Annotated in this window: 105 protein-coding genes and 1 pseudogene (1 of these 106 cut by a window edge); 55 read left to right on the plus strand and 51 right to left on the minus strand. The window is 72.3% G+C overall.

Going from position 1 to position 113,773, the window contains the following annotated elements; all coding sequences use genetic code 11:
- A partial coding sequence (locus DQE82_RS28835) for an ATP-binding cassette domain-containing protein (protein WP_113974733.1) occupies positions 1-325 on the minus strand: 325 nt, incomplete at its 3' end.
- Between the two features lie 189 nt (positions 326-514).
- On the minus strand, positions 515-2,092 hold the full coding sequence (locus DQE82_RS28840; RefSeq protein WP_116962594.1) for a hypothetical protein: 1,578 nt from the start codon (positions 2,090-2,092) through the stop codon (positions 515-517).
- Positions 2,093-2,290: 198 nt separating this feature from the next.
- Here DQE82_RS28840 and DQE82_RS28845 point away from each other — a divergent pair, with 198 nt between their 5' ends.
- The 5 genes from DQE82_RS28845 to DQE82_RS28865 all read left to right on the plus strand — a co-directional run bounded on the left by DQE82_RS28845 (position 2,291) and on the right by DQE82_RS28865 (position 9,295).
- Positions 2,291-3,727: a TldD/PmbA family protein gene (locus DQE82_RS28845; RefSeq protein WP_113974735.1), complete on the plus strand. Its 1,437-nt coding sequence runs from the start codon at positions 2,291-2,293 to the stop codon at positions 3,725-3,727.
- Positions 3,728-3,803: 76 nt separating this feature from the next.
- Entirely contained in the window at positions 3,804-5,213 is a 1,410-nt protein-coding gene (locus DQE82_RS28850; protein WP_113974736.1) for a TldD/PmbA family protein, read from the plus strand.
- A 228-nt stretch (positions 5,214-5,441) separates the two neighbouring features.
- A complete protein-coding gene (locus tag DQE82_RS28855) occupies positions 5,442-6,263 on the plus strand; it encodes a hypothetical protein (RefSeq protein ID WP_043328416.1) in 822 nt (273 codons plus the stop codon).
- Between the two features lie 10 nt (positions 6,264-6,273).
- Positions 6,274-8,196, plus strand: coding sequence for a fumarate reductase/succinate dehydrogenase flavoprotein subunit (locus DQE82_RS28860; protein ID WP_043328415.1), 1,923 nt, complete (start codon positions 6,274-6,276; stop codon positions 8,194-8,196).
- Entirely contained in the window at positions 8,186-9,295 is a 1,110-nt protein-coding gene (locus tag DQE82_RS28865; RefSeq protein ID WP_043328414.1) for a succinate dehydrogenase/fumarate reductase iron-sulfur subunit, read from the plus strand. The genes DQE82_RS28860 and DQE82_RS28865 overlap by 11 nt, the downstream gene beginning before the upstream one ends.
- 80 nt (positions 9,296-9,375) lie before the next feature.
- Here DQE82_RS28865 and DQE82_RS28870 read toward each other — a convergent pair whose 3' ends face one another.
- Positions 9,376-9,819, minus strand: a complete 444-nt coding sequence (locus DQE82_RS28870; RefSeq protein WP_181373769.1) for a (deoxy)nucleoside triphosphate pyrophosphohydrolase — start codon at positions 9,817-9,819, stop codon at positions 9,376-9,378.
- A 184-nt stretch (positions 9,820-10,003) separates the two neighbouring features.
- On the opposite strand from DQE82_RS28870, the gene DQE82_RS28875 reads away from it, so the two are divergent.
- The 12 genes from DQE82_RS28875 to DQE82_RS28940 all read left to right on the plus strand — a co-directional run bounded on the left by DQE82_RS28875 (position 10,004) and on the right by DQE82_RS28940 (position 18,856).
- Positions 10,004-10,312, plus strand: coding sequence for a 4a-hydroxytetrahydrobiopterin dehydratase (locus DQE82_RS28875; protein WP_018784696.1), 309 nt, complete (start codon positions 10,004-10,006; stop codon positions 10,310-10,312).
- Between the two features lie 31 nt (positions 10,313-10,343).
- Positions 10,344-10,706 (plus strand): PH domain-containing protein, encoded by a 363-nt coding sequence (locus DQE82_RS28880; protein WP_018784695.1) that lies wholly within the window; start codon positions 10,344-10,346, stop codon positions 10,704-10,706.
- A 23-nt stretch (positions 10,707-10,729) separates the two neighbouring features.
- Positions 10,730-11,443, plus strand: a complete 714-nt coding sequence (locus DQE82_RS28885) for a vancomycin high temperature exclusion protein (RefSeq protein ID WP_113974737.1) — start codon at positions 10,730-10,732, stop codon at positions 11,441-11,443.
- Positions 11,444-11,649: 206 nt separating this feature from the next.
- On the plus strand, positions 11,650-12,381 hold the full coding sequence (locus tag DQE82_RS28890) for a class I SAM-dependent methyltransferase (protein ID WP_043328408.1): 732 nt from the start codon (positions 11,650-11,652) through the stop codon (positions 12,379-12,381).
- A gap of 84 nt (positions 12,382-12,465) precedes the next feature.
- Positions 12,466-12,960 carry a GNAT family N-acetyltransferase gene (locus tag DQE82_RS28895; protein ID WP_113974738.1) on the plus strand — a complete coding sequence of 165 codons (495 nt, stop codon included), beginning with the start codon at positions 12,466-12,468 and terminating at the stop codon, positions 12,958-12,960.
- A gap of 499 nt (positions 12,961-13,459) precedes the next feature.
- A complete protein-coding gene (locus DQE82_RS28905) occupies positions 13,460-13,819 on the plus strand; it encodes a GntR family transcriptional regulator (RefSeq protein ID WP_043328406.1) in 360 nt (119 codons plus the stop codon).
- Positions 13,816-14,694, plus strand: coding sequence for an ATP-binding cassette domain-containing protein (locus tag DQE82_RS28910; RefSeq protein ID WP_043328404.1), 879 nt, complete (start codon positions 13,816-13,818; stop codon positions 14,692-14,694). Before DQE82_RS28905 ends, DQE82_RS28910 begins: the two co-directional genes overlap by 4 nt.
- Entirely contained in the window at positions 14,691-15,386 is a 696-nt protein-coding gene (locus DQE82_RS28915; protein ID WP_113974740.1) for an ABC transporter permease, read from the plus strand. The genes DQE82_RS28910 and DQE82_RS28915 overlap by 4 nt, the downstream gene beginning before the upstream one ends.
- 143 nt (positions 15,387-15,529) lie before the next feature.
- A complete protein-coding gene (locus DQE82_RS28920; RefSeq protein ID WP_233514817.1) occupies positions 15,530-16,249 on the plus strand; it encodes a DinB family protein in 720 nt (239 codons plus the stop codon).
- Positions 16,250-16,255: 6 nt separating this feature from the next.
- Positions 16,256-16,705 carry an NUDIX domain-containing protein gene (locus tag DQE82_RS28925; RefSeq protein WP_069088253.1) on the plus strand — a complete coding sequence of 150 codons (450 nt, stop codon included), beginning with the start codon at positions 16,256-16,258 and terminating at the stop codon, positions 16,703-16,705.
- A gap of 448 nt (positions 16,706-17,153) precedes the next feature.
- Positions 17,154-17,624 (plus strand): hypothetical protein, encoded by a 471-nt coding sequence (locus tag DQE82_RS28935; RefSeq protein ID WP_113974741.1) that lies wholly within the window; start codon positions 17,154-17,156, stop codon positions 17,622-17,624.
- 263 nt (positions 17,625-17,887) lie between these two features.
- Positions 17,888-18,856 (plus strand): hypothetical protein, encoded by a 969-nt coding sequence (locus DQE82_RS28940; RefSeq protein WP_113974742.1) that lies wholly within the window; start codon positions 17,888-17,890, stop codon positions 18,854-18,856.
- A gap of 309 nt (positions 18,857-19,165) precedes the next feature.
- Here the strand turns inward: DQE82_RS28940 and ychF are convergent, their stop codons facing one another.
- Genes ychF through DQE82_RS28960 form a run of 3 tightly spaced genes read right to left on the minus strand, consistent with a single transcriptional unit; the run spans position 19,166 to position 21,584 of the window.
- Positions 19,166-20,251 (minus strand): redox-regulated ATPase YchF, encoded by a 1,086-nt coding sequence (ychF, locus tag DQE82_RS28950; RefSeq protein ID WP_043328395.1) that lies wholly within the window; start codon positions 20,249-20,251, stop codon positions 19,166-19,168.
- A 58-nt stretch (positions 20,252-20,309) separates the two neighbouring features.
- Positions 20,310-21,047 (minus strand): peptidase E, encoded by a 738-nt coding sequence (locus tag DQE82_RS28955; protein WP_113974743.1) that lies wholly within the window; start codon positions 21,045-21,047, stop codon positions 20,310-20,312.
- A gap of 30 nt (positions 21,048-21,077) precedes the next feature.
- On the minus strand, positions 21,078-21,584 hold the full coding sequence (locus DQE82_RS28960) for a MarR family winged helix-turn-helix transcriptional regulator (protein ID WP_043328390.1): 507 nt from the start codon (positions 21,582-21,584) through the stop codon (positions 21,078-21,080).
- An 89-nt stretch (positions 21,585-21,673) separates the two neighbouring features.
- On the opposite strand from DQE82_RS28960, the pseudogene DQE82_RS31280 reads away from it, so the two are divergent.
- Positions 21,674-22,447 (plus strand): annotated as a pseudogene (locus DQE82_RS31280) (EamA family transporter); the annotation flags it as partial.
- Positions 22,448-22,623: 176 nt separating this feature from the next.
- On the opposite strand, the gene DQE82_RS31285 reads toward DQE82_RS31280, so the two are convergent.
- Positions 22,624-23,088: a hypothetical protein gene (locus tag DQE82_RS31285; RefSeq protein WP_223201312.1), complete on the minus strand. Its 465-nt coding sequence runs from the start codon at positions 23,086-23,088 to the stop codon at positions 22,624-22,626.
- Between the two features lie 243 nt (positions 23,089-23,331).
- Here DQE82_RS31285 and DQE82_RS28970 point away from each other — a divergent pair, with 243 nt between their 5' ends.
- From DQE82_RS28970 to valS, 5 genes are all read left to right on the plus strand, one after another.
- Positions 23,332-24,783 carry an AlkA N-terminal domain-containing protein gene (locus DQE82_RS28970; protein WP_113974745.1) on the plus strand — a complete coding sequence of 484 codons (1,452 nt, stop codon included), beginning with the start codon at positions 23,332-23,334 and terminating at the stop codon, positions 24,781-24,783.
- Entirely contained in the window at positions 24,780-25,292 is a 513-nt protein-coding gene (locus DQE82_RS28975) for a methylated-DNA--[protein]-cysteine S-methyltransferase (protein WP_113974746.1), read from the plus strand. The genes DQE82_RS28970 and DQE82_RS28975 overlap by 4 nt, the downstream gene beginning before the upstream one ends.
- Before the next feature lie 37 nt (positions 25,293-25,329).
- A complete protein-coding gene (locus DQE82_RS28980) occupies positions 25,330-27,150 on the plus strand; it encodes an ABC transporter ATP-binding protein (RefSeq protein ID WP_113974747.1) in 1,821 nt (606 codons plus the stop codon).
- A 137-nt stretch (positions 27,151-27,287) separates the two neighbouring features.
- A complete protein-coding gene (locus DQE82_RS28985) occupies positions 27,288-29,120 on the plus strand; it encodes an ABC transporter ATP-binding protein (RefSeq protein WP_205797832.1) in 1,833 nt (610 codons plus the stop codon).
- A 152-nt stretch (positions 29,121-29,272) separates the two neighbouring features.
- On the plus strand, positions 29,273-31,837 hold the full coding sequence (gene valS / locus DQE82_RS28990) for a valine--tRNA ligase (RefSeq protein WP_113974749.1): 2,565 nt from the start codon (positions 29,273-29,275) through the stop codon (positions 31,835-31,837).
- Positions 31,838-31,947: 110 nt separating this feature from the next.
- On the opposite strand, the gene DQE82_RS28995 is transcribed toward valS, so the two are convergent.
- The 5 genes from DQE82_RS28995 to DQE82_RS29015 form a co-directional block, all read right to left on the minus strand.
- Entirely contained in the window at positions 31,948-32,385 is a 438-nt protein-coding gene (locus DQE82_RS28995; protein WP_199496158.1) for a hypothetical protein, read from the minus strand.
- 152 nt (positions 32,386-32,537) lie between these two features.
- Positions 32,538-33,248 (minus strand): ABC transporter permease, encoded by a 711-nt coding sequence (locus tag DQE82_RS29000; RefSeq protein WP_043328383.1) that lies wholly within the window; start codon positions 33,246-33,248, stop codon positions 32,538-32,540.
- Entirely contained in the window at positions 33,248-34,207 is a 960-nt protein-coding gene (locus tag DQE82_RS29005; protein WP_113974750.1) for an ABC transporter ATP-binding protein, read from the minus strand. Before DQE82_RS29005 ends, DQE82_RS29000 begins: the two co-directional genes overlap by 1 nt.
- Entirely contained in the window at positions 34,204-35,082 is an 879-nt protein-coding gene (locus DQE82_RS29010; protein WP_069088264.1) for an ABC transporter permease, read from the minus strand. Before DQE82_RS29010 ends, DQE82_RS29005 begins: the two co-directional genes overlap by 4 nt.
- Positions 35,075-35,989, minus strand: coding sequence for an ABC transporter ATP-binding protein (locus DQE82_RS29015; RefSeq protein ID WP_064448851.1), 915 nt, complete (start codon positions 35,987-35,989; stop codon positions 35,075-35,077). The genes DQE82_RS29010 and DQE82_RS29015 overlap by 8 nt, the downstream gene beginning before the upstream one ends.
- 152 nt (positions 35,990-36,141) lie before the next feature.
- Here DQE82_RS29015 and DQE82_RS29020 point away from each other — a divergent pair, with 152 nt between their 5' ends.
- The 4 genes from DQE82_RS29020 (at position 36,142) to galT (ending at position 41,379) form a co-directional block, all read left to right on the plus strand.
- Entirely contained in the window at positions 36,142-37,689 is a 1,548-nt protein-coding gene (locus DQE82_RS29020) for a glycosyltransferase family 2 protein (protein WP_069088265.1), read from the plus strand.
- Positions 37,690-37,819: 130 nt separating this feature from the next.
- Entirely contained in the window at positions 37,820-39,349 is a 1,530-nt protein-coding gene (cysC, locus tag DQE82_RS29025; protein ID WP_043328378.1) for an adenylyl-sulfate kinase, read from the plus strand.
- A gap of 171 nt (positions 39,350-39,520) precedes the next feature.
- Positions 39,521-40,309 (plus strand): DeoR/GlpR family DNA-binding transcription regulator, encoded by a 789-nt coding sequence (locus tag DQE82_RS29030; protein WP_113974751.1) that lies wholly within the window; start codon positions 39,521-39,523, stop codon positions 40,307-40,309.
- A complete protein-coding gene (gene galT / locus DQE82_RS29035) occupies positions 40,306-41,379 on the plus strand; it encodes a galactose-1-phosphate uridylyltransferase (RefSeq protein WP_113974752.1) in 1,074 nt (357 codons plus the stop codon). The genes DQE82_RS29030 and galT overlap by 4 nt, the downstream gene beginning before the upstream one ends.
- 313 nt (positions 41,380-41,692) lie before the next feature.
- On the opposite strand, the gene DQE82_RS29040 is transcribed toward galT, so the two are convergent.
- Complete coding sequence (locus DQE82_RS29040) at positions 41,693-42,910, minus strand: NADP-dependent isocitrate dehydrogenase (RefSeq protein ID WP_043328372.1); 1,218 nt, start codon at positions 42,908-42,910, stop codon at positions 41,693-41,695.
- A gap of 139 nt (positions 42,911-43,049) precedes the next feature.
- Between DQE82_RS29040 and DQE82_RS29045 the strand changes: the two genes are divergently transcribed.
- Complete coding sequence (locus tag DQE82_RS29045) at positions 43,050-43,847, plus strand: MBL fold metallo-hydrolase (protein ID WP_113974753.1); 798 nt, start codon at positions 43,050-43,052, stop codon at positions 43,845-43,847.
- Positions 43,848-43,989: 142 nt separating this feature from the next.
- Here DQE82_RS29045 and DQE82_RS29050 read toward each other — a convergent pair whose 3' ends face one another.
- Positions 43,990-44,940: a malate dehydrogenase gene (locus DQE82_RS29050; protein WP_113974754.1), complete on the minus strand. Its 951-nt coding sequence runs from the start codon at positions 44,938-44,940 to the stop codon at positions 43,990-43,992.
- 98 nt (positions 44,941-45,038) lie between these two features.
- On the minus strand, positions 45,039-45,902 hold the full coding sequence (locus DQE82_RS29055; RefSeq protein ID WP_043328369.1) for a bifunctional methylenetetrahydrofolate dehydrogenase/methenyltetrahydrofolate cyclohydrolase: 864 nt from the start codon (positions 45,900-45,902) through the stop codon (positions 45,039-45,041).
- A gap of 390 nt (positions 45,903-46,292) precedes the next feature.
- On the opposite strand from DQE82_RS29055, the gene DQE82_RS29060 reads away from it, so the two are divergent.
- From DQE82_RS29060 to DQE82_RS29080, 5 genes are all read left to right on the plus strand, one after another.
- The gene (locus DQE82_RS29060) at positions 46,293-47,891 is read left to right on the plus strand and encodes an ABC transporter substrate-binding protein (RefSeq protein ID WP_043328368.1); all 1,599 of its coding nucleotides are present in this window, start codon (positions 46,293-46,295) and stop codon (positions 47,889-47,891) included.
- A gap of 89 nt (positions 47,892-47,980) precedes the next feature.
- Entirely contained in the window at positions 47,981-48,919 is a 939-nt protein-coding gene (locus tag DQE82_RS29065; protein ID WP_113974755.1) for an ABC transporter permease, read from the plus strand.
- Positions 48,912-49,868, plus strand: a complete 957-nt coding sequence (locus DQE82_RS29070; RefSeq protein ID WP_030501500.1) for an ABC transporter permease — start codon at positions 48,912-48,914, stop codon at positions 49,866-49,868. The genes DQE82_RS29065 and DQE82_RS29070 overlap by 8 nt, the downstream gene beginning before the upstream one ends.
- A 6-nt stretch (positions 49,869-49,874) precedes the next feature.
- The gene (locus DQE82_RS29075; protein WP_064446559.1) at positions 49,875-50,912 is read left to right on the plus strand and encodes an ABC transporter ATP-binding protein; all 1,038 of its coding nucleotides are present in this window, start codon (positions 49,875-49,877) and stop codon (positions 50,910-50,912) included.
- Positions 50,896-51,924, plus strand: coding sequence for an ABC transporter ATP-binding protein (locus DQE82_RS29080; RefSeq protein ID WP_104114344.1), 1,029 nt, complete (start codon positions 50,896-50,898; stop codon positions 51,922-51,924). The genes DQE82_RS29075 and DQE82_RS29080 overlap by 17 nt, the downstream gene beginning before the upstream one ends.
- Before the next feature lie 207 nt (positions 51,925-52,131).
- Here the strand turns inward: DQE82_RS29080 and DQE82_RS29085 are convergent, their stop codons facing one another.
- From DQE82_RS29085 to purN, 3 genes are all read right to left on the minus strand, one after another.
- Positions 52,132-52,572 carry a hypothetical protein gene (locus DQE82_RS29085; RefSeq protein ID WP_064446561.1) on the minus strand — a complete coding sequence of 147 codons (441 nt, stop codon included), beginning with the start codon at positions 52,570-52,572 and terminating at the stop codon, positions 52,132-52,134.
- A gap of 147 nt (positions 52,573-52,719) precedes the next feature.
- Positions 52,720-54,294, minus strand: a complete 1,575-nt coding sequence (gene purH, locus DQE82_RS29090) for a bifunctional phosphoribosylaminoimidazolecarboxamide formyltransferase/IMP cyclohydrolase (RefSeq protein ID WP_113974756.1) — start codon at positions 54,292-54,294, stop codon at positions 52,720-52,722.
- On the minus strand, positions 54,291-54,911 hold the full coding sequence (purN, locus tag DQE82_RS29095) for a phosphoribosylglycinamide formyltransferase (RefSeq protein WP_064446563.1): 621 nt from the start codon (positions 54,909-54,911) through the stop codon (positions 54,291-54,293). The genes purH and purN overlap by 4 nt, the downstream gene beginning before the upstream one ends.
- Before the next feature lie 180 nt (positions 54,912-55,091).
- Here purN and DQE82_RS29100 point away from each other — a divergent pair, with 180 nt between their 5' ends.
- Complete coding sequence (locus DQE82_RS29100) at positions 55,092-55,388, plus strand: CD225/dispanin family protein (RefSeq protein ID WP_043328361.1); 297 nt, start codon at positions 55,092-55,094, stop codon at positions 55,386-55,388.
- 35 nt (positions 55,389-55,423) lie between these two features.
- Positions 55,424-55,969, plus strand: a complete 546-nt coding sequence (locus DQE82_RS29105) for a DUF4190 domain-containing protein (protein WP_043328360.1) — start codon at positions 55,424-55,426, stop codon at positions 55,967-55,969.
- A gap of 78 nt (positions 55,970-56,047) precedes the next feature.
- On the opposite strand, the gene DQE82_RS29110 is transcribed toward DQE82_RS29105, so the two are convergent.
- Positions 56,048-57,373 carry a DUF6350 family protein gene (locus tag DQE82_RS29110; RefSeq protein WP_043328359.1) on the minus strand — a complete coding sequence of 442 codons (1,326 nt, stop codon included), beginning with the start codon at positions 57,371-57,373 and terminating at the stop codon, positions 56,048-56,050.
- A gap of 159 nt (positions 57,374-57,532) precedes the next feature.
- Here DQE82_RS29110 and DQE82_RS29115 point away from each other — a divergent pair, with 159 nt between their 5' ends.
- Positions 57,533-57,802 carry a hypothetical protein gene (locus tag DQE82_RS29115; RefSeq protein ID WP_043328358.1) on the plus strand — a complete coding sequence of 90 codons (270 nt, stop codon included), beginning with the start codon at positions 57,533-57,535 and terminating at the stop codon, positions 57,800-57,802.
- A gap of 56 nt (positions 57,803-57,858) precedes the next feature.
- Here DQE82_RS29115 and sucD read toward each other — a convergent pair whose 3' ends face one another.
- The 3 genes from sucD to DQE82_RS29130 form a co-directional block, all read right to left on the minus strand.
- Positions 57,859-58,746, minus strand: a complete 888-nt coding sequence (gene sucD, locus DQE82_RS29120; RefSeq protein ID WP_030501510.1) for a succinate--CoA ligase subunit alpha — start codon at positions 58,744-58,746, stop codon at positions 57,859-57,861.
- A gap of 2 nt (positions 58,747-58,748) precedes the next feature.
- Positions 58,749-59,927 carry an ADP-forming succinate--CoA ligase subunit beta gene (gene sucC / locus DQE82_RS29125; protein ID WP_043328357.1) on the minus strand — a complete coding sequence of 393 codons (1,179 nt, stop codon included), beginning with the start codon at positions 59,925-59,927 and terminating at the stop codon, positions 58,749-58,751.
- Between the two features lie 434 nt (positions 59,928-60,361).
- Positions 60,362-60,766: a cobalamin B12-binding domain-containing protein gene (locus tag DQE82_RS29130; RefSeq protein WP_030501512.1), complete on the minus strand. Its 405-nt coding sequence runs from the start codon at positions 60,764-60,766 to the stop codon at positions 60,362-60,364.
- A 402-nt stretch (positions 60,767-61,168) separates the two neighbouring features.
- On the opposite strand from DQE82_RS29130, the gene DQE82_RS29135 reads away from it, so the two are divergent.
- On the plus strand, positions 61,169-61,879 hold the full coding sequence (locus DQE82_RS29135) for a M23 family metallopeptidase (RefSeq protein ID WP_043328356.1): 711 nt from the start codon (positions 61,169-61,171) through the stop codon (positions 61,877-61,879).
- Between the two features lie 259 nt (positions 61,880-62,138).
- A complete protein-coding gene (locus DQE82_RS29140; RefSeq protein ID WP_176722804.1) occupies positions 62,139-62,900 on the plus strand; it encodes a M23 family metallopeptidase in 762 nt (253 codons plus the stop codon).
- 72 nt (positions 62,901-62,972) lie between these two features.
- Here DQE82_RS29140 and pcrA read toward each other — a convergent pair whose 3' ends face one another.
- Positions 62,973-65,366, minus strand: coding sequence for a DNA helicase PcrA (pcrA, locus tag DQE82_RS29145; protein ID WP_043328353.1), 2,394 nt, complete (start codon positions 65,364-65,366; stop codon positions 62,973-62,975).
- Between the two features lie 288 nt (positions 65,367-65,654).
- On the opposite strand from pcrA, the gene DQE82_RS29150 reads away from it, so the two are divergent.
- Positions 65,655-66,008 carry a chorismate mutase gene (locus DQE82_RS29150; RefSeq protein WP_043328352.1) on the plus strand — a complete coding sequence of 118 codons (354 nt, stop codon included), beginning with the start codon at positions 65,655-65,657 and terminating at the stop codon, positions 66,006-66,008.
- Between the two features lie 80 nt (positions 66,009-66,088).
- Here DQE82_RS29150 and DQE82_RS29155 read toward each other — a convergent pair whose 3' ends face one another.
- The 7 genes from DQE82_RS29155 to DQE82_RS29185 form a co-directional block, all read right to left on the minus strand.
- Entirely contained in the window at positions 66,089-67,105 is a 1,017-nt protein-coding gene (locus tag DQE82_RS29155; protein ID WP_043328351.1) for an ABC transporter ATP-binding protein, read from the minus strand.
- Entirely contained in the window at positions 67,098-68,126 is a 1,029-nt protein-coding gene (locus DQE82_RS29160) for an ABC transporter ATP-binding protein (protein ID WP_043328350.1), read from the minus strand. Before DQE82_RS29160 ends, DQE82_RS29155 begins: the two co-directional genes overlap by 8 nt.
- A gap of 25 nt (positions 68,127-68,151) precedes the next feature.
- The gene (locus DQE82_RS29165; protein ID WP_043328349.1) at positions 68,152-69,135 is read right to left on the minus strand and encodes an ABC transporter permease; all 984 of its coding nucleotides are present in this window, start codon (positions 69,133-69,135) and stop codon (positions 68,152-68,154) included.
- 75 nt (positions 69,136-69,210) lie between these two features.
- Positions 69,211-70,137 carry an ABC transporter permease gene (locus tag DQE82_RS29170; RefSeq protein WP_013288523.1) on the minus strand — a complete coding sequence of 309 codons (927 nt, stop codon included), beginning with the start codon at positions 70,135-70,137 and terminating at the stop codon, positions 69,211-69,213.
- 146 nt (positions 70,138-70,283) lie between these two features.
- Entirely contained in the window at positions 70,284-71,927 is a 1,644-nt protein-coding gene (locus DQE82_RS29175; protein WP_113974757.1) for an ABC transporter substrate-binding protein, read from the minus strand.
- Between the two features lie 584 nt (positions 71,928-72,511).
- A complete protein-coding gene (locus DQE82_RS29180; protein ID WP_030501521.1) occupies positions 72,512-73,189 on the minus strand; it encodes a response regulator transcription factor in 678 nt (225 codons plus the stop codon).
- A 1-nt stretch (position 73,190) separates the two neighbouring features.
- Complete coding sequence (locus DQE82_RS29185; protein ID WP_084213052.1) at positions 73,191-74,462, minus strand: ATP-binding protein; 1,272 nt, start codon at positions 74,460-74,462, stop codon at positions 73,191-73,193.
- 155 nt (positions 74,463-74,617) lie between these two features.
- Between DQE82_RS29185 and DQE82_RS29190 the strand changes: the two genes are divergently transcribed.
- From DQE82_RS29190 to DQE82_RS29200, 3 genes are all read left to right on the plus strand, one after another.
- On the plus strand, positions 74,618-76,459 hold the full coding sequence (locus DQE82_RS29190; protein ID WP_113974758.1) for a PspC domain-containing protein: 1,842 nt from the start codon (positions 74,618-74,620) through the stop codon (positions 76,457-76,459).
- A complete protein-coding gene (locus tag DQE82_RS29195; RefSeq protein WP_043328346.1) occupies positions 76,456-76,857 on the plus strand; it encodes a hypothetical protein in 402 nt (133 codons plus the stop codon). The genes DQE82_RS29190 and DQE82_RS29195 overlap by 4 nt, the downstream gene beginning before the upstream one ends.
- Before the next feature lie 159 nt (positions 76,858-77,016).
- Complete coding sequence (locus DQE82_RS29200) at positions 77,017-78,264, plus strand: phosphatidylserine decarboxylase (protein WP_043330939.1); 1,248 nt, start codon at positions 77,017-77,019, stop codon at positions 78,262-78,264.
- Positions 78,265-78,322: 58 nt separating this feature from the next.
- Here the strand turns inward: DQE82_RS29200 and DQE82_RS29205 are convergent, their stop codons facing one another.
- From DQE82_RS29205 to DQE82_RS29215, 3 genes are all read right to left on the minus strand, one after another.
- The gene (locus DQE82_RS29205) at positions 78,323-79,237 is read right to left on the minus strand and encodes a phosphatidylcholine/phosphatidylserine synthase (protein WP_113974759.1); all 915 of its coding nucleotides are present in this window, start codon (positions 79,235-79,237) and stop codon (positions 78,323-78,325) included.
- 346 nt (positions 79,238-79,583) lie between these two features.
- Positions 79,584-80,495, minus strand: a complete 912-nt coding sequence (locus DQE82_RS29210; RefSeq protein WP_113974785.1) for an NUDIX hydrolase — start codon at positions 80,493-80,495, stop codon at positions 79,584-79,586.
- A 131-nt stretch (positions 80,496-80,626) separates the two neighbouring features.
- Positions 80,627-81,574: an NUDIX domain-containing protein gene (locus DQE82_RS29215; RefSeq protein ID WP_043328344.1), complete on the minus strand. Its 948-nt coding sequence runs from the start codon at positions 81,572-81,574 to the stop codon at positions 80,627-80,629.
- Positions 81,575-81,718: 144 nt separating this feature from the next.
- Here DQE82_RS29215 and DQE82_RS29220 point away from each other — a divergent pair, with 144 nt between their 5' ends.
- Positions 81,719-82,030, plus strand: coding sequence for a PspC domain-containing protein (locus DQE82_RS29220; protein ID WP_043328343.1), 312 nt, complete (start codon positions 81,719-81,721; stop codon positions 82,028-82,030).
- A gap of 6 nt (positions 82,031-82,036) precedes the next feature.
- On the opposite strand, the gene guaA is transcribed toward DQE82_RS29220, so the two are convergent.
- Positions 82,037-83,593, minus strand: a complete 1,557-nt coding sequence (gene guaA, locus DQE82_RS29225) for a glutamine-hydrolyzing GMP synthase (protein ID WP_043328342.1) — start codon at positions 83,591-83,593, stop codon at positions 82,037-82,039.
- Between the two features lie 119 nt (positions 83,594-83,712).
- Complete coding sequence (locus DQE82_RS29230) at positions 83,713-85,395, minus strand: FAD-dependent oxidoreductase (RefSeq protein ID WP_064446571.1); 1,683 nt, start codon at positions 85,393-85,395, stop codon at positions 83,713-83,715.
- Between the two features lie 140 nt (positions 85,396-85,535).
- On the opposite strand from DQE82_RS29230, the gene DQE82_RS29235 reads away from it, so the two are divergent.
- On the plus strand, positions 85,536-86,636 hold the full coding sequence (locus tag DQE82_RS29235; protein ID WP_113974760.1) for an LCP family protein: 1,101 nt from the start codon (positions 85,536-85,538) through the stop codon (positions 86,634-86,636).
- Positions 86,637-86,640: 4 nt separating this feature from the next.
- On the opposite strand, the gene DQE82_RS29240 is transcribed toward DQE82_RS29235, so the two are convergent.
- The 4 genes from DQE82_RS29240 to guaB form a co-directional block, all read right to left on the minus strand.
- Positions 86,641-88,098: a M1 family metallopeptidase gene (locus DQE82_RS29240; protein WP_113974761.1), complete on the minus strand. Its 1,458-nt coding sequence runs from the start codon at positions 88,096-88,098 to the stop codon at positions 86,641-86,643.
- An 89-nt stretch (positions 88,099-88,187) separates the two neighbouring features.
- Positions 88,188-89,579 carry a M1 family metallopeptidase gene (locus DQE82_RS29245; protein WP_113974762.1) on the minus strand — a complete coding sequence of 464 codons (1,392 nt, stop codon included), beginning with the start codon at positions 89,577-89,579 and terminating at the stop codon, positions 88,188-88,190.
- Between the two features lie 98 nt (positions 89,580-89,677).
- The gene (locus DQE82_RS29250; protein ID WP_043328337.1) at positions 89,678-90,796 is read right to left on the minus strand and encodes a GuaB3 family IMP dehydrogenase-related protein; all 1,119 of its coding nucleotides are present in this window, start codon (positions 90,794-90,796) and stop codon (positions 89,678-89,680) included.
- A 30-nt stretch (positions 90,797-90,826) separates the two neighbouring features.
- The gene (gene guaB, locus DQE82_RS29255; protein WP_064446576.1) at positions 90,827-92,389 is read right to left on the minus strand and encodes an IMP dehydrogenase; all 1,563 of its coding nucleotides are present in this window, start codon (positions 92,387-92,389) and stop codon (positions 90,827-90,829) included.
- 197 nt (positions 92,390-92,586) lie between these two features.
- On the opposite strand from guaB, the gene DQE82_RS29260 reads away from it, so the two are divergent.
- The gene (locus tag DQE82_RS29260; RefSeq protein WP_043328334.1) at positions 92,587-92,991 is read left to right on the plus strand and encodes a DUF5319 domain-containing protein; all 405 of its coding nucleotides are present in this window, start codon (positions 92,587-92,589) and stop codon (positions 92,989-92,991) included.
- Positions 92,992-93,003: 12 nt separating this feature from the next.
- Here the strand turns inward: DQE82_RS29260 and DQE82_RS29265 are convergent, their stop codons facing one another.
- The gene (locus tag DQE82_RS29265) at positions 93,004-93,816 is read right to left on the minus strand and encodes a response regulator transcription factor (protein WP_113974763.1); all 813 of its coding nucleotides are present in this window, start codon (positions 93,814-93,816) and stop codon (positions 93,004-93,006) included.
- 252 nt (positions 93,817-94,068) lie between these two features.
- Between DQE82_RS29265 and DQE82_RS29270 the strand changes: the two genes are divergently transcribed.
- Entirely contained in the window at positions 94,069-94,452 is a 384-nt protein-coding gene (locus DQE82_RS29270) for a WhiB family transcriptional regulator (protein WP_013288543.1), read from the plus strand.
- Positions 94,453-94,799: 347 nt separating this feature from the next.
- Here the strand turns inward: DQE82_RS29270 and DQE82_RS29275 are convergent, their stop codons facing one another.
- The 3 genes from DQE82_RS29275 to groES all read right to left on the minus strand — a co-directional run bounded on the left by DQE82_RS29275 (position 94,800) and on the right by groES (position 98,670).
- A complete protein-coding gene (locus DQE82_RS29275) occupies positions 94,800-96,518 on the minus strand; it encodes a molybdopterin-dependent oxidoreductase (RefSeq protein WP_113974764.1) in 1,719 nt (572 codons plus the stop codon).
- 123 nt (positions 96,519-96,641) lie between these two features.
- A complete protein-coding gene (gene groL, locus DQE82_RS29280; RefSeq protein ID WP_113974765.1) occupies positions 96,642-98,285 on the minus strand; it encodes a chaperonin GroEL in 1,644 nt (547 codons plus the stop codon).
- 70 nt (positions 98,286-98,355) lie between these two features.
- Positions 98,356-98,670, minus strand: coding sequence for a co-chaperone GroES (groES, locus tag DQE82_RS29285; protein ID WP_018222648.1), 315 nt, complete (start codon positions 98,668-98,670; stop codon positions 98,356-98,358).
- Between the two features lie 257 nt (positions 98,671-98,927).
- Between groES and DQE82_RS29290 the strand changes: the two genes are divergently transcribed.
- The 7 genes from DQE82_RS29290 (at position 98,928) to DQE82_RS29320 (ending at position 106,217) form a co-directional block, all read left to right on the plus strand.
- Positions 98,928-100,160 carry a methyltransferase domain-containing protein gene (locus DQE82_RS29290; protein ID WP_113974766.1) on the plus strand — a complete coding sequence of 411 codons (1,233 nt, stop codon included), beginning with the start codon at positions 98,928-98,930 and terminating at the stop codon, positions 100,158-100,160.
- Between the two features lie 54 nt (positions 100,161-100,214).
- The gene (gene ybaK / locus DQE82_RS29295; RefSeq protein ID WP_113974767.1) at positions 100,215-100,694 is read left to right on the plus strand and encodes a Cys-tRNA(Pro) deacylase; all 480 of its coding nucleotides are present in this window, start codon (positions 100,215-100,217) and stop codon (positions 100,692-100,694) included.
- Positions 100,695-100,898: 204 nt separating this feature from the next.
- Positions 100,899-102,002 (plus strand): sugar ABC transporter substrate-binding protein, encoded by a 1,104-nt coding sequence (locus DQE82_RS29300; RefSeq protein ID WP_043328325.1) that lies wholly within the window; start codon positions 100,899-100,901, stop codon positions 102,000-102,002.
- Between the two features lie 103 nt (positions 102,003-102,105).
- On the plus strand, positions 102,106-102,918 hold the full coding sequence (locus tag DQE82_RS29305) for an ATP-binding cassette domain-containing protein (protein ID WP_043328323.1): 813 nt from the start codon (positions 102,106-102,108) through the stop codon (positions 102,916-102,918).
- Positions 102,915-104,174 (plus strand): sugar ABC transporter permease, encoded by a 1,260-nt coding sequence (locus DQE82_RS29310; protein ID WP_043328321.1) that lies wholly within the window; start codon positions 102,915-102,917, stop codon positions 104,172-104,174. The genes DQE82_RS29305 and DQE82_RS29310 overlap by 4 nt, the downstream gene beginning before the upstream one ends.
- 31 nt (positions 104,175-104,205) lie before the next feature.
- Positions 104,206-105,381, plus strand: coding sequence for an ROK family protein (locus DQE82_RS29315; RefSeq protein WP_030501547.1), 1,176 nt, complete (start codon positions 104,206-104,208; stop codon positions 105,379-105,381).
- Positions 105,382-105,479: 98 nt separating this feature from the next.
- Positions 105,480-106,217, plus strand: coding sequence for a DUF4142 domain-containing protein (locus DQE82_RS29320; RefSeq protein WP_043328319.1), 738 nt, complete (start codon positions 105,480-105,482; stop codon positions 106,215-106,217).
- Between the two features lie 13 nt (positions 106,218-106,230).
- Here DQE82_RS29320 and DQE82_RS29325 read toward each other — a convergent pair whose 3' ends face one another.
- Genes DQE82_RS29325 through tsaB form a run of 4 tightly spaced genes read right to left on the minus strand, consistent with a single transcriptional unit; the run spans position 106,231 to position 108,671 of the window.
- Positions 106,231-106,485 (minus strand): hypothetical protein, encoded by a 255-nt coding sequence (locus tag DQE82_RS29325; protein WP_030501549.1) that lies wholly within the window; start codon positions 106,483-106,485, stop codon positions 106,231-106,233.
- 16 nt (positions 106,486-106,501) lie between these two features.
- On the minus strand, positions 106,502-107,548 hold the full coding sequence (gene tsaD, locus DQE82_RS29330; protein ID WP_030501550.1) for a tRNA (adenosine(37)-N6)-threonylcarbamoyltransferase complex transferase subunit TsaD: 1,047 nt from the start codon (positions 107,546-107,548) through the stop codon (positions 106,502-106,504).
- Positions 107,549-107,553: 5 nt separating this feature from the next.
- The gene (rimI, locus tag DQE82_RS29335) at positions 107,554-107,997 is read right to left on the minus strand and encodes a ribosomal protein S18-alanine N-acetyltransferase (protein ID WP_069087939.1); all 444 of its coding nucleotides are present in this window, start codon (positions 107,995-107,997) and stop codon (positions 107,554-107,556) included.
- Positions 107,994-108,671 (minus strand): tRNA (adenosine(37)-N6)-threonylcarbamoyltransferase complex dimerization subunit type 1 TsaB, encoded by a 678-nt coding sequence (gene tsaB / locus DQE82_RS29340; RefSeq protein ID WP_113974768.1) that lies wholly within the window; start codon positions 108,669-108,671, stop codon positions 107,994-107,996. Before tsaB ends, rimI begins: the two co-directional genes overlap by 4 nt.
- Positions 108,672-108,842: 171 nt before the next feature.
- Between tsaB and DQE82_RS29345 the strand changes: the two genes are divergently transcribed.
- The gene (locus tag DQE82_RS29345; protein ID WP_043328314.1) at positions 108,843-109,568 is read left to right on the plus strand and encodes a helix-turn-helix domain-containing protein; all 726 of its coding nucleotides are present in this window, start codon (positions 108,843-108,845) and stop codon (positions 109,566-109,568) included.
- Here DQE82_RS29345 and ung read toward each other — a convergent pair.
- Entirely contained in the window at positions 109,557-110,255 is a 699-nt protein-coding gene (gene ung / locus DQE82_RS29350) for a uracil-DNA glycosylase (RefSeq protein WP_043328313.1), read from the minus strand. The two genes, DQE82_RS29345 and ung, sit on opposite strands and share 12 nt — an antisense overlap.
- A 181-nt stretch (positions 110,256-110,436) precedes the next feature.
- Between ung and DQE82_RS29355 the strand changes: the two genes are divergently transcribed.
- Entirely contained in the window at positions 110,437-111,807 is a 1,371-nt protein-coding gene (locus DQE82_RS29355) for a lipase family protein (protein WP_113974786.1), read from the plus strand.
- Position 111,808: 1 nt separating this feature from the next.
- Here the strand turns inward: DQE82_RS29355 and tsaE are convergent, their stop codons facing one another.
- The 3 genes in view from tsaE to alr are tightly spaced (each overlapping or abutting the next) and all read right to left on the minus strand, a layout consistent with a single transcriptional unit that may run on beyond the window.
- Complete coding sequence (gene tsaE, locus DQE82_RS29360) at positions 111,809-112,291, minus strand: tRNA (adenosine(37)-N6)-threonylcarbamoyltransferase complex ATPase subunit type 1 TsaE (RefSeq protein ID WP_043328309.1); 483 nt, start codon at positions 112,289-112,291, stop codon at positions 111,809-111,811.
- Entirely contained in the window at positions 112,288-113,373 is a 1,086-nt protein-coding gene (locus DQE82_RS29365) for an alpha/beta fold hydrolase (protein WP_043328307.1), read from the minus strand. The genes tsaE and DQE82_RS29365 overlap by 4 nt, the downstream gene beginning before the upstream one ends.
- Positions 113,370-113,773: the final stretch of an alanine racemase gene (gene alr, locus DQE82_RS29370; protein ID WP_043328305.1), read on the minus strand. Its footprint extends 715 nt past the window's final position; only the last 404 of its 1,119 coding nucleotides appear in the window; its start codon lies off the right edge, out of view; it ends in the stop codon at positions 113,370-113,372. Before alr ends, DQE82_RS29365 begins: the two co-directional genes overlap by 4 nt.

Consider the following 113,773-nt stretch of genomic DNA (forward strand, 5'->3'; position numbering starts at 1 on the left):
GACGAATCTCCTCCTCACCCAGACCCACCAACTGACGACCACCCACCGAGATCTCCCCCGAAATGGCCGTCCGCTTCACGTTGTGCAGACCCAGGATCGCCAGCGACGTCACGCTCTTACCGGAACCGGACTCCCCCACGATCCCCAGCGTGCGGCCCCGCTCGACGGCGAACGACACCCCGTCCACGGCCTTGACGACACCGTCCTCGGTGTCGAACCGCACCCGCAGATCCCGGACCTGGAGATAGGGCCCGTCGCCGGAGCGCTGCTCCGGCACCTCCGGGCGGTCCGGCTCCCCGGACGGCACCGCCTCCGACCTGCCCATTGACCGCCTCCCCTTCGGTGATGAAGAGAACCTACAGGAAAACCCAGGAGGCGAAAATAAGCTACATCGAGCGGTCTGTCAGCGGCCGTAGCGTAACGACATGGTTTCTGGTCCGCCGATCCTGCCGCAGAGCCAGACCCACCACCCGCGCTCCCGGTGGGCGGGGCTCGGCCCGCCCACCGGGAGATATCAGCCTGCGGCGGTGAGGGTGAGGACCACCGGGCCGCCGGGAAGCGTGCGGCTGTCCGAGCGATCCGGCATGTTCCACGCGGTGCTGTTCCGGGCGGCGTCGCTCAGCTCGAAGCCCACCGTGTACGCCCCGGCGGGCAGATCCTGCCACCACGGAAGGTAGAGCCACGCGGTAAGCGTCCCGTCGGGGGCCTGGCTGCTACCCCCACCCGACTGCGACACCACCTCGCCGTTGACGTCGTACACGTAGACGCTCACGCCGGTGATCGGTGCGACCTTCACATCGGCGTCGATGGTGAGCTTGATCGAGGTCTGCCCCACCTCGCTCACCGGCAGTGAGGACGGGTCGAGGCTGGCGCTGCGGGCCGTCGGCGGCTCGGTGCTCGGCACCCGCGTGATCGTCAGATCCGGATCCGGCGCGCCGTACATGCTTCCGTAGAGCGCGACGTTGCCGGCACCGTCGATCACCGCCAAGCCCTCGACCTCACACTGCGCGGTCTGCTGATACACCATGACCTTGACGGCGACACGACCGTCCGCCCTGGTGGTCGGGAGACCCCACTGCTGGCAGCCGCCGACGAGATCGAGCTGCACTGTCGACAGACCCTTGCGGGTGTCGGTCACGACCATGGTGATGTCGGTCATCACCGAGTCACGCCAGTTGTCCACCGGGTTCGGCTCGATCGCGAAGTCGCTGGCCCGTACCGTCGAGTTGGTCGTCGTGGTGACGGACGGCGCGGTCGGGTTCTTGTAGGTGGTCGTCCCGCCGGCGTTGTTGCGCAGCACCAACGCGGCAACCCGCCAGTTGCCGGTGGCGGCATCCGCGGGCACGGTCACGTCGAGCACACACGGCATGTAGATGCCGTCCTGCTGGCCGCCGGTGACCCGGCCGCATCGCAGCCCGGTGCTGTACTCGTCCCGCTCCCAGGTGAAGGCGGTGGTGACGCTCGCGCCGCCCGGACCGGCCAGCCGGATGGTGCCCTTCCAGAAGCCGGACTGCCCGTCCTGCACCGTGAAGTCGTAGGTCACAGTAGCCGCGCCGTTCCCCACGTAGAAGTAGGGACGGCGCACCGGGGAGCTCAGCGAGATGGAGTCGGCGCTCGGCCCCGACGAGTCGATCAGCGTCCGGGCCGTGAACCGGTAACCGAACGCCTGGAGGCGGGTGCCCGAGACCGTGGCGGTGGTGCCCTGGGAACCGATGGTGACCTTCGTGACCTCCCAGATCGCGGTGTCCGCGTCGGAGTAGGCCCGCACCGGAAGGTCGAAGGAGTAGGTGGACTCCTGCGGCGTGCCCGACTCGTACACACCGTCACCGCAGCAGGTCTCCTGGTACGCGTAGCGCGCGACCAGGTCGTGACCGACCAGTTCACCGGTGACGGTGCTGCGCATGCGCATGGTGACGGTGCCGAAGATGGAGCCGGCCTCCGGGTCGGTGTTGGTGACCGTCCAGGTGAGCTTGTTGCTGGCGTAGTCGCCGGTGGCGTCGACCGTGTCGTTGGCGAAGGCGAGGGCGGTGAGCTTGAGTCGCGGGGCCGCGGCGTGGGCGGCAGTGGCACCGAACATGGTTGCGGCGACCATGACGACGAGCGTCAACGCACCGCGGAGTAGTCGGTGCGCGGAAGTGGCAGACATGGACCATTTCTTATCAGCGTCCGGCGACTCGGGTTGTCCCGTTCACGCGCAGGTCGGCATCGATTTCGCCACAGCCCGCCTCGGAGCCGGTCGGATGACGTCGTCCCCTGACGGATGTCGGTGCGCTGGCCTAGGGTCGGGCGCATGAGCGAGTTCGACGCGGCGACCGCTGCCGTCCAAGCCGCCCTGGACGCGGGCGCCCGCTACGCCGACGCCCGGGTCATGCACCGCCGCTACGAGTCGATGTCTGCGCGCAACGGCGACATCGAGGAGCTGAGCCAGGACGAGAGCATCGGGCTGGGCGTACGCGCGCTCGTCGGTTCGGGGTGGGGCTTCCACGCCGTACCCGATCTGTCCGACGCGGCGGCCCGCGACGCCGGCCGGCGCGCCGCGGCGATCGCCACCGCGAGCGCGCGGGTTCCCGGCCCGCCGATCGACCTGGTGCCTTCCGAGGCGGCGGTGGCGAGCTGGGCCTCGGAGTGCGCCGTCGACCCGCTCGGGGTGCCGCTGTCGGACAAGGGCGACCTGCTGGTCCGCGCCACCGCGACGATGCGCGAGCACGGCGCCGACCTGGCCGAAGGGCTCTACCAGATCTGGGACACCACGAAATGGTTCGTCTCCAGCGAGGGCCACCGGATCGACCAGCACATCCGGGAGTGCGGCGGCGGCATCTCGGCCACGTCGATCGGCGACGGCGAGACGCAGCGCCGGTCCTACCCGAGCTACCGCGGGCAGTACGGCACGACCGGCTGGGAGCTGGTCACCTCGCTGGACCTGGCCGCGCACGCCGCCCGGATCGCCGAGGAGTCCCGCGAGCTGCTCACCGCGCCGCTCTGCCCGGCCGGCGAGACCGACCTGATCCTCGGCGGCGAGCAGCTCGCGCTGCAGATCCACGAGTCGGTCGGGCACGCCATCGAGCTGGACCGCATCCTCGGCTGGGAGGCGGCGTTCGCCGGCACGTCCTGGCTCGACCTGGCCCGCCTCGGCTCGCTGCGCTACGGCTCGGAGCTGATGAACGTGACCATCGACCCGACCATCCCCGGGGCGCTGGGCAGCTTCGGCTACGACGACGAGGGCTCCCCCGCCGTGGCCCGGGACGCGGTCCGCGAGGGGCGGTGGGTCGGGGTGCTCGCCGGCCGGGACTCGGCCGCCGTCGCCGGCCTGGACCACGGCGGCAGCGTACGGGCCGACGGCTGGGCCCGGCTGCCGATGGTGCGGATGACGAACGTGGGCCTGGAGCCCGGCCCGCACACGCTGGACGAGATCATCGCGGCCACCGACGACGGGGTGCTGATGGACATCAACCGGTCCTGGTCGATCGACGACAAGCGGCTCAACTTCCAGTTCGGCTGCGAGGTCGGCTGGGAGGTCAAGAACGGCCGCCGGGGGCGGATGCTGCGCAACCCGACGTACACCGGCATCGGGCCGGTCTTCTGGCGCTCGATGGACATGCTCTCCTCGGAGACGGTCGCCTGGGGCACGCCCAACTGCGGGAAGGGGCAGCCCGGCCAGGTCGGACACACCGGCCATCCGGCCGCGCCGGCCCGGTTCCGCGGCGTCCGGGTGGGGGTGCGGGCATGAGCGAGCGCAGCGAGCGAATCAGCAGGCTCAGGGCGACAGTGCCTCATGACGGCACGGAGCGAAGCGGAGTGCCGGCATGAGCGCCGAACTGGGGATCGCCGCGGGAGTGGTGGACCTGGTCCGGCGTACGGCCGGTCCGGGCGCCGAGGCCGAGGTGCTGGTGACCCGCACCGACCTGGCCCTGACCCGGTTCGCCAATTCCTTCATCCATCAGAACGTGTCCGAGACCGGTGTCTCCGTACACCTGCGGTTGCACGTGGACGGGCGGACCGCGACCGGCAGCGGCAGCCGGGTCGACGCCGACGGGCTGGCCGCCCTGGTCGAGCGGACCCGGGCCGCGGCCCGGCTCGCGCCGCCCGACCCGGCCTGGCCGGGACTGACCGCGCCGACGCCCGTGCCGTCCGGCCCGGCCACCGACGAGGCCACCGCGTTCGCCTCGCCCGGCGAGCGGGCCGAGCGGGTACGCGCGTTCGTGGACGCGGTCGACGGGCTGGAGGCGGCCGGCTACTGCCGCACCGCGTACCGGTCGGGGGCGTTCGCCAACTCGGCCGGGCACACGGCGGCCGGAAGCGCGGCCGAGGCGGCCATGGACGGCATCGCCCGCGCCGGCGCCGCGGACGGGGTGGCGCGGCTCTGCGCCGACCGGCTCGCCGACCTCGACGGCGCGGCGCTCGGCGCGCACGCGGCGGCGAAGGCACGGGCCGCGGCCGACCCGGTCGAGCTGCCGCCCGGGCACTACGAGGTGGTGCTCGAACCGGCTGCCGTCGCCGACCTGCTGCAGAACCTCGCCTGGTTCGGCTTCAACGGCAAGCGGTACGCCGAACGGCAGTCGTTCGCCGAGCCGGGCACCGCCCAGTTCGACCCGCTGGTGACGCTGGTGGACGACCCGCTGCACGCCGGTACTCTGCCGTTCGACCTGGAGGGCACGCCGCGGCGGGCGTTGCCGCTGGTCGAGGGCGGCATCACCGGGGCGGTGGCGTACGACAGGCGCGGCGGCGCGGAGGCGGGCAGCGGGTCGACCGGCCACGGCATGCCGGGTAGCGCGACGTTCGGGCCGATCCCGCACAACATCCGCCTGCTGGCGGATCCGGGCGTCGCCGATGCGGGCACGACAGTCGCGGCCGGGCCGGTGAGCGCTGGCGTCACCGGAGCGGTGGGCGACCCGGACACCGCCGCGCTGGTGGCCGGGATGCGGCGCGGGCTGCTGGTGAGCGACTTCTGGTACACGCGGGTGCTGGACCCGAAGCAGCTGGTGGTCACCGGGCTGACGCGCAACGGGGTGTGGCTGGTCGAGGACGGCGTGCCGACCCGGGCGGTGCGCGACTTCCGGTTCACCGAGTCGTACCCGCGGGCGCTGGGGCCGGGGCGGGTGCTGGGCCTGGGCCGGGCGCCGGTCCGGCAGCCGGGCCGGGTCGACGGGTCCTGGTACGAGGCGCCGACGCTGCGACTGTCCTCCTGGCACTTCACCGGCGGCGCGTCCGGGTGATCCGGCGCGTCGCCGGGCGCACCCGCGGCGCCGGTCGGCGCACCGTTCGACCGACCCGCCACATTGATCATGAACTGACTCTTTCCAAGCTGCGGGACACACGGGACACTGCGTTGCGCGGCCGGGCCGTGAAGATCGGCGTAACGTGTGTCACTTAGCCGCACCGGTTCGCCGGTGTGGCCTCGTGCGTGCGCAAGACGTGACAGTGACGTCAGGGAGATGACTCGAATGACAACTACGTCGGCCAAGACGCCGAGATCGCAGCCGCGGGGAGGGCGGGCGCGCGCCGCCATCGCGGCGAAGACGTTGCGGACCGACCGGTGGTGGTTCGCTCCGCTGATCACCGTGGTCGGGCTCAGCGCGTGGGTCATCTACGCGACGGTCCGGGTCTTCATGCACAAGTGGTACTGGGTGGAGCAGTACCACTACCTGACACCGTTCTACTCCCCCTGCGTCACCGACCGCTGTGTCGAGGGCTCCTCGCACTTCGGCCAGTTCCTGCCCGGCTGGTGGATCATCCCGGACGCGGCGCTCACCCTGCCGTTCCTGCTGCTGTTCCGCCTGACCTGCTACTACTACCGCAAGGCGTACTACCGGTCGTTCTGGCTGTCGCCGCCGGCCTGCGCGGTGCCGGACGGTCACCAGTCGTACAGCGGTGAGACGCGGTTCCCGCTGCTCGGGCAGAACCTGCACCGCTACTTCTTCTACGCCGCCGCGATCATCTCGCTGATCAACACCTGGGACGCGATCCTGGCCTTCCACTCCCCCGACGGCTTCGGCTTCGGCCTGGGCAACATCATCCTGGTCGGCAACGTGGTGATGCTGTGGGCGTACACGATCTCCTGCCACTCCTGCCGCCACATCATCGGCGGGCGGCTCAAGCACTTCTCCAAGCACCCGATGCGCTACAAGGCGTGGACCGGGGTGTCCTGGTTGAACGTCCGGCACATGCAGCTCGCCTGGATCACCCTGGGCACCCTGGCGCTCACCGACTTCTACGTGATGGCGGTCGCCGCCGGCTGGATCAACGACCTGCGGTTCATCAACTGAGAGCCTGGACATGACTGAGACGCGAATCGAACGACACCACTACGACGTCGTCGTGATCGGGGCCGGCGGCGCCGGCCTGCGCGCGGCGATCGAGGCCCGGCTGGCCGGCAAGAAGACCGCGATCATCTCGAAGTCGCTGTTCGGCAAGGCGCACACGGTGATGGCCGAGGGTGGCGCCGCCGCCGCGATGGGCAACGTGAACTCGCGGGACAACTGGCAGGTGCACTTCCGGGACACCATGCGCGGCGGCAAGTTCCTGAACAACTTCCGGATGGCCGAGCTGCACGCCAAGGAGGCGCCGCAGCGGATCTGGGAGCTGGAGACGTACGGCGCGCTGTTCGACCGCACCAAGGACGGGAAGATCTCGCAGCGCAACTTCGGCGGCCACGAGTACCCGCGCCTGGCGCACGTCGGCGACCGGACCGGCCTGGAGCTGATCCGTACGCTCCAGCAGAAGATCGTCTCGCTCCAGCAGGAGGACAAGCAGGAGTTCGGCAGCTACGACGCGCGGATCCGGGTCTTCTCCGAGACCACGATCACCGAGTTGCTGCTCGACGGCGACCGCGTCGCCGGCGCGTTCGGCTACTACCGCGAGTCCGGCGAGTTCATCCTCTTCGAGGCGCCCGCCGTGGTGCTCGCCACCGGCGGCGTCGGACGGTCCTACAAGGTCACCTCGAACTCCTGGGAGTACACCGGGGACGGCCACGCGCTGGCGCTGCGCGCCGGGGCGACGCTGATCAACATGGAGTTCCTCCAGTTCCACCCGACCGGCATGGTCTGGCCGCCCTCGGTGAAGGGCATCCTGGTCACCGAGTCGGTGCGCGGCGACGGCGGGGTGCTGAAGAACTCCGAGGGCAAGCGGTTCATGTTCGACTACGTCCCGGACGTGTTCCGCAAGCAGTACGCGGAGACCGAGGAGGAGGCGGACCGCTGGTACACCGACCCGGACAACAACCGGCGTCCGCCGGAGCTGCTGCCCCGTGACGAGGTCGCCCGCGCGATCAACAGCGAGGTCAAGGAGGGCCGGGGTACGCCGGCCGGCGGCGTCTACCTGGACATCGCCTCCCGCAAGTCGGCCGAGGAGATCCGCCGCCGCCTCCCGTCGATGTACCACCAGTTCAAGGAGCTGGCCGACGTCGACATCACCAAGGAGCCGATGGAGGTCGGCCCGACCTGTCACTACGTGATGGGCGGCGTCGAGGTCGACCCGGACTCCGGCGCGGCGTACGGCACGGTGCGCGGGCTCTACGCCGCCGGTGAGGTGTCCGGCGGCATGCACGGCTCCAACCGGCTCGGCGGCAACTCCCTGTCCGACCTGCTGGTATTCGGCAAGCGCGCGGGCGGGCACGCGGCCACGTACACCGATCAGCTCACCAGCCGCCCGGCGGTGTCGGTGGCGGCGGTGGAGGCCGCCGTGGAGACGGCGCTGGCGCCGTTGCAGCGCGACACCGGCGAGAGCCCGTACCAGCTCCAGCAGGACCTCCAGGCGGTGATGGGCGACCTGGTCGGCATCATCCGGCGCGAGGGCGAGCTCGCGGACGCCATGCGCCGGCTGGCCGAGCTGCGGGAGCGGGTGGCGAAGGTGAGCGCGGTCGGCGGCCGGCGCTACAACCCGGGCTGGCACCTGGCGCTGGACCTGCGCAACATGCTCGTGGTCTCGGAGTGCACCGCGATGGCGGCGCTGGAGCGGCAGGAGTCGCGCGGCGGGCACACCCGGGAGGACTACCCGGCGATGGACCCGAAGTGGCGGCGGGTCAACCTGGTCTGCTCGCTGGACGGGGACGCGGTCCGGCTGACCCACAAGCCGCTGCCGAAGATGCGGCCGGAGCTGATCGGGCTGTTCGACCGGGCCGAGCTGGCCAAGTACCTGACCGACGAGGAACTCGCCGAGTTCGACGCCCTCACCGAGGAGGCGAACACTGATGGGAAGTAAGCGCCAGTTCCGCATCTGGCGGGGCGACGAGACCGGCGGCGACCTGAAGGACTACACGGTCGAGGTGAACGAGGGCGAGGTGGTCCTCGACGTGATCCACCGGCTGCAGGCCACCGAGGCGCCGGACCTGGCGTGCCGGTGGAACTGCAAGGCCGGCAAGTGCGGCTCCTGCTCCATGGAGATCAACGGCAAGCCGCGGCTGGGCTGCATGACCCGGATGTCGACGTTCGAGGAGTCCGAGACCGTCACGGTCACCCCGCTGCGCACGTTCCCGGTGATCCGGGACCTGGTCACCGACGTCTCGTTCAACTACGAGAAGGCCCGGGAGACCCCGGCGTTCGCGCCGCCGGCCGACGTGGCGCCCGGCGACTACCGGATGCAGCAGGTCGACGTGGAGCGCTCGCAGGAGTTCCGCAAGTGCATCGAGTGCTTCCTGTGCCAGAACGTCTGCCACGTGATCCGGGACCACGAGGAGAACAAGCCGGCGTTCTCCGGCCCCCGGTTCTTCATCCGGGCGGCCGAGCTGGACATGCACCCGCTGGACGCGCGTACCGACCGCCGGGAGTACGCGCAGTCCGACATGGGACTCGGCTTCTGCAACATCACCAAGTGCTGCACCGAGGTCTGCCCCGAGCACATCAAGATCACCGACAACGGGATCATCCCCATGAAGGAACGGGTCGTCGACCGCAGGTACGATCCCCTTGTGTGGCTCGGTAACAAGATCTTCCGGAGGGGTCAGGTGCCTCAGACCAGCGCGACCAGCGGGCATTCCAGCGGTGCCGTCACGTCCGGAGGGGCGCACGGCGGGGCGCACGCGCACTCCGGCGGAACGCACTCGCACGGCGGGGTGCACTCGCACGCGGGCGGCTCGCACGACAGCGCCGCCGAGCGTCAGGCCCAGCAGGGCGTCAACTGGCACCGCGAGGTGCCGCACCCGACCGCCCCGGCGGTGGACGCCAACGGCAAGCTGCCGCTGACCGAACTGACGTTCAACCGGGCCGCCGCGCCGTCGCCGTTCGGCGACGACGTGACGTTCCCGCTGCCCCCGGAGCACCTCAACTTCGCCCACCCGCAGCAGGACGAGCCGAAGCACTGAACGACAGCACGACGACGGGGGCCAGCGGCACACGCCGCCGGCCCCCGTCCCGTTTCGGCCCGCCTGTCCGGTCCGGAGCCTCAGTCGGACGCGGCGAGCAGCGGACGCAACGCGGCCACGATCGGCACGTCGGCCGGAAGCCAGTCGACGCTGTCCAGCTCGGCGGCGGAGAGCCAGCGCAGCTCCGCGTGCTCCAGGGCCTTCGGCTGGTCGCCGTGCAGCAGGCGGGCGGCGTAGACGCGCAGCACGGACCGGCCGTGCGCCATCCGTACGTCACGGCCGACGCGGGCGCCGACAGCCACCCGTACGCCCAGCTCCTCGGCGCACTCGCGGGCCAGCGCGTCGGTCTCGGCCTCACCCGGCTCGACCTTCCCGCCGGGGAACTCCCACCGGCCCGCCACCTCGGGGGGCGCGGAGCGCTCGCACGCCAGCACCCGGCCGCCCTCGATGATCGCGGCCCCGACGACCACCCTCGGCTCCCGCCGGTCGGCGTGTCCGCCCCCGCTAATCCGTTCGGTCCGCACGGGCCACCAGCGTGCCAGATCAATCGGCGGTTTGGGTAGCTGCGTCGGCCGTCAGGTCAGCAGAACACGGAAGTGTGGGCGTGGACACACCATCTGAGTGGCGAGAGACTAGAGAGCGTCGACTGGGACACGGGATGGCGACGATTTGGCCACAAGCCGGCAACGACGCCTGGGAGGTGCGGTGATGCGCGTGCTGTTCAGCGGCCGTGCGAAGCACGACTACCTCAGCGACGCGCTCGCCCTGCTGTCGGGATGGACGCGCGAGGGCGAACAGATCCGCCGCACGATCGTCCTCGACGACACCCAGCACGCCGCGCTCACCGAACGGGTGGCGGTGGTCGCCGACGCGCTGCGGCTGCGCCCGGAGATCAGCCGCCGGGCAGATCGTACCCAGATCCGCCTGGGCCACGGCGACGGCGAGCCACTCACCGAGGGTGAGGTGCTGCTCGCGGCGCGCATCGAGGACGCGGTCCGCGCGGTCACCGAGCCCTGAGCGCTGGCGCGCCCCGCCTACCCTCAGATGCATGTCTGGCCCCACGTACGACCGCAAGGAACAGTTCCAGCAGATCCAGAGCGGGCTGCTGCCCGGTGAGCAGATCATCGCCGTCTACGACGCGGTGGGCACCGGCACCGGCTTCATCGGCCTGACCGACCGGCGGGTGATCATCCAGGACCGCTCCTTCGTCGGCAAGCGGTACGCCATCACCAGCATCCCGTACTCGAAGATCACCAGCGTGAGCGTGGTGAGCAACAAGTCCTGGGGCGGTTCGTTCTTCTCCACCGGGTCGATCGCCGTGCACGTCGGCACGCACACCTACGAGGTCGAGTTCCGGGGCGCGGAGAAGAGCCACCACGTGCACAACGTGATCCTGCACCACATCTCCTGACCTGCACTGGCACAATCGCCGCCATGCGAGGGCTGACGGCGCGCTGGCGGGCCTGGCGGGGCGACCACCGCCGGGCCGTACGCCTGGTCCGCCGGCTCCTGGTGCTCGCCACGGCCGCCGTGGTGCTGCTGGGCGCCGCCACGATCGCCAGCGTGACCTGGGTCCGCGGCGCCGCCGAGGGTCGCCTGTTCGGCGCCGCGGACGTGCCCGAGACGCCGGTCGCGCTGGTGCTGGGCACCAGGGTGGACCCGGACGGCACCCCGGCGCCGTTCCTCGCCGGCCGGCTGGAGATCGCCCGCCAGTTGTACGCCGCCGGCAAGGTCAAGGTGCTCCTGCTCTCCGGCGACCACATGGACTGGGACTACGACGAGCCGGACGCGATGCGGCGCTGGCTCGTCGAGCGGGGCGTCCCGGCGGAGAAGACGGTGCTGGACCATGCCGGCTTCGACACGTACGACTCGTGCGTGCGCGCGCACCGCATCTTCGGGGTTCGGCGGGCCACTGTGGTCACCCAGTCGTTCCACCTGCCGCGCGCGGTGGCGCTCTGCCGGGACGCCGGCATCGAGACCGTCGGCGTCGGCGACGACACCGCCCGCCGGTACGCCGGCCAGTGGCGGATCAGCTCCACCCGGGAGCACGCCGCCTGCGTCAAGGCCGCCGTGGACGTGCTCAGCGGGCGCGACCCGGTGCACCTCGGCCGCCGGGAGACCGCTGTGGACGACGCGCTGCGGGCGTAATCCGGTTGTCGCCCCGGTCGGCTGCTGGTCTGCTGGACCCCTCGAAGCCGACCGGAGGGAGCACCGCCATGCCACACGCTGCGAAGCCCAACCGACCCGTCGTCACCCTTGCCGAAACGAGGCTTCGTGTTTCCGTACCCCATTCCGGCGGAGGTCGCTGACCTCGCGCCGCGTCCTGTCCCTTCCGCCCGGCGGGAGGGCGTGTGATGTCCGTCTTCGACGATCCCGGCTTGTTCGGCCGGCTCTGGGCCGACACCTACGACGGCCCCGGCAATCCCGACCCGGCCCCGGCCGTCGACTTCCTCGCACCGCTGGCCGAGGGCGGCCCGGTGCTCGAACTGGCGGTCGGCACCGGCCGGGTGGCCCTGCCGCTGGCCGCCCGCGGTCTGACCGTGGAGGGCGTCGAGGCGTCCCCGGAGATGGTCGCGCACCTGCGCGCCAAGCCGGGCGGCGCGGACCTGCCCGTGACCATCGGCGACATGGCGGACGTCCCGGTCGCCGGGCCGTACCGTCTGGTCTTCCTGGTGTTCAACACGCTGTTCAACCTGGTCTCCGAGGAACGCCAGGCGGCGTGCTTCCGCAACGTCGCCCGGGTGCTCGCGCCTGGCGGGGCGTTCGTCATCGAGACGTTCGTGCCCGACCCGGCGGACTTCGACCGGGACGAGCAGGTCCAGGTGCGGGAGGTGACCGAGGACTCGGCCACCATCCGCGTGCACCGGTACGACCGCGCGGCGCAGACGTTCGTGCGGCAGACCGTCACGTTCGACGCCTCCGGCGTGCACCTGAAGCCGTTCGCCATGCGCTACGCCTGGCCGGATCAGGTCGACGAGCTGGCGGAGCGGGCCGGGCTGCGGCTCACCGAGCGGTACGCCGACTGGGACCGGTCGCCGTTCGACGCGGACAGCCGCTCGCACATCTCCGTCTACCGGCGGCGGTAGCGCTCACGTCGAGGGGCCGGGCGTCGTACCGGCCCCTCGACGCGCGACTACGCTGACGACCGCCGGTCCGGACAGGGGGAACCGATGACTGTCACCGTCGTCGCGATGGACGACTCGCACGCCGACGCCGTACTGGAGATCTACCGTCTGGGCATCGCCGAGGGCAACGCCACGTTCGAGACCGAGCCGCCGGACTGGACGAGGTTCACCGCCACCCGGCTGCCCGGCCACCGCTGGGTGGCGCTCGACGAGGCAGGCGACGTGCTCGGCTGGGTGGCCTGCTCCGCTGTCTCCGACCGCTGCGTCTACGCCGGTGTGGTCGAGCACTCCGTCTACGTGCACCCGCGGGGGCGCGGGCGCGGGGTCGGCCGGGCGCTGCTGGAGGCGCTGATCGCCTCGACCGAGGCGGCCGGGATCTGGACCATCCAGTCCGGTGTGTTCCCGGAGAACACGGCGAGTCTCGCGCTGCACGCGACGTGCGGCTTCCGCGTCGTCGGCACCCGCGAGCGGGTGGGCCGCCACTACGGCACCTGGCGCGACGTGACCCTGATCGAACGCCGCAGCCCCGCAGTCACCTGACGCTCCCCCGCCCCGCCCGGGCCCGCCCCGGTCCCGCCCCGGCCCGCCCGGTGATCAAGGAGTTTGTGTCCGGTCGGCGCGGTCCGGGAGACGTAAACCCCTTGATCACCGGGTGAGGTCGCGGCAGGACACGCTCCAGGATCAGGTCAACCATCTGCCGGAACTCGGGGAGCTTGCGGCCGAAGATCGGGCTGTCCCCCGCGACCTCACCGCCGTTGACGAGCGTCGCGGCCGGCCCCGGCGAGCCGGCCACCGGCCCGACCCGGCACAGCCGAAGGTGACGCGTCGTCAGCATGGAGGTCGGCCCAGGTCCGCTCCGCGGCGGTGTCGCAACAGCCGCAGACGGACTGCCGTACCTGGCGGGTGCTCTCGTCGATCGTCAGTGTCACGGCGCGAACTCGATCGAGCCGTAATCGGCCGCGCGTACCCGAAGAAGACTTGACGCCCCGGCCCGCGAGCGCCAAGGTTAGTTACATGAGTAATGAACCAAAGAACCAGGATGGATGACGGCCGGCCGATCTTCGTCCAGATCGCGGAGATGATCGAAAACTCGATCATCGACGGGACGTACGCGGAGGAGACCCAGGTGCCGTCGACGAACGAGCTTGCGGCGTTCCACCGGATCAACCCGGCGACCGCCGCCAAGGGGATCAACCGCCTGGTCGATGACGGGCTTCTCTACAAGCGCAGGGGGATCGGAATGTTCGTGGCAACGGGCGCCGTCGAAACACTCCGGGAACGCCGCCGGCGCGAGTTCTCCGACCAGTACGTGCGGCCCCTCATCGAGGAGGCACGCAAGTTGGGCATCGGCACCGAGGAGCTGAAGAAGCTCATCGACACAGGGGAGGAACAGCGATGAGCGTCGTGGCGGCAGCCGGGCTCACGAAGCGGTTCGGCGAGGTGACCGCTCTCGATGACGTCACCTTCACGTTGACGGGCGACAAGATCTATGGGCTTCTCGGCCGCAACGGCGCCGGCAAGACGACGCTGATGCAGCTGATCACCGGCCAGAACAGCGGCACCAGCGGCGACCTCATGCTCTTCGGTGAGCGGCCGTACGAGAACGAGCGGGTGCTGTCGCGGGTGGTCTTCATCAAGGAGAGTCAGACGTACCCGACCGCGTACCAGGTCCGGCACGTGCTGAGCCTGGCCAAGCGGCTGTTCCCCAACTGGGACGAGGACTTCGCGCAGTCCCTGGTGGACGACTTCGACCTGCCGCGCAAGCGCAAGGTGCGCAAACTGTCCCGCGGCATGCTGTCCGCGCTGGGCGTGACGATCGGCCTGGCCGCACGCGCGCCGCTGACCTTCTTCGACGAGCCGTACCTCGGTCTCGACGCGGTCGCCCGGCAACTCTTCTACGACCGGCTGCTCGCCGACTACGCCGAGAACCCGCGCACCGTCGTGCTCTCCACACACCTCATCGACGAGGTGGCCGACCTGATCGAGCACGTACTGCTGCTCGACCGCGGAAAGCTGCTGCTCGACGCGCCCAGCGACGAGCTGCGCGGCGAGGTGGTGGAGGCGTCCGGCCCGGCCGCTGCGGTGGACGAGTTCGCCGCCGCGCACCAGGCGCTGCATCGTGAGCAACTCGGCGGCGCGGTCCGCGCGTCGCTGCGCGGGTCGTTCGACGACGCCGAACGGACGCGCGCCAAGAAGCTCGGCATCGACCTGGCGCCGGTGTCGCTCCAACAGGCCGTGGTGCGCCTGACGACGGAAAGGACGAACGCGCGATGACTCGTATCCTCGACGTCGCCCGGATGCACACCATCGCCTGGGTCAGCCAGTTGGCCTGGCCATGGGGCATCATGGCCATCTCGCTCGGCGTCAACCTGCTGATCTTTGCCTCGATCGACGAGGCCGCGCCGGGCAAGAACACCACGGGCGGTCTGGTCAGTATCTACATCGTCTGCTCGATCGTCGCCGCCACCTCGATCAGCCAGGTGTTCCCGTTCGCGCTCGGCATGGGCGTCACCCGGCGCACCTTCTACCTCGCCACGGTGCTCGTCAACGTGGTGCAGGCGGTCGTCTACGGCGTCCTGCTCTACCTGCTCAACCTGATCGAGGGCGCCACCGGCGGCTTCGGGATCCAGCTGCGGTTCTTCCGAATCCCGTACGTCGACGTCGACAACGTGCTGTTGCAGATCGCCGTCTACGCGGTGCCGTTCCTGTTCCTGAACTTCGTCTCCGTCTTCGTCGCCGTCTGGTACGTCCGGTTCGGCATGAACGGCCTGTTCGGGGCCGGCGCGGCCCTGATCCTGGTGACCGGCCTGCTCGTCGCGTTGATCACCTGGCAGGGATGGTTCGATGACATCTGGCAGTGGCTGAGCAGCCAGCACCAGGTCAGCCTGCTGGTGGGGTGGCCCGCCCTGATCGCCGCGGTGGCCGCCCTCGGGGGGATGGCGGCCATCCGCCGGGCCAACGCCTGACGGCGGGCACGGATGGTCGGCCGACGATCCGCGTTATGCGGGTCGTCGGCCGCCACCCGCAGCTCCCCGGTCCGGTCGCATCGACAGCTGTTGTCGGACCTGCTCGCTAGCATTGCCGCGATCGCCGACGAGAGGGGTGCGCCGTGGACCAGAGCGACCTCACGACGTTCGTGGACCGGGACCTGCAAGGCGCGCGCTTCACCAGGTCGACGCTGGCCGGCGCGGTGATGCGCGGCGTCGACGTGCGCGGGCTCGACATCGACGCGCCGTGGCTCACCGACGGCACGCTGCTGGTCAACGGTGTCGACGTCGTGCCGCTCGTCGAGGCCGAACTCAACCGGCGGTTCCCCGGGCGCGAGCTGAGGCGTGCCGAGGATCCCGACGGCCTGCGCGCGGCGTGGGCGGCGCTCGAACGAGCCTGGGCGGCCGCGGTCGACCGGGTCGTGTCCATGCCCGAGGGTGCCGCCGACATCTCGATCGACGGCGAGTGGTCGTTCGCGCAGACCCTGCGCCACCTCGCGTTCGCCACCGACGCCTGGCTCGGCAAGGCGATCCTGCGCCTGCCGCAGCCCTTCCATCCGCTCGGGCAGCCGCACGCCGAGTACGAGACGGACGGACTCGACATGTCGATCTTCCCCGCGGCGCGGCCGAGTCTCGCCCAGGTGCTCGATCTGCGCGCCGAGCGGCAGGCCATGGTGCGGGACTTCCTCACGGGCGTCACTCCGGAGCTGCTCACCGAGCCTCGGCCGTCAGCGTGGTCACCCGAACACGAGAAGCCGGTCCTGCACTGCCTTCACGTCATCTTCGACGAGGAGTGGGAACACCTCCGCTTCGCAGTGCGCGACCTGGACGCGCAGGCGTAGCGTCCGGTGTCCACGTGGACCGGCCCCGCATCGGAGGCCTCGGCGGACGGATCTCCCAAGGCGCGCATCGTCACCGGGTTGCTGTGCGACGGCAACCGGATACTCCTGTGCCACCGCTCTCCCCTGCGTCGTGTGCTGCCCGACGTCTGGGACCTGCCCGGCGGGCACGTCGAGCCCGGGGAACCGCCCCGTGTCGCACTTGCCCGTGAGCTTCGAGAGGAACTGGGCGTCGACGTGGCGGTGCCGGCGGGTCCACCAGTGCACGAGGTTCACGCCGACACGTTCGACATGCGGATCTGGCTGATCGAAGCGTGGAGCGGGTCTCCGGCCAACCTGGCGCCGGAGGAACACGACGCCATCGGCTGGTTCACCGAGGACGCGCTCGGAGCGCTACCGCTGGCTCATGCCGGCTACCCCGCCCTGTTCCGCAGGGTCCTTGCCGAGCGTCGCGCCTGACCACGACGGACACGTCTCTCGGCACGAACGCGCGCAGGGGGAGCCTGCGGCTCGGTCGATCACTCGCCCGGGCCGGGACCGGAAGTCGTCGCCCCCGCCGGACCCCCACCCGCCCCGGCACCCGAACCGATCCGGGTCGAACGCCGCGTCAGCTGCCGAGGAACCTCGTCATCGCCGGCCAACGCATCCACGTCGGCATCCACCACGCCGGAACCACCCTCACCGTCGAAGCCTCCGACACCACCTTCCGCGTCCACAACGGCGACCAACTCGTCGCCGAGGTCACCCGCACCACTGTCAAGCCGATCGCCCGGTTCAAGGTCCGCAAACCCGAACCCTCACGCGCGGCCCGCACCCCGCAGCACCGGGACGAAGCTTGACGCCCCGCCGGTGCCATTCCTAGCTTTGTCGCTCATGAGCTGGAGCAAGGAAACTGGCAGATCAGACCATGGATAGCACCAGGTTGACGAAGGCCCTCGGCTACACCGTCGGCGACCTGCTCCTGATCTCGGCCGAGGCGTTCGACACGCGGGTCGTCAGGACCACGCCCCAGCGCCTGCTCATCGACTGGCCATGGCGGGAGGCGGACCCCGAGTCAACCAACTCATGGGATGGCACCGTGGGCTTTCCTCGTGACCCTGACGCGCACGGCTGGCTCAACACACCGTGGCGACTGGAGCCCGACGCCTCCGAACTGCAAGCCAGTGACCCTTGCTTCGTCGGCATCCCACCGACGGAGGTGCGGGTTACCTCCATCGAGAGGTTCGACCCTCCCGCCGACTTCGGATTCCTACCCCGGCCGGACTACGCGCTTGAGATGGTTCCTGTCGACGCGATCGAGGACCAAGAAGCGGGCTACGTCCTCTACCTCAACAGCCAAGAACCGATCCACATCGAAGTTCTTGCCAACCCCAACTAGCCAGGGCATACACAAGCGCTACCCTCAACCGAAGATCGTCTAGCCGGACGTGTCACCCACGTCCCGAGACTGATCTGTCACGCAGGTCCTGAGACCCGACATCGCTGGCAGCCGCTGGCAGCCGGTGTCGTAATCCGGTTGATGCGCTAAACGGCGATGCCAGTTGACGGGTTACACAGGCCCGGAGAGCGCCGGGCACCGACGGTGACACCATGGTTCACGACGCTGGCGTGCTGGCAGCCTGGGCAGGAAGATCGCAGGTCATGAGCCGCATCGTGGACGTGTCGAGCCCTCTCGACATGCAGCAGCTTCGAGTCAGGCTCGACGATGCTTCGGTTGTTCAGTTCAGCCAGCCACTCGCCGAGGCGGAGTACAGGTTGCTCGCCGCGCTATTGGCGGAGCATCCGACGGTCACTCTGCGCGCGTACGGCTTCGACGAGGACCTCGCTACGCTGCGGTTCCTGCGCTGGTTCCCACGCCTCCGTCGCTTCAGCGTCGCCCACCTACACAACCTGACTGACTTGGCGCCGCTGCACCAACTGAGCGCCGACGTCGAGCTCCTCGACATCGGCGAGACCCGCAAGCCTCTCAACCTGACCCCGGCCGCCGCGTTCCGTGACCTTCGCCAACTGCGGATCGTCGCGCACCGAGGCGGCCTTCCGGAACTGATCGACGCCAACCCCAACCTGCAGGGACTTTCGCTGTGGCGACTCCCGGTCGACCAATATCTCCCACTGATTGCCCTGCCCCACCTGCAGTCATTGGCGCTGACCCTCGGCTCGTTGGCACACGGCGAATGGCTGCTCCAGGTCCCCACGCTTCGCTACGTCGCGCTACGCGCAGTTCGCAAGCTCACCGACCTCGACCCGGTGACACGCCTGCCCGCACTGCAATGGCTGTGTTTGGACGCGCTCACTGCAGACCGACTTCCCGACTTCAGCTCCTGCACTACGCTGCTACGCGCCGACTGCACCGCCATGCGACACCTTCGGCACACGACATCCCTACAGGGCCTCGCTGCCGCACCCCAGCTGCGGGAGCTGTCGGTAACTGAGGCCCTGCTCCCTGCTGATGCGTTCAAGCCATTCGTTGATCACCCGACGCTTGAACACGTCAGCGTCGGCCTAGGCACCGAGCGCCGCAGCTGCGAGGCTGAGCAACTTCTGCGGCGGACACCACCACGCTCCGACACTGACTTCGCCGTGAGGTACGGCCTTCTACGCGTGCTGTAGCCGGCCGCAAGACCCGCGAGGAGTTCGGGTGCGGGATCAGAGCTGATCCAGCGTGGTAGCGGCACTGTGAGGCCATGGCCCGAAGTGGGCCGGCGAACTGCAACCCTTCAAGTCGACTCACGACCTGCGCAACCACTACGCTTCGGTCCTGCTGATGCAGGGCGAGTCGGTCATCATCGTGGCCGAACTGCTGGTGCATGCCGGACTCGGAGGAGCGCACCCGCCGGGCGGTCGATGAGGCGTGGAGTTGCCCCCCGGTGTGCCCCAGAGCGAGGAACCACCCTTCTGACCTGCGGAAACGGGCCGGATTCAGACGTTGAAGCGGAACTCCACCACGTCGCCGTCCTGCATCACGTACTCCTTGCCTTCGATCCGGACCTTGCCGGCGGCCTTCGCCGCCGCCATCGATCCGGCCTCGACCAGGTCGTCGTAGGAGACCACCTCGGCCTTGATGAAGCCGCGCTGGAAGTCGCTGTGGATCACCCCGGCGGCCTCCGGCGCGGTCGCGCCGACCGGGACGGTCCAGGCCCGCGCCTCCTTGGGGCCGGCCGTCAGGTACGTCTGGAGCCCGAGCGTCCGGAAGCCGACCCGGACGAGCTGGTTCAGGCCGGGCTCGGACTGCCCGATCGACTCCAGCAGCTCGCGGGCCTCGTCCTCGGGCAGGTCGACCAGCTCGGACTCGATCTTGGCGTCCATGAAGATCGCCTCGGCGGGCGCGACCAGGCCGCGCAGCTCGTCGAGGAACTCGGCGTTGCCCAGCTCGGCCTCGTCGACGTTGAAGACGTAGAGGAACGGCTTGGTGGTGAGCAGGTGCAGTTCACGCAGGTGTTCCAGCTCGACCTTCGCGGCGGCGGCGCCCGCGTACAGGGTCACACCGTTGTCGAGGACCTCGACCGCCTTCTTGGCTGCCTCGACGGCGGCGGCCCGGTCCTTGCGGAGCTTGGCCTCCTTCTCCAGCCGGGGCAGCGCCTTCTCCAGCGTCTGGATGTCGGCCAGGATCAGCTCGGTGTTGATCGTCTCGATGTCGTCGGCCGGGGAGACCTTGCCGTCGACGTGCACGACGTTCGGGTCGGAGAAGGCGCGCACCACCTGGCAGATCGCCGAGGCGTCGCGGATGTTGGCGAGGAACGCGTTGCCCCGGCCCTGCCCCTTGGACGCGCCGCGGACCAGGCCGGCGATGTCGACGAAGGAGACGGGCGCCGGCAGCACCTTCTGCGAGGAGAAGATCTCGGCCAGCTTGGCCAGCCGCTCGTCGGGCAGCCCGACCACGCCGACGTTCGGCTCGATGGTGGCGAACGGGTAGTTCGCGGCGAGCACGTCGTTCTTGGTCAGCGCGTTGAACAGGGTGCTCTTGCCCACGTTGGGCAGGCCGACGATGCCGATGGTGAGACTCACGACGAACCAGCTTACGCGGTTCGCCGCCCGCGCCGGGCAGGCAGGTCCGCGAAGCCTGTCACTCCGACAGCAGGCTCGGCTCGATCCGGGTCTCCCGGGCGGTGCCGTCCTCGGCGCGGACCAGCTCGTACGCGGCCACGCCCGGCCGGTCGGCCACCGCCTCGGCCAGCCGCGTGCCCCGGTAGATCAGCCCGACGCCGTCGTCGGTGCAGTGGCTGGCCGGGAGCGTGCCGTCGGCGACCAGCTGGTGCATCAGCGGTCGCCGCTGTTCCTCGCTGTCGTAGTGCACGCCGTTGCCGTACGGGAGCCAGCCCAGCCCTTCGGTGAAGGGCCGCAGCGTCGGGCCGTAGCTGTCGGTGGCGCCGCCGGTGTGCCAGCAGATCGAGCCGGCGGAGACACCGCCGAGCACCACGCCTGCCTGCCAGCACTCGTGCAGGATCTCCGGCAGGCCGTGCACCCGCCAGACCGCGCAGAGGTTGGCCACGCTGCCGCCGCCGACCCAGATGACGTCCTGCGCGAGCAGGTGGGCGCGGATGTCCTCGACGTTCGGCATCGGGTAGAGCGCCAGGTGGGAGGCGCGGAACCGGGTGCCGGCGAAGGCGCCGTAGAAGACTGTGAACCCGGTCGGCTGGTCCCCGGTGGCCTGGCCGAGGTAGCAGACGCGCGGCGCGTCACCGGCCCCGGCCAGGTCGGCCATCAGGTCGAACAGGGCGCTGGGCCGGGCGTCCCAGGGGCCACGACGACGGCTGGCGAAACCCATGCTGGTGGCGACGATCGTCGGTTCAGTGGCGGGCACGGGCGTCCTTCCGGCCGATGACAGTGACGATCATTGTGCCGGACCGGAGGTGTCGGCCGCGGCGAGCAGCGTACGCAGCAGGTCGGCCAGCCGCTCCTGGTCGGCCGGCGGCAGCGCGTCGAGGATCCGCCGCTGCACCGCGAGCCCGGCCTCGGCGGACTCCTCGACCACCCGGCGACCGGTGTCGGTGAGTGTGACCCGCAGCGCCCGCCGGTCGGCCGGGTCCGGCGAGCGCCGTACCAGGCCGGCCCGTTCGAGGCGGTCGAGCCGCCCGGTCATGCCGCCCGAGGTGAGCATCAGCGAGGCGGCGAGCGCCTTCGGCGCCAGCGTGTACGGCTCACCGGAGCGGCGCAGCGCGGCGAGCACGTCGAACTCACCTCGGCCGATGCCCCAGGCCGCGTACACCTTCTCCTGGCCGTCGCCGACCAGCCGGGCGAGCCGGTAGATGCGGCCGAACACGGCCATCGGCTCGGGCCGCATGCCAGGTCGTTCCCGCCGCCACTGCTCGACGATCGCGTCCACCTCGTCGCCTGTCACGGCTGCCGATTGTGCCCCACGTCCCACTTCCCTTTTCGCTCGGGCCTGAGTAGCTTAGCCCTAAGATACTTATAACTGAGGAAGCTACTGTGAACTCTCGCTGGACCGACGTCGCGCTCACCGCCGCCGCCCCCGTCACCTGGGGCACCACCTACCTGGTCACCGCCGAACTCCTACCCCCGGACCGGCCGCTCTGGGCCGGCGCGATCCGCGCCCTCCCGGCCGGTCTGCTGCTGCTCGCGCTGACCCGAAGGCGACCACACGGCCGCTGGTGGGGGCGGGCCGCCGTGCTCGGCGCGCTCAACATCGGGGTGTTCTTCCCGCTGCTCTTCCTCGCCGCGTACCGGCTGCCCGGTGGCACCGCCGCCGTGCTCGGCGCCGCCCAGCCGCTGCTGGTGGCGGTGCTGACGGTCGCGCTGCTCCGCGACCGCCCCACCCGGCCGGCGCTGGTCGCCGCCGTGGCCGCCCCGCTCGGCGTCGCCCTCGTGGTGCTGCGCCCCGGCGCCGGCCTCGACCCGCTCGGCGTCGCCGCCGGGCTCGCCGGGGCCGTGGCGATGGCCGCCGGGCTGGTGCTCACCCGCCGCTGGGGCCGGCCGCCCGGAGTGGGCGTCCTGGCCGCGACGAGCTGGCAGCTCGTCGCCGGTGGCCTGATGATCGTGCCGGTCGCCGCCGCCGTCGAGGGCGCGCCGCCCGTGCCCGACGGGCCGGCAGTGCTCGGGTACGCGTGGCTCGGGCTGGCCGGCACCGCGCTGGCGTACGTGCTGTGGCTCCGGGGCGCGGCGCGACTGCCGGTGTCCCGCGTGTCGGTGCTCGGCGCGTTGAGCCCGCTGACTGCGGCGACGCTCGGCTGGGCGGTGCTCGGTGAGGCGCTGGACCCGGTCCAGCTCGCCGGTTTCGCGGTGGCCGTGGCGGCGATGGTGCTCGCCCAGATGCCGGACCGGCCTCCTCGCCCGCGGCTGGGTGGCGACGCGGACCACCCGGCGATGGCGCTGGTCGGCGTTCGGGCGGGCGGCGGAGCGGTGGGCTGGTGGCGGCGCCGTCAGCCGGCCCGCAGCCGGCGCCAGTCGTCCGGCCACGCCTCGGCGGCGACACCCTCGGGCAGCGCACCGGCCGGCAGTTGCGCCGCGGCGGCCAGCGGCAGCGTGAACCGGTGCGCGGCGGCGGGCCCGGCCTCGTACGACCGGTCGAGCAGCCACCGCACCTCGTCGGCGGTCCAGCCCAGGCCGGACCGGGCGGCGATCTCCCGGACCAGCCGCAGGCCGACGCGGGTGTCGTCGTCGTAGAAGCGCATGCACCAGTGGTGCGCCCACATGCCGAGCGCGCGCAGCCCGTCCGGGTCGAGCGAGCCGGCCAGCCGGCCGCAGGCGGTGTCGGGGAAGGGGCGCCCGGGGTCACCGGCCCGGTCGCGCTCGATCGCGCCGTAGGCGGCCGGCGCCACCAACCTCATCCGCTCGTAGAAGCCCTGCACCACCGCGGCGTCCAACGGTGCCCGCCCCGATCGCATCAGCGGACACCCCGCCCGGCCACGCTCGCCATGCCCCGCACCTTTTCTTGAGTTGGTGGCGGGACCGTACCGACCACTTACGACACTTTCTCGGGTCCGCCGGGCATGATCCACACCATTCCGCCGAGGTGGCGGCATCCGGGAACCGGCGATACCGCCACCTCCCCGAGCTGGCGCGACTGCCACACGTCATGTCCGAATACCGCCAGCCACGCCGGCGGGGCGGGGGGCAGGATCGGGGGCATGGAGCTGGACTTTGAGCGGTGTTACCGGGCCGTCGACAGCCGCGATCCGCGGTTCGACGGCTGGTTCTACACCGGCGTGACGTCGACCGGGATCTACTGCCGGCCGTCCTGTCCGGCGATGACACCCAAGCGGCAAAATGTCCGCTTCTTCCCGTCGGCCGCCGCCGCGCAGGGAGCCGGGCTGCGGGCGTGCCGCCGGTGCCGGCCGGACGCGGCGCCGGGCTCCCCGCAGTGGGACGTCCGGGCCGACCTGGTCGGCCGCGCCATGCGGCTGATCGCCGACGGCGTGGTCGACCGCGACGGGGTGCCCGGGCTGGCCGGCCGGCTGGGCTACACCGAGCGGCACCTGCACCGGATGCTCCAGGCCGAGCTGGGCGCCGGCCCGCTGGCGCTGGCCCGGGCACAGCGCGCGCAGACCGCCCGGATCCTGATCGAGACCACCGGCCTCGGCCTGGCCGAGGTGGCCTTCGCCGCCGGGTTCGGCAGCGTCCGGCAGTTCAACGAGACGGTCCGTGAGGTCTACGGCGGCACCCCGTCCGAGCTGCGCGCCGGGCGACGCGGTCCGGCCTCGGCCACCGGCGCGGGCACGCTCTCGCTGCGGCTGGCATACCGGCCACCGCTGCACGCGGGCGCGCTGCTGGACTTCCTCGCGCTGCGCGCGCTGCCCGGCGTCGAGGTGGTCCGCGACGGCACCTACCACCGGGGGCTGCGCCTGCCGCACGGTCCCGGCACGGTGGCGCTGACCCCGTCCGACGGCCACATCGACGCCACGTTGCGGCTGGCCGACATGCGTGACCTGGCTCCCGCGGTGGCCCGCTGCCGCCGCCTGCTCGACCTGGACGCCGACCCGGTCGCGGTGGACGCCACCCTGGCCGCCGACCCGGCGCTGGCCCCGGCGGTCGTCGCCGAGCCGGGCGTCCGGCTTCCGCACGCGGTCGACGGCTTCGAGCTGGCCGTCCGCGCCGTCGTGACCCAGCAGGTCTCGCTGACCTCGGCGCGGACCACGCTCACCCGCCTGCTCTCCGCCGTCCGGTCGGCGAGCGGTTCGGGCACCGACGACCCGGCCGACGGCCTGGTGGCGTTCCCGGGTCCCGCCGACGTGCTCGCGGCGCCGGACCCGGCGTTCCGGATGCCGGCCGCCCGCCGGGAGACGATCCGGGCGCTGGCCCGCGCCGTCACCGACGGGACGCTGGACCTGGAACCCGGGGGCGACCGGGAGGAGACGGTCCGGCTCCTTGCCGCGGTGCCCGGCGTCGGCCCGTGGACCACCGGCTACCTGGCCATGCGCGCACTCGGCGACCCCGACGTCGCCCTCACCACCGACCTGGGCGTACGCCGCGGCGCAACCGCGCTCGGCCTGCCCGACACCCCCAAGACCCTGCTCGCGTACGCCGAACGCTGGCGCCCCTGGCGGTCCTACGCGACGATCCGACTCTGGAGAGCAGCATGAGCACTGTGGACAGCACCGTCATCGACACACCGGTCGGCCCGTTGAGCGTGCTCGCCGGCCCCGACGGCGCGGTACGCGCGGCCGGCTTCACGCCCGACCCGGCGGCCCTGGCGCCGTTGACCCACCCGAGCCTGCGTGGTGACCTGCGGGAGCGGGCCGACCTCGGTCCGGTCACCGCCGCCGTCCGGGCCTACCTGGACGGAGACCTCGCCGCGATCGACGCGGTCCCAGTGGAGCAGCACAGCGGCGGGCTCTTCCTGACGCATGCCTGGCAGGTGCTGCGCGACATCAAGCCCGGCGACCCGGTCACCTACACCGGGTTCGCCGCGCTGGCCGGACGCCCCGCCGCGGTCCGCGCCGCCGCGGCGGCATGCGCGCGCAACGCGGCAGCGCTCTTCGTGCCCTGTCACCGCGTGCTGCGCACCGACGGCACGCTCGGCGGCTACCGCTGGGGCCTGCCCGTGAAGAAGTGGCTTCTCGGGCATGAGGGACGGGTGACGGCTAGCTGACAGCGGAAACGTCACCCCCGGCGGCTACCGTCGGGTAGTGCCCGCGCCCAGCGACGGCAACCCCGCGGCGCAGAACGACGCCCGGTCCAAGCCGCTGCGCAACCTCTGGCGGCTGCGGCCCTACCTGCGCCCGTACGCGACGGAGTTCGCCTGGCTGCTGGTGGCGGCGCTCGCGGCCACCGCGGCGAGCCTCGCCGTTCCGCTGGTGGTGCAGCGGGTGGTCGACGGGCCGGTGGCCCGGCACGACGAGGCCGGGCTGCTGCGGCTCGGCGCCCTGGCGCTGCTGCTCGGGCTGGCCGAGGCGGTTCTCATCTTCATCCGCCGCTGGACCCAGTCGTCGTCCTCGGTGGGCATGGAGGCGGCCATCCGCGCCGACATCTACGCCCACCTGCAACGGCTCCCGGCCGGCTTCCACGACCGCTGGCAGTCCGGCCAGTTGCTGTCCCGGATCACCAGCGACCTCTCGGTGATCCGGCGGTTCCTCTCCTTCGGGCTGCTGTTCCTGGTCCTCAACCTGATCACCTACGTCGCCGTGGTGGTGCTGCTGATCCGGCTGCACCCCTGGCTGGGGTCGCTGGTCGCGGCCAGCGCCGTACCGCTGTTCCTGATCAGCCGCCGCTTCGCCCGGCACTACCACGCGGCGTCGCGCCGGATGCAGGACCAGCAGGGCGACGTGGCCACGCTCGTCGAGGAGACCGCGCAGGGGCTGCGCACCATGCGGGCGTACGGGCGGGGGCCGGAACTGGCGACCCGGTTCGCCGTCGGCGCGCGCCGGCTGCACGACACCGGGATCGGCAAGGCGCGGCTGCTGGCCCGCACCTCGGCGCTGTTCGACCTGGTGCCCAACCTGACCCTCGGCGCGGTCCTGGTGACCGGCGCGGCGGCCGTCGCCGAGGGCGCGCTGTCCATCGGGGAGCTGGTCGCGTTCGTCAGCCTCCAGCTCATGCTGATCTGGCCGGTGCAGTCGCTCGGCTGGATCATCGCCAACGGCCAGGAGGCCGCCACCGCCGCCGACCGGATCCAGGAGGTCCTCGACACCCGCCCGACGATCGTGGACGCGCCGCACGCCCGGTCGCTGGAGCGCGCCGACGTACGCGGCCGGCTCCGCTTCGAGGGGGTCACCTTTCGCTACCCGGGCACCTCGGCGCCGGTGCTGCACGACCTGGACCTGACCGTCGAGCCGGGCGAGACGATGGCGCTCGTCGGCGTCACCGGCTGCGGCAAGAGCACGCTGCTGTCGCTCGTCCCGCGGCTGCACGAGGTGACCGGCGGCCGGATCACCGTCGACGGGCACGACGTGCGTGACCTGCGGCTCGGCTCGCTGCGACGGCTGGTCGGGGTGGCGTTCGAGGAGCCGACCCTGTTCTCCATGTCGGTCTGGGAGAACCTGACGCTGGGGCGGCCGGACGCGGGCGAGGAGGAGGTCCGGGCGGCGCTGGCGCTGGCGCAGGCGGACTTCGCGTACGAGTTGCCCTGGGGGCTGGCCACCCGGGTCGGTGAACAGGGGCTGTCGCTGTCCGGCGGGCAGCGGCAGCGCCTCGCGCTGGCCCGCGCGGTGCTCGGGCGGCCCGCACTGCTGGTGCTCGACGATCCGCTCTCCGCGCTCGACGTGCACACCGAGGCGCTCGTGGAGGCGGCGCTGCGCCGGGTGCTGCGGGAGAGCCGCACCACGGCCCTGCTGGTGGCGCACCGCCCCTCGACAGTGGCGCTGGCGGACCGGGTGGCGCTGCTGGACGGCGGCCGGATCGTCGCCGTCGGCACCCACTCGGAGCTGCTGGCCCGGGTGCCGGCGTACCGGGCGGTGCTCTCCGCCGAGCCGGAGCGCCGTTCCGGCGGCGTCGGTCTGGTGCGCTCGTGACCGGCGGCGTGCCGCGGGTGCCCCGGCCCCGCGACGCGCCGCGCGACACCGGCGCGCGCACCGCCGGGCGCCGGCAGGCGCACCACGCAGCCGGCGCACACCACGACGAACCGAACCGCACCGGCGGACGCGACGACCTGTCCCGCTGGCGCGGCCGGGCCACCGACCCGGACGCCGACCGCAGCCGCGCCGAGGACTCCTCCCCGGCGGCGGTGGCCCGGCTCCGCGCCCGCAGCCGGCTCCTGCTGCGGCAACTGCTGCGCCCGCACCGGCGTGCGCTCGGGCTGGCGGTGGCGCTTCTGCTGGCCCAGAACGCCGCCGCGATGTCCGGCCCGTACCTGGTCATGCTCGGCATCGACCGGGGCATCGGGCCACTGCGGGCCGGTGATCCCGGCCCGCTGATCGCTGTCGCCGCCGCGTTCGTGGTGGCGACAGCCGTCGAGTACGCGGCCCGGCGCGCGTTCCTCACCCTCGCCGCCCGGATCGGCCAGGCCGTCCTGCTGGACCTGCGCCGACGGGTGTACGGGCACTTCCTCCGCCTCGACGTCGGTTTCCACGAGCGCTACACCTCCGGGCGGATGGTGTCCCGGCTGACGAGCGACCTGGAGTCGATCGCCGAACTGGTCGACGGCGGCATCGACAAGCTGGTGATGGCCGGGCTGTCGGTGCTGTCGGTGGCGGGCATCCTGCTCTGGCTGGACCTGCCGCTGGCGGCGGTGACGCTGCTCGCGTTCCCGTTCCTGTTCCTGCTGTCACGCTGGTTCGCGCGCGCGTCGGCGGGCGCGTACCGGCGTACCCGGGAGGCGGTGGCGCTGGTCATCGTGCACTTCGTGGAGTCGCTGCGCGGGATCCGGGCGGTGCAGGCGTACCGGCGGGAGGAGCGCAACGAGCGCATCTTCGCCGCCGTGAACGACGACTACCGGCGCTCCAGCCTGCGCGCGTTCCGGCTGATCGCGATCTACTCGCCGGGCATCCGGCTGATCGGCAACCTGACCACGGCGGTGGTGCTCGGGTACGGCGGCTGGCGGGTGCTGGGCGGCGGCGTCGAGGTGGGCGTGCTCGCCGCGTTCCTGCTCTACCTGCGCCGGTTCTTCGAGCCGATGGAGGAGTTGAGCCAGTTCTACAACGCGCTCCAGTCGGCGACCGCCGCGTTGGAGAAGCTGGCCGGGGTGCTGGACGAGCGCCCGGCGGTGGCCGAACCGGCGGACCCGGTGCCGCTGCCGGCCGGGCCGCCGCGCGGGGCGGTGACGTTCCGCGCCGTCGACTTCGGCTACCGGCGGCAGACGCCGATCCTGTCCGGCCTGGACCTGACCGTGCCGCCCGGGCAGACGGTGGCGCTGATCGGGCCGACCGGCGCCGGGAAGTCCACAGTCGCGAAGCTGCTGGCCCGGTTCCACGACCCGGACGCGGGCGCTGTCGACCTGGACGGGGTGAACCTGCGTGACCTGGCCGACGCCGAACTGCGCCGGGCGGTGGTGCTGGTGACCCAGGAGACCCACCTGTTCAGCGGATCCGTGGCCGACAACATCAGGTTCGGGCGGCCGGACGCGGACGACGAGGCGGTGGTCGCGGCGGCGCGGGCGATCGGCGCGCACGACTTCATCGCCGCGCTGCCCGACGGGTACGCCACGGACGTGCACCGGCGCGGCGGGCGGCTGTCCGCCGGTCAGCGGCAGCTCGTCGCGTTCGCCCGGGCGTTCCTCGCCGACCCGCGGGTGCTGATCCTGGACGAGGCGACCTCGTCGCTGGACGTGCCGACCGAGCGGTTGGTGCAGCGGGCCCTGCACAACGTGCTGCGCGACCGTACCGCCTTGGTGATCGCCCATCGTCTCTCCACCGTGGAGACGGCGGACCGGGTGCTGGTGCTCGACGACGGCCGGATCGTGGAGGACGGCCCACCGGCCGAGCTGATCGCCGCCGACGGCCGCTACGCCGCCCTGCACCGCCAGTGGCGCGACTCGCTCCTCTAGCTCGCTCCTCCGACCCTCGTTGATCTTGCACTTGCGGCCCGAGGGATGCCCGAAAAGCGGCTTGTGCCGGGGCGGCAAGCGCAAGATCGGCGAGGACGCGCGGGGTGGGGAAAGTCGTGGAGTGCGGCAACCGGGCTGCCTACCATCGGACGATGACCGACACGACGATCAGCGCCCGCGGCGGCGTCCCCGAGCGTCCGAGCCTGGACGGCATCGAGGAGACCTGGGCCCGCCGCTGGCAGTCCGACGGCACGTACGCGTTCGACCGTACGAAGGAGCGGTCGGACGTATACGCGATCGACACTCCCCCGCCGACCGTGTCGGGCGAACTGCACATGGGGCACGTGTTCTCGTACACGCACACCGACACGGTGGCCCGGTTCCAGCGGATGCGCGGGCGCACGGTCTTCTACCCGATGGGCTGGGACGACAACGGGCTGCCCACCGAACGCCGGGTGCAGAACGTGTACGGCGTGCGTCCCGACCCGGCGCTGCCATACGACAGCAACTGGCGGCCGCCGTCCGCGCCGGTGGACGACACGGCCCGGAAGAACCCGACGGCGATCTCCCGGCGCAACTTCATCGAGCTGTGCGAACTGCTCACCGTCGAGGACGAGAAGGCGTTCGAGGCGCTGTGGCGGCGGCTCGGGCTGTCGGTGGACTGGTCGCTGACGTACACCACGATCGGGTCGGCGGCCCGCGCCGCGAGCCAGCGCGCGTTCCTGCGCAATCTGGCGCGGGGCGAGGCGTACCAGGCCGAGGCGCCGACGCTGTGGGACGTCGGGTACGGCACCGCCGTGGCGCAGGCCGAGCTGGAGGACCGGGAGCGGCCCGGCGCGTACCACCGGCTGCGGTTCACCGGGCCGGACGGCCGCGAGGTGCTGATCGACACCACCCGCCCGGAGCTGCTGCCGGCCTGCGTGGCGCTGGTCTGCCACCCCGACGACGAGCGGTACGCGGACCTGGTCGGCGCGTCCGCGCGTACCCCGGTGTTCGGGGTCGAGGTGCCGGTGCGCGCGCACCCGCTGGCGGACCCGGCCAAGGGCACGGGCATCGCGATGGTCTGCACGTTCGGTGACCTGACCGACGTGACCTGGTGGCGTGAGCTGCGGCTGGACACCCGCGTGGTGATCGGCCGGGACGGGCGGCTGCTGCCGGAGCCGCCGGCCGGCGTGCCGGCGGCGCCCTACGCGGCGCTGGCCGGGCAGACGGTGAACGGCGCCCGGCGGACGCTGGTGGAGCTGCTGGCCGACGCGGGTGATCTGGTCGGCGAGCCGCGCCCGATCACGCACCCGGTGAAGTTCTACGAGCGCGGCGACCGGCCGCTGGAGATCGTCTCGACCCGGCAGTGGTATCTGCGCAACGGCGGCCGGGACGCCGGCCTGCGCGAGGAGCTGCTGGCCCGGGGTCGGGAGCTGCGCTGGGTGCCGGAGCACATGCGGCACCGCTACGAACACTGGGTGGGCGGCCTCACCGGTGACTGGCTGGTCAGCCGGCAGCGGTTCTTCGGCGTGCCGGTGCCGGTGTGGTACCGGCTCGACGACACTGGCGAGCCGGACTGGACCCACCCTCTCACACCGGACGAGGCGACGCTCCCGATCGACCCGAGCAGCGAACCGCCGCCCGGATACGAGGAGTCGCAGCGCGGTGTGCCGGGCGGTTTCACCGGCGACCCGGACGTGCTGGACACCTGGGCCACCTCGTCGCTGACCCCGCAGATCGTCGGCGGCTGGGAGACCGACCCGGACCTGTTCGCCAGGGTCTTCCCGATGGACCTGCGCCCGCAGGGGCACGACATCATCCGGACCTGGCTGTTCGCCACCGTCGCCCGGTCCCACCTGGAGCACGGCGCGCTGCCCTGGCACACCACTGTGCTCTCCGGCTGGATCCTCGACCCGGACCGCAAGAAGATGTCGAAGTCCAAGGGCAACGTGGTCACGCCGATGGCGCTGCTGGAACAGAACGGCTCCGACGCGGTCCGCTACTGGGCCGCCAACGGCAAGCCGGGCATGGACCTCGCCTTCGACCCGGCCCAGGTCAAGGTGGGCCGGCGGCTGGCCACCAAGCTGCTCAACGCGTCGCGGTTCGCGCTCGGGCTGGGCGCCGCCGACGCGCTGCGGGCCGCGGCGACCCAACCGCTGGACACCGCGATGCTCGCCGAACTGTCCGGCGTGGTCGCGACCGCGACCACCGCCTTCGACGGGTACGACCACACGGCCGCCCTGATGGCCACCGAAGCGTTCTTCTGGCGGTTCTGCGACGACTACATCGAGTTGGTGAAGGAGCGCGCCTACGGCACCGGGCCGGCGGCCGACTCGGCCCGGGCGGCGCTGGCGACCGCGTTGACGGTGCAGTTGCGCCTGTTCGCGCCGGTGCTGCCGTTCGTCACCGAGGAGGTCTGGTCGTGGTGGCGGTACGGCTCGGTGCACCGCTCGCCGTGGCCGACCACGTACGAGGTGGGCCGCGCGACGCAGGCGCCGGGTGACCCGGAACTGCTGCGACTGGCCGCCGACGCGCTGGGTCAGGTGCGCCGCGCCAAGTCGGAACGGAAGCTGTCGATGAAGGCGGACGTGCCGCTGGCCGAGGCACTCGGACCGGCCGCGGTGCTGGACCAGCTCGGCACGGTCGCCGACGACCTGCGCGCGGCGGGCCGGATCGCGAAGCTGGACCTGCTGCCGGATCGCACCACCGAACTGGTCATCGCCTGCGCGTTCTGAGCGCCGCCGGCGATGTAAGGAAGGGCCCCTTCTTAACGCCTGGCGTCGTAGAAGGGGCCCTTCTTAACACCCCGAAGGGCCGGCCGGACCGGCCCGCGGCGGTGCATTCCTCAGTCGGCCGCGCAGGCCGCCTTGAGCTTGTCCCGGGCGGCGGTGAGATCCGCCCTGCTCGGCGCCTTGCCCGGCGCCTTGGCCCAGGCGTCGGCGAGGTCGCTCATCTCGGTCGCGACGCCCTTCACCGCGCTGTTCACCTCGTCGCTGTTGGTGAAGGCGTGCGTGTAGAGCGTGGCCGCGCCCGCCGAGTACTGCGCGCTGACCGCCGAGTGACCGGCCGGTGGGCCGATCTTCTCCGCCTCGGCCACCTCCTTCAGGGCGGCCGTGATGTCCTTCTCCGCCGTCGCGCAGGTCTTCCGGGTGGCCTCGTCGAGGCCCACCGGGGCCGGCGTCACCGGCGGCACGGACGTGGCGGCCGGGGCGGAGGGCGCCGCCGACCCGGCCGAGGGGGTGTCCTCGTCGTCGCCGCAGCCGGACATGACGATCATCGCCACCGCGGCCGGAGCCAGCAGGGCGAAGCGAGCTGAACGCACAGTGTTCTCCCCGTGTCGGTGTTCGTAGCCGCCGCAAACTAGCAGACCGGACACGGCAGGGCGGAACCCGTTTTCCGTCGCGAACGCCGGAAAACGGGTCCCGCCCTGCGGGCTCAGCTCGTCTCGCCGGCCACGCTGAACGAGCGCAGGCGGTCGATCGCCAGCACGGTGAACCCGACCGCCACCAGCGCGGTGAGCACTGCCGCGACCGGCACCGAGACACTGGTGCCGAGCAGCGGCGTCGGCGCCATCCGGTCGGCCAGGGCGATCACCCACTGCTGGATCGACAGCACCCGGGTGCCGCTGACGAACCGGCCCAGCAGGCCTTCCCAGATCAGCACGTAGACCAGGCCGAGCAGCACCGGCCGCCGGGTCACCAGGCTCAGCGCCAGGAACAGCGCCGAGTACGCCAGCGCGCCCGCCGCCGAGGCGACGACCAGGGCGAGTCCGAGGCGTACCGAATCGGCGAGCACGCCCGCGACGTAGATCGGGACACCGACGGTGACCGCCGTGACGCCGGCCGCGACCGCCAGCTTCGGCAGCACGATCTGCCAGCGCGGCAGCGGCTTGGTGAGGATGTGCACGACGGTGCCGTCGTCGATCTCCGCGCCGAGCACGCCGGTGCCCACGATCAGCGCCACCACCGGCAGCACCACCGCCAGGCCGAGACCGACGAGCACCGGCGGGCCCCACTGGCCGGGGTCGACGCCGAGCGACCGGCAGAGCACCGCCAGGCCGATCAGGATCAGCGGCAACGGCAGCAGCATGAGGAACCGGCTCCGGCCGAACAGGCCGCGCGCGGTGATCCAGGTGACTGTCGACATCATGCCTCCACCAGATACGAGAAGACGCTCTCCAGCGACTCGTCCTCCGGCAGGAGCTGCCGGACCCGGATGCCGTGCCGGAGCGCGATCCGGGGCAGTGCCCGGGTGAACGCGCCGTAGTCGCCGGCCTTGACGGTCAGGCCGGTGCGGCCCAGCTCGACGCCGGAGACCGACGCCTCGGCCATCAGCGCCACCGCCAGGGCGCGGTCGTCGGTGGAGCGGACCGCGAACACGTGCGGCCGGTTGGTCATCAGGCGGCGGATGGTCCGGTAGTCGCCGGAGGCGGCCAGCCGGCCGGCGACCATCACCTGGACGGTGCCGGAGACCTGCTCGACCTCCTCCAGGATGTGCGAGCTGAACAGGATGGTCCGTCCCGCGTCGCCGAGCCGGTGCAGCAGCGCCATCATGTGCAGCCGCTGGCGCGGGTCCATCCCGTTGAACGGCTCGTCGAGCAGCAGCACCTGCGGGTCGTGCACCAGCGCGGCGGCGACCCGGGTGCGCTGCCGCATGCCCTTGGAGTAGGTGCCGATCCGGCGGGTCTGCGCGTCCTCCATCTCGACCAGCTCGATCGCCCGCTTCGTGGCGGCCTCCGGGTCGGGCAGCCGGTGCAGCTTCGCGCTGGCCAGCACGAACTCGTACGCGCTGAGGAACGTGTGCACCGCCTCGCGCTCGCTGACCAGGCCGAGCCGCCGGTAGACGCCGGGGTTGCGCCAGGTCGGCTCCCCGTCCAGCGTCACCGTGCCGCGCGACGGGGACAGGAAGCCCGCCATCATGTGCAGCAGCGTGGTCTTGCCGGCGCCGTTGGGGCCGAGCAGGCCGGTCACGCCGGGGCCGAGCCGCATGGTGACGTCGTTCACCGCCACCACGTTGCCGTACCAGCGGGAGACACCGGCCAGGTCGAGCGTGCTCGTCGCGGCGGCGGGCGCGCCGGTCGTCGACTGGGTGCTGATCGCCGTCATCGGGCGGCCACCTTCCGGTATCGCAGGAGCAGCAGGCTGACGCAGGCGGCGACCAGCAGCACGGCGACCACGGCGTAGACCGGCCCGAAGTCGCCGATCGGCATGCCACCCCGTCCCTGGGTCAGCCGGTCGCCGAGCGCCCAGTTGCCCACGCCGCCGACGAGCGTCGGCGGGGAGGCGACGAAGGCCAGCTCGTTGATCGTCCGCGAGGGCAGGATGGACAGCACGCCGACGACCGGCGTGGTCATCAGGAAGACCGCCACGATGCCGCCGGCCGCGAACGCGCGCTTGCCGGTCAGCGAGGCGACGAGCAGCGCGATCGAGGCGAACACCACCGCCCAGAGCCCGGCGTAGAGCAGCCCGGGCAGCAGGTCGAGCAGTTCGTCCCACACCCCGCGTACGCCCCGGTTCGTGGTGAACGCGGCGCCGAGGAACATCACCAGCTGCGGGCCGCCGAGCAGCAGCCACAGCGCGGTGACAAGCGCCAGCAGCTTGGACAGCGCGTAGTCGCCGCGCGGCAGCGGCCGGGAGAAGTACAGCGGCAGCACGCCGCTGCGCAGGTCGCGGGAGACCAGCTCGGGCGCGGCCACCGCGGCGAAGAAGATGACCAGCCAGCTCATCGCGTCGGCGAACTGGGCGTACGTCATCACCACCTCGCCGATCTGGCTGCGCACCGCGGTGACCCCGGCGGCCACCACGGTCACCACGGAGACGACCAGCCACGGGAAGATCTTGGCCTTGGCGCTGCGGCCCAGCCCGAAGACGGTACGCACGCCGTGCAGGTAGAGCGCGCCGAAGACCTGCCGGCGGCCGAGCCGCGGGCCGGTGTAGCGCTGGTAGCCGATGTCGTGGATGACCCCGGTCGCGTCAGACATGGCTGGGCTCCCTCGCGGCGAAGAGTTCGGCCACCCGGTGCCGCCGCTGGTCCAGCCGGTGCAGCGGCAGGTCCAGCTCGGCGACCGCGCCGAGGATCTGGTCGTAGGTGGCGTCGTCGGCGAGCGGGACGAGCAGCAGCCGCCCGTCGCGGGTCACCGGCAGGTCGAGCGCGGCGAGCCGGGCGGCCAGGTCGTCGGTGCCCTCGCTCACCTCGACGGCGAGCACGTCGGTGGCGGTGGTCATGGCGGACACCCGGTCGGCGCGCAGCAGCCGGCCGCCGTCGATGGCGACGAGCGTGTCGCAGATCCGCTCCACCTCGCCGAGCAGGTGCGAGCAGACCACCACCGAGATGCCGAACTCGGTGCCGATCCGGTGGATCAGCGCGAGCATGGCGTCCCGGCCGGCCGGGTCGAGGCCGTTCGTCGGCTCGTCGAGCAGCAGCAGATCGGGATCGTGTACGAGCGCCTGGGCGAGCTTGACCCGCTGCTTCATGCCGGTGGAGTAGCCACCGACGGCCCGGTGCCGCTCCTCGTGCAGACCGACGTGGCGCAGCGCCTCGGAGGCCCGTTCCCGGGCGACGGTGCGCGGCAGTCCGCTGATCCGGCCCAGGTGGGTGACCAGCTCGGCGGCGGACAGGTCGGGCGGGAGGGCGTCGTGCTCGGGCATGTATCCGACCCGGGCGCGGACCGCGGCCGGGTCGGTGGTCGGGTCGAGGCCGAGCACCTGTACCCGGCCGCTGGTCGGCGGGAGCAGACCCAGCAGGATCTTGATCAGAGTGGACTTGCCGGCGCCGTTCGCGCCCACCAGCCCGATGATCCCCGGCTCGACCGATACGGTGAGGTCGGTCAACGCGGTGACCCGGCCTCCGTACGTCTTGGTCAGCGACTCGGTCGCGAGCAGTGTCACGCCGTTCAGCGTAGAACTCCGGGGCCGCGCCGGAGCCCGTCCTGACCCGGGCGATCCCCTGATCCCTCGGCTCCGGGCCCCCTAGGTGACCGACGGGGTAGCGGCGCCGCGGGGAAGCTGCCACCGTGTGAGGCGACTCGACGGGGGGCGTCATGAGCGACGGTACGGATCGGCCGGCGGTGAGCGTGGTGGTGCCCACGTACAACTGCGGGGCCCACCTCGATCCGCTCGTCGCGTCGCTGTCGCGGCAGGGGTTGCCGCCCGGCGGATACGAGGTGATCTTCGCCGACGACGGGTCGACCGACGGGACGCCGCAGCGCCTGGACGAGCTGGCCGCTGCCGACCCGCACGTGCGGGTGCTGCGCCTGCCGCACTCGGGCTGGCCGTCGCGCCCGCGCAACCAGGGGCTGGAGCAGGCACGCGGCGAGTACGTCTTCTTCGCCGACGACGACGACTGGTTCGGCGACGAGGCGCTGGCCCGCCTGCACTCCTGCGCCCGGGCACACGACGCGGACATCGTCGTCGGACGGATGATCGGGCACCGGCGGGGCGTACCGCGGGAGCTGTTCCGGGAGAACCGGTTCGACGCCACCCTGGCGAACGCGCCGCTGGCCGACAGCATGACCTGTCACAAGCTGTTCCGGCGGTCCTTCCTCGACCGGCACGGGCTGCGCTTCCCGGAGGGCCACCCGCGACGCCTGGAGGACCACCGGCTGATGGCGGCGGCCTACCTGCTCGCCGAGCGGATCTGCGTGCTGGCCGACCACCCCTGCTACCACCACGCCCGCCGCGAGGACGCGGGCAACGTCACCGCCACCCGGATGGACCCGGCGGAGTACTACGCGGCGCTGCGGGCCGCGATGGACATCGTGGACGCCCACCGCCCACCGGCTGCGGCCCGCCTGCGGCTGCACCGGCGCTGGCTGCGCAAGGAGATGCTGAACCGGCTGCGCGGGCAGGCGCTGCTGAGCGCGCCGGAGCCCTGGGCCGGGCAGGTGGCGGACGAGGTGGGGCAGCTCGTGAAGGAGCGTGTCGCACCCGAGGCGATCGCCGGGGTGCCGCCGATGTACCAGGTGATCGCGCATCTCGCCGCGCAGGGGCGGATGGCCGACCTGCGCCGGCTGGCGGAGTGGGACGTGAGTGTCCGGGCGCACGCCGCCGTCGACCGGTGGCAGGTGGAGGGACGGACGCTGACCGTCGCCGTCTCCGCCCACCTGCGCGCCGGGGACGAGCCGCTGCGCTTCGACGACCGAGGGCTGCCGGTGCTCCCGGTGGCCGGGGCCGCGCCGGACGGTGTCGTGATGCGGGCCGGCGGGGCGAGGACCGACGTGGTGATCCGCCGCCGGGAGACCCGGGAGGAGTTCTTCCTCCCGGTCGACGCCACCACCGAGCCGGCCGCCGACGGCCGGGTCTGTCACCGCAGCACCGCCACCGTCGACTTCGCGGCGCTCGACGGCGGCCGGACCCGGGGCACCTGGGAGGTCCGGGCCCGGGTGATTCAGGCCGGGTGGGCGCTGGACGCGAACCTGCCGCTCGTGGTGCGCTGCGCGGCCGACGGCGGGCCGCCCCGGGTGGAGGATCCGCGCCGGCTCCGCGCCCGGATCCGGCGGGCGGTCCGGCGGATCCGGGATCGCGCGCTCGGCCGGACGGCGCGCGCCGGCAGCCGTTCGCACGATCGACCGGCGGCGGCCCGGCGGTAAGGATTCGAAGACCCCGGTTCGTCCTCGGCACGATCGCCGGAACGCGCGATTACCGGGAGGCCGGGTGGCGCTCTCGACCGATCGCCGGTGGGCTGCGAAACTGTGTGCCGGCCGGTGAGTTGGGGGTTCGATGAGCAACGGGTGGCTGCTGCCCGAGGACGTTCTGCGGGATGCGCCGTCGTACGCGCCCAGACCCGCTGAGCTGGCCGATCTCCAGTTGTTGCTGAGCGGGGCGTACGCGCCGCTCACCGGTTTCATGAGCCGGGCCGACCTGACCTCGCTGAGCCGGCGCGGCCGGCTGGCCGACGGCACCCCGTGGCCGGTGCCGGTGACGCTCCAGGTGCCGGCCGCGCTGGCCGACGGGCTCGACCCGGCGGACCCGGCCCGCCGGGCGGTGGTGCTCACCGACGGCGAGGGCGCGCCGGTCGCGGCGATGGACGTGACGGACGTCTGGCCGGGCCGCGAGGGCCTGGTGGGCGTCGGTGGCACGGTGCGCCGCCTGGGCGACGGCGGCCACGGACCGTTCCAGCGCCTGCGGCGCGGCCCCGACGAGGTACGCGGCCTGCTGCCGCCGGGCCGGGTGCTCGGGGTCTTCGCCGACCGTCCGCTGCACCGCCCGCAACTGGCGCAGATCGCGCACGCGGCCCGCACGCTCGGCGCGCACCTGCTGGTGCTGATCCCGGTGGGCGAGGGGTCGACCGGTGGCCTGCCGTCCGAGGCGCTGGTGCGTACCGTGTTCGCCGCCCGCGACCGGATGCCCCCGGCGACGCTGGTGGCGGTGCCGCTGGCCCGCCGGCGTGACGAGATCAGCGACGCGCTGCTGCGGGCCCGGGTCGCCGCCGCGTACGGCGTGACCCACCTGCTCTCCACCGAGGGCATGCTCTCCGGCGCCGGCCTGCGTGTGCTGGTGCCCCGCGAGCTGGCCTACGACAACCGGGACGGGCAGTGGCGCTGGCGGGAGGACATCCCGCCGCGCAACCGCCGGCTGGCGCTGAGCGTGGAGGAGATCGACGACCTGCTGGACCGGGGCTTCCCGCTGCCCGAGTGGCACACCCCGCCGGCGGTGGCGAAGGAACTGGTCCGGGCCCGCCCGCCGCGGCGGTACCGGGGACTGGTGATCTTCCTGACCGGGCTGTCCGGCTCGGGCAAGTCGACGATCGCCCGGGGCCTGGCCGACGTGCTCCGTGAGCAGGGCGACCGCACGATCACGCTGCTCGACGGCGACGTGGTGCGGCGGGAGCTGTCCGCCGGGCTCGGGTTCAGCAAGTCCGACCGGGATCTCAACGTGCGCCGGATCGGCTGGGTGGCCGCCGAGATCGCCCGGCACCGCGGGGTCGGCATCTGCTGCCCGATCGCGCCGTACGCGGCGGCCCGCGCCACCGCGCGGGAGATGGCCGAGGCGGCCGGCGCGGGCTTCCTGCTGGTCCACGTGGCGACGCCGCTTGAGGTCTGTGAGCAGCGCGACCGCAAGGGCCTGTACGCCCGCGCCCGGGCCGGCCTGCTCACCGGGATGACCGGCATCGACGACCCGTACGAGGAGCCCACCGACGCCGATCTCGTGGTGGACACCTCGGACATCAGCGTCGAGGAGGCCATCGGGAAGGTGATGGAACACCTCACCGAGACCGGCTGGGTGGAGCCCCGCCTCCAGCCCGCCTGACCTTTCGGCCGCCGGACGCGTCCGGCCTGCGAGCACCTCGACCGCCGTCGTCCGGCCTTACGGACGACGGCGGTTTCGCATCGCCCCTCGTTGCGCGGTAGTGTTCGCCTTTGTTGGAACACGTTCGACCGCGTGAGCATCGCGGTCGGTGACGCTCGGAGGTGGGCCGGAATGCTGGCGCGGCAGCGGCAGACGGCGATCCTGGAACGACTGCGTCTCGCCGGCGGCGTCCGGGTCACCGAACTGGCCGCCGAGTTCGGCGTGTCCGACATGACCATCCGCCGCGACCTGGACACGCTGCACGAGCAGGGCCTGCTCGCCAAGGTGCACGGCGGCGCGACGCCCGCCGGTCCCGGCTCGACCGACGAGCCCGGCTTCCGCGCCAAGGCCGACCGCCAGTCCGCCGAGAAGGCGGCGATCGCCGACCACGCCGCAGGGCTGGTCCGGCCCGGCGCCGCCATCGCGCTCTCCGCCGGCACCACCACCGCCGAGCTGGCCCGGCGACTTGTCGACGTGCCCGGCCTCACGGTGGTCACCAACTCGCTGCCGGTGGCGGAGGCTCTGCACGTCGGCGGCCGGCCCGACCAGACAGTGGTGCTCACCGGCGGGGTACGCACGCCGTCGGACGCGCTCGTCGGGCCGCTCGCCGTGGCCGCGATCGCCGCGCTCCACCTGGACGTGCTCTTTCTCGGCGTGCACGGCATCAGCGAACGGGCCGGGTTCACCACGCCCAATCTGATGGAGGCGGACACGAACCGGGCGCTCGTGTCCGCCGCGGACCGGCTCGTGGTGCTGGCCGACCACACCAAGTGGGGCACCGTCGGCATCTCGTCGATAGTGCCGCTGGACGCGGCGGACGTGCTGGTCACCGACGACCGGTTGACGCCCGAGGCACGACGGGTACTCGACGACAGGGTGGGCGAGCTGGTGACGGTGCCCGCGCAGAGGGGGGCGCAGTGAAGCGTACGCAGATCGCGCTGGCCGACGGCCGCGAGCTGATCTACTTCGACGAGCGGGACGACGCGGTCCGGGACCAGCCGGACCGGCGGGACCTGCCCCCTCCCCCGCCCGCCTCGCAGCTGCGGTACGACCCGCTGACCGACGAGTGGGTGGCGGTCGCGGTGCACCGGCAGACCCGCACGTTCCTGCCCCCGGCCGACCAGTGCCCGCTGTGCCCGTCCCGAGGTGACCGGCACAGCGAGATCCCGGCGCCCGACTACGACGTCGTCGTGTTCGAGAACCGGTTCCCGTCGTTGAGCCAGCGGGTCGCAGACGAACCGGCCGAGATCACGCCGTTCACCCCGGTACGGCCCGGCCTCGGCAGGTGCGAGGTGGTCTGCTTCACCGACGACCACAACGCCTCGTTCGCCCGGCTCCCCCCGCATCGGGTGCGGACCGTGCTGGACGCGCTCGCCGACCGCACCGAAGCGCTGGGCGCGCTGCCCGGCGTGGAGCAGGTCTTCCCGTTCGAGAACCGGGGCGTGGAGATCGGGGTGACGCTTCACCACCCGCACGGGCAGATCTACGCGTACCCGTTCGTCACGCCGCGCACCCGCGACATGCTGGCCGCCGCCCGGCGGCACGCCGAGCGCACCGGCGGCAACCTGTACGCCGACGTGCTGGCCGCCGAACGCGCCTCCGGGGAACGGGTGGTGACGAGCAACGAGCACTGGACCGCGTACGTCCCGGCGGCGGCGCGCTGGCCGTTCGAGGTGCACGTGGCGCCGCACCGGCCGGTGCCGGACATCCCGGCGCTCGACGACGCCGAGCGGGACGCGTTCGGGCCGCTATACCTGGACCTGCTACGTCGCTTCGACGGGCTGTTCGACCTGCCGATGCCGTACATCGCGGCCTGGCACCAGGCGCCGGTACGGATCGACAGGGAGCTGGGCCACCTGCACCTGCAGCTGTTCAGCATCCGGCGGGCCAAGGACAAGCTGAAGTACCTGGCCGGGTCGGAGTCCGGCATGGGGGTGTTCATCAACGACATCGCCCCCGAGCGAGCCGCCGAGCTGCTGCGCGCCGCATGAAAGGAAGGGCCCCTTGTTAACGCCTGCGGTAGAGAAAGGGCCCCTTCTTAACAACCGCAGCCCGGGCACGGGGGCGCGGGGGGCCCGGGACAGGACCCCCCGCAGGGAAGGGACGGCTGGCTGCGCTCAGCAGCCTCGAAGGTCGGCCGGCCGGCGCGCGGCGACGGCCCACCTTCACGGACGCGACTGGCATCTCGTCCACCCTGTCAACGAGAACGCACCGAGCGAGGTCACGCCGCCCCGACGGCCCTGAGGTGTTAAAAAGGGCCCCTTCTACAACGCGAGGCGTTAAGAAGGGGCCCTTCCTTACACGTCAGGCGGCGAGCCGGCGCGCCAGGTTCTCGTCGAGCGCGTTCATGAACTCGTCGGTGGTCAGCCACGGGGCGTCCCGCGAGATGAGCAGCGCGAGGTCCTTGGTCATCTGGCCGCCCTCGACGGTGTCCACGATGACCTTCTCCAGCGTGTTCGCGAACTCGGTGACCGCCGGGGTGCCGTCCAGCTTGCCCCGGTGGGCCAGGCCCCGGGTCCAGGCGTAGATCGAGGCGATCGGGTTGGTCGAGGTCTTCTCGCCCTTCTGGTACTGCCGGTAGTGCCGGGTGACGGTGCCGTGGGCGGCCTCGGCCTCGACGGTGCGGCCGTCCGGGGAGAGCAGCACCGAGGTCATCAGGCCGAGCGAGCCGAAGCCCTGCGCGACGGTGTCGGACTGCACGTCACCGTCGTAGTTCTTGCAGGCCCAGACGTACCCGCCCTCCCACTTGAGCGCGGCGGCGACCATGTCGTCGATCAGCCGGTGCTCGTAGGTGAGGCCGGCGGCCTCGAACTCGGCCTTGAACTCGTTCTCGAACACCTCGGCGAAGATGTCCTTGAACCGGCCGTCGTACGCCTTGAGGATGGTGTTCTTGGTGGACATGTAGACCGGGTAGTTGCGGTCCAGGCCGTACCGGAACGAGGCGCGGGCGAAGTCCCGGATCGACTCGTCGTAGTTGTACATGCCCATGGCGATGCCGCCGCCGGGGAAGTTGGCGACCTCCATCTCCATCGGGGTGCCGCCGTCGGCCGGGGTGTAGGTGATGGTCACCGTGCCCGGGCCGGGGACGACGAAGTCGGTGGCCTTGTACTGGTCGCCGTGCGCGTGCCGGCCGATGATGATCGGCTTGGTCCAGCCCGGGACGAGCCGCGGCACGTTCGACATGATGATCGGCTCGCGGAAGACCACGCCGCCGAGGATGTTGCGGATGGTGCCGTTCGGCGACCGCCACATCTTCTTCAGGCCGAACTCCTCCACCCGGGCCTCGTCCGGGGTGATGGTGGCGCACTTGACGCCGACGCCGTGCTCCTTGATGGCGTTGGCGGCGTCGACGGTGACCTGGTCGTCGGTGGCGTCACGGTGCTGGATCGACAGGTCGTAGTAGTGCAGGTCGACGTCGAGGTAGGGCAGGATCAGCTGCTCCCGGATCTGCTTCCAGATGATCCGGGTCATCTCGTCGCCGTCGATCTCCACGACCGGGTTGTTTACCTTGATCTTCGCCATCGGCCGGCGCTCCTCTCGGGGGACACGTGCTCAAGCAGTACGAGCGTACTGGAAACTGGCCGGCAGTCCCCAGGCGGCCCGGGTGGGCCGCCGGAAAAGCGGGCTGCGCCGTACCGCGACCCGCTGGCATCATCGTGCGATGCCGCGCAGCCGCACCCTCGGGTCTATCACGGTCACCGCGCTGTCCGACGGCGAGGGGCCCTTCTTCCAGCCCCGCGGCGAGGCGTTTCCCGGCGCCACCCAGGCGCACTGGGCGGCTGCCGACCGGCTCGACCCGGGCGCCGTCACCGCCGACGGCCGGTGGTGGCTGCGGTTCCGCGCGTTCGCGGTGCGGACCGGCGACGGGCCGGTCACGCTCGTCGACGCCGGCATCGGCCCGGCCGACTCGCTCGCCGCGAGCTGGGCGCCGGTCCCCGGCCGGCTGCCGGCCGAGCTGGCCGCCGCCGGGATCGATCCGGCCGACGTCCGCACCGTGGTCCTCACCCACCTGCACACCGACCACGTGGGCTGGGCCGGCGCGCTGTTCCCGAACGCGGACCACCTGGTACAGCGCGCCGAGCTGGACGCGCTGGAGCTGTTCCACCCGGAACTGCCGGCCCGGCTCCTGGGGCCGTTGCGCGCCGCCGGCCGCCTGCGGGTGGTCGACGGCGAGACGCCCCTCACCCCGGGGGTACGGCTGCTGCACACCCCAGGCCACACGCCGGGTCACCAGTCGGTGCTCATCGAGGCGGACGACGAGCGCCTCCTGATCACCGGCGACCTGCTCGTGCACGCGATCCAGTTGGTCGCCCCGGAGCTGGCGTACGCCCACGAGGTGGACCCGGACGAAGCCCGCCACTCCCGCACGACCCTGCTGGCAACCCTCTCCCCCGCCACCCTGGCCACTCCCCACCTGACCGCTCCCTTCACCCCCCACCCCCGACCGGGTCGATCATGAGGTTGGCGGCGGAATTGGAGATCGAATACGCCGTCAACTTCATGATCGACGGGGAGAGCGGGGAGAACTGGGAGAGACGCGGGCGGGACAGCGGAAGGCCCGCCGGCGGAAGCCGGCGGGCCTTCTGCGCAGTTGGTCGGGCTCACATGCTGGCGACGTCGCCCTGCTTGGCGCGGACGGCCTCGGCGGCCTCCTTCAGCGCGGCCAGCTCGTCGGCGTCCAGGTCGGTCTCGACGACCCGCTTCACGCCCTCGGCACCGATCTCGGCCTCGACGCCCAGGTAGACGCCGGAGATGCCGTACTCGCCGTCGACCCAGGCGCAGACCGGCATGACCTCGCCGGAGTCCTCGGCCACTGCCTTCGCCATCCGGGCCGCGGCGGCGGACGGGGCGTAGTACGCCGAACCGGTCTTGAGCAGCGCGACGACCTCGGCGCCACCGTTGCGGGTCTTGACGACCAGCTCCTCGATCTGCTCGGCCGGCATGACGTCACGCAGCGGCTTGCCGTTCACGGTGCTCTTGGACGGCACCGGGACCATCGTGTCGCCGTGCGAGCCGAGCGTCAGGGTCCGTACCGCCTTCACCGGTACGCTCAGCGCCTCGGCGACGAAGTTGGTGAAGCGGGCGGTGTCCAGCATGCCGGCCTGGCCGAGCACCCGGTTGCGCGGGAACTGGGTGGCGAGCTGGGCCAGCGCGGTCATCTCGTCGAGCGGGTTGGACACCACGATGACGACGGCGTTCGGCGCGTACTTGGCGACGTTCTCGGAGACCTGCCGGACGATCTTGGCGTTGGTCTCCAGCAGGTCCATCCGGCTCATGCCCGGCTTGCGCGGCAGGCCGGCGGTGATGACGACCACGTCCGAGCCCTCGATGGCGTCGTAGCCCTCGCCGTTCGGGCCGGTGGTGACGCCGACAACCTTGGTCTCGAAGCCCTCGACCGCGCGGGACTGGTTGAGGTCGAGCGCGAGACCCGCCGGCTTGCCCTCCACGATGTCGGTGATCACGACGGTGTCGAAGACGTCGTACTCGGCCAGGCGCTGTGCGGTGGTCGAGCCGTAGAAGCCGGCGCCGACGACAGTGACCTTCTTACCCATGGTCGTCCCACTCCCTGATCCCAGTCGGTTTTCCGGACCGTATCAGCCATCCTGGCACCGATCGGGCCAGGGGCGGACGGTTATGACCTGGGTGGGTGTCAGCCCGCCCGCTCGGCCCGTTCGACCACGTTGGTGAGCAGCATCGCCCGGGTCATCGGACCGACGCCGCCGGGCATCGGCACGAGCTTGCCGGCGACCTCGGCGACCTCCGGGTCGACGTCGCCGGTGTAGCGGCCCTTGCCGTCGTCGCCGATCACGCGCGTGATGCCGACGTCGACCACTGTCGCGCCCGGGTTGACCATGTCGGCGGTGAGCAAACCCGGTACGCCGGCGGCGACGATGACGACGTCGGCGGCGCGGGTGTGCGCGGCGAGGTCGAGCGTGCCGGTGTGGCAGAGCGTCACCGTGGCGTTCTCGCTGCGCCGGGTCAGCAGCAGGCCCAGCGGACGGCCGACCGTGTTGCCCCGGCCGACGACGGCCACGTTCGCGCCGCGCAGCGGCACGTCGTGGCGGCGCAGCAGCTCCACGATGCCGCGCGGGGTGCAGGGCAGCGGAGCGTCGTACCCGAGGACGAGCCGGCCCAGGTTGACCGGGTGCAGCCCGTCGGCGTCCTTGTCCGGGTCGATCGACTCCAGCGCGCGCTGGGTGTCGAGGTGCCCGGGGAGCGGGAGCTGGACGATGTAGCCGTGGCAGGCCGGGTCGGCGTTCAGCTCGGCCAGAGCCGCGTCGAGCTGCTCCTGGGTGGCGTCCGCGGGCAGCGTGACCCGCAGCGAGGCGATGCCGACCTCGGCGCAGTCGCGGTGCTTGCCGTTGACGTACGCCTGGGAGCCGGGGTCCTCCCCGACCAGCACCGTGCCGAGGCCGGGGGTGATGCCGCGTTCCGCGAGCGCCTTGACCCGGGCCCGTAGCTCGTCCTTGATCTCCGCCGCGGTGGCCTTGCCGTCCAGGATCGTCGCCGTCACGTCGTGATCGTCTCACGCCCGCTGGCGGGCCCGGACGACGACGGCCGACGATCACGCTGCGCAACGTGCGCTAAGTCACGGAGAGTCACCAATCACGGTGACGCCGCAGCCCGGTCACACCCGGACGGGCAGGGACCGGACAGCGGGAACAGCCGTCGCAGACCGCCCGGCCACGCGCGGACCGGAACAGAGGCAACCAGGAAAGAACCAGGCAGGAGCGAGGTTTAGCACGCGCGAGCGGCAACGACAAGACAGGGCGAACACGATCCGTCATCGATCAACCACGCGCCAGTTGTCGATGGGCCGAACCGCGACCTACCGTTACCGCTCGTTGCGCAGAGTCACCCAACGTCGGGACGACCGCGCAGCGTGAGGAGATGAGGAGACCCCATGCGTGTTCGTAGGCTCGCGGCCTGGGCCGCGCTCCCGCTCGCGGTGACGCTCGGCCTGACGGCCTGCGGCTCGGGCGGCGGCAGCGGCGGTGCCGGCAACCCCGACGCGGCCGTGCGGATCGAGATCGCCGAGCCGCAGCACCTGGTGCCCACAAACACCAACGAGACGAGCGGCTCCCAGGTCCTGTCGGCCCTGTTCAGCCCGCTCGTCGACTACGACGAGGCGAACAAGCCGCACGAGGTGGCGGCGGACTCGGTGACGACGTCGGACAACAAGGTCTGGACGATCAAGCTGAAGCCCGGCTACACGTTCCACAACGGCGAGAAGGTCACCGCCGACAACTACATCGACGCCTGGAACTACGGCGCGTACGCCCCGAACGGCCAGAACTCCAGCTACTTCTTCGAGAAGGTGGCCGGCTACGACGACCTCCAGGGCGAGACGCCGAAGGCGAAGACGCTCAGCGGCCTGCAGAAGGTCGACGACCTGACCTTCACCGTGACGCTCAACGAGCCGTACGTGGACTTCAAGTCGATGCTCGGCTACACCGCCTTCTACCCGCTGCCCGAGGCGGCCTTCTCCGCGCCGGGCGTGCTGGCCGAGGGCTACGAGCAGGCCCCGATCGGTCAGGGCCCGTTCAAGATGAAGGGCAGCTGGCAGCACGACGCCAAGGTCGAGGTGGAGCGCTACGACGCCTTCCCGGGCCAGCAGCCCAAGGTCGCCGGTGTCGAGTTCCGCATCTACCAGCAGCCGACCGCCGCGTACGCGGACGTGCTGTCGGACAACCTCGACGTGATCAAGACGATCCCGACCGAGAACCTGTCCACCGCCGCGACCGACCTGGGCGACCGCTACCAGGAGAGCCCGGCCTCCTCGCTGCAGGTGCTGGCCTTCCCGACGTTCCAGGAGGAGTTCAGCAAGCCCGAGGTGCGCAAGGCCATCTCGATGGCGATCGACCGGGACGAGATCACCAAGTCGATCTTCAAGGACTCGCAGCGGCCGGCCCGCTCGTTCGTCTCGCCGGTGGTCGCCGGCTACCGGGAGAACACCATCGGCACCGCGGGCGCGTTCGACCCGGTCAAGGCCAAGGCCATGTACGAGGCCGCGGGCGGCCCGAAGAAGATCGAGCTGTCCTACAACGGCGACGGCGGCCACAAGGACTGGATCGACGCCACCTGTAACCAGCTCAAGGCCAACCTGGGCGTGGACTGCGTCGGCACCGCCGAGCCGAAGTTCGCGGACCTGCTGACCAAGGTCAAGAAGAAGCAGCCGGTCGGCCTGTTCCGGATGGGCTGGGTCATGGACTACCCGTCCATGGAGAACTACCTCGGCCCGCTGTACAGCAGCACCGGCTCGTCGAACTACTACGGCTACAGCAACCCGGAGTTCGACAAGCTGCTCGCCGAGGGCGCCCGCGCGGCGACCGAGGACGAGGCGATCAAGAAGTACCAGGCGGCGGAGGACCTGCTCGCGCAGGACATGCCGGTGATCCCGCTACGGTACGGGCAGAACAACTTCGGCCACTCGACCAAGGTCAAGAACGTCCACGTGGACCTCTTCGACCGGGTGGACCTGCTGAAGATCGAACTCGCCTGACACCCTGCTGACGGGCCGGGCCACCCCCACCGGGTGGCCCGGCCCTGGCATTGGCCCGCATTTGCGCCGTTTTCGGCAGACTTGCCAGCATGCTCCGCTTCATCCTGCGGCGACTCCTGCAGATGCTCCTCGCCTTCTTCGGGACCACTCTGATCGTCTACGCGCTGATGTTCGCCGGGCAGGGCGACCCGATCCAGGCCCTCGCCGGGGAGCGGCCGGTGACCCCCGCGCAGCGGGCCTACCTGACCGAGAAGTACCACCTGGACGCGACAGGGGTCGGCGGCTTCTTCTACCGCTACTTCAACTACCTCGGCGGTCTGGTCCAGGGTGACCTCGGGCAGTCGCTGACCGGGCGGCAGATCAGCGACATCCTCGCCGCCGCCTGGCCGGTCACCCTCAAGCTGGCGGTGATCGCGATGGCGGTCACGGTGATCTTCGGAGTCACCGCCGGCGTGATCGCGGCCATCCGCCGCTCCGGCGTGTTCGACCACGCCACGCTCGTGCTCACGCTGCTGGTGCTCGGCATACCCACCATCGTGCTCGCGCCGCTGGCGCAGTACTTCCTCGGCGTACGCTGGCCGATCTTCCCGCCCACCGCCGGAGCGCAACCCTCCTTCTACGCGCTGCTGCTGCCCGGCATCGTGCTCGGCTCGCTGTCCCTGGCCACCGCGCTGCGGCTGACCCGTACCTCGGTGACCGAGAACCTGCGCGCCGACTACGTCCGCACCGCCCGCTCGAAGGGCCTGCGGCGACGCCGCATCGTCGGCGTGCACGTGCTGCGCAACTCGCTCATCCCGGTGATCACCTTCCTCGGCGTCGAGCTGGGCAACCTGATGGGCGGCGCGATCATCACCGAGGGCGTGTTCAACGTGCCCGGCGTCGGCTTCAACCTGTTCCGCGGCATCCGCACCGAGGACGGCCCCCTGGTGGTCGGCATCGTCAGCGTGCTCGTCGTGGTCTACCTGCTCTCCAACCTGGTGGTGGACGTGCTCTACGCCGTCCTCGACCCGAGGATCCGCTATGAGTGACTTCGAGACGGTGGCGGCCACCGAGAACCAGGCGGCGCGGCGCGGCGTCTCCGGCGAACCGGGCACGCCCGGCCGGGCCGGGCGCCCCGACCGGGCCCGCAGCCTGGCCGGGGACGCGTGGCGGGACCTGCGCCGCAACCCGGTCTTCTGGATCAGCCTGCTCCTGGTGGTGCTCGTCGCCGCGATGGCGGTGGCCCCCGGGCTGTTCGCCGCGAACGACCCGCGCGACTGCGTGCTCTCCCGCCAGCACGCCGGGCCGTCCGGCGGGGCCATCTTCGGGTACGACTTCCAGGGCTGCGACACGTTCGCCCGCGCGGTCTACGGCGCCCGCGCCTCACTGCTGGTGGGGGCGCTCTCCGCGCTGATCACCGGCGTGATCGCGCTCGTCGTCGGGATGCTCGCCGGCTACTTCGGCGGCTGGGTCGACGCGGTGCTCTCCCGGGTGATCGACATCGTGCTCGGCATCCCGCTGCTGCTGGCCGCGATCGTGCTGCTCAAGCGGGTCAGCACCAGCGGCGACACGGTACGGCTGTTCGCGGTGATCTTCGTGCTGGCGCTGCTCGGGTGGACCACAGCGGCCCGGGTGGTCCGCTCCTCGGTGATCACCGCCCGGGAGCAGGACTACGTGGCCGCAGCCCGGATGCTGGGGGCCGGCAACGGCCGGATCATGTGGCGGCACATCCTGCCGAACGCGCTCGCCCCGGCCATCGTGGTGCTCACCATCGCGCTCGGCTCGTTCATCGCGGCCGAGGCGACGCTGAGCTTCCTCGGCATCGGCCTGAAGGCGCCGACCATCTCCTGGGGCATCGACATCGACGCCGGGCGGGTGCACATGCGCGAGTCGGCGACACCGCTGATCGTGCCGTCGGCCTTCCTCGCCCTGACCGTGCTCGCTTTCATCATGCTCGGCGACGCGATCCGCGACGCCTTCGACCCGAAGCTGCGGTGACAACCCATGACCCAGTCGTCGGCCCGGCCCACGCCGGCCTCGCCCACCCCGCCGGGCGGGCACCTGCTGGAGGTACGGGACCTGCACGTCGAGTTCCGCACCCGCGAGGGCGTGGCCCGGGTCATCAACGGGGTGACGTACCACCTGGACGCCGGGGAGACGCTCGCGGTGCTCGGCGAGTCCGGCTCCGGCAAGTCCGTCACCGCCCAGGCGATCATGGGCATCCTGGACACCCCGCCCGCGTACGTGCGCGGCGGGCAGATCCTCTACCAGGGGCGGGACCTGCTGACCCGGCCGGAGGAGGAACGCCGTCAGATCCGGGGCACCGAGATCGCGATGATCTTCCAGGACGCGCTGTCGGCGTTGAACCCGGTCTTCCCGGTCGGCTGGCAGATCGGCGAGTCGCTGCGCGAGCGGGCCGGGATGTCCCGGGCCGACGCGCGCAGGCGCACGATCGAGCTGATGGACCTGGTCCGGATCCCGGCCGCGGCGAAGCGGCTCGGCGACTACCCGCACCAGTTCTCCGGCGGCATGCGCCAGCGGGTCATGATCGCCATGGCGCTGGCTCTCGACCCGAAGGTGCTGATCGCCGACGAGCCGACCACCGCGCTGGACGTGACGGTGCAGGCGCAGATCATGGACCTCCTGGCCGACCTGCGCCGCGACCTCGGCACGGCGCTCATCCTGATCACCCACGACCTGGGCGTGGTCGCCGGTGTCGCGGACCGGATCGCGGTCATGTACGCGGGCCGCATCGTCGAGCACGCCGACGTGCACGCGCTGTACCGGGCGCCGGCCCACCCGTACACGAAGGGGTTGCTGGAGTCGATCCCGCGCCTGGACGTGCGCGGCCAGGAGCTGTCGAGCATCCGCGGCCTGCCGCCGAACCTGATGGCGATCCCCTCCGGCTGCCCGTTCCACCCCCGGTGCCCGTACGTCCAGCAGGTCTGTGTGGACGAGGTGCCGCACGACCTGGTGCTCGGCGACGGGCGGACCAGCGCGTGCCACTTCGCGCAGGAGGTGCACGATGACAGCGCCGGCTGACGCCACGAAGGTGCGCGGCGAGACCATCCTCTCCGTCGACCACCTGGTCAAGCACTTCCCGATCAGCCAGGGCGTGCTGTTCAAGAAGACCATCGGCCAGGTCAAGGCGGTCGACGGCGTCTCCTTCGAGCTGCGGCGCGGTGAGACGCTCGGCGTGGTCGGCGAGTCCGGCTGCGGCAAGTCCACGTTGGCCCGGCTGCTGATGCGCCTGGAGACGCCCACCGCCGGGCGGGTCACGCTGGAGGGCCGCGACCTGCTGCGGGCCGGCGGGGCGGACCTGCGCCGGCTGCGCCGCAACATGCAGATGGTGATGCAGGACCCGTACACCTCGCTCAACCCGCGGATGACTGTCGGCGACATCGTCGGCGAGCCGTTCGAGATCCACCCGGAGGTGGCGCCGAAGCGCAGCCGGCGGCAGCGGGTGCAGGAGCTGCTGGACGTGGTCGGGCTCAACCCGGAACACGTCAACCGGTACCCGCACCAGTTCTCCGGCGGCCAGCGGCAACGCATCGGCATCGCCCGGGCGCTCGCGCTGCGGCCCGAGATCATCGTCTGCGACGAGCCGGTGTCGGCGCTCGACGTCTCCATCCAGGCCCAGGTGATCAACCTGCTGGAGCAGCTCCAGGACGAGTTCGGGCTGTCGTACATCTTCATCGCCCACGACCTGTCGGTGGTGCGGCACATCTCCGACCGGGTCGCGGTGATGTACCTGGGCCGGATCGTCGAGATCGGCACCGAGGAGCAGATCTACCAGCGGGCCACCCACCCGTACACCCAGGCGCTGCTGTCGGCGGTCCCGGTGCCCGATCCGGAGGCCCGCGACCGGCAGACCATCATCCGGCTCAGCGGCGACGTGCCCAGCCCGGCCGACCCGCCGTCCGGCTGCCACTTCCGGACCCGCTGCTGGAAGGCCGAGGAGGTCTGCGCGGTCCAGGACCCGCAGACCGTGCCCCGGGCGGCGGACCCGCACCCCAGCGCCTGCCACTTCGCCGAGGTCCGCACCGACGTGTGAGCGTGACGAAGGCCCCGTCCCCCGGAGGAAGAGGGGGCGGGGCCTCCGCTGCGGCGGGTTGGGCGTGGACCCGGGGCGATCCCGGCGGCGTTGAGGCGCGCCGCCGTACGTGATCGGTGTCCCGCGACGGAACCGCCGGGTCGACGCGGCGGTCCGGTGCGGCTCGGGTGAGGTGTCCCGGCGTGCGGGTCCCGGGTCCGGCGTGGCTCAGGCGGCCGGCGGGGCGCGCGCGGCGAGCGGGCCGCGCGGCGGCAGCGGCACGACCGGCGGCCGGGGCGCGGGCACGACGGGTTCCGGCACGGCCGGACCGGCCACGCGCTGGAGCGCGGCCGGGGCCAGGTCGTCCGGTCCGTCGGCGTAGCCGAGGCCGCCGCCGTGGTCGTGCCACGGCCCGGCGGCAAGCTCCGACCAGGAGATTCCGGGGTACGCGGTACGCAGCGCGACCGGGCTCGTTCCGGCGGACGGCGCGGCGGCGAGCGTTCCGGCAGGCGGCGCGGCGGCGGGCGTATCGGCGGGCGGCGCGGCGGCGAGCGCGGCAACGATCGGGGCGGGGGCCGGTGCGACGGCGGGCGCGGCGGCCGATCCCAGTCCGGCCAGGACGAAGGCCAGCGTGACGACGACGGCGGTCAACCGGTCGCGAACGCGCATGGCACACCTGCCGGTCTCACGGGCGGCGGAGACGGTCGATCGTCGCCGCGCACACGCTAGCAACCGGTTCCGGCGGCGGGCAACGGCCCGGCGTCCGGGTGCGTCCGTCGGGTGGACGACCGACGCACCCGGGCGACTACGGCCTGGTCAGTGGAAGAAGTGCCGCGTCCCGGTCAGGTACATGGTGACGCCGGCCGCCTTGCAGGCCGCGATGGTCTCCTCGTCCCGGATCGAGCCGCCCGGCTGGACGATCGCCCGTACCCCGGCGTCGATGAGGATCTGCGGGCCGTCGGCGAACGGGAAGAACGCGTCGGAGGCGCAGACCGAGCCGCGGGCCCGCTCGTCGCCGGCGCGGCTGACCGCCAGCCGCGCCGAGTCCACCCGGTTGACCTGACCCATGCCGACGCCGACGGTGGCGCCGTCGCGGGCCAGCAGGATCGCGTTGCTCTTGACCGCGCGGACCGCCCGCCAGGCGAACGCCAGGTCGCGCAGCGTCGCGGAGTCGGCCGGGTCGCCGGTGGCCAGCGTCCAGCCGGACGGGTCGTCGCCGGGCGCGTCGACGGCGTCCCGCGACTGCACCAGCACGCCGCCGCTGACCTGCCGCCACTCGGCGGGCCGCACAGCGAACTCGGGCGCCCGCAGCAGGCGGAGGTTCTTCTTGGCCCGCAGCAGCTCCAGCGCGTCCTCGTCGAAGCCGGGCGCCACCAGCACCTCGGTGAAGATCTCCGCGACCTGGCCGGCCATCGCCGCGTCGACCGGCCGGTTCACCGCGATCACCCCGCCGAACGCGGAGACCGGATCGCAGGCGTGCGCCTTGCGGTGCGCCTCGGCCACGTCCGCGCCGACCGCGATGCCACACGGGTTGGCGTGCTTGATGATCGCCACCGCCGGCTGGTCCGGGAAGTCGTTGGCGGCCCGCCAGGCGGCGTCCGCGTCGACGTAGTTGTTGTAGGACATCTCCTTGCCGTGCAGCTGCTCGGCCTGGGCCAGCCCGGCCGGCGCGCCCGGATCGGTGTAGAGCGCCGCCGCCTGGTGCGGGTTCTCGCCGTACCGCAGCACGGCCTGGCGGCGCAGCGCCAGCCCGGCGAACTGCGGCCAGCCGTCCTCGGCCGGCGCCACGGTGGTGGCGAACCAGTCGGCCACCGCCACGTCGTAGTCGGCGATGTCGGCGAAGGCCCGGGCGGCGAGCGCCCGGCGCTGGGCGATCGTGAAACCGCCGTCGGCGAGCGCGGCCACCACCGCCGGGTACGCGGCCGGGTCGGTCACCACCGCGACCGAGGCGTGGTTCTTCGCCGCGGCCCGCACCATCGCCGGGCCGCCGATGTCGATCTGCTCGACACACTCTTCGGTGTCGGCGCCGGAGGCGACGGTGGCCTGGAACGGGTAGAGGTTGGAGACCAGCAGGTCGATGCCGGCGATGCCGTGCTCGTCGAGCTGGGCGGCGTGCGCGTCCTTGCGCAGGTCGGCGAGGAGACCACCGTGGATCTTCGGGTGCAGCGTCTTGACCCGCCCGTCGAGGATCTCCGGGAAGCCGGTGACCTGCTCGACCGGCGTGACCGGCACCCCGGCGCCGGAGATCGTCGACGCGGTGCTCCCGGTCGACACGATCTCCACGCCGGCCTCGTGCAGGGCGCGGGCCAGCTCGGCCAGGCCGGTCTTGTCGTAGACGCTGACCAGCGCGCGCCGGATCGGGCGGCGGCCGGCGTCCTCAGTGGCGTTCACGGGATGGTGACCTTTCTTCCGGTGATCGTCCAGCCTTCACGGACCAGGCGGCCGACCTGCTCGACGAGCTGGCGCCGCTCGGCGGACTTGATGCGCTCGGTGAGCGTGTCCTCGTCGTCGCCGTCGAGCACCGGCACGGCGACCTGGGCCACGATCGGCCCGGTGTCCATCCCGGCGTCGACGAAGAACAGCGTGGCCCCGGTGACCTTCACGCCGTACGCCAGCGCGTCACGGGGGCCGTGGATGCCGGGGAACGCCGGCAGCAGCGTGTTGTGCGTGTTGAGGTAGCGGTCGCCGAACGCGGCCAGGAACTCCGGCCCGACCAGCTTGAGGAACCCGGCGCTGATGACCAGGTCCGGCCGGTGCTCGGCGACCCGCGCGGTGAGCGCCTTGTCCCAGTCGGCGCGGGTGGGGTGGTCCTTGAGCCGCTCGACGAAGGACGGCACGCCGGCGGCGGCGGCCCGGTCCAGGCCGGCGATCCCGTCCCGGTCGGCGCCGACGGCGACGACCCGGGCGCCGAAGCCGGGGTCGGCGGTGGCGTCCAGCAGCGCCTGGAGGTTGCTGCCGGAACCGGAGACGAGGACGACGAGGCGGGCGACGGACGCGGGCTCGGTCACGCGGCAACCCTATCGGGCAGGTCAGGCGCCCCGGCCTCGGGGCGGCGGCTCAACGGTTGACCTCCCGGGTGGCGTGCTCGCGGTACGCTGCCGGTCGCCCGGTGTCCGGCCTCGCGCCCGGCCCGCACCCCCACGAAGAATCCGGCACGCCGCGTGCCGTCGGACCGAGGAGTACGTCGCATGCAGCCCGGATACCCCCCGCAGCAGCCGCAGCAGATCGACAACAACATGACGATGTCCATCGTCGCGATCTTCCTGTTCTGGCCGCTCGCGATCCCGGCCATCATCAACGCGTCGAAGGTCAACCCGCTGATCCAGCAGGGCGACTACGCCGGCGCCCAGGCTGCCGCCGCCGAGTCCAAGAAGTGGTCCAAGTGGGCCCTCATCGCCGGCCTGGCCTGGATCGCCATCATCGTGGTGGGATGTTGCCTCCTCGGCGGCCTGGCTGGTATCGCCGGCAACAGCGGCAGCAACTGACGCACAACCGAACCGAACCTGAGGAGCACCCAGACATGCAGCCCGGTTACCCCGGCCAGGACCCGTACGGCCAGCAGCCGAACCAGGACCCGACCGCTCAGCCGAACGACCCGTACGCCCAGCCGCCGCAGGCCCCGCAGTACGGCCAGCAGCCCCAGTACGGCCAGCAGCCGACGTCGGGCCAGCCGTACGGCCAGCCCACCTCGGGTCAGCCCGCCTACGGCCAGGACCCGTACGCGCAGCAGCAGCCGCCGTACGGTGCCGCGCCGCAGTACCCGACCGCCGGCTACCCGGCCGGCCCGGCGCAGGGTCAGGGCCAGAACAACACCATGGGCCTGGCCGGCATGATCGTCGGCATCGCCTCGATCGTGCTCGGCCTGTGCTGCCCGCTGCTGGGTGTCCCGGCCGGCATCGTGGCGGTCGTCCTCGGCGTGCTCGGCCAGAAGAAGGTCCAGGCGGGCGAGGCCAGCAACGCCGGCCAGGCGCGGGCCGCCCTGATCTGCGGCGCCGTCGGCGTGGTCGTCGGCATCGTCAGCGCCATCGCGGGCGCTGCGATCAACATGAACAACTTCGGCGCCTGACCGTCGTTCGAACGAGGGGCGTCCGGCAACCGCCGGGCGCCCCTCGCGCGTCTCTCTCCCCGCGCGGCGCCGGACGGATCAGCGGGGCGCCGGGGTGGCGCGGGGCGGGGGTGCCGGACGCGCCGGGCGGGTCAGGGTGCGGGTGGCGGCCGCGCCGAGTACCGCGCCCACCGCGATCACCAGGGTGGCCACCACCGCCACCGGCCAGGGCGACGGGCCGACCTCGGCCAGCCGCCCGCCGCCGAGCGGCCCGCCGGAGACCGCCGCGACCAGCCCCAGCAGCACGCCGGCCACCGGTCCGGCGAGCGCGGCCGGCCCGAGCAGCGCCGGCCAGGCCACATCGGCCCGTTCCTCGGCGGCCGCCCGGATCAGCCGCCGGGCCAGGAGCCAGCCGGCCGCCATCGCGGCCAGCACCGGCACCGCGAGCAGCGCGGCGCCGAGCCCGTCCATCGGGCCGCGCGGCAGGCCGGCCAGCAACGGTACGGCCGGCAGCGCGCCGACCGACACCTCACTCGTGCGGACGGCGGTGTCGGTGCCGACGGCGAACCCGGGACCGAGCAGGTAGCTGGCCGACCAGGCGATGGCGTTCGGCGCGTACGCGAGGCTGACCAGGGTGATGCCGGCCTGACCGGCCACCCCGGTCCGGTAGGCGCCGATCATGTCGGCCGCGTCGCCGCCGCCGGTGGCCACCGCCAGTCCGGCCGCCCCCGCGCCCGCGCCGAGCAGCAGCAGCGCCGCGACCAGGCCGGTACGCAGGCCGTCGCGCAGCGGCGGTGGGCAGCGCGCGGTCAGCAGCGCCCAGACGCCTGTGGTGCGCAGCGCCCCGACCAGGGCGGCCGGCACGCCGAACGCGGCGAACGTGAGCGCGGCGGTGACCGGGGAGACCCGCAGCCCGCCCGCGTCGACGGCGAACGCGGCGAGCGCGCCGAGCAGCGCGTACGCGATCCCGACGGCGGCCGCGACGGTGAGCGCCTGGCGGGGCGAGCCGGCCCCGCGCGCGCCGACGGCCCGGCTGACGTGCACGCCGGCGCGGGTGAGCCGCCAGACGGCGAGCGCGCTCAGCGCGAGCGGGATCAGGCCCAGCGGCCCGGCTGTGGTCTGCAGCGGCACGCCGTGCCCGAGCAGCCAGCCGGCCAGGCCGGCGCGCAGCGCGCCACCGAGCGAGCCGGCGTCCTCGCTGAGCTGGGCGAGGCCCAGCACGACGGAGACCGGCAGCCACGAGGTCAGGGCGGCCCAGAGCGCCGCCACCCCGGCCGCGACGGGCAACGGCGCCCGGCTGCGCGGCTCCTCGCCCGAGCGCGGCGCGGGCACCCGCGCGGCCGGGCGGGCGCGGCCGGGTGGCCGTTCCCCGGCTCGGGGACCGGAAGCCGGACGGCGTGGCTGGTCAGGGGTGACACGTGACATCGGGTCTACTCTGGCACGCCGCGGGAAGGACGGCAGTCCGATACCGGGTCGGCAGCGCGGCGAGTTCGCCGAACCCCCGCCTCAGCGGTGGTGATCCGGTCTAGCCTCGGCCTCAGACGCGACCATTCCCGTCGCGGCGCCTACCGTTCGGAGGAAGCCGTGCACGCTCCGTATCCGCCACCACCGCCGCCGCCGGCCGTCGGCCGGGACCGGACCACGCTCTGGGGCGTCCTCGGCATCGTCTTCGGCCTGTTCTGCTGCGGCATCCTGGGCATCGTCTTCGGCGCGCTGTCGATCCGCGACGCGCGGCGCAACGGCAAGTCGCAGCTGCTCGGCTGGCTGGCCATCGCGTTCGGTGTGATCAACATCGTCGCCAGCGCCATCGTGCGGGCCCGGGGCAACTCGTACTACCCGTACTGGTACCGCTGAACGCGAGGGGGCCGGCCGGTTCCCCGGTCGGCCCCCTCGGCGCGTGGTACGGCCGCTCAGCGGCCGGACATGAGCTCCCGCATCAGGTTGGCGGTCTCGGTCGGGGTCTTGCCGACCTTGACGCCCACCGCCTCCAGCGCCGCCTTCTTGGCGTCGGCGGTGCCCGCCGAGCCCGAGATGATCGCGCCGGCGTGACCCATGGTCTTGCCGGGCGGGGCGGTGAAGCCGGCGATGTAGCCGACCACCGGCTTGGTGACGTTGGCCTTGATGAACTCGGCCGCCCGCTCCTCGGCGTCGCCGCCGATCTCACCGATCATGACGATCGCGTCGGTCTCCGGGTCCGCCTCGAAGGCGGCCAGGGCGTCGATGTGGGTGGTGCCGATGATCGGGTCACCGCCGATGCCGACGCAGGTGGAGAAGCCGATGTCGCGCAGCTCGTACATCATCTGGTAGGTCAGCGTGCCGCTCTTGCTGACCAGGCCGATGCGGCCGGAGCCGGTGATGTCGGCCGGGATGATGCCGGCGTTGGACGCGCCCGGCGAGGCGATGCCCGGGCAGTTCGGGCCGATGATCCGGGTGCGCTCGCCCTTGGACTTGTTGTACGCCCAGAACGCGGCGGTGTCGTGCACCGGCACGCCCTCGGTGATCACCACGGCCAGGTCGATGCCGGCGTCGATCGCCTCGACCACGGCGGCCTTGGTGAACTGCGGCGGCACGAAGATGACTGTGACGTCCGCGCCGGTGGACTTCATCGCGTCCGCGACGGACGCGAAGACGGGCAGCTCGGTGCCGTCGAAGTCGACGGTGGTGCCGGCCTTGCGCGGGTTCACGCCGCCGACCACGTTGGTGCCGGCGGCGAGCATCCGCCGGGTGTGCTTGGAACCCTCGGAACCGGTCATCCCCTGCACGATGACCTTGGAGTCCTTGGTCAGCCAGATAGCCATTGTCAGACCCCCGCAGCTGCCAGCTCGGCGGCCCGCTCGGCCGCGCCGTCCATGGTGTCGACCCGCTGGATCAGCGGGTTGGCCGCGCCGTCGAGGATCGCCCGACCGGCCTCGGCGTTGTTGCCGTCGAGACGGACGACGAGCGGCTTGGTGGCCTTCTCGCCGCGCTGCTCCAGCAGCGCCAGCGCCTGCACGATGCCGTTGGCGACCGCGTCGCACGCGGTGATGCCGCCGAAGACGTTGACGAAGACGCTCTTGACCGACGGGTCGGACAGGACGATCTCCAGGCCGTTCGCCATCACCTCGGCGCTCGCGCCGCCGCCGATGTCGAGGAAGTTGGCCGGCTTGACGCCGCCGTGCCGCTCGCCCGCGTACGCGACCACGTCGAGCGTGGACATGACCAGGCCCGCGCCGTTGCCGATGATGCCGACCTCGCCGTCGAGCTTGACGTAGTTGAGGTCCTTGGCCTTGGCGGCCTGCTCCAGCGGGTCCACCGACGCCTGGTCGACCAGGGCCTCGTGGTCCGGGTGCCGGAACGCGGCGTTCTCGTCCAGCGTGACCTTGGCGTCCAGGAGCAGCAGCTTGCCGTCCTTGGTGGTGGCCAGCGGGTTCACCTCGACGAGCGTGGCGTCCTCGGCGACGAACGCCTGCCACAGCTTCACCGCGACGTCGACGACCTGGTCGGCGACCTCGGCCGGGAAGCCGGCCGCGGTGACGATCTCCCGGGCCTTCGCCTCGTCGACGCCGGTGTTGGCGTCGATCGGAGCCTTGACGACCTTCTCGGGCGTCTCGGCGGCGACCTGCTCGATGTCCATGCCGCCGGCCACGCTGGCGATGCAGAGGAAGGTGCGGTTCGCCCGGTCGAGCAGGTAAGAGAAGTAGTACTCCTCGGCCACGTCCGCGGTCACGGTGATCATGACCTTGTGGACGGTGTGACCCTTGATGTCCATGCCGAGGATGTCGGTGGCCCGGGCCACCGTCTCCTCCGCGCCCTCGGCCAGCTTCACGCCGCCGGCCTTGCCGCGGCCACCGACCTTCACCTGCGCCTTGACGACCACCCGACCGCCGAGGCGTTCGGCGATCGCGCGGGCCTCCTCCGGGGTAGTGGCGACGCCGCCGGCGAGCACGGGCAAGCCGTGCCGCTCGAACAGGTCCCGCCCCTGGTACTCGTACAGGTCCACGTTTGCGCGTCCCGTCCCGTCTCCGCGGCGCGCCGTCGCGCCGCCACCAGCGTTGGAAAATCAGTTTGACGCCTGTCATCAGAAGAGACAGGCCATTTGCCGCAGCCTAACGAGATGGGAACCGGCGGCAACCGAGCGGGTGCGGGGTGTGCGGTAATGCACAGCCCTCTTCGGCCGGCACCGGTTTCCGGCGGCGCCGGCACGCGGCGGCGGCCGCGGTTGTCAGCCGTCCGGGGGATGTGCCGGACCGGGCGTAACCGCCGGTCGGGGGCGTCGTTGAGTGTGATGTCGGAGCGCTGGTCAAGCGCGACGACGGGAGCGGCCGATGCCCTGTCGGTCGAGGGGTGGCGGCGGGGCATCGTGCATAGAGGGGCCGGGCGTGTGAGGGGTGCGTCCGGCCCCTCCCCCGTGCCCGGAGCCGCAAATGCGGCGGGTCAGCCGACCGGCTGGGCCACGTTCTCCCGCACCCATTCGACGATCGACCCGGTGGTCGCGCCGGGGGTGAAGATCTTCGCGACGCCGAGCCGCTCCAGCTCCGGCAGGTCGGCCTCGGGGATGATCCCGCCGCCGAACACCACGATGTCGGTGGCCTCGCGCTCGGCGAGCAGTTCAAGTACGCGCTTGAACAGCGTCATGTGCGCGCCGGAGAGCACGGACAGGCCGACCGCGTCCGCGTCCTCCTGGATGGCGGTCTCCACGATCTGCTCGGGCGTCTGGTGCAGGCCGGTGTAGATGACCTCCATGCCCGCGTCGCGCAGGGCACGCGCGACGACCTTCGCGCCCCGGTCGTGGCCGTCCAGGCCGGGCTTCGCGACGACGACCCGGATACGAGAGCTCATCTGCGCACACCTTTCACCAGGACACTGACCTGAACGAACGGTAACCCGGCGGAGCGGGGGGCGGAAAGCGGGGCCCGGACCGTCCCACGCCCGGGCTACCCTCCTACCGCTCAGGCGCGGACGCGGAAAGCCGGACACCTCCGCCGATCGGTCACTGTCCGCGACGAATGGACAGTCGGAGGCCCATCCGACCGGCGGCACGAGACATGACAAGCCAGGATGGAAACGGACATAACGAATCGCCAGTTCGGCGCTTCGGCTTGTGACAGGAGTGGCAGTTGGCTAACGTGTCCACGGTTGTCATCAGGTCCACGGACGGGTGACGACGCGACACCGGAGGTTCCACCGAGCTTCACCGAACGGTCCGGAGTCGCATCGGATCCCCGACAACGGAGGGTGTGCGTGCGCCAGCGCCTGTCGTCTGAGCCCGATCGCTATCGCGGCCGCCGTCGCGTACCCACCCCCCCGCGGAGCCGCTACGCGGCGGTGGTCACCACCGCGTTCGTCGGCGCCGGCATCGTCGCCATCGGCGCGAACGCCCTTCCTGACGCCAAGAGCGTCAACCCCTCGGTCCTCGACGAGCTCCGGCAGGCCTCGGTCGCCAGCCAGGACGCGGCGGCCCGTGCCGACAGCGCCGACCGCGCGTCCCGGTCCGACCGCACCGACAGCAAGATCACCGAGCAGGACCCGTGGCTCCTGCCGCTGCACGGCTACGACTTCAAGTCCCCCTACGGCATGCGCTGGGGCAAGCTGCACACCGGCATCGACCTGGTTGCGCCGGAGGGCACGCCGTACAAGGCGGTCCACGCCGGGACGGTCACCAAGGCGGGCTGGTTCGGCGGCTACGGCTACGCGGTGATCGTGAAGCACTCCGACGGCACCGAGGCCATCTACGGCCACTCCTCCGCCGTGTCGGTCAAGGAGGGCCAGGAGGTGAAGGCCGGCGACCAGCTCGGCCTGGTCGGCAACACCGGCCACTCCTACGGCTCCCACCTGCACCTGGAGATCCATGTCAAGGGCCAGCCGCAGGACCCGGTGGCGTTCCTCAAGGAGCGAGGAGTGGACATCCAGCTCGAAATCGAAGCGATTTACGGCGACGTAGCCGCCTCCTGACGCTCAGTACGCCCCGTCACCGCCCGGATCACACGATCCGGGCGGTTTCGTTTGGCGGAAGTCTGCCACGTCACACCCGCCGGTGTGAGCGGGACCACATCGGTAGGTGATCGTCTTCGCCGATGAACCGCCCGTCCGGTCCGCAACCGGGCACGCCGCGACGGCCCGCAGCCACCGCTCCGGCCACCCGATACCCGCCACCACCTGCGCCGACACCAGTATTTCGTGGTCACGTGCCCCTCGACTGGTGAAGGATCCCGTGCAGCACAGCAGCCCCACCCCGGACAACGCTCCCGCCCGGCACCGGCGTCCGCGCCGCGCCCGGCGCACCGCATACGTGGTCACCGGCGCGGTGGCCCTGCTCGGCCTCGGCATCGGCGGCGTGGTCACCGTCGCCGACCGGTCCGCGCCGACACCGGCCGCCGTCGACCTCGGCGTACAGGCCCGCGTCGACGACGCGGCCCGCGCCGACCGCTCGGCCCGCGAACCGATCACCCCGTCCGCCGTCCCGGCCAGCCCCGCGCCGAGCCCGAGCGCGACCACCCCGGCGCCGAAGAAGACGGCCACCGCCAAGCCCAAGCCGAAGAAGACCGTGGCGAAGAAGGCGGTGGCGAAGAAGCCGACCTGGGTCATCCCGATGAAGGGCGCGGACATCACGTCCTGCTACGGGCCCCGCTGGGGCACCCAGCACGCCGGCATCGACTTCGCCATGCCGGCCGGCACCCCGATCCACGCCGCCGCGGCGGGCACCGTGGTCAAGGCCGGCGACGTGGGCGACGGCTACGGCATCTCGGTCTTCATCGACCACCACAACGGCTACCTGACCCACTACGCCCACCAGAGCCGGCTCGCCGTCGCCGTGGGCGACAAGGTCACCGCCGGTCAGGTCATCGGCTACGAAGGCTCCACCGGCGACTCCACCGGCCCGCACCTGCACTTCGAGGTGCACCAGGGCGCCATGTGGAACCAGATCGACCCGGCGCCGTTCCTGCGCGCGCGGGGCATCGACGTGGCCTGCTGACCGCGCCACGACAGGGGCAGGGCCCGGTCCGGCCACGAGCCGGGCCGGGCCCGCTCACGCTCACGCTCACGCTCAGAGCTTGTCGATCGGGGCGTGCCGCAGCACCAGCCACATCGTCTGGTCGCCGAAGTCGATCTGCGCCCGGGCACCCGGCCCGGCCCCCTCCACCGCCAGCACCCGGCCCAGGCCGTACCGCTGGTGGTTGACCCGGTCCCCGGCCGAGACCTTCGGGGCCTGCTTCAGCTCACTCGCCGTGGACAGCCGGCTGGCGTCCACGCCCAGCCGCTTCGCCAGCTCGGTCGCCTTCGGCGTGCCGCCGGCGAAGCCGCCGCGGCCCAGGCGGTCCGCCCGGCCGCCGACGCCGCCGCCCCCGCCACCCCACGAGGTGTACGACCCCTCGGTGCGCTCCCAGCGGACCAGCTCCGGCGGCAGCTCCTCCAGGAACCGCGACGGCGGGTTGTACGCGGGCGCGCCCCACGCCGACCGGGTCACCGCGCGGGACAGGTAGAGACGCTGGCGGGCCCGGGTGATGCCCACGTACGCCAGCCGCCGCTCCTCCTCCAGCTCCCGGGTGTCGCCGAGCGAGCGCAGGTGCGGGAAGACGCCGTCCTCCAGGCCGGTCAGGAAGACCACCGGGAACTCCAGGCCCTTGGCCGTGTGCAGCGTCATCAGCGTGACCACGCCCTGGTGGTCCGGGTCGTCGGAGGGGATCTGGTCGGCGTCGGCGACGAGCGCCACCTGCTCCAGGAACCCGGCCAGGGTGGCCCGCTCGTCGTCGGCGCCGAGCGCCTCGATCCGTTCGGTGTACTCCCGGGCGACGCTCACCAGCTCCTGGAGGTTGTCCACCCGGCCGGCGTCCTGCGGGTCGAGGCTCTCCTCCAGCTCGGCCAGGTAACCCGAGCGGGTCAGCACCGCCTCCAGCACCTCCTCCGGCGTGCCGGTGGCGGCCAGCTCCCGCGCCGCGTCGAGCAGCGCGACGAACTCGGCGATGCCGTTCGCGGCCCGGGTGGAGATGCCGGGTGCGTCCTTGGCCCGGCGCAGCGCGGCGCCGAAGGAGATGCGGTCGCGCGCGGCCAGCGCCTCCACGCACGCCTCGGCCCGCTCGCCGATGCCCCGGCGCGGGGTGTTCAGGATCCGCCGCAGGCTGACCGTGTCGTCGTCGTTCACCACCGCGCGCAGGTACGCGAGCGCGTCGCGGACCTCCTTGCGCTCGTAGAAGCGCACCCCGCCGACCACCTTGTAGGGCAGGCCGACCCGGATGAACACCTCCTCGAACACGCGGGACATGGCGTTGGTGCGGTAGAAGACGGCCACGTCGCCCGGGCGGGTGTCGCCGTCGTCGACCAGGCGGTCGATCTCGCGGGCGACCCAGTCGGCCTCGGCGTGCTCGGTGTCGGCGACGTACCCGACGATCTGCTCCCCGGCCCCGGCGTCGCTCCACAGCCGCTTCGGCTTGCGCGAGGTGTTGCGGTCGATGACCGCGTTCGCCGCGTTGAGGATGGTCTGGGTCGAGCGGTAGTTCTGCTCCAGCAGGATCGTGCGGGCGTCGGTGAAGTCCCGCTCGAACTCCAGGATGTTGCGGATGGTCGCGCCGCGGAACGCGTAGATCGACTGGTCGGCGTCGCCGACCACGCACAGCTCGGCCGGCGGGATCCCCTCGGTCCCGGAGACCAACTCCTTGATCAGCACGTACTGGGCGTGGTTGGTGTCCTGGTATTCGTCGACCAGCACGTGCCGGAACCGCCGCCGGTAACTCTCCGCCACGTGCGGGTGCGACTGGAGCAGGTGCACCGTGGTCATGATCAGGTCGTCGAAGTCCAGCGCGTGCGCCTCGCGCAGCCGCCGCTGGTAGAGCGTGTACGCCTCGGCGAGCGCCCGCTCGTTCGGCCCCTTGGCCCGGCCGGCGAACTCCTCCGGGTCGACCAGCTCGTTCTTCAGGTTCGACACCTGGGCGGCCAGACCCCGGGCCGGGTAGCGCTTCGGGTCCAGGTCCAGCTCGCGGGCGACCATCTGCATCAGCCGGCGCGAGTCGTCCGCGTCGTAGATCGAGAACGTCGACTTCAGGCCGGCGTGCTCGTGCTCGGCCCGCAGGATGCGTACGCACGCGGAGTGGAACGTCGACACCCACATCATCCGGGCGCGCGGGCCGACGAGCGCGGCCACCCGCTCCTTCATCTCGCCGGCGGCCTTGTTGGTGAAGGTGATCGCGATGATCTCGCCGGGATGCACGTCCCGGGCGGCGAGCAGGTAGGCGATCCGGTTGGTCAGCACCCGGGTCTTGCCGGAGCCGGCGCCGGCCACGATGAGCAGCGGGGAGCCGGCGTGGGTCACCGCGTCCCGCTGGGGGCCGTTCAGGCCGTCGAGGAGGGCCTGCGGGTCCGACCCGGGGGCCCCGGGGCGGCGCGGCGGGGTCGGCCGGGACTCCGGCGCAGGCGGGGACGCGGGGATGTCGAAGAGAGGATGCATCGCAGTCCGAGTCTATGCCGTCGGCCGGACACTTCCCCGCCCGCGCGGCCGGTCGGCGCCCGGCGGCACGTCTCACCTGTTGGTGCGTCTTCTTGCGCGCCCGCCCGGGTGGTCGGCATACTCGACGACGTGTTCGATCAGCGCTTCTACTTTTACTACGGCACCGGGAGTCCGGCAGCCGTGGGTCGCGCCTGATCACAGACCTACGAAACGCCCCGGGCTCGGAGAGCCCGGGGCGTTTCCGTCCCGGGATCCGGGTACCGGGCCCGAGCCCCGAGAGGGACGACGATGATGACTGACGTGGTGGAGTCCAGCGGCAGCCCGGCGCGCAACGGCCGGCCGGCCGACGCCGACCCGAGCGGCGCCGCGGCGTCCCGGACCGGCACCGACGACGCGACGGCCGCCGAGCGGATCGGTGAGATCCGGCGGCGGATCGACGAGATCGACAGCACGCTCATCGCGCTCTGGCAGGAGCGGGCCGCGCTCTCCCAGGAGGTCGGCGCGACCCGGATGGCCTCCGGTGGGACCCGGCTCGTGCTCTCCCGCGAACGGGAGATCCTGGAGCGGTTCCGGGCCGAGCTCGGCGCGGACGGCACCCAGCTCGCGCTCCTTCTGCTGCGCGCCGGTCGCGGCCCGCTGTGACGCCGTGACGCGTGACGCCCCCGGATACGACGAACCGCCTGCCGGCGTCGAGTTGACGCCGGCAGGCGGTCCGATTCGGGTCAGGCCGCGTCGTGGGTGACGACGATCTCCCGCTTCTCCGCGAAGTGGCAGGCGCTCGGGTGGTCCGAGCCCGGCCGGATCTGGAGCAGCGGCACCTCCTGGGCGCAGACGTCCTGCGCCTTCCAGCACCGGGTCCGGAACCGGCAGCCCGAGGGCGGGCTGACCGGCGAGGGGACGTCGCCCTGGAGCCGGATGATCGCCTTGCTCTCCCGCACCGTCGGGTCGGGCACCGGCACCGCCGACAGCAGCGCCTGGGTGTACGGGTGGGTCGGACGCTCGTAGATCTCGTCCTCGGTGCCGATCTCCACCATCTTGCCCAGGTACATCACCGCGACCCGGTCGGAGAGGTGACGCACCACCGACAGGTCGTGGGCGATGAAGACGTACGACAGGCCGAACTCGCCCTGGAGCTTCTCCAACAGGTTCATCACCTGCGCCTGGATGGAGACGTCCAGCGCCGACACCGGCTCGTCGCAGACGATCACCTCGGGCCGCAGCGCGAGCGCCCGGGCGATGCCGATGCGCTGCCGCTGGCCGCCGGAGAACTGGTGCGGGTACCGGTTGATGTGCTCCGGGTTGAGGCCGACCAGGTCGAGCAGCTCCTTGACCTTGGTGCGCCGGCTGCCGCGCGGAGCCACCTCGGGGTGGATCTCGAACGGCTCGCCGATCAGATCACCCACCGTCATCCGGGGGTTGAGCGAGGTGTACGGGTCCTGCATCACCAGCTGGATCTGCCGGCGCAGCCGCCGCAGCGCGCCACCGGAGAGCTTGGAGATGTCCTGGCCCTTGTAGAGCACCTGGCCGCCGGTCGGCTTCTCCAGGTTCATCAGCACCCGGGCCAGCGTGGACTTGCCACAGCCGGACTCGCCGACCACGCCGAGCGTCTCGCCGGCCTTGAGGTCGAAGGAGACGCCGTCGACCGCCTTGACGTGGCCGATGGTCTTCTTGAACACCACGCCCCGGGTCACGGGGTAGTGCTTGACCAGGTCACGAACCTCGATGATGTTCTCAGTCACGGTTCACCAGTTCCTCGGCGAAGTGGCAGGCGCTGGCCCGGCCGTTGCCCAGTTGCAGCAGCGGCGGGACCTTCTCCCGGCACACCGGCTGCGCCATCGGGCAGCGCGGGTTGAACGCGCAGCCCGGCGGGATGTTCATCAGGTTCGGCGGGAGGCCCTTGATCGTGCGGAGCTCCTGGCCCTTCTCGTCCATCCGCGGGATCGAGTTGAGCAGGCCGAGCGTGTACGGGTGGGCCGGCTTGCGGTACAGGTCGTAGACGTCGGCTTCCTCGACGATCCGACCGGCGTACATGACCGCGATCCGGTCCGCGACGTCGGCGACCACGCCGAGGTCGTGGGTGATCAGGATCATGCCCATCTGCCGTTCCCGCTGGAGCTCACCGAGCAGGTCCATGATCTGGGCCTGCACGGTCACGTCCAGGGCGGTGGTCGGCTCGTCGGCGATCAGCACCTCGGGGTCCAGCGCCAGCGACATGGCGATCATGGCGCGCTGCCGCATACCGCCGGAGAACTGGTGCGGGTAGTTGCTGAACCGGCCCTTGGCGTTGGGGATCTTCACCTGGTCGAGCATCTCGATCGCGCGCTTCTTGGCGTCCGAGCGGCTCATGCCGCGCCGGATGCGGAACTGCTCGGCGATCTGGAAGCCGACTGTGAAAACCGGGTTGAGGGCCGAGAGCGAGTCCTGGAAGATCATGGCGATGCCCTCGCCCCGGATCCGCCGCCGCTGCTCGGGGGACATGGTGAGCATGTCCTTGCCGTGGAAGCGGACCTGGCCGCCGGTGACGAACCCGGGCGGGGTGTCCAGGATGCCCATGATGGTCTGCGCGGTGACGCTCTTGCCGGAGCCCGATTCGCCGAGCACGGCGAGGGTCTCCCCCGCGTCGACGTGGTACGTGACTCCGTTGATGACCTTGGCGACGCCGTCCCGGGTACGGAACTCCACCCGAAGGTCGTCGACCTCGAGCAACCGGCCCGAGGGGCGACCGGATCCGTCGGCGCCCGGCGCGGACTGCTCGGACACGAGAATGTCGGACAACTCAGTTCCCCTATCGAAGCTTCGGGTCGAGGGCCTCGCGGACCGCCTCGCCGAGCATGACGAAGCTCAGCACTGCGGCGACGAGGAACGCGGAGGGGAAGAACAGCAGGTACGGCGAGACCCGGATGTAGTTCTGCGCCTCGCTGATCATGATGCCCCAGGAGACGACCGGGCTCTTCAGGCCGATGCCCAGGAACGAGAGCGTGGCCTCCGCGCCGATGAACGAGCCGACCATGATCGTGCCGTAGACCAGAAGCGGGGCCAGGCAGTTCGGCAGCAGGTGCTTGAGGATGATCCGGCCGGTGCTGGCGCCGAGCGCGCGGGCCGCGACGATGTAGTCGGCCTCCTTGGTGGCGAGCACCGAGGAGCGCATCAGCCGCATCACCACCGGCCAGCTCAGCACGCTCAGGGACAGGATGACCAGGCCCATGATCGTCCACTCGCCGTTGTCGGTGCCGGAGCCGTTGAACGTGGTCAGGATGACGATCGAGCCGAGCACGAACGGCAGGCCGAAGAAGATGTCCGCGACACGGGACAGCAGCGCGTCCACCCAGCCGCCGCGGTAGCCGGCGATGATGCCCATCGTGCCGCCGACGAGCAGCGTCAGGACGGTGGAGACCACTGCGACCACGATCGAGGCGCGGGCGCCGTAGATGACCCGGGCGTAGACGTCGCGGCCCTGCACGTCGTAGCCGAACCAGGCGGCCGACGACGGCTCGACCCGGCTGCGGTCAAGCGAGCCGTTGACCGCGTCGCCGGAGGTGAACAGCCACGGGAAGGCCGCCATCACGAGGAAGATCAGGATGATCGTCGCCGAGATCCAGAACAGCGGCTTGCGGCGCAGGTCGATCCAGGCGTCACCGAGCAGGCCACGCGGCTTGTTCTGCTTCGCGCTCTCCGGCAGGCCCGCGTTGGTGGGCGCGCCCGACCCCGCCTCGGTGGGCATGGTCGCGGGCGGCGTCGACACGATCGACGCGGTATTCGGGTCACTCATGCCCGTACCTCGCTGCGCTCGGCGCGGGCGTGGTTACCCGCGCAGACTGCTGGGACGTTTCGTACGCTGCGGCGGTCACTCATAGCGGATCCTCGGGTCGAGGGCGGCGTAGAGCAGGTCCACCACCAGGTTCATGATGAGATAGACGAGCACCAACACCACGACGATGCCGACAACGGTAGCGCTCTCCTTGGTGACGATCGAGCGGAGCACCTGACGGCCGATGCCGTTGATGCCGAAGATGCCCTCCGTCACGATCGCGCCACCCATCAGCGCGCCGAGGTCGGTGCCGAGCAGGGTGACCACCGGGATGAGCGAGTTGCGCAGCAGGTGCACGCCGACCACGCGGCGCATCGGGAGGCCCTTGGCGATCGCGGTGCGGACGTAGTCGGCACGCCGGTTCTCGGCGATGCTCGTACGCGCCACCCGGGCGATGTACGCCATCGATGCGCTTCCGAGCACGAAGCCCGGCACGATCAGTTCACTGAACCGCATCTCGTTGGACACGGTCGGGTTGATGATGCCCCACTTCACGCCGAGCAGCCACTGCAGCACGAAGCCGATGACGAAGACCGGGAGGGCGATCAGGAAGAGGGTGGAGACCAGGACCAGGTTGTCCAGGAAGCCGTTGCGCCGCAGGCCGGTGAGGATGCCGGCGCCGAGACCGATCACGGCCTCGATGGCGAGGGCGACCACCGCCAGCTTCAGGGTGTTCGGGTACGACGTGGCGATGATGTCGCTGATCTCGCGACCGCCGAACGTGATACCGAAGTCACCCTGCAGAAGGTTCTTCATGTAGCTGGCGTACTGCACCCAGATCGACTCGTCGAGGTTGTACTTCTCGGTCATCATGGCGCGGTAGTTCGGCGGGCAACCGCGGTCGCCGCACTTGCCGGCGAAGGGGTCACCGGGCACTGACCAGACGAGCCAGTAGATCAGGAACGTCGTACCGATGAACACCGGCACGAGTTGCAGCAGCCGTCTCAAGAGATAACGGCCCATGGGGTGGTCCTCCAGACAGGGAGCGCCGGGGCGGGCCGGCGCGGCGGCGACAACGTTGCGAGGGGTTCGTTGTACACCCCCTCGCGGAACGGCCCCGGGTCGGGCTCACCGGTAGGCGAGCCCGACCCGGGGTCAGAGCGTTCGGATCAGAGCTCGACCGAGGTGATGTCGAGCTCGCCGACGTTGGTCAGCTCGAGCTTCTTGATCTTCTCCGAGTGGCCGGACTGCTGGCCACCGAAGTAGATCGGCATCGACGGAACGTCCTGGTCGATCAGCTTGACGGCCTCAGCGAACTTCTTGTGGGCCTCCTCGATGCTGGGGGCCGCGGTGGCCTCCTTGGCGAGGGCGTCCACCTGCGGGTTGCTGTACTTGCCGTCGTTCGAGGAACCACCGGTGACGTAGAGCGGGTTGATCCAGTTCTCCACGTCCGGGTAGTCCTGCTGCCAGCCGGCCCGGTACGCGCCGGTCATCTTGTAGGCGTTGATGTTGGCGCGGAAGACCGCGAAGGTCGGCACGCCGACGGCGACCGCGTCGATGCCCAGGTTGGTCTTGATCTGCTGGGCGACGGCCTCCATCCACTCCTTGTGGCTGGCGTCCGCGTTGTACGACAGGGTCAGCTTGCCCTGGAAGCCACCGGACTCGGCGTAGAGCTTCTTGGCCTCGGCCACGTCGAACTTGCAGGCGGTGCAGTTGCCCGGCTCGGCGCCCGGGGTCAGCGGGTTGGCCCAGCTGTCGGCCGGCTTACGGGTACCGAAGAAGATCTTGTCGGTGATCGCCTGCCGGTCGATGGACAGCGAGATCGCCTTGCGCAGCTTCGGGTTCTGGAAGCGCTTGTCGTAGATCGGGAAGGCGATGATGCCGGTCGACGGGGTGGTCGAGGACATGGCCCGCTCGGCCAGGTCGGTCTTCCACTTCTCACCGGCCAGCGCGGAGACCGGAACCTGCTGCTGGAAGTCCAGGTTGCCGGCGAGCAGGTCGTTGTAGGCCGCCGTGTCGTCCTGGTAGATCTTGACGGTGACGTCCTTGATCTTCATCTTGTCGCGCAGGCTGTAGTCGTCGAAGCGGGTCAGCTTGATCTCGACGTCGTCCTGCCAGGAGACGAGCTTGACCGGGCCGTTACCGATCGGCTTCTTGCCGAACTCCGCCGGGGTGGTGGAGAAGAAGGCGTCCGGCAGCGGCACGAAGGCGCTGTAGCCGAGCTTGGTCGGGAACACGGCGGTCGGCGCGTTCAGCGTGACCTCGAAGTTCCAGTCGTCGACGACCTTGAGGCCGGACATGTCCTTGGCCTTGGGCTCCGGGGCCTTCTGCGGGCCGTCCGGGCCGTCCGGGTCCTCGGTGTAGACCTCGTCGAAGCCCTGGATGTCGGAGAAGAAGGAGGCGTTCTGCGCGCCGTTCGGGCCGTACGCCGCCCAGTTCCAGGCCTTGACGAAGCTCTCGGCCTTGACGGTGGTGCCGTCGTGGAACTTGGTGTTCTGCTTGATCTTGATCTTGAAGACCTTCGAGTCGCTCGTCTCGATCGACTCGGCGAGCAGGTTCTGCGGCGCCCCACCGTTGTTGGGGTACTCGACCAGACCGCTCCACATCCAGTCGATGATCGCGCCGCCACCGGTCTCGGTGGTGTTCGCCGGAACCAGGGGGTTCTCCGGCTGGGTACCGTCGATGACGATCGCGCCGTCCGAGCTGGCGCCGGCGTCGCCACCGTCGTTGTTCCCGCTGGAGCAGCCGGACGCGACGAGCGCGAATGCCGCGCCCACCGCGAGCGCGCCGCTCGCCCGCTTCGAGACTCTCATTCCGAGGGGCCTCCTCTTTCTTAACCTGGTTCCGTCGTGGGTTTCACGCACGTTTGGGGGTGACACCACCGGCGACCCGGACAAGCCGGACGTCGGTTTACCGCAGAGGATTTCGGGACACCCCAGGGGTACCGATCCGCCGGGCGCCACACCTTGGACGTGGGCACCGCGCAGGGTCGACAACCACGCGGCGACGCTGGTGGCGGCGTCCACGTGGTCGGCAGGCCCGACGAGATGCCTCACACCGGGGGGTGAGGTGCTGCCACTGTGACACCCACCGGCCCTTTCCGTGAAGGTGCCGTTATCAAGACGTTAGTTGCCCGCCACGTTGCCGATACTTGAGAAAAGATCACAAAGCGTACGGACGATAGGGCCCTGAACAGGCAAGACGGGCACATGGAGGTTGACGGGCATCCCTGCCGCCCGCAAGCGCTGTGACGTGGACCGCGCCCGCTCCCGGCCCGTCAACGGGCGCACGGCTGCGGCTTTTTTGTCCGTCCGGAGGATACCGACGTCGACTGTGCGGACAAGAACGACCCCCCCGGGGGGACGATGCCTCCCAGGGGTCGCCGAGCGACGTGGGCTCAGACCAGGCGGCGGTCGGCAGCCCAGCGGGACAGCTCGTACCGGTTCGACATCTGGAGCTTGCGCAGGACGTTGGAGACGTGCGTCTCGACCGTCTTGATCGAGATGTACAGCTCCTTGGCGATTTCCTTGTAGGCGTACCCGCGGGCGAGCAGCCGGAGCACCTCGCGCTCCCGGTTGGTGAGCTGGTCCAGCTCGGGGTCGGCCACCGGCGCGTCCGGCCGGGACGCGAACGCGTCAAGCACGAACCCGGCCAGCCGGGGGCTGAACACGGCGTCGCCGTCGGCCACCCGGCGGATCGCGTCGGTCAGCTCCTCCGGGGAGATCGTCTTGGTGACGTAGCCCCGCGCGCCGGCCCGGATCAGCCCGATCACGTCCTCGGCGGCGTCGGACACGCTCAGCGCGAGGAACCGCACCTGCGGGTGGGTACGCCGCATCGCCTCCAGCACCGCGCGGCCGCCGCCGTCGGGCATGTGCACGTCGAGCAGCACCACGTCCGGCGCGGTGGCCGCGATCCGGGTCACCGCCTCGGCCACCGAGCTGGCCTCGCCGACCACCTCGACCCGCGCGCCCAGCTCGGCGCGCACGCCGGCCCGGAACATCGCGTGGTCGTCGACGAGGAAGACCCGCAGCGGCCCGCGCGGCGCCGTGCCCTCGACCGGTTCCTGCTCGGACATGTCACCTGTCCCTTTCCGCCGTGGAGCCGGAGCCGCTGATCGGCAGGATCAGCCGGACCTCGGTCCCTTCTCCCGGCTCGGACCGGATCTCCGCCCGGCCGCCGTGCCGCTTCATCCGCCCGATGATCGATCCTCGGACGCCGTGCCGGTGATTCTCCACCGTATCCGGGTCGAAGCCCTTGCCCCGGTCCCGGACGAAGACGCTCACCTGCTCCGGCTCCACCTCGGCGTAGAGCGACACGGTCTGCACACCGGCGTGCCGGGCCGCGTTGACCAGGGCCTCCCGGGCGGCGGCCACGAGCGCGCCGACCCGCTCGTCGGTCTCCCGGTCGCCGACGACCACCGCCTCGACAGTGATGGCGAACGTGTCCTCCACCTCGGCGGCGGCCTGCTCCAGCGCGGCCGCGAACCGCTCGGTCGGCGAGGCGGTCGGCTTGTAGAGCCAGTTGCGCAGCGAGCGCTCCTGGCCACGGGCCAGCCGCTGCACCGTCTTGACGTCGCTGGCGTTGCGCTGGATCAGGGCCAGCGTGTGCAGCACCTGGTCGTGGACCATGGCGGCCAGCTCGGCCCGCTCCTGCTCGCGGATGCGTCCCTCCCGCTCCGAGCGGAGCTGGTTCCAGGTCCGCCAGAGCACCGGTCCGGTCACCACGCCGACGCCGGCCAGCCCGACCAGCGCGAAGATCACGCCGTTGAGCACCGCGTCGAAGTTCTGCGCCGGCGAGTAGACGGCCGCCACGCCGATGATGCCGACCGCGACGAGCACGCCGCCGCCGATGAAGCGCAGCACGAACGCGCGCCGGTCGGTCTCTTCCACCACCGCGCCCAGCCAGGGCACCGCCGCGTCGCCCCACTGCCGGCGCCGCTCCGGCCCGGACTGGTGCCAGATGACGCCCGCGCCGACCGCGATGATCGCCACCAGCCAGCCGGCGGTCCCGGCCGCGCCCACCGAGTTGAAGGCGAAGACCTGCAACAGCAGTACGCCCAGCCCGATCGCCACGAACGGCAGCAGCTGGGCCAGGTCACGGCGCGGCGGGACGGCGGTGTCGCCGGGGCGGGGTGGCACCACCGCCCAGAAGGCGGCGTACAGCAGCAGCCCGAGGCCGCTGAGCCCGAGCAGGACCATGAACGCCATCCGCACCCGCAGCACCGGGATGCCCAGGTGCTCGGCGATGCCCGCGGCCACCCCGGCGGCCAGCCGGTGCTCGGTGGCCCGGTAGAGGCGCGGGGCGTGCGGGGCAGGGGTGCTGCTGATCGGAAACTCCCAGGTCGAGATGGAGAGGGCGGCGGCGCCGACGCTCAGATCGTCACACGGCGGCGACGTCCCGGACCACGGGGACGCCCCGGACTTTCGCCACCGGCGGATCTCAGGGTGGGGTCAGGGTCGGGTCCTGAGGCAGTCCGGGCGGCCGGGCAAGCAGTATCGGAGGCATGACCGAGGACGCTGCCCGTCCGCCCCGCCCCTGGGCGGCAGCACAGGACGCCCCGCCGCCGCCCCCACCGGGGTCGGCGCCCCCCACCGACCACGCGACCACGCCGCCCGGCGGCGGCGCGCCGTTCACCGGCCCGCCACCCGGGGGGTACGCCCCGCCGCCCGGCGCCGCCGGCTTCACCACCCGGTACGGGCTGGTGCGCCCTCGCGAGGGCCGCTACCTGGCCGGGGTGTGCGCCGCCATCGGCCGGGCCACGAACACCGACCCGGTGCTGTGGCGCGTGCTGCTGGCCGTGCTCGGCTTCTTCGGTGGCATCGGCATCATCGTGTACGTCGCCGGCTGGCTGATCATCCCCGGCGAGGGCGACACCGCCTCCCCGGTGGAGGCCATGCTCGGCCGCGGCCGGTCCAGCATGTCCCCGATCACCGTGATCGTGCTCGGCATCGTGGTGGCGCTCGGCTTCGCCTACGTCGTCACCGACGGGTTCCGGGCCATCCTGCTGGGCGCGGTGATCCTGATCGGCGGCGCGCTGCTGCTCAACCGCGAGCAGCGCGGCCCGGGGCAGCGGCCGGCTCAGCCGGCACCGCCGCCCGGCCCGGTGCCGGGTCCGGTGCCGCCGGTGGCCTGGCCCGCGCCGCCGGCCCCCGGCACGTGGACCGCGGGGGCCGCCGGGCCGCCGTGGACCGCCGCGCCGCCGGTCGGTACCACGCCACCGGTACGCCCCGAAGCAGCGTCGTACGCCGCCCACGCCGAGCCCGGCTACCCGCCGGCCGGCCGCACCGAGCCGGGCTATCCCCCGGCGCCCGCCTCCGAGCCCGGCTACCAACCGGCGTCCCCGTCCGGCCCGGGCCACCCGGCGACGCCGGGACGCGAGCCGGGCCTCCCGGAGGCCGGGACGAGCTACCCGACGCTCCCGGCGCCGGGCTGGCCCGCCGCGGCCGGCACCCGGCCGGGCTGGTCCGAGCCGACGACCGCCGCGATGCCCCCGGTGAGCGGTCCGGTCGCGGACACCGCCACCTGGCCGGCCTACGGCGCGGCGCCCTCCTGGCCGGGTGCGCCGGGCACCGGTGCCCCGCTGGGTGAGCCGGCCGCCGTGCCGCCCCCCGCGCCGGTGGGCTCGCCGCTGCCGCCCGGCGGATACCGCCCGCCGTTCGCCCCGCACGGCCCGTACGCCGGGTCGCCGCCCTCGCCACCGCCGGGCCGGCCGCCACGACCGCCGAAGCGGCCCAAGGAGCGGTCCCCGCTCGGCGCGATCACGTTCTCGCTGATCTTCCTGGCGCTGGGCGTGGTGGCCATGCTCGACCTGCTCGACGTCTTCCCGGTCGGCGCCGCCGGCTACTTCGCCGCGGTGCTCGCCACCATCGGCCTCGGCCTGCTCGTGGGCACCTGGTTCGGCCGGGCCCGCTGGCTCATCGCCCTCGGCCTGGTGACCGCGGCGGCGCTCGGCATCGCCACCGTCGCCGAGTCCTACGACCGGGTGCGCGGCATCGACGGCAACGTCACCTGGGCGCCGACCGACCTGCGCGACCTGGCCGACCGGTACGAGAACAACCTCGGTGACGCTGTGCTCGACCTGCGTGGGATCAACTTCGACAAGCAGGACGTGCAGGTGACCCTCGACGTGAACCTCGGCAACGCCACAGTGGTCGTACCGCCGGACGTGGACGTGACAACCGTCGCCGAGGTGAACGCCGGTGACGCCTCGGTCTTCGGCAAGCGCAGCGGCGGGCTCGGCAACCGCCAGTGGGAGAGCACCGACACCGGCGCCGACGGCCCCGGCGGGGGCAAGCTGCGCCTCTACATCCACGTGAACGCCGGCAAGCTGGAGGTGACCCGATGAAGGCGCACCGCACCGACATCGTGTCGTTCGCTTTCGGACTCGTCTTCCTCGGCCTGTCCGTCTGGTGGCTGCTGGCCCGCATCCTCGGGCTGTCCGTACCTCCGGTCGGCTGGTTCCTGGCCGGCGGCCTGGTCCTGATCGGGTTGCTCGGGCTGATCGGCGCGCTGCGCTCGGGGCGGGCCGCGGAGCAGCCCGCGCCGCCGGAAGCGACGGTCTCCGCGCCGTACCGGGACGACAGCCCGGCCGGCGACGGCGAGACGACGTCCGACGTGGCCGACGAGTGGGCCACCGAAGCGACGACCGACGACGCGGGGCCCGCCACCCGCGAGATGCCGGCGGTGGACCCGCCGGCGGACGAGACACGCGAGGAACGGCGTACGCCGGGCGACCCGGCCTGACCGCGCCACTGCGGGGCCCTCGGAACGCGGCCTATGCTGGTCGGCGGAGATCTCGCCTCCGCCGGCCGGCCCGCGCACCCGACCACGCCGGAGCCGCCGGTCGGGTCGCCGGAGAGCCGCCGCCCGTCCGTCCGCTACCTCGTCAGGAGCCCGCCCGACATGACCCAGTCCCCCGCCGTGCGCGTCACCGGTCCCTCCGGTGCGGTCCGCATCGGCGAGCGCGCCGCCCGCACGCTCGTCAGCGAGTTCGCCCGGCGTAACGACCCGAAGGCCGGCCTGCTGGTCGGCGCGACTCCGGAGTCCGCGGTGCTGGCCGCGGCGATCGAGGCGCTGCTACCCGGCGACCGGCTCACAGTGGTGCCGGCGGAGGGCGCCGCGGCGGCCGCGCTGCGGGAGCACGTCACCGCGCAGGGCCGTTGGGTCGCCGACCGGGTACGGGTGGTCGACACCCTCGCCGAGGCGGACGCCGCCGCCGTGGTGGTCGTCGCCGAGCCGTTCACCGGCACCGCCGAGCAGGCGCGTGCCGCTGTGGACGGGCTGACGAAATACCTGGCCGACGGCGCGGTGCTGAGCGTCGCCGCGCCGCTGTTCCGCACCGAGGGCGCGGACGGCGAACTGGACCGGCAGGGCGTGCTGCACGGCGTACGCACCGACCTGGTGCTGCGCAACACCCCGCCGGTACGCGTGCACCACCTGCGGTTCACCCCGGCGCCGGTCGCGCTCGCGGCCTCGCTGTCCCCGGCGTACCGGCCGTCGAGCGTGCCGCTGACCCGGGGCATGCACATCGACTCGAACGGGGTGGCCGCCGCCGGCATCACGCTCGGCCTGGCCGCCCTGGCCCGGGCCGCCCGCCCTAAGTCGAAGCTCTGGCTGCTTCCGGCGCTGGCCGCCGCGCCGGTGGCCGCGTTCTTCCGGGACCCGGAGCGGGACGTGCCGGAGGACCCGTCGGCAGTGGTCGCCTCGGCGGACGGCCAGGTGCTCTCCGTGCAGCGCCTGCAGGACGAGCGCTTCGGCGACGGTGAGTGGCTGCGGATCGCGGTGTTCCTGTCCGTGCTGGACGTGCACGTCAACCGCGCCCCGGTGGCCGGCAAGGTGGTCGACTACTTCGTCGCCGACGGCGGGTTCGTCAACGCCATGAAGCCTGATGCCGAGCACAACGTGGCGGCGTACACGGTGCTGGACACCGACCACGGCACCGTGGTCGTGGCGCAGCGCACCGGGCTGATCGCCCGCCGGATCGTGCAGCGGGCGCCGGTCGGTTCGCTGCTGGCCCGGGGTGAGCGCTTCGGCCTGATCCGGTTCGGCTCGCGTACCGACGTCTACCTGCCGGCCGACGCGGCGGACCCGCTGGTCGGTCCGGGCGACAAGGTGGTCGGCGGCGCGACGGTGATCGCCCGCTGGCGCTGAACGCCGGACACGACAGAAGGGGCGCCGCTGCGGCGGCGCCCCTTCTGTCGTTCTCGGATCAGGCGGTACGGCGCTGGTGCAGCCAGAGCAGCGGCCCGCTGACCAGGTAGCCCACCACCACGAGGGCGAACGTGAGCCGGATGTCGACGAGCGCGCCGATCACCGGGGCCAGCCAGAGCCACGGCGGCAGCTTCAGCAGCCGGGCGAGCTTGGCGTACGGGAAGCTCGACACCATGGCGAAGGCGAGCAGCGCCACGCCGGCCACCATCACCAGGCCGGGGACCGGCACGCCAATGGCCACGGTCAGGGCCAGCACTGCCGCCGCCATGGTGGTCGGCACGCCGCAGAAGAAGCGGCCGTCCTTCGGCGAGACGTTGAACCGGGCGAGCCGGATCGCCGCGCAGGCGGCGACGAGCGCGCAGGAGACCGCGGCGGCCGCCGGGGGCACCGAACCGGCCAGCGAGGCGTAGACCACCACCGGCGCGGCGAGGCCGAAGGAGCACATGTCGGCGAGCGAGTCCATCTGCGCGCCGAACGGGCTGGCCACGCCGAGCTTGCGGGCCAGCGCGCCGTCGAGGCCGTCGAACGCGACGCACGCGATCAGGCAGATCGCGGCGATCTGCACGTCACCGCGCATGGCCAGGAAGATGGCCAGCATGCCGAGCATGAGGCTGCTCAGCGTGCACGCGTTGACGAGCGCGAACTTGACCCGGCGGGCGGCGGTGCGCTCACCCGGCAGGAGCGGGATCGACATCGCCGATGACTCGTCGTCGACCGGGGCGACCGGGGCGAGCGCCGGGCTGACCGGGCGTACCACCTCGATGTCGGTGTCGAGCCGGCCGTAGCGGAGACGCTGGCGGTCTGCGTAACGGTGGTCGGGGGTGACCAGGTCGGTCCCCGGAACGGCCGCGCCGTCCCGGCGGCCCACCCGGACCAGCAGCACCTGGCGGGCGAACGTGCTGCTGCGGCGCAACCGGCCCGCCCAGCGACGCCCTGCGGGGCGCGGACTGTCAGTCGTACGACGCCGGCGCCATGGGGCTCTCGGCACGTTTCCTCCATCACCGGATCGGCTGGCCGCCCTCGACGGGGCGGGTGTCCGGCTGTCTCGTGCCGGACCTTTCGGGTCCGGCAGCCCTTTTGCGGAGTACACCATTGCACAGGGAACAGGGGCTTGGCGATAGCTGCCGGCGGTACTTATATCTCCCTTAACCGCACGAACCGCTCAATCATTCCCATCTCGGGCTTCAACGTCCGTTTTTGTCGGCCAACCCTTCCTTCCGACTGTACCGGAGGTCACCCAGGGCGGCTCGGCGAGCGATTCACCTCACCCGCTGCCCGGTGGCGCGGGCCGCCACATCGGTCATCGACAGGCCGCCGACCTGCTCCGGCGCGAACCAGGCCGCCCGGGCGGTGGAGCCACCGGCCAGCTCGGTCACCACCGCCTCGGTCGGCGCGTCCACGCGTACCCGGTAGATCACCCGGATGCCGTGCCAGTCCAGCGGCCGGCCCTCCGGGCCGAGCGCGGCCGGGTTGTGCAGGTTGTCCACCGCCATCAGGTCGACCACCCGGCCCAGCTGTCCGGCCTCCTCGACCAGCTCACGCAGCAGCCCGGTGGCCGGCTGCTCGCCGTGGTCGGTGCCGCCGCCGGGCAGGTGCCAGCGGCCCGCGCCCGGGTAGCCGTCGGCGATCATGGTGAGCAGCACCCGGTCGGCCGGATCGGTGACCAGCCCGTACGCGGCGAAGCGCTGCCGTCGGTCGACGGCCGGCCCGGCCGGGTCGACGGGCAGCCCGCGGGGCATGTCGGCCGGCAGCGGAGTCACCGGCAGGCCGAGCAGCTCGGCGGTGAACACCATCAGCGGGAGGCTCGCCGCCTCCTCCGGGGTGAACCAGCCCACCTCGTCGGTGCCGCCGGCGGGCTCGGGTCGCAGCCGCCCGCCGCGCGCCTCGACGTCGAAGATCAACCGGTCGGTGTGCATCGCGACGTTCTCGGCGCGGAACGCGGTCACGTCGGCGACGGCGGCCCGGATCGCGCCGGGCGCGACGGTCAGCCCGGTCTCCTCGGCGAACTCGCGGACCACCGCGTCGGCCGGGTGTTCCGCGTGCTCGACGCCGCCGCCGGGCAGCTGCCACACCCCCGGGTACGGGCACTTCGCCGAGCCACGCGCCAGCAGCACCCGCCCCTCGGAGTCCCGCAGCATCCCGTACGCCCCGACCCGCCGCTGCTGCTCCACCCGCACCACTCCCCCGCACCCGAGCGCCCCACTCCGTCGATCATGAGGTTAGCGGTACCGGGGCGGACATTTCCCGCCGTCAACTTCATGATCGCCGGAGTGGGGCGCGGGTGTGAGCGGGTCGGGTGGGTCTAGAGGAGATGGGCGGCCTGGACCGCCTCGGCGGTCACCTCGGTGAGGCGGTCGGTGGGCAGGGCGCCGAGTTCCTCGCGCCGGAACCAGCGGGCTTCGCAGGTGGAGCCGCCGACGTCGGCCACCGTGGGCGGCGCCGGCTGGTCGACCACAACCCGGTAGAAGGCGCGTACGCCGTGCCAGTCGATCGGGTAGCCCTCCGGGCCGAGCGAGGCGGCGTCCCGGTGGCTGGCCACGCCGAGCAGCTCGACCAGGCGGCCGGTCTGCCCGGTCTCCTCGACCAGCTCCCGGATCAGCGCCGCGCCCGGCTGCTCGCCGTAGTCGGTGCCGCCACCGGGCAGGTGCCAGCAACCGGCGCCCGGGTAGCCGTCGGACACCCGGGTCAGCAGCACGCGCTCCTCCGGGTCGGTCACCACCGCGTACGCGGCGAAGCGCTGCGCCCGGTGCAGCCCGTCCGGGCCGGGCACGGCGTAGAACGAGGGGAACTCGGGCACCTCCTCCGGCACGATGTCGTCGGTGGAGGTGGGCAGGCCCAGCGCACGCGCGGTGAACGACCGCAGCGGCAGCTCCCGGGCCTCGTCGAGGGTGAACCAGCGGGCCAGGTCGGTCGGGCGGTCGATCCGCTCGGTGAGCGTCCCGCCGCGTACCGAGACGGTGTAGAGGAGGCGGTCGGTGTGGATCGTGATGCGCCGCTCGGGCAGGGCCCGCATGTCGGCGAGCACGTCCTGGAGGCCGGCGACGGCGACCGAGAGCCCGGTCTCGGCCGCGGTCTCCCGGACGACTGTGTGCTTGGGGTCCTCACCGTGGTCGACCGCTCCTCCGGGGAGCGACCAGGTGCCGGGGGTGCCGGAGCGCTCCGATGCGCGGACCAGCAACACTCGGCCGTTTGAATCAGCACAAACTGCGTATGCCGCGATCCTGCGGAGCGGCTCCAGCGAGGTGGTCACGGGATCAAATTCTCCCCGGAGCGGGTTACCGGGATCGAAAAGAGTCAGATTCCTGACTCTTCGCTGGCGTCTCAGGGACGCATCAGGGTAGGGCTCCGGGCGGTCACCGAGGTCGCCCGCCGCGGCGCGCGGGACCGTGGAGACATGACCTCTCCGAATCCCTCCCACGCCCCGTACAAGCAGCTCCGCCGCCCGGTCAGCGACCGCATGATCGCCGGCGTGGCGAGCGGCCTCGGCCGCTACTTCGCCGCCGACCCCACACTGATCCGGGTGATCTTCGCGACCGCCACGGTGCTCACCGGCGGGCTCGCCGCGCTCGCGTACCCGATCATGTGGTTCCTGATGCCCGAGGAGCCGGCCGGCGCGCCCGCCTGGCCGCACCCGCCGGGCACCGCGCCCGGGTGGCCGCCGGTCCCGCCGACCGGGCCGGACGCCGGACCGCCGCCCGCGGCCTGAGCGGCGTCACTCCCACTCGATGGTGCCCGGCGGCTTGCTCGTCACGTCCAGGACCACGCGGTTGACCTCGGCGACCTCGTTCGTGATCCGGGTGGAGATCCGGGCCACCACGTCGTAGGGCAGCCGGGACCAGTCGGCGGTCATCGCGTCCTCGCTGGAGACCGGGCGCAGCACCACCGGGTGACCGTAGGTGCGCCCGTCACCCTGCACCCCGACGCTGCGGACGTCGGCCAGCAGCACCACCGGGAACTGCCAGACGCCCCGGTCCAGGCCGGCAGTGGTCAGCTCCTGCCGGGCGATCAGGTCGGCCTTGCGGAGCACGGCGAGACGCTCCTCGTCGACCGCGCCGATGATCCGGATGGCCAGGCCCGGGCCGGGGAACGGGTGCCGCCAGATCATCGCCTCGGGCAGGCCCAGCTCCAGGCCGATCGTGCGAACCTCGTCCTTGAACAGCGTGCGCAGCGGCTCGACCAGTGAGAACTTCAGGTCCTCCGGGAGGCCGCCGACGTTGTGGTGGCTCTTGATGTTGGCGGTGCCGGTGCCGCCGCCGGACTCCACCACGTCCGGGTAGAGCGTGCCCTGCACGAGGTATTCCACGTCGCCGTGCGCCGCGATCTCCCGGGCGGCGGCCTCGAAGACCCGGATGAACTCCCGGCCGATGATCTTGCGCTTCTGCTCCGGGTCGGTCACCCCGGCCAGCGCGCCGAGGAACCGCTCCCGCGCGTCGACCACCTTCAGCTTGATGCCGGTGGCGGCGACGTAGTCCTTCTCGACCTGCTCGGCCTCACCGGCCCGCAGCAGGCCGTGGTCCACGAACACGCAGGTGAGCTGGTCGCCCACGGCGCGGTGCACGAGCGCCGCGGCGACCGCCGAGTCGACGCCGCCGGAGAGACCGCAGATGACCTCCTTGTCGCCGATCTGCTCGCGGATCCGGGCGACCTGCTCGTCGATGATGTTCGACGGCGTCCACGTCGGTTCGATGCCGGCGATGTCGTACAGGAAGCGGGTGAGCATCTCCTGACCGTGCGCGGTGTGCCCGACCTCCGGGTGGAACTGCACGCCGGCGCGGCGGCCGGCCAGGTCCTCGAACGCGGCGACCGGGGCGCCCGCCGACTCGGCGGTGACGGTGAAGCCCTCCGGCGCCTCGGTGACGCAGTCGCCGTGGCTCATCCAGACCGGCAGGTCGGCCGGGAGGTCGCGCAGCAGCACACCGGGCTCGGTCAGGCGCGGGCGCAGCGGGGTGCCGCCGTACTCGCGGTTGCCGGTGCGCGCGACGGTGCCACCGAGCGCCTGGGCCATGGCCTGGAAGCCGTAACAGATGCCGAAGACCGGCACGTCGGCGGTGAACACGCCGGCGTCGATCTGGGGCGCGTCCGGCGCGTACACGCTGGCCGGACCGCCGGACAGGATGATCGCGGCGGGGTTCTTCGCCAGCATCTCGGACACCGGCATGGAGTGCGGGACGATCTCCGAGTAGACCTTCGCCTCGCGGACACGGCGCGCGATGAGCTGGGCGTACTGGGCTCCGAAGTCCACCACGAGGACGGGGCGAGGCGTGCTCATGTGCGCAAAGCCTACCGACAGTCACCGGGCGCGCGGACGCGCCCCGGCGGTGTGGCGGGGTGAATGTGTTAACAGGGGCCCCTTCCTCTACCGGAGGCGTTAAGAAGGGGCCCTTCCTTTCACCGCAGGGCGGCGGGGGCGTGCGCGGGGACGGCCGGCCGCCGCGGCGGGACCGGCGCGACCCGGGTGTACGGCGAGCCGAGCGCCGGACGCGGGTCCGCCTCGTCCTTGTTCGGCCAGTACGACATGGCCCGCTCGGCCTGCGCGGTGATCGTCAGCGACGGGTTGACGCCCAGGTTCGCCGAGACCGCCGCGCCGTCCACCACGTGCAGCCCCGGGTGGCCGTACACCCGGTGCCAGGGGTCGATGACGCCCTCGTCCGGGGAGGCGCCGATGACCGCGCCGCCGAGGATGTGCGCGGTGACCGGGATGTTGAACGGCTCGGTGACCGCCCCGCCCGGGGTGCCGCCGATCTCCTCGGCGAGCAGCCGGGCCGCCGTGTTGCCGGCCGGGATCCAGGTCGGGTTGGGCGCGCCGTGGCCGGGGCCGGAGACCAGCCGGCCCCGGCGGTAGCGGGTGGTCAGCGAGTTGTCGACCGACTGCATGACGAGCGCGATCACGGTGCGCTCGGACCAGCGGCGTACGGACAGCATCCGCGCCGCCAGCAGGGGCTGCCGGACGATGCTGCCCAGCCAGCGCCGGGCGCGGCGGGGACCGCCGTCGACGAGCAGCGACTGGAGCAGGCCCATCGCGTTGGAGCCCTTGCCGTACCGGACCGGCTCGATGTGGGTCTGCGGGTCGGGGTGGAACGAGCTGGTGATCGCCACCCCCTCGGTGAAGTCGAGGCCGCGCTTCCGGGCCGCGCCGGGCGCCACCGAGGCGCCGAGGATGGCCTCGGAGTTGGTGCGGGTCAGCTCGCCGAGGCGGGGCGAGAGCGCCGGCAGCGCGCCGGTCGCCTTCATCTCGTGCAGCAGCCGCTGGGTGCCGAGCGCGCCGGCCGCGAAGACGACCTGGTCGGCGTGGATCACCTCGCGCCGCTTGCGCAGCCAGGCGCCGGTGCGTTCGGTGTGCACCGCGTAGCCGCCGGCCGGGTCGGGGCGGACGGCGGTCACGGTGGTCAGCGGGTGCACCTGCACGCCGAGCCGCTCGGCCAGCCAGAGGTAGTTCTTCACGAGCGTGTTCTTGGCGCCGTGCCGGCAGCCGGTCATGCACGAACCGCAGTGGCTGCACCCGGTGCGGTCCGGGCCGGCCCCGCCGAAGTACGGGTCGGCCACCCGCTCGCCCGGCCGCCCGATGTGCACGCCGACCGGCGTCGGGTGGTAGGTGTGCGCCACCCCCATCCGCTCGGCCACCGCGCGGACGGCCCGGTCCGCGCGGGTGTCGATCGGGTACGTGGTGACGCCGAGCATCCGCTTCGCCTGGTCGTAGTGGCGGGCCAGTTCGTCGCGCCAGTCGGTGATGTCGCGCCACTGCGGGTCGGCGTAGAACGCGTCGAGCGGCTCGTAGAGCGTGTTCGCGTAGACGAGCGAGCCGCCGCCCACCCCGGCGCCGGAGAGCACGAGCACGCCGCCGCCGGCCTTGCGGTCGGCCGAGCGCAGCAGCGTGATCCGCTGGAGCCCGAAGCAGCCGAGCCGGGGCGCCCAGAGGAACCGTCGCGCCCGCCAGGACGTACGCGGGAACTCGTCGTCGGCGAAGCGCCGCCCGGCCTCCAGGACGCCGACCGAGTAACCCTTCTCGGCCAGCCGCAGCGCGGTGACGCTGCCGCCGAACCCGGACCCGATGACGACCACGTCGTAGCGCATGGACGCATCATTACCGACGAGTAGCTATAGCGCCAACGAGACCTTTTCGCACATCATGCAGAGCGCTCGATCGCCGGGATTCCCACCACTGCAACCTCTGGGCCCTCCTGGCGCGTCGAATCACACGGGGAGGCACGAACGTGACGAGACGACGCCTGCTGGGCCTGGCCGCGCTGGTGGCCGCGCTGCTGGTCGCCACCGGAGCGGTGGTGACCACCCGGCTGGTGGCGAACCGTCCGGCCGCCCCGGCCGCCGGCCCGAGCACCACGCCACCGGCCTCGCCGACGCCCGCCCCGACCACCGCCAGCCCGACGCCGCCGCCCGGCGCCGACCTGAAAGGCCCGCTCAACCTGCTGCTCGTCGGCGTCGACACCCGGGTCAGCATCCCCGGCTGGGAGCCGCACGCCGACGCGGTGCTGCTGCTGCACGTACCCGCCGGGCTGGACCGGGCGTACCTGTTCTCGCTCCCCCGCGACCTGGTGGTGGACATCCCCGCCTACCCGAAGGCGCGCTACCCGGGCGGCCGGACCAAGCTCACCCACGCGATGAGCTACGGCAGCCGGGTGCCGGGCGACAAGGCCAACCCCAGCACCGCCCAGGGGTACGAGCTGCTGCGCACCACCGTCACCCGCTACACCGGGCTGCGCATCGACGCCGGCGCGGTGATCACGTTCGGCGGCTTCGACAAGCTGGTGGACACGCTCGGCGGGGTGGACCTCTACGTCGACCAGCGGGTCGAGTCCCGGCACCGCCGCCCGGACGGCACCATGCGGACGCTGACCGGCGGCGGCTACACCGGGCCGCAGATGGTCTACGAGAAGGGCACCCGCCACCTGACCGGCTGGCAGGCGCTGGACTACGCGCGGCAGCGCTACACCGCGGGCGGCGACTACACCCGGCAGCGGCACCAGCAGCAACTGCTCCGGGCGCTGGCCCGCAAGATCGTCGACCAGGGCACCGCGCGCGACCCGCAGCGGGTCGAGCAGGTGGTCGCCGCGCTCGGCAAGACCCTGGTGTACGCCGGAGGCGGCCGCGACCTGGTCGACTTCGCATACGCCCTCGGTGGCCTGCCCGCCGACCGGCTCACGCTCGTCGTGCTGCCCGGCGCCGGGGTGAGCAGCGGCGGCGCGTACCGGGGCGAGCAGCTCAAACCGCTGGGCCGCGACTTCCTCACCGCGCTGCGCGACGGGCGGGCCGACGCCTTCCTGACCGCCCACCCGTCGCTGCGCGTCAAGAACTGAGGACCTACAGCGGTTTCGGGGCGGGCGGGCGCTCGGTGCCGTACAGCCACGGGTCGAAGACCTTCGCCAGCTTCTTGCCCGAGACCCGCTCGGCCAGCGCGACGAAGTCGGCTGTGGTGGCGTTGCCGTTCTTCCGCTCCGCCGCCCAGGTACGCAGGACGGTGAAGAACGCGGTGTCGCCCACCGCCACCCGCAGCGCGTGCACAGTCATCCCGCCCCGGTCGTAGACCGAGCGGCTGAACAGGTTCTCCACCCCCGGCTTGCCCGGCGGCGTCCGCCACACCTGCGAGCCGGCGTTCGCGTACTTCTGCTCGAACGTGCGCTGCACTGTGGTCGAGCCGCTGTGCTCGGCCCACAGCCACTCGGCGTACGTGGCCAGCCCTTCGTTGAGCCAGATGTCCTGCCAGCGCTGGATCGACACGCTGTTGCCGTACCACTGGTGGGCCAGCTCGTGCGCGACCACGCCGGTGTTGTCGCCCTGCCGGAAGAAGCTGGCCGAGTAGACCGGACGGCTCTGCGTCTCCAGCGCGTACCGGATCCGGTCGTCGTCGATCACCACGCCGCCGTACGAGTCGAACGGGTACGGCCCGAAGACGCTCTCCAGGTAGTCGGCGACCTCGACGGTACGCGCGATCGACCGGTCCGGGGCGCCCTGGGGCAGCTGCGTGGTGACCGCGCTGTACACCGGCCGCCCCTTGTGCTCGCCGGTGGTGACCCGGAACTTCCCGATCGCCACGGTGGTCAGGTAGCTGGCCGCCGGCGCGCCCTCCGACCATTTCCAGGTGGTCCAGTCGCCGCTTGTCGACTTCCCCTTCGGCACGCCGTTGGAGACCGCCGTCAGTCCCTTCGGGACGGTGATCTCGAAGTCGTAGGTCGCCTTGTCCGACGGGTGGTCGTTCACCGGGAACCAGGTGCTCGCCGACTCCGGCTGACCGAGCGCGATCGCCCCGTCCGAGGTGTGCAGCCAGCCGCCCTCGCCCAGCGACTCGGTACGCAGCGGCTCCGGCCGCCCGTCGTACCGGATCTCGGCGGTGAACCCGTTGCCGGAGGTCAGCCCGGTGGCCGGGGTGACCACCAGTTCGTTGCCGGTACGGCTGTGCCGGGCGGCGGCGCCGTCCACAGTCACCGAGCGGACGGTCAGCCCGGCCAGGTCCAGGTTGAACGCGGACAGGTCGGCGGTCGCGGTGGCCCGCAGCGTGGTGGTGCCGTTGAGCTTGTCCGTCTCCGGGTCGTAGCGCACCTTCACCGTGTAGTGCGCGACGTCGTAGCCGCCGTTGCCGTAGCTCGGGAAGTAGGGGTCCCCGGCGCCGGGCGCGCCCGCCGCGAAGCTGCGCGTGGCCGCCGGGGCGGCAGTGGTGGAAGCCGCCGGTCCCGGGTCCGGCTCGGCCGAGCCGCAGCCGGCCACCAGCAGCGTCGTGCAGGCCAGCAGCCCGAGCCGTCGTCGTCCGCCGCGCCGCGTCATCGCCTCGATCCCTCCGGGGTCCCGAACAGCGGCCCCGCCCACGGGCCGCTCCGCCCGCGGCAGCCTACCCAGCGGCGGTCACGCCCACGTCACGGCAGTCCCGGTGGCGTCGCGCCGACCAGCCAGGCGTCCAGCAGCGTCCGCAACGGACGCCCCGACGTGCGTTCGGCGTACCCGACGAAGTCGGCGGTGGTGACGTTGCCGTTGCGGTGCTGCGCCAGCCAGCCGCGCAGCACCCGGTAGAACGTCTCGTCGCCGACCGCGCGGCGCAGCGCGTGCACCGCGAGCGCGCCCCGCTGGTAGACCGCGTCGCCGAACATCCCGGACCGGCCCGGGTCGACAGTGGGCTTCGACCAGTCGGTGTCCGCGTACCGCTCGGCGACCGTCTGCGCCACCGTCCGGCCGCCGTCGTGCTCGGCCCAGAGCCATTCGGCGTACGTGGCGAAGCCCTCGTTGAGCCAGATGTCGCTCCACCGGGCCACCGATACGCTGTCGCCGAACCACTGGTGGGCCAGCTCGTGCGCGACCACTTCGGTGTTCGGGCGGTCGCCCCGGAAGAAGCCCGGCCCGTAGACCGGCCGGCTCTGCGTCTCCAGCGCGTACCGGATGCGCTCGTCGGCCACCACGATCCCGCCGTACGCCTCGAACGGGTACGGACCGAACCGCTCGGCCAGGAAGTCGGCGATCTCACCGGTGCGGGCCACCGACGCGGCGGCCGGCCCGTCCTCGGGCAGCGCCTCGGCGACGGCGGTGACCAGCGGCTTGCCCGCGTGCGTGCCGGTGCTGACCCGGTAGTCGCCGATCACCAGCGTGCTCAGGTAGCTGGCCATCGGCGCGCGCTCCGACCAGCGCCAGGTGGTCCAGCCGCCGCTTGACGTCTTGCCCTGCGGCACGCCGTTCGCGAGCGCGGCGAGCCCGTCCGGCACGGTGACCGTGAAGTCGTAGGTCGCCTTGTCCGACGGGTGGTCGTTCACCGGGTACCAGGTGCTCGCCGACTCCGGCTGGCCGAGCGCGATCGCGCCGTCCGGTGTGGCGTGGAAGCCGCCGTCGCCGAGTTCGGCGTTCGGCAGCGGTTGCGGCACCCCGCCGTACGTCACCTCGACGGTGAGCCGCTTCCCCGGCGGCAGCCCGCGCGGCGGGGTGACGATCAGCTCGGCGCCGTCGTGGCGGTGCTCGGCCGCCTCCCCGTCCACCCGGACCCGCTCGACGTCCAGCCCGGCCAGGTCGAGCTGGAACCGGGACAGCGCACGGGTGGTGGTGACGGTCAGCGTGGCCGTGCCGGTGAGCCTGTCGCCGGCCGGGTCGTAGCGCACGTCCAGCGCGTAGTGGCCCACGTCGTAGCCGCCGTTGCCGGCCCCCGGCACGTACGGGTCACCGGCGTCCGCCGCGCCCGGCCGGAACCCGTTGTCGTCGCCGCCCGTGCATCCGCTCACCGCCAGCGCCGCCACCAGCCCTGCCGCCCAGATCCGCCCCCGTCTCACCCGGCGAGCCTAGACGCGCGACGGCGCGGGCGGGGCCGGAACACGTCCGGGCCGCCGCCCGCGCCGTCATGCGGTGCTCAGCCGGTGCTCAGCGGTGCTCAGCGGTCGAGGACCAGCCCGACCTTCTGGAACTCCTTCAGGTCGCGGTAGCCGCACTTGGCCATCGCGCGGCGCAGGCCGCCGAAGAGGTTGAGCTGGCCGTCCGGCTCGTCGGCCGGGCCGAACAGCAGCTTCTCCATCGAGCCGAGCGGCTCGCCGGCCACCTCGAACGCGCCCCGGGGCAGCGACGGGTGGCTGGCCGCGGAGTGCCACCAGGCGCCACCGGCCGGCGCCTCCTCGCAGAGCGACAGCGGCTCGCCGAGCATCACCGCGTCCGCGCCGCAGCCGAGTGCCTTGGCGATGTCGCCGGAGGTCTGCATGTCGCCGTCGGCGATCAGGTGCACGTACCGGCCGCCGGTCTCGTCCAGGTAGTCGCGGCGGGCAGCGGCGGCGTCGGCGATCGCGGTGGCCATCGGCACCCGGATGCCGAGCACCGACTCGGTGGTCGACCAGTCGTCGCCGCCGATGCCCACGATCACACCGGCCGCGCCGGTACGCATCAGGTGCAGCGCGGTCTTGTAGTCGGTGCAGCCGCCGACGATGACCGGCAGGTCGAGGTCGGCGATGAACTCCTTGAGGTTCAGCGGCTCGTCGGTGGTGGAGACGTGCTCGGCCGAGACGAGCGTGCCCTGGATGACCAGGATGTCCACGCCGGCGTCGAGGATCACCGGGGCCAGCGCGAGGGTGTGCTGCGGCGATACCCGCACCGCCACCGTGCCGCCGCCCTCGCGCAGCTCGCGTACCCGCTCGGCGATCAGGTCGGGCCGGATCGGCTCGGCGTAGACCTCCTGGAGGCGCTTGGTCGCCCGCGCGTCCTCGCCGAGACCGGCCAGCTCCTCCAGCACCTTGGCCGGGTTCTCGTACCGGGTCCAGAGGCCCTCGACGTTGAGCACGCCGAGGCCGCCGAGCTGGCCCAGCCGGACCGCCGAGGCGGGGCTCATGGTCGCGTCCGAGGGGTGGCCGACGCAGGGGATGCCGAACTGGTACGCGTCGAGCTGCCACGCCGTGGAGACGTCGTCGACGTCCCGGGTGCGGCGACTCGGCACGATGGCGATGTCGTCCAGGTGGTAGCCGCGCTGCGCGGTCTTGCCCAGCCCGATCTCGACCACGTCACGCATGAGGGACTCCAGGTGGTTGGGGGTGGTGGGTCAGCGGGAGTGGTAGTTGGGCGCCTCGACCGTCATCTGGATGTCGTGCGGGTGGCTCTCCTTGAGCCCGGCCGCGGTGATCCGGATGAGCTGGCCACGCCGGTGCAGCTCCGGGATGCTCTCCGCGCCCACGTACCCCATGGCGGCGCGGAGGCCGCCGATGAGCTGGTGGGCGACGGCGGACAGCGGACCCCGGTAGGGCACCTGGCCCTCGACGCCCTCCGGGACCAGCTTGTCCTCGGCGAGCACGTCCTGCTGGAAGTAACGGTCCTTGGAGTAGGACTTGCCCTGGCCACGCGACTGCATCGCGCCGAGCGAGCCCATCCCCCGGTACGCCTTGTACTGCTTGCCGTTGATGAAGATCAGCTCGCCGGGGCTCTCCTCGCAGCCGGCCAGCAGGCTGCCGAGCATCACCGTGTCGGCGCCGGCGACGAGCGCCTTGGCGATGTCGCCGGAGTACTGGATGCCGCCGTCACCGATCACCGGCACGCCGGCCGGGCGGGCGGCACGGGCCGCCTCCATGATCGCGGTGATCTGCGGTACGCCGACCCCGGCCACGATCCGGGTGGTGCAGATGGCGCCCGGGCCGACGCCCACCTTCACGCCGTCCGCGCCGGCCTCGACGAGCGCCTTCGCGCCCGCGTACGTGGCGATGTTGCCGCCCACGATGTCGATGCTGACGTCCCGCTTGAGCCGGGCCACCATCTCCAGCACGGCCCGCTGGTGGCCGTGCGCGGTGTCCACGATGACCACGTCCACGCCGGCGTCGACCAGGGCACGGGCCCGCTTGTAGCCGTCCTCGCCCACGCCCACCGCGGCGGCGACCCGGAGCCGGCCCGCGTCGTCCTTGGTCGCGTTCGGGTACTGCTCGCTCTTGGTGAAGTCCTTCACCGTGATCAGGCCGCGCAGCTTGCCGCCCGCGTCCACGATCGGCAGCTTCTCGATCTTGTGCTGGCGCAGCAGGCCGAGCGCGTCGTCCTTGCTCACGCCGACCGGGGCGGTGATCAGCGGGGTGCGCGTCATGATCTCGCGGACCGGCGTGGCCGGGTCGGAGACGAAGCGCATGTCGCGGTTGGTGACGATGCCGACCAGCTGGCCCTGCCCGTCGATCACCGGCACGCCGGAGATGCGGTAGCGACCGCAGAGCGCGTCGACCTCGCGCAGCGTGTCGTCCGGGCTGGCGGTCACCGGGTTGGTGATCATGCCGGACTCGGAGCGCTTCACCAGGTCGACCTGGAGCGCCTGGTCCTCCACCGACAGGTTGCGGTGCAGCACGCCGATGCCGCCCTGGCGGGCCATGGCGATCGCCATCCGCCCCTCGGTGACCGTGTCCATCGCGCTGGACAGCAGCGGCACGGTCAGCTCGATGTTGCGGGTCAGGCGGGTACGGGTGTTCACCCGGCTGGGTACGACGTCCGACTCGCCCGGCTGCAGGAGCACGTCGTCGAAGGTCAACCCGAGCGGTACCACCCGGGCCGAACCGGCCGGCAGCTCGGGCAGATGGCCACCCAGCTCCCCGCCGTCGGTGCCGGCCGGGATCTCGGTGCTGGGCGAATTCTCCACGATTGCTCCCCTGAGCTGGTCGATCGGGCTGCAGCGAGGCGGCGCGCGGGGGCACCGGCAGGCGCCTGGTGACGGCGCGTCGCCTCATGGTACCCACTGGCCCGTTCCCGTCCGGGCAGCGGCGGGCCCGGGGGTAGGCCGGGCCACAGCGCGGCCTGGGGCGGGCTTTCCGGCGGCCCGGGGACTACGGTGAGGGGGTGCACGACGAGCCCATCGACCCGTTCAACGGCGACCCCGCCGATCCGGCTGCCGGTCTGCACGATCCCGGCGACGACGACGCGCTCGACCCGCTGACCGACGTCGAACGCCAGGACGTGCTGGAGGACCTCGCCGATCTGGAGATCTACCAGGCGCTGCTCCAGCCGATCGGGGTGCGCGGCCTGGTGATCGAGTGCGAGGACTGCCGCGAGCCGCACTACTTCGACTGGGACCTGCTGCGCGGAAACCTGCGCCACCTGCTCAACTCGGGGCGCCCCCGGGTGCACGAACCGGCCTACGACCCGGACCCGGACCATTACGTGAGCTGGGACTACGCCCGTGGCTACGCCGACGGCGTGCACGACACGCTCACCGAGGGCACCGACGACTCCGCGTCGGAGTGACTCCGGCCCGGGTCAGGCGACCAGGCCGGCCCGGAATCCGGCCGCCACGGCGTGTGCCCGGTCCCGCGCCCCGAGCTTGCGGAACAACCGTCGGGCGTGCGTCTTGACCGTGTCCTCGGAGACGAACAACTCCCGCCCGATCTCCGCGTTGCTCTTGCCCTCGGCCATGCCGAGCAGCACCTGAAGCTCCCGCTCGGTCAGCCCGATGGCGCCGCGCGGCGTCCGGGCCGGCCGCTGACCGGTGCCCGGGCGGGCCGCCTCCGCCGCGTCGGCCGCCGCCGGATCCTCCGCGTCCTCACCCCGCTGCACCGGCACCACCGTGGGCAGGCCGGCCGCGTCCACCGGCGCCGCCGCCGGCCAGCCGGGCCCACCCGGGGTACGCCCCGCCGACCGGGTCGGACCGCCGACCGCTGCCGCGTCCCGGGCGGTGTCCGCCACCCGGTGCCTGTTGCTCCGGCCGGGAGCGGAGAGCAGCAGCAGCGCCTTGGCGACCGCGCTGGTCAGATCGTGGTCCGCGTTCTGGATCAGGCCGCGCGCTCCGGCGCTGATGGTGGCCGCCGCCGACTCCGACTCCTCGGCCCCGAGCAGCAGCACCGCCGCCTGCGGCGCGCGGGCCAGCACCCGGCGCACGAAACCGGCGCTGTCCGGCCGGGTCAGCGCGGTGTCGGCGAGCACCACGTCCACCGGGCGCTCGGCGAGCCGCAACATCACCTCCGGATCGGAGACGGCCGTCCGGACGACGCCGGACAGCCCGAGCCGCGCCGCCGCGGAGGTCAGATGCTGGGCCGCCAATGGTGTCCGAACGCACACAAGAACACTACGCACAGTGGTCTCCTCTCCGACTCAGAGCAGACCATGCGGAGGTGGGCTCGGGAGGGGGTTCCGGGCAATCATCCGAACTTTTCCGACAGATGGGGCATATGCCACCGATTGTCCGAGGTTTTCGATCACAGATGTGTGAGGCGCGGACCGCTCGGGTACCGAGGGGTTCATCCGGAACCGGCATCCCGCGCGGACCGCCGCCCGGTAGCTGGCCACGAACATTCTCCGCGGTGCCGCGCGGGAGGAGGGGTGCTGATGTCGAACGTACGTAGGCTGCCTGGACCGATCGACGAGCTCTGGGACTGGCAGCGGCTCGGGGCCTGCCGTGGCCGCGACAGCGCGCAGTTCTTCCACCCGGACGGCGAGCGCGGCTCCTCCCGGCTGCGCCGCGAGATGGGCGCCAAGTCCGTCTGCCGCGCCTGCCCGGTACGCGCCGAGTGCGCCGCCCACGCGCTCTCCGTACGCGAGCCGTACGGCGTCTGGGGCGGGTTCAGCGAGTCCGAGCGGCTGCGTCTGCTCGCGCTCGGCTGGGAGGACCTGGCCGACCGCCGCCAGACCAAGGTGGACATCGCCCGGCTGGAGGCGCGCCTCGGCCGCCCGCACAACACCGCCGTGCCGGACCAGCGCAAGGTCGCCTGACCGGCTTCACGACCCCCGACACCGCGCCCCGGATCCCGGGGCGCGGCGTCGTGTCGTGGCCCGGGGCATCCGCTGGCCCCCGCACCCCGGCGCGGTGAAGGCCGCCGCTGGGCGACTCGCCTACCGTTTCGAATACCAGGATCGGCGTTCCAGAGGCTAGGACACCACATAGATCTTGGTATGAAACGGCCCTTATAGGGGCCGTTTCATACCAAGATCTCTTTCGTGAGCGCTCGGAAGTCTGGACTCAGGCCGGAGCCAAGCGGCGCGCACCCGATCGGCAGGCACCCGCCAGTGGCACGGGCAGGCCATCTCCCCACCGAGAGCGGTCCTCGCGACGGTGCGGGTCAGGTGACTGTGACCCTTACCGTGTGCCATCCCGTCGCGCCGTCCGGGGCGACCGGGGCGCGCTGTTCCGTCTGGGTCTCGCCGGTGCTGTCGGTCGCCCGGACCTGGAGCGTGTGCTCGCCCGGTGTGGCGTCCCACCGCCAGGACCACTGAACCCAGGTGTCCGCCGACACCGCCGGGGCGAGCGTCGCCTCCTGCCAGGGGCCGCCGTCGACGCGCACCTCGACGCGCCGCACGCCCCTGTGCTGCGCCCACGCCACACCGGCGACGGTCACCGCACCGGCGGCGGGACGGCTGCGGGGCCGGGGCGTGTCGATCCGCGACTGCGTCTTGACCGGACCCTGCGCTGACCAGCCGCGCGGCACCCAGTACGCGTCGAAGTCGGCGAAGCTGGTCAGCTCCAGCTCGGTGATCCACTTGCACGCGGAGACGTACCCGTAGAGGCCTGGCACCACCATCCGCACCGGGAAGCCGTGCTGGATCGGCAGCGGCTCGCCGTTCATGCCGACCGCGAGCAGCGCGTCCCGCCCGTCGCGCAGCACCGAGGTGGGCGTGCCGCAGGTCCAGCCGTCGACGGCGCGCCCGACGACCTGGTCCGCCCCGTCCTCCGGGTCCGCCTCGTCCAGCAGTTCCCTGATCGGTACGCCGAGCCAGCGCGCGTTGCCGATCAGGTCGCCGCCCACCTCGTTGGAGACGCAGGCAAGCGTCACGTAGCGCTCGACCAGCGGGCGGGCGAGCAGGTCGTCGAAGCTCAGCTCGATCGGGTTGCGGACCCGCCCGTGGATGCGCAGCCGCCAGGTGACCGGGTCCACCTGCGGCACCACCAGCGCGGTGTCGATCCGGTAGAACTCCCGGTTCGGCGTGACGTACGGCGCGAGCCGGGACAGCGACAGGTCCGCTCCGGCGGGCACCGGTGGGGCGGGCGCGACCGGGGCGGGCAGCGTCACCGCGTCCCGGGCCGCCGATACGCCGCGCCGGCCGGCCAGCCAGTGCCCGCCCAGCCCGGCCACCGCCGCCGCGCCGGTGAGCAGCCCGGCGCCACGCAGGAACCGCCGCCGCGACTCCGCGTCGTCGTGCCAGACCGGCTCCCAGCCGCCCGGCGTCTCCCCCTCCCGGGCCAGCGCGGCGACCGCCGGAGGCAGGGCGGATGGCGGGGGCGACGCGGACGGCGGCTCGCTGTCCGCCGAAGCGGCCCCGTCGCGCTCCGCCGGACCGGTCCCGGCCCGGTCGCGTCGCACGGCGTCGGACCGGTCACGCCCCGGTCGCTTCCGATGCGCCGGGTCGGCGCTCAGCGGGCCGGCCACGAACGCCCACAGCGTCAGCGCGCCCAGTCCGCCGCCGACCAGGGAGGGCAGCGCGTCGAAGGCGTCCGCGCCGGCCCGGGTCAGCGCGGCGGCGACACCGAGCGCGGCGAACGCGGCGATGCCGGCCAGGCCGATCACCAGCCGCCGGGCCGCTGCCAGGCCCAGCAGCGCGCCGAAGACGGCCAGCAGCAGCGCCGTCCCCATCAGCAGCGCGATCTTGTCGTACGTGCCGAAGACGTCGATGGCGAACTGCTTGAGCGGCTCGGGCACCAGGTCGACCACGAGTCCGCCGACGGCGACGAGTGGAGCGGACCGGGGGCCGGTCAGGACCGCCACGGGTTCGGCGGCGCCGAGCGCCACCACGGCGGCGACGACACCGGCCGGCGCCGCCCGGCGGGGGGAGAGGGTGCTCACGGGCTCCAGTCTGGTCGCCCCGCGGGCCCGGCTGCCAATCTCGTCAGCGATCCGTAAGGACATATGCGTCAGGGCACACCACCGGGTCGGCGGTGTGCCCTGACGTCGGGCGTACTCCTCGGGTCAGAAGCCCGGGCCGTGCTGGTGGCCGTGCCCGTGCGAGTGGCCGTGGCCACCGGCGGCCGGCTCCGGCTCGGCCGGCTTCTCCACCACGAGGCTCTCGGTGGTGAGCAGCAGGCCGGCGATCGAGGCGGCGTTGCTGACCGCGTTGCGGGTCACCTTCACCGGGTCGATGATGCCGGACTTGGCCAGGTCGACGTACTCGCCGGTGGCGGCGTCGAGGCCGTGGCCCCAGTCCTTGCCGACGACCTTCTGCACCACCACGTAGCCGTCGTGGCCGGCGTTCTGGGCGATCCAGCGCAGCGGCTCGACGAGCGACTTGCGCACGATCGAGACGCCGACCTTCTCGTCACCGGTGAAGCCCAGGTCGTCGTCGAGCGCCGGCAGGATCTGGGCCAGGGCGGCGCCGCCACCCGGGACCGTGCCCTCCTCGACCGCGGCCTTGGTCGCGGCGATGGCGTCCTCGATGCGGTGCTTGCGCTCCTTCATCTCGACCTCGGTGGCCGCGCCGACCTTGATCACGGCGATGCCGCCGGAGAGCTTCGCCAGCCGCTCGGCCAGCTTCTCCCGGTCCCACTCCGAGTCGGAGGCCTCGATCTCCTTGCGGATCTGGGCGACCCGGTCGGCGACCTCGGAGGCCTGCCCGCCACCGTCGACGACAGTGGTGTTCTCCTTGTCGACCACGACGCGGCGGGCGGTGCCGAGCACCTCCAGGCCGACCTGGTCGAGCTTGTAGCCCAACTCCGGGGCGACCAGCTCGGCGCCGGTCAGGATCGCCATGTCCTGGAGCATCGCCTTGCGGCGGTCGCCGAAGCCGGGGGCCTTGACCGCGCAGACCTTGACGGTCTTGCGCAGCGCGTTGACCACGAGCGTCGACAGGGCCTGGCCCTCGACGTCCTCGGCGACGATGAGCAGCGGCTTGTTGTTCTGGAGAACCTTCTCCAGCAGCGGCAGCAGCTCCTCGATCGCCGAGATCTTCTGCGTGGTGATCAGGATGTACGGGTCCTCCAGGACCGCCTCCTGCGCCTCCAGGTCGGTGACGAAGTTCGGCGAGATGAAGCCCTTGTCGAACTGGAGACCCTCGGTCACCTCCAGCTCGGTGGTGAGCGCGGAGCCCTCCTCGACGGTGATGACGCCGTCGCGGCCGACCTTCTCCATCGCCTCGGCGATCAGCTCACCGATCGCGGCGTCCTGCGCGGAGACGGTCGCGACGTGCGCGATCGACTCCTTGCCGGCGACCTCGACGGCCTTGTCGAGCAGCGCCTCGGAGACCTTGGCGGCCGCCGCGTCGATGCCCCGCTTCAGGCCGGTCGGGTTGGTGCCGGCGGCCACGTTGCGCAGGCCCTCGCGGACCATGGCCTGGGCCAGCACGGTGGCGGTGGTGGTCCCGTCGCCGGCGACGTCGTTGGTCTTGGTCGCCACCTCCTTGACCAGCTGCGCGCCGAGGTTCTCGTACGGGTTGGTGAGCTCGATCTCCTTGGCGATGGTCACGCCGTCGTTGGTGATCGTGGGCGCACCGAACTTCTTGTCCAGGACGACGTTGCGCCCGCGCGGGCCGAGGGTGACCTTGACCGCGTCCGCGAGGGCGTTGACACCGTGCTCGAGCAGGTGCCGGGCGTCGTCCGAGAAGCTGAGGATCTTCGCCATCAGTATCCCTTCGAAGCGACGTTGCCCCGGCCCGGCGAGCCGGACCGGGGCAACGACACTGATCGGTTGCTTACTTCTCGATGACCGCGAGGACGTCGCGGGCGGAGAGCACCAGGTACTCCTCGCCGGCGTACTTGACCTCGGTGCCGCCGTACTTCGAGTAGAGGACGGTGTCGCCGACCTTCACGTCGATCGGCACGCGGTTGCCCTTGTCGTCGATCCGGCCCGGGCCGACAGCGAGGACGGTGCCCTCCTGCGGCTTCTCCTTGGCGGTGTCGGGGATCACGATGCCCGAGGCGGTGGTGGTCTCGGCCTCGTTCGCCTGGACCACGATGCGGTCCTCGAGCGGCTTGATCGCAACCTTGGTCGCGGTAGTCACGGGCATACCCTCCCGGGTACTTGGTGTCGTTGCCGGCCGGGCGTGCCGACCAGCGTCAATCTGCCACATGCCACCGGGCGGGGCCGTCGTCGCGGGTGCCGGTCCGCCTGGCGCTCAACCCCCGGGCACGAGGCTCGGGCGTTGGCACCCTCAGGGTGAGAGTGCTAATCGCAGGTTATTCCTCGGCTAGCACTCCGTCAAGGAGAGTGCCAACGCGCGTCGCCCTTTGTGTCGCGCCGGAACCGGCCCGGGAGAATGGGCGCGTGGATCTCGACCTGCTCGCCGTGCTGCGTACCCCCGAGGGGTCGGCGGCGCTCGCCGCGGCCGGGCGGGTGGCCGGCGGCGACCCGCTGGCGGCGGCGGCCGCGCTGCGCTCGGCCGGGATTCCGGGCGACCTCGCCGCCGCCGCGCTGACCCAGGCCGAGCTGCGCCGCCGGGCAGCAGGCAAGTTCGGCGCGGCGGCGGCCGGGATGTTCCTCACCCGGCCCGGGCTGGAGCAGGCCACCCGCGGGGTGGTCGCCGGCCGCCGGGCCGCACGGCTGCGCGCCGCGGGCGTGACCACGCTGGCCGACCTGGGTTGCGGCCTGGGCGCCGACGCGCTCGCCGCTGCCCGCGCCGGCATCCGGGTGTACGCGGTGGAGGCCGACCCGCTGACCGCCGCGATGGCCGCCGCGAACGCCGAGGCGGCCGGGCTCGCCGATCTGGTGACAGTCGAGTGCGGCGACGCCACGGAGTTCGACGTGAGCCGCGTCGACGGCGCGTTCTGCGATCCGGCGCGGCGGCGGGCCGGCACCGGGCGGCGCGTCTTCGACCCGAACTCCTACTCCCCGCCGTGGGACTTCGTCACCGGTCTCGCCGCGCGGGTGCCGCGCACAGTGGTGAAGGTCGCGCCGGGGCTGGACCACACGCTGATCCCGGCGGGCGCCGAGGCGGAGTGGGTGAGCGTGGACGGCGACCTGGTCGAGGCCGCGCTCTGGTGCGGCGAGCTGGCCGAGGTCCCCCGCCGCGCCACCCTGCTGCGCGAGAAGGAGGGGCCCCTTCTTAACGCCTCCGGTAGTAAAAGGGTCCCTTCCTATCACCTCACCGGCACGGGCGCGCAGGAAGCGCCGGTGGGGCCGGTCCGGCGGTTCCTCTACGACCCGGACCCGGCGGTCGTCCGCGCGCACCTGGTCGCCGAGCTCGCTGCCGACCTCGACGCCACGCTCGCCGACCCGTCGATCGCCTACCTGTACGCCGACGAGCCCCGGCCCACCCCGTTCGCCCGCTGCCTGGAGATCACCGACGTGCTGCCGTTCTCGCTGAAGCGGCTGCGCGCCCTGCTGCGGGAACGCCGGGTCGGCCGGGTGGAGATCCGCAAGCGCGGGTCGGCGCTGGAGCCGGAGAAGCTGCGCCGTGACCTGCGGCTGTCCGGCGAGGCGGCGGCCGACCTGGTGCTGACCCGGGTGGCGGGCGACCCCACGGTGCTCGTGTGCCGGCCGGTTCCGGTCGGCGGCTGACCCGGCTCACGTTTCCAGCTCGCGGTGTCGCGGCGCGCGGGTTAGCTTGAGCCCGTGGCGGGCCCTGGCACTCCGGCGATCGCGTTGCTGAGCAAGCGGAAGATCGCCCACAGCATCCACCCGTACGACGTCTCGCCGGACGCGCCGAACTACGGCGCGCTCGTGGCCGCGGCGCTCGGGGTGGCGCCGGACCGGGTGTTCAAGTCGCTGGTCACCGAGGTCGACGGCGGGCTGACCGTGGCGGTGGTGCCGGTGACCGGCGAGCTGGACCTGAAGGCGCTGGCCGCCGCGGTGGGCGGCAAGCGCGCGGTGATGGCGGACCGGGCGGTGGCCGAGCGGGCGACCGGGTACGTGCGGGGCGGCATCAGTCCGCTCGGCCAACGTAAGCGGCTACCGACAGTCGTCGACTCCTCGGCGCTGGCGCACCCGACCATGTACGTGTCGGCGGGCCGCCGGGGATTGCAGGTGCAGCTCACGCCGACGGATCTGGTGGCGCTCACCGGGGCGGCCACGGCATCGATCGCCGCCACCTGAGCGGGCTCGTGACGGTACGTGTGGGAGCGTTCCCGGAGCGCGCTCTCCCGGCGGCGTCCCGCGGGTGACAACCGCGTTGCTGAATTGTTACCGCCGCCAACAAACTTCTGACCTCGGCAGTCTTGCGGCGCATGGGAGGCGGGGAATACGTTGCCGGACACAACAAAACATCACCACTCCCCCACCTCCGAAAGGACCCTGCACATGCGCAAGGGCTTCCTCACCTTCGCGGCCGTCGGTCTCCTCGCGACCGGCAGCATGGCCGCCTGCGGTGACAACGGCGGTTCTTCCGACGAGGCCGGCGGCTCCAACGCCAAGAAGCCGAAGATCGGCGTGATCCTGCCGGACAGCAAGTCCTCCGCCCGCTGGGAGGGCGCGGACCGCAAGTACCTCAAGGCGGCGTTCGACGCGGCCGGCGTCGACTCCGACATCCAGAACGCGCAGAACGACAAGACCGCGTTCCAGACCATCGCCGACCAGATGATCACCAGCGGCGTCAACGTCCTGATGATCGTCAACCTGGACTCCGGCACCGGCAAGGCCGTGCTCGACAAGGCCAAGTCGCAGGGCGTCGCGACCATCGACTACGACCGGCTGACCCTGGGCGGCTCCGCCCAGTACTACGTCAGCTTCGACAACGAGGCCGTCGGCAAGCTCCAGGGCGAGGGCCTGAGCAAGTGCCTGACCGACAAGGGCGTCAAGAACCCGTCGATCGCGTACCTCAACGGCTCGCCGACCGACAACAACGCCACCCTGTTCAAGAACGGGTACGACTCGGTGCTCAAGCCGAAGTTCGACTCGAAGGAGTACACCAAGGTCGCCGACGACCCGGTGCCGGCCTGGGACAACGCGCAGGCCGCCACGATCTTCGAGCAGCAGATGACCAAGGCCGGCGGCAAGATCGACGGCGTGCTCGCCGCCAACGACGGTCTCGGCAACGCGGCCATCTCGGTGCTGAAGAAGAACAAGCTCAACGGCAAGGTCCCGGTGACCGGTCAGGACGCCACCAAGGAGGGCCTGCAGAACATCCTCGCCGGTGACCAGTGCATGACCGTCTACAAGGCGGTCAAGAAGGAGGCGGACGCCGCCGCCGAGCTGGCCATCGCGCTCGCCAAGGGTGAGCGGAAGGACACCGGCCAGACGGTCAAGGACCCGGAGGGCAACCGGGACGTGCCGGCCGTGCTGCTGGAGCCCAAGGCCATCTTCAAGGACAACGTCAAGGACGTCGTGGCCGACGGCTACGTCACCAAGGAAGAACTCTGCACCGGTGCCTTCGCGAAGCTCTGCACCGACGCCGGCGTGAGCTGACCCACCCGCCTCAGGCGGCGCCGCCCGGCACGGGTTCTCCCGTGCCGGGCGGCGCCCGCGCCGGACGGGATCCGAGACCTCCCTCCGCCCAAAGGAGAACCCCGTGTCCGCAACCCCCCTGCTGGAGCTACGCGGGATCGACAAGAGCTTCGGTCCCGTCCAGGTGCTGCGCGACGTCGCCTTCGCCGCGCACCCCGGCGAGGTGACCGCGCTCGTCGGTGACAACGGCGCCGGCAAGTCGACCCTGGTCAAGTGCATCAGCGGCATCCACCCCACCGACGCCGGCGAGTTCCTCTTTGACGGCCGGCCGGTGACCATCAACAGCCCCCGGGACGCCGCCGCGCTCGGGATCGAGGTCGTCTACCAGGATCTCGCGCTCTGCGACAACCTCGACATCGTGCAGAACATGTTCCTCGGCCGGGAGAAGCGCAGCGGCATCGTGCTCGACGAGCCGACCATGGAGCAGATGGCCGCCGAGACGCTCGCCGGCCTGAGCGTGCGCACCGTGAAGTCGCTGCGCCAGCACGTGGCCAGCCTCTCCGGCGGCCAGCGGCAGACCGTCGCCATCGCCAAGGCCGTGCTCTGGAACAGCCGGCTGGTCATCCTGGACGAGCCGACCGCCGCGCTCGGCGTCGCGCAGACCGCCCAGGTGCTGGAGCTGGTGCGCCGGCTGGCCGACAACGGCCTGGCCGTGGTGCTCATCTCGCACAACATGAACGACGTCTTCGCCGTCTCCGACCGGATCGCCGCGCTCTACCTCGGCCAGATGGTCGCCCAGGTGAAGACCACCGACATCACCCACTCGCAGGTGGTCGAGCTGATCACCGCCGGCCGATCCGGCGGCCTCGGCCTCACCGGCGAGCCGGGCGGCAACGGCGCCGCGCCCGCCGACACCACCCCAGGAGCCATCCGATGACCGCCATCGTCGTGAAGAAGGAAGGCCCGGCCGGCGTCGCGCCGACACCGACCCTGAACAGCCACGTGAACAACTACTGGCGCCGGGTACGCGGCGGCGACATCGGCGCGCTCCCCGCGGTGGTCATGCTCGTGGCGCTGGCGGTGGGCTTCTCGATCGCCCGCCCGTCGTTCTTCACCGCCGGCAACCTGGCGAACCTGTTCACCCAGGGCGCGGCGGTCACGCTCATCGCCATGGGCCTGGTCTTCGTCCTGCTGCTCGGCGAGATCGACCTCTCCGCCGGCTTCGCCAGCGGCGTCTGCGCCGCGATCCTGGCCAACGTGGTCACCGTGCTCGGCTACCCCTGGTACGTGGCGGTGCTCGCCGCCGTCGTCACCGGTCTGGTGATCGGCACCGTGCTGGGCCTGCTGGTCGCCAAGGTCGGCATCCCGTCCTTCGTGGTGACGCTCGCCGGGTTCCTCGCCTTCCAGGGTGTCGTGCTGACGCTGATGGACGAGGGCGCCAACATCGCGATCCGCGACGACGTGCTCGTCGCGATCGCCAACCGCAACCTCTCCCCGGCGCTGGGCTGGGCGCTCGCCGCGGTGGCCGTCGCCGGGTACGCGGCAGTGCAGTTGCTCCGGTACCGCAACCGGGCCGCCCGTGGACTGCTCACCGACCCGCTCACGGTGGTCGGCGCGCGGATCGCCGGCCTGGCCGTGATCCTCGGCGTGGCGGTCTACGTGCTCAACCTGGAGCGCAGCCGCAACGTGCTGATCACCTCGCTCAAGGGCGTGCCGATCGTGGTGCCGATCATCGCGGTGCTGCTGATCGTCTGGACGTTCGTGCTCCAGCGCACCAGCTACGGGCGGCACATCTACGCGGTCGGCGGCAACGCCGAAGCGGCCCGCCGGGCCGGCATCAACGTCGACCGGATCCGTATCTCCGTCTTCGTCATCTGCTCCTCGATGGCCGCCATCGGTGGCATCGTGGCCGCCAGCAGGGGCAACTCGGTCGACCCCAACACCGGGGGCAGTAACGTACTGCTCTACGCCGTCGGCGCGGCGGTGATCGGCGGCACCAGCCTCTTCGGCGGCAAGGGCCGGGTCCTCGACGCCGTGCTCGGAGGCGCGGTGGTCGCGGTCATCGACAACGGTATGGGACTGATGGGATACAGCTCGGGCGTCAAGTACGTGGTCACCGGCGTGGTGCTGCTCGCCGCGGCGACCATCGACGCGCTCTCGCGTCGGCGGGCCGCCGCGACCGGCAACCGCTGAGCAGGGGTACGGAAACACCATGGCAGTGGCAATGCGCGCGGGCCCCAGTCAGGACGAGATCCGTCGGCAGAACCTGGGCGCATTGCTCCGATACGTGCACGTCCACGGGGCCACCACCCGCGCCGAGCTGACCACCGCGCTCGGACTCAACCGCAGCACCATCGGCGCGCTGACCGCGGACCTGGCCGGCGCCGGTCTGGTCAGCGAGGGGACGCCGAAGGAGACCGGCCGGGCCGGACGACCGTCACTCGTCGTCCGGCCCGAGTCGGGGCGGGTCTACGCCTACGCGTACAGCGTCGAGGTGGACCGGCTGCGGGCCGCGCGGGTCGGACTCGGCGGTGAGGTGCTCGACCGCCGGGAGATGGACCGGCCGCGCAACCTGGTCGCCGGGGAGGCCGCCCCGCTGCTCGCCGGCGCGGTCAAGGAGATGCACCAGTCGGTGCCGCCGGACGCGATCTGCGTCGGCGCCGGCGTGGCGGTGTGCGGCATGGTCCGCCGCGAGGACGGGCTGGTTCGGCTCAGCCCCACCACCGGCTGGGTGGACGAGCCGATCGGTGCGGCGCTCGCCGTCGAGCTGGGGATAGACGTACCGATCACGGTGGGCAACGTGGCCGACGTGGCCGCGTACGCCGAGCACGCCCGGGGCGCGGCGGTCGGCTGCGACAACGTCATCTACATCTACGGCGACGTCGGTGTGGGCGCGGGCATCATCGCGGGAGGGCGGCGGCTGAGGGGGCACGGCGGCTACGGCGGCGAGGTGGGCCACATGGTGGTGGTCCGCGACGGGGTGCGCTGCGACTGCGGCCGGCGCGGCTGCTGGGAGACCGAGATCGGCGAGCACGGGCTGCTGCGCGCCGCCGGCCGGTCCGAGGCGCGCGGCCGGGACGCGCTGCTGGCGGTCTTCGACGCCGCCGACCGGGGCGACGCCCGCGCGCAGACCGCGGTACGGCAGGCCGGCGACTGGCTCGGCTTCGGCGTCGCGAACCTGGTGAACATCTTCAACCCGGAGATGGTCATCTTCGGCGGCACCATGCGTGACCTCTACCTGGCCTCCGCCGCGCAGGTGCGCAGCCGGCTCAACTCCAACGGGCTGCCCGCGTGCCTGGAGCACGTGCGGCTGCGTACCCCGAAGCTGGGCGACGACGCGGCGCTGATCGGCGCCGCCGAGCTGGCGTTCGAACGACTCCTCGCCGATCCGCTGAACTGATCGGCCCGGTGATCCGTACCAGTGTGCGGACGGGCGGCCGGCTTGCGCGGCCGTCCACGACCCCGCGTACCGGTCCGGACCGAGGAGGCACCGCAACCATGGCATCGCTGGAATCCGCACGCCGCAAGCTGGCGCACCGGGTGGTACTGCTGCTCGCCGCGCTGGGCGCGGGGATCGGCGTCGTTCCCGGGACGGCGCAGGCCGCGCCCAACCCCGGCGTGCAGATGAACGCCGCCGACATGACGCTGCTCAACGGCGTACGGCTGGCCGGGCTGTGGGAGATGCCGGCCGGGCAGATGGCGGCCGAGAAGGGCCAGTCCGCCCGGGTACGCGAGGTCGGCGCGGAGATCGCCAAGCAGCACGCGGAGCTGGACCAGCTGGTGGTCGAGGCGGCCAACAAGCTCGGCGCCACCCTGCCGACGGATCCGACGGCAGAGCAGCAGGGGTGGCTGACCGAGATGCGGAACGCCACCGGCGCCCGGTTCGACCAGATCTTCGTCACCCGGCTGCGGGTCGCCCACGGCAAGATCTTTCCGGTGATCGGCGCGGTCCGGGCCAGCACCCGCGACCCGATCGTGCGGAAGCTGGCCGAGGACGCCAACAAGTTCGTCAACGACCACATGACCATGCTGGAGAGCACCGGGCTGGTGCGCTGGCAGCAGTTGCCGCCGGCCGCGCTGCCGCCCGCGCAGAGCGACTCGCTCGTCGCCGCCGCCCAGGCCAACGTGGGCAGCGGCGGTGGGCTCCAGGTCGGCACCGGCCTGGTGTGGGCGGTCTTCCTGATCGCGCTCGGCACCGGCGGGTACGCGACCTGGCGGCTGACTCGCCGCTCCTAGCGGGGCGGCGGCGTCAGCGGTCGACCTGGGCGAAGTCCCAGCTGTGCGGCGGGCGGGCGATCAGGCGCGCCGGTGGCTCGGGCAGTTCCCGGGGGTTGTTCCGCCACTTGGAGATGACCACGAGCCGGTGGTCGGTGGAGGAGAACACCTCGCTGGAGACGTGCATCGGGTCGTGCTCGAACTCGGGCAGCGCGGTCTCGCAGACCCAGGTGATCAGGTCGGCGAAGCCGTACGACTCGGCCTTGGCCTCCCACATCCGGACGATCATGTCGGTTCCTCCCCGCTCACACACTGACCACTGTCAGCGGCATCGCCGAGTCGGCCGGCAGGTCCAGCCGGCTCGGCGCGACGCCCGCGGCGACCAGGTGCGAGCCGAGCGCGGCCACCATCGCGCCGTTGTCCGTGCAGAGCTTCGGCCGGGGCGTACGCACCCGGATGCCGTACTTGCCGGCCCGCTGCTCGGCCATCGCCCGCAGGCGGGAGTTGGCTGCCACTCCGCCGCCGATCACCAGCGTGTCGATGCCGCTGGTGCGGCAGGCGTCGATCGCCTTGCCGACCAGCACGTCGCAGACCGCCTCCTGGAAGGACGCCGCCACGTCGGCGACCGGGACCGGCTCACCGGCCCGCTGCCGCGCCTCCACCCAGCGGGCCACCGCCGTCTTCAGGCCGGAGAAGGAGAAGTCGAACCGGTGTCCGACCAGGTCCTTCGCGGCGGTCAGCCCGCGCGGGAAGGCGATCGCCGCCGGGTCACCGGCACGCGCTTCGCGGTCGATGTACGGTCCGCCCGGGAACGGCAGCCCGAGCAGCCGGGCCACCTTGTCGAACGCCTCGCCGGCCGCGTCGTCGATGGTGGCGCCGAGCGGTACGACGTCGCGGGCCAGGTCGTCGACGCGCAGCAGCGAGGAGTGGCCGCCGGAGACCAGCAGCGCGATGGCGGGCTCGGGCAGCGGGCCGTGTTCGAGCGTGTCCACAGCGACGTGCGCGGCGAGGTGGTTCACCCCGTACACCGGCTTTTCCGCCGCGACCGCGTACCCCTTGGCGGCGGCGACCCCGACGAGCAGGGCGCCGGCCAGGCCCGGCCCGGAGGTCACGGCGATGGCGTCGATGTCGGCGATGGTGACGCCTGCCTCGCGCAGCGCCCGGTCCATGGTCGGCACGATCGCCTCCAGGTGGGCGCGGCTGGCCACCTCGGGCACCACGCCGCCGAACCGGGCGTGCTCCTCGACGCTGGAGGCGAGCGCGTCGGCGAGCAGCGTGTGCCCGCGCACGATGCCCACGCCGGTCTCGTCGCAGGAGGTCTCGATGCCGAGGATCAGTGGTTCGTCAGCCATGCGCGTCAGTCCTCGTTGCGCTGCATGACCAGCGCGTCGGTGTTGCTCGGTTGGTAGTAGCCGCGCCGTACGCCGATCGGCTCGAAGCCGTAGCCGGCGTAGAGCCGCTGCGCCGGGGCGTTGTCCGCGGCGACCTCCAGCAGCGTGCTGCGGACGCCGCGCCGGGCCGTCTCGGCGAGCAGCGCCTCCAGCAGCAGCCGGCCGATGCCCCGCCGCTGCGCGTCCCGGCGGACCGCGACGTTCTGCACCCACGCCTCGTCGGGCGGGTAGACGGCCAACCCGGCGTAGCCGAGCACGGTGCCGTCGTCGTCGGTGGCGGCGAGATAGAAGTGGCCGTTGGCGAGTTCGTTCCAGAACATCGCCGCCGACCACTGCTCGGCGCCGAACAGGTCCGCCTCGATGGGCAGCACCTCCTCGACGTGCCACCAGCGGAACCGGCCCAGCCTCATGGCAGGACCGGCTTGTGGCCGGTGGCGGCGACCGCGTCCGGGCGGCGCAGGTAGAGCGGGGTGAGCGTCTCACCGGGCGCGCCCGCGCGGATCCGCGGCGCGGCGAGACCGGCCAGCGCCAGCGGGTCCGGGTAGCGCGGCTCGTCCCGCACCGGCAGGCCGAGCACGTCCGCGTACCGGTGCGCGCCGTCGCCGACCGCGACGCTGACCGCCAGGTCGCGCGCCCGCTGCGCGACGACCGCCGGGGCGGCGACCTCCGGCCCGACGAGGCGCTGACCGGCGCCGTCGTAGACGGCCCAGTAGATCTCCCGCCGCCGCGCGTCGCTCGCCGCCAGCACCGGCTCGCCGGCGGCCGCCGGGTGGCCGAGCCCGTCCAGCGAGCAGACACCGTACGTGGGGACGCCGAGCACCTGACCCATGGTGGCGGCGGTGACCAGCCCGACGCGCAGCCCGGTGAACGGGCCCGGGCCGAGGCCGGCGACGATCGCGGCCAGGTCGGCGGGCCGCGCGCCGACGTCCGCCAGCACGGCGTCGACCTGCGGCGCGAGCAGCTCGCCGTGGGCGCGGGCATCGACGGTGCACCGGGACGCGCGAACCGCGACGCCGTCCGCCGAGACCTCGGCCAGCGCCGCGGTCACCGCGGGCGTCGAGGAGTCCACCACGAGTACGAGCACGGTAAGCCAGCCTAGCCGTCCGCCCCGTCCGCCCTCGGCACGCCCTCGCCGCCGACCCGGTCACGGTGCGTAGTGTCCCGCCGGAAGAGGTGACCTGGGAGTCATATACCTCTCGGTCATAAATATGACTCACAGGTATATCGCTCGACGGCGAGTTGCCATCCTCCGGAGATGACGGAGAGTCGCCTGGCCCAGGAGATCGCCCGCGCCCTGCGCCACGAACGGGAACTGGCCGGACTCACCCAGCAGGCCCTGGCCGCGCGGGTCGGGATCAGCCAGGCCGCCGTCGCCCGGATCGAGCGCGGCGACCGGCTGCCCAGCCTGACCACCGCGGAACGTCTGCTCGCCGCGCTGGATCGGCAACTGCGGATCGAGGTCGAGCCGCTGGACAGTCACCTGGACGCGGCGCTTGACGAAATGGCCGGGACCGCGCTGACCGAGCGGATCGATCATCTCCGGCTCGACCCGATCATGGACGCGCTGGGCGACCTGCCGTACGTGCTGGCGGGCGGCACGGCGGCCCTGTTGCAGGGCGCGCCGCTGCCGGTGGACGCGGTCGAGATCGCGGTGCGGTGGCGGGACTCCCCGCGGTTCACCGCGTTCCTGGAGCGGGGCCGCGCGCAGCGCTGGGATGCCCGATGGCAGGAGTGGGGCGGGGGCCACCCGGAGCCCGAGGAACCGGGCGAGCACCGCTGGCGGACCCGGTTCGGCGAGCTGCGGGCCCGGATGTGCGACGAACTGCCCGAGCCCATCGAGGTCCGCCTCGGTGAACGTACGTACCCGGTGGAGCCGCTGATCGAGGTGGAGGTGACCGACAAGCGTACGGCCGAACTGCTGTCCCGGTACCGCCGGCGCCTCGCCGCGGCGGGCGAGGCGCCGGACGGGTCAGCCGGCTGAGCGTTCCCAGTCGACGGTGGGCAGCCCCGCGTCGGCGAGCGCCTTGTTTGCCGCGCTGAACGGACGGCTGCCGAGGAAGCCGCGCGGGTTCATCGGGCTCGGGTGCCCGGCCTCCAGCACCACGTGCCGCGGGTTGGTCACCAGCGCCGCCTTCTTGCGGGCGTAGCCGCCCCAGAGCAGGAAGACCACGCGCTGGTCGAGCGCGTCCAGCGCCCGGATCGTGGCGTCGGTGAACTCCTCCCAGCCCTTGTTCGCGTGCGAGCCGGGGGTGGCCTGCCGGACCGTCAGCACCGAGTTGAGCAGCAGCACGCCCTGCGCGGCCCAGCCGTCGAGGTTTCCGCTGCGCGGCTTGGGCACGCCCAGGTCCTCGCTCAGCTCCTTGAAGACGTTGCGCAGCGACGGCGGCACCGCCACCCCCTCGCGCACGCTGAAGCTCAGCCCGTGCGCCTGGCCCGCCTTGTGGTACGGGTCCTGGCCGAGGATGAGCACCCTCGTGTCGGCCGGCGCGCAGTGCCGGTAGGCGGAGAACAGGTCCTCCAGCGGCGGGAAGACCGTGGCGGTCGCGTACTCCCGGGTGACGAACTCGGCCAGCGCGGCGGTGCGGGCCGGGTCGAGGTGGGGGGTGAGCACGGCACGCCAGGCCTCCGGCAACAGCGCCGGCAGGTCCAGGGTGGGGGCGTCGGGCATCGGCAACCTCTCCTAGTCGGTCGCCATCTTCCTACCAGCCGCGACCGACACTCCCGGGCAGCGGCCGGGCCGGGTACTGGACGAGAAAAGTTACCGGAGCGTAACCTACTGGCAAGTTACTTACGCCACACCACCACTGCTAGCTTGCATCCACCACCATCGATGCTCGCTAGGAGTGCCCGTGAGCAGCAGGAACACCCGTCCCCGCACGCCCTCCGCCCGCCGCGCGATCGGCCTCCGGATCCTCGCCGTCGCCGCGGCGGCAGCCACCTACCTGGCCGGATCCGGCGCAGCCGCAGCCGCCGACGACGCCACGCCCGTGGTCTCCCGCGGCGTGACCATCCCCGCCTTCTACCACCCGCCCGCCGACCTGCCCGCCACCAACGGCACGCTGATCCGCACCGAACCCCTGCCGCTCGGCCTGAGCATCCCCGGGCTCGACGGCCGCCCGATGCCCGGCACCGCCACCCGGCTGATGTACCGGTCAACCGACTCCAACGGACGGCCCGTCGCGGTGACCGGCGCCTACATCGAACCGTCGGCGGCGTGGCGGGGCGCCGGCCCGCGCCCGCTGGTCGCCGTCGCCTCCGGAACCATGGGGCAGGGCGACCAGTGCGCGCCGTCGTTCTCGCTGCAACACCCGCTCACGCTCACCGGCGACACCCTGTCCGTCGGCTACGAGGCCCTGGCGATCTATCGCCTCCTCGCCACCGGCGCGGCCGTCGTCGTCACCGACTACGTCGGTCTGGGCACGACCGACCGGCTGCACACCTACGTCAACCGCCTCGACGGCGGCCACGCCCTGCTCGACGCGGCCCGCGCCGCCCGCGCCGTACCCGGAGCATCGGTCACCGCCCAGTCCCGCGTCGGTCTCTACGGCTACAGCCAGGGCGGGGGCGCCAGCGCCGCGGCCGCCGAACTCCACTCCACCTACGCGCCCGACGTGCCGCTCGCCGGCACCTACGTCGGCGCGCCGCCCGCCGACCTCACCGCGGTCATCGGCGGCATCGACGGCAGCGCGCTGGTGGGGGCGCTGGGATGGTCGCTGAACGGCTTCGCCCAGTCCGACCCGGCGCTGCGTGACGTCATCGAGGCCGCCGTCAACGACACCGGCCGGGCGGCGCTGAAGGACACCTCGACCATGTGCGTCGGCGACGCGATCCTCCGGTACGCGTTCACCAGGAGCAGCAAGTGGATCACCGGCGGCCGGTCCCTCACCGCCGTCATCGCCGCCTCGCCCGAGGCCCAGGCCGTCCTCGACCGGCAGCGCATCGGCACGCTCAAGCCCACCGGCCCGGTACGTGTGGCAACAGGCATCCAGGACGACATCGTGCCCCACCGGCAGGCCCGTCAACTGGCTGTCGACTGGTGCCGCAAGGGCGGCAACGTGACCTACCAGGCGATCAGCCTGCCCAACCTCGGCGACAAGATCCTCACCAACCACCTGGTGCCGCTCATCACCGACCAGGGCGACGCGGTGGCCTGGATGAGCGACCGGCTCGCCGGGCGGACCGCCTACTCCAACTGCTGGACGATGCCCCTTCAGCCCTGACTCAGGACAGTTCGGCGACCCGGGCGGCCCAGTCGCCACCGACCGGTTCCAGCGTGACCGCCCGGGTGTCGTCGTCGCGGCGGTCGATGCGTACCCGCAGGTGCGCGTCGACCAGCTGCTCGACCATTCCCTCGCCCCACTCCACCACTGTCACCGCCTCGTCCACCGAGGCGTCCAGGTCGAGGTCGTCGATCTCCGCCCGCGGGTCGGCGGCCTCACCCAGGCGGTACGCGTCGGCGTGCACGAGCGTCACCCGGCCGCCCCGATCCGGGTCGGGGCGGTGCACCCGGGCGATGACGAAGGTGGGCGAGGTGATGTCGCCGCGTACGCCCAGGCCGGCGCCGATGCCCTGGGTCAGCGCGGTCTTGCCGGCCCCGAGCGGGCCACTGAGCAGCAGCAGGTCACCCGCGCGCAGCACACCGGCCAGCCGCCGCCCGAACTCGTGGGTGTCGTCGACCGTCTTCAGCTCCACGACCACTGTCATAGCGAATCCAGGAACCTCTCCAGCGCCGCGTTCACCTCGTCGGCGTGCTCCAGCATCACCACGTGCCCGCTGTCGTCGATCTTCACGAACTCGGCGTGCGGCAGCCGCCGGACGATCTCCTCGGAGTGTGTCACCGGCGTGATCATGTCCTTGTCCCCCACGATCACCAGCACCGGCGTGCCGGCCAGCGCGGCCAGCGCCGGGAACCGGGAGTGGGTGGCGATCGTCCGCAGGTAGCGGGTGACCGTGTCGGCCGAGGTGCGCGAGTTCATCATCTCGACGTACGACACCAGGGCCGGGCTCGGCGCCGAGGTGCCGAAGCCGTACTTGCGGGTGAGCAGCCAGGCCACGTTCGAGGTCGACCGGCGCGCCCGGTCGATCACCGTGCCGCCGTACCGGGTGGCGTTGCTCATCATGTAGAGCACCGGCGAGCCGACGCGGCCGAGCAGCGCGGGCGCCACCAGCTTCGTCTCCGCCGCCAGACCGCCCGAGGTCGCCATCAACACGGTGCCGACCACGCGGTCACCGAACATCTCCGGGTACAGCTCGGCCAGCGCCATGATCGTCATGCCGCCCATCGAGTGCCCGACCAGCACCAGCGGGCCCTCCGGGGCCACCTCGTCGAGCACCCGGCGCAGCGTGTGGCCCAGCGCGGTCAGGTCGTACTCGCCGCTCTCCAGCCGGCCGGAACGGCCGTGCCCCGGCTGGTCGTACGCGACCACCCGGTAGTCGCCGCGCTCGGCGAGCCGCTTGCGCTGGAAGTGGAACGTGCCCATGTCCAGGCAGAACCCGTGCACCAGCACCACAGTCGGGTGCCCGGCGACCGGGCGGGTCGGCTCGACCACCTCCACGTGGATGTCGGTGCCGTCCGGCATCTCCAGCCGGTACGCCTGGTCGTAGCGCTGCTCGCCGAAGACCTCGTCGGCGTACCTGTCGGTGGGGTCGTTCTTGAGCCGGCGGACCAGCACCCGCTCGCTGACCACGCCCGCCGCGAGCCCGGCGGCGGCCACCCCGACGGCGGCGCCGACCAGCCCGGCGACCTTGCCGGCGGCGGTACGCGGACGCGGCAACCGGAGACTCATGCGCGCTCGCCGTCGTAGAACCGGGGCACGCGCACGCCGCCGAAACGGGTCACGATCTCGTAGTTGATGGTGCCGACTGCCTCGGCCCAGTCGTCGGCTGTGGGCCCGCCGTCCGCGCCGTCGCCGAACAGCGTCACCATGTCACCGGCGGCCACCTCGTCGTCGCCGCAGTCGACCACGAACTGGTCCATGCAGACCCGGCCGGAAATGTTCCGGCGCTTGCCGGCGAGGTGCACCGGGCCGGTGTTGGAGGCGTGCCGGGGCACACCGTCGGCGTAGCCGAGCGGCACCACCGCCAGGTTGGTCTCCTGCTCGGTGAGGTAGGTGTGCCCGTAGGAGACGCCGGTGCCGGCCGCGACCCGCTTGGTCAGCATCACCCGGGCGCGGGCGGTCATCGCCG

Source organism: Micromonospora sp. LHW51205 (assembly GCF_003315815.1).
Lineage (GTDB): Bacteria > Actinomycetota > Actinomycetes > Mycobacteriales > Micromonosporaceae > Micromonospora > Micromonospora chalcea.

Coding starts and splice junctions, on each gene's coding strand:
- DQE82_RS29075 (WP_064446559.1), top strand. CDS start 49,875: ATGACCCAGTCGTCGGCCCGGCCCACGCCGGCCTCGCCCACCCCGCCG.
- DQE82_RS29300 (WP_043328325.1), top strand. CDS start 100,899: ATGCGCAAGGGCTTCCTCACCTTCGCGGCCGTCGGTCTCCTCGCGACC.
- DQE82_RS28940 (WP_113974742.1), top strand. CDS start 17,888: ATGAGCCGCATCGTGGACGTGTCGAGCCCTCTCGACATGCAGCAGCTT.
- DQE82_RS28840 (WP_116962594.1), bottom strand. CDS start 2,092: ATGGTCGCCGCAACCATGTTCGGTGCCACTGCCGCCCACGCCGCGGCC.
- pcrA (WP_043328353.1), bottom strand. CDS start 65,366: ATGCATCCTCTCTTCGACATCCCCGCGTCCCCGCCTGCGCCGGAGTCC.
- DQE82_RS29000 (WP_043328383.1), bottom strand. CDS start 33,248: ATGTCGACAGTCACCTGGATCACCGCGCGCGGCCTGTTCGGCCGGAGC.
- DQE82_RS29175 (WP_113974757.1), bottom strand. CDS start 71,927: ATGAGAGTCTCGAAGCGGGCGAGCGGCGCGCTCGCGGTGGGCGCGGCA.
- DQE82_RS29040 (WP_043328372.1), bottom strand. CDS start 42,910: ATGGCGAAGATCAAGGTAAACAACCCGGTCGTGGAGATCGACGGCGAC.
- tsaE (WP_043328309.1), bottom strand. CDS start 112,291: ATGACAGTGGTCGTGGAGCTGAAGACGGTCGACGACACCCACGAGTTC.
- cysC (WP_043328378.1), top strand. CDS start 37,820: ATGAGCAACGGGTGGCTGCTGCCCGAGGACGTTCTGCGGGATGCGCCG.
- DQE82_RS29060 (WP_043328368.1), top strand. CDS start 46,293: ATGCGTGTTCGTAGGCTCGCGGCCTGGGCCGCGCTCCCGCTCGCGGTG.
- DQE82_RS29080 (WP_104114344.1), top strand. CDS start 50,896: ATGACAGCGCCGGCTGACGCCACGAAGGTGCGCGGCGAGACCATCCTC.
- DQE82_RS28935 (WP_113974741.1), top strand. CDS start 17,154: ATGGATAGCACCAGGTTGACGAAGGCCCTCGGCTACACCGTCGGCGAC.
- DQE82_RS29085 (WP_064446561.1), bottom strand. CDS start 52,572: ATGCGCGTTCGCGACCGGTTGACCGCCGTCGTCGTCACGCTGGCCTTC.
- DQE82_RS28890 (WP_043328408.1), top strand. CDS start 11,650: ATGTCCGTCTTCGACGATCCCGGCTTGTTCGGCCGGCTCTGGGCCGAC.
- DQE82_RS29220 (WP_043328343.1), top strand. CDS start 81,719: ATGACCTCTCCGAATCCCTCCCACGCCCCGTACAAGCAGCTCCGCCGC.
- DQE82_RS29195 (WP_043328346.1), top strand. CDS start 76,456: ATGAAGGCGCACCGCACCGACATCGTGTCGTTCGCTTTCGGACTCGTC.
- DQE82_RS29345 (WP_043328314.1), top strand. CDS start 108,843: ATGACGGAGAGTCGCCTGGCCCAGGAGATCGCCCGCGCCCTGCGCCAC.
- DQE82_RS28845 (WP_113974735.1), top strand. CDS start 2,291: ATGAGCGAGTTCGACGCGGCGACCGCTGCCGTCCAAGCCGCCCTGGAC.
- DQE82_RS31285 (WP_223201312.1), bottom strand. CDS start 23,088: ATGCGATCGGGGCGGGCACCGTTGGACGCCGCGGTGGTGCAGGGCTTC.
- sucD (WP_030501510.1), bottom strand. CDS start 58,746: ATGGCTATCTGGCTGACCAAGGACTCCAAGGTCATCGTGCAGGGGATG.
- DQE82_RS29005 (WP_113974750.1), bottom strand. CDS start 34,207: ATGACGGCGATCAGCACCCAGTCGACGACCGGCGCGCCCGCCGCCGCG.
- DQE82_RS29320 (WP_043328319.1), top strand. CDS start 105,480: ATGGCATCGCTGGAATCCGCACGCCGCAAGCTGGCGCACCGGGTGGTA.
- DQE82_RS29010 (WP_069088264.1), bottom strand. CDS start 35,082: ATGTCTGACGCGACCGGGGTCATCCACGACATCGGCTACCAGCGCTAC.
- DQE82_RS28885 (WP_113974737.1), top strand. CDS start 10,730: ATGCGAGGGCTGACGGCGCGCTGGCGGGCCTGGCGGGGCGACCACCGC.
- tsaD (WP_030501550.1), bottom strand. CDS start 107,548: ATGGCTGACGAACCACTGATCCTCGGCATCGAGACCTCCTGCGACGAG.
- ung (WP_043328313.1), bottom strand. CDS start 110,255: ATGCCCGACGCCCCCACCCTGGACCTGCCGGCGCTGTTGCCGGAGGCC.
- DQE82_RS29270 (WP_013288543.1), top strand. CDS start 94,069: ATGTCGAACGTACGTAGGCTGCCTGGACCGATCGACGAGCTCTGGGAC.
- DQE82_RS29020 (WP_069088265.1), top strand. CDS start 36,142: ATGAGCGACGGTACGGATCGGCCGGCGGTGAGCGTGGTGGTGCCCACG.
- DQE82_RS28915 (WP_113974740.1), top strand. CDS start 14,691: ATGACTCGTATCCTCGACGTCGCCCGGATGCACACCATCGCCTGGGTC.
- DQE82_RS28970 (WP_113974745.1), top strand. CDS start 23,332: ATGGAGCTGGACTTTGAGCGGTGTTACCGGGCCGTCGACAGCCGCGAT.
- DQE82_RS29325 (WP_030501549.1), bottom strand. CDS start 106,485: ATGATCGTCCGGATGTGGGAGGCCAAGGCCGAGTCGTACGGCTTCGCC.
- DQE82_RS29310 (WP_043328321.1), top strand. CDS start 102,915: ATGACCGCCATCGTCGTGAAGAAGGAAGGCCCGGCCGGCGTCGCGCCG.
- groES (WP_018222648.1), bottom strand. CDS start 98,670: ATGCCCGTGACTACCGCGACCAAGGTTGCGATCAAGCCGCTCGAGGAC.
- DQE82_RS29240 (WP_113974761.1), bottom strand. CDS start 88,098: ATGACGCGGCGCGGCGGACGACGACGGCTCGGGCTGCTGGCCTGCACG.
- DQE82_RS29315 (WP_030501547.1), top strand. CDS start 104,206: ATGCGCGCGGGCCCCAGTCAGGACGAGATCCGTCGGCAGAACCTGGGC.
- DQE82_RS28905 (WP_043328406.1), top strand. CDS start 13,460: ATGGATGACGGCCGGCCGATCTTCGTCCAGATCGCGGAGATGATCGAA.
- DQE82_RS28975 (WP_113974746.1), top strand. CDS start 24,780: ATGAGCACTGTGGACAGCACCGTCATCGACACACCGGTCGGCCCGTTG.
- DQE82_RS29250 (WP_043328337.1), bottom strand. CDS start 90,796: ATGCGTGACGTGGTCGAGATCGGGCTGGGCAAGACCGCGCAGCGCGGC.
- DQE82_RS29170 (WP_013288523.1), bottom strand. CDS start 70,137: ATGGGCCGTTATCTCTTGAGACGGCTGCTGCAACTCGTGCCGGTGTTC.
- DQE82_RS29165 (WP_043328349.1), bottom strand. CDS start 69,135: ATGAGTGACCCGAATACCGCGTCGATCGTGTCGACGCCGCCCGCGACC.
- DQE82_RS29070 (WP_030501500.1), top strand. CDS start 48,912: ATGAGTGACTTCGAGACGGTGGCGGCCACCGAGAACCAGGCGGCGCGG.
- DQE82_RS29150 (WP_043328352.1), top strand. CDS start 65,655: ATGATGACTGACGTGGTGGAGTCCAGCGGCAGCCCGGCGCGCAACGGC.
- DQE82_RS29180 (WP_030501521.1), bottom strand. CDS start 73,189: ATGTCCGAGCAGGAACCGGTCGAGGGCACGGCGCCGCGCGGGCCGCTG.
- DQE82_RS29050 (WP_113974754.1), bottom strand. CDS start 44,940: ATGGGTAAGAAGGTCACTGTCGTCGGCGCCGGCTTCTACGGCTCGACC.
- DQE82_RS28875 (WP_018784696.1), top strand. CDS start 10,004: ATGCGCGTGCTGTTCAGCGGCCGTGCGAAGCACGACTACCTCAGCGAC.
- DQE82_RS28850 (WP_113974736.1), top strand. CDS start 3,804: ATGAGCGCCGAACTGGGGATCGCCGCGGGAGTGGTGGACCTGGTCCGG.
- DQE82_RS28895 (WP_113974738.1), top strand. CDS start 12,466: ATGACTGTCACCGTCGTCGCGATGGACGACTCGCACGCCGACGCCGTA.
- DQE82_RS28910 (WP_043328404.1), top strand. CDS start 13,816: ATGAGCGTCGTGGCGGCAGCCGGGCTCACGAAGCGGTTCGGCGAGGTG.
- DQE82_RS29065 (WP_113974755.1), top strand. CDS start 47,981: ATGCTCCGCTTCATCCTGCGGCGACTCCTGCAGATGCTCCTCGCCTTC.
- DQE82_RS29045 (WP_113974753.1), top strand. CDS start 43,050: ATGCCGCGCAGCCGCACCCTCGGGTCTATCACGGTCACCGCGCTGTCC.
- DQE82_RS29030 (WP_113974751.1), top strand. CDS start 39,521: ATGCTGGCGCGGCAGCGGCAGACGGCGATCCTGGAACGACTGCGTCTC.
- valS (WP_113974749.1), top strand. CDS start 29,273: ATGACCGACACGACGATCAGCGCCCGCGGCGGCGTCCCCGAGCGTCCG.
- rimI (WP_069087939.1), bottom strand. CDS start 107,997: ATGAGGCTGGGCCGGTTCCGCTGGTGGCACGTCGAGGAGGTGCTGCCC.
- guaA (WP_043328342.1), bottom strand. CDS start 83,593: ATGAGCACGCCTCGCCCCGTCCTCGTGGTGGACTTCGGAGCCCAGTAC.
- DQE82_RS29130 (WP_030501512.1), bottom strand. CDS start 60,766: ATGAGCTCTCGTATCCGGGTCGTCGTCGCGAAGCCCGGCCTGGACGGC.
- DQE82_RS29230 (WP_064446571.1), bottom strand. CDS start 85,395: ATGCGCTACGACGTGGTCGTCATCGGGTCCGGGTTCGGCGGCAGCGTC.
- groL (WP_113974765.1), bottom strand. CDS start 98,285: ATGGCGAAGATCCTCAGCTTCTCGGACGACGCCCGGCACCTGCTCGAG.
- DQE82_RS28880 (WP_018784695.1), top strand. CDS start 10,344: ATGTCTGGCCCCACGTACGACCGCAAGGAACAGTTCCAGCAGATCCAG.
- DQE82_RS28865 (WP_043328414.1), top strand. CDS start 8,186: ATGGGAAGTAAGCGCCAGTTCCGCATCTGGCGGGGCGACGAGACCGGC.
- DQE82_RS29190 (WP_113974758.1), top strand. CDS start 74,618: ATGACCGAGGACGCTGCCCGTCCGCCCCGCCCCTGGGCGGCAGCACAG.
- DQE82_RS29105 (WP_043328360.1), top strand. CDS start 55,424: ATGCAGCCCGGTTACCCCGGCCAGGACCCGTACGGCCAGCAGCCGAAC.
- DQE82_RS29110 (WP_043328359.1), bottom strand. CDS start 57,373: ATGTCACGTGTCACCCCTGACCAGCCACGCCGTCCGGCTTCCGGTCCC.
- DQE82_RS28860 (WP_043328415.1), top strand. CDS start 6,274: ATGACTGAGACGCGAATCGAACGACACCACTACGACGTCGTCGTGATC.
- DQE82_RS29365 (WP_043328307.1), bottom strand. CDS start 113,373: ATGAGTCTCCGGTTGCCGCGTCCGCGTACCGCCGCCGGCAAGGTCGCC.
- DQE82_RS28855 (WP_043328416.1), top strand. CDS start 5,442: ATGACAACTACGTCGGCCAAGACGCCGAGATCGCAGCCGCGGGGAGGG.
- DQE82_RS29100 (WP_043328361.1), top strand. CDS start 55,092: ATGCAGCCCGGATACCCCCCGCAGCAGCCGCAGCAGATCGACAACAAC.
- DQE82_RS29200 (WP_043330939.1), top strand. CDS start 77,017: ATGACCCAGTCCCCCGCCGTGCGCGTCACCGGTCCCTCCGGTGCGGTC.